Origin of the sequence: Pseudoalteromonas prydzensis, assembly GCF_011050055.1 — a bacterium.
Lineage (GTDB): Bacteria > Pseudomonadota > Gammaproteobacteria > Enterobacterales > Alteromonadaceae > Pseudoalteromonas > Pseudoalteromonas prydzensis_A.
Window position 1 is genome coordinate 1 of sequence record NZ_DRGM01000079.1, and the last position, 101422, is coordinate 101422.

Consider the following 101422-nt stretch of genomic DNA (forward strand, 5'->3'; position numbering starts at 1 on the left):
AAAGAGCGGATTAATACCAAATTTGCTTGGTGACAATAGCGTTTTGGACCCACCTGACCCCATGCCGAACTCAGTAGTGAAACGAAACAGCGCCGATGATAGTGTGGCATTTGCCATGTGAAAGTAGGACATTGCCAGGATCCTAATTAAACAAACCCGCTTCAGAAATGAAGCGGGTTTTTTGTTTGTCCTAAAAAAAGTTCTAGGGGCTAGGTCGCTAGGAACTAGCGATAGGCCATGTAGTGGTATCTAGCAATTGACTACATGCTTGCTAACTGTAACTATTAAAAGCTGTTAACTCAGTTTGTAAAATGGAATAGTTGCGTATGTCTAGCAGTCGGGTTGTGATCATTGAAGATGAAAAAGCGATCGCTGATACACTGATCCACACTCTAGAAATAGATGGTTTTGCTGTGCAGTGGTTTGCTACAGCGGGTGAGGGGCTTGAGTATATTAAAAACAATATGCCTGCCCTGCTGATTTTGGATGTTGGTTTACCAGATGCCAATGGTTTTGAGTTGTGCAAACAGATAAGAGAGTTCTCAGCGGTTCCAATTATTTTTCTTACTGCCCGAAATGATGAAATTGATCGGGTGGTGGGATTAGAAATAGGCGCCGATGATTATGTCACTAAGCCATTTAGCCCACGAGAAGTGCTTGCACGGGTTAAACTTAGAATTAGACATAGCGAAGCTGCGATTAAAGCACCTATTTCCTCTGAACAAGCCTCAGGGCTTTATGCTGAAAATTTCGATTATCATTTTCAAAGCCAAGCACTGGCTCTTACAGCATTAGAATTTAAACTGCTGGATAAGTTAATTAGCCATCCTCGCCAAGTATTCTCCCGTGAGCAATTATTACTGGCGGCGCAAAATCACCAAGATGCTATTTATGCCCGTAACGTTGATAGTCACATAAAGGCTATTCGTAATAAACTACGCGCGGTATCGGCTCCTGAGTGTATTCATACTAAACGTGGTTTTGGTTATTACTATGAATCCAGCTAAGGAAGTAACTACGGTATTTGCTCGTCTTAAAAGATGGCCTAAGATCCCGCTTGGATTGAGGCTGTTTTTACTCTACTTTGTGTTAGTGATTTTAACCGCTTACTTAGTTAGCTCGACGGTTATGAGAGAGATCAAACCAACGGTACGCCAAGCAAGTGAAGAAACACTGGTCGACATGGCTAACATGCTGGCTGTGATGGCGAGTAACCCGATGGTTAAAGGAGATATTGCACAGAGCGCTTTTGCTAAGCAAATCAACTTTTATGGTTTACGTGACCCTGATGCTGCTATTTGGGGAGTTGAAAAAAAATCAGTTAATCATCGAGTTTATATAACCGATCAACAAGGAATTGTGGTGCTAGATTCATGGCAGCAGGATGTTGGCAATGATTTTTCTAAATGGAATGACGTTTACCTCACCTTACGTGGTGAGTACGGGGCACGCTCAACCGCATTAGACCCAAATGATCCGCTATCAACCGTCATGCATGTTGCTGCACCAATCATGTATAACGATGAGATCATTGGCAGTGTTACCGTTGCTAAAGCGAACCGTTCGGTACAGCCCTTTATTGATATTTCTAGGTATCGGGTATTAACTTGGTTAGCGTTAATGAGTGTACTCGCGCTTATAATTGGAGCGTTAATCGCGTGGCGTATAAATACGGCGTTATATAAGCTGGCAGACTACGCTGATAAAATGGGCCGCGGTGAAAAAACCAGTAAACCCACCTTTAGAGTTTTTTATGAATATAGCTTACTGAGTGATGCGCTTGAAAATATGCGGCGTCAGCTTGATGGTAAGCGTTACGTAGAAAACTATGTGCAAACTCTAACGCACGAATTAAAAAGCCCATTATCAGCGATCAAAGGGGCTAGTGAAATACTACAAACCCCTACCACGGTAGATAAACAACAATTATTTGCTCAGAATATTGAAACCGAAGCTACGCGAATGCAGCAATTGATCGATAAGTTGTTAGCTCTAACAAAGCTTGAGCAACTCCCAGAGCTTGAACAACGGCAATTAATTGATTTACCCGCTTTACTTGAGCAGATAAAAGCCTCTTGTATCAGCAGGCTAATGACCAAACAGGTAGAGTTAAGCGTTGCCTGTGATAACAAAGTTGCTTTTGTGGGGGATCAATTTTTAATACAGCAAGCTTTGTACAATTTGTTTGAAAACGCGCTGGATTTTGTAGATGAACAGGGCAAAATCAATATTACCGTCACGCAAACCGCAGGCGAGCTTTGTATTAACGTCGAAAACACTGGTCCGAATATACCTGATTATGCCTTAGAGAGAGTAACCGAACGCTTTTATTCGCTTGCCAGAAGTAACGGACAAAAAAGTACCGGCCTTGGGCTTAACTTTGTAGAACAAGTGGTTAAGTTGCATAAAGGCAAGCTAATAATAAATAATACCCCGCAGGGCGTATCCGTTAAGCTGTTTTTACCAACTCCATAAAGACTCCACATAAGCACCATTTAAAATCCACTTTTGTCGATTACTCTAGTTCCTATATTAAATAGGGAGTAAATAACAATGAAGCAAAAACTGGAAACAAAATTGGTGATTATCATAGGCCTAATTGTACTGCTATTAGTGCCTATTTTTATGATCCAAAATCTAATTGATGAACGTGCAGAGCTACAGCAACAAGTGCAAGCTGATATTGCTAAAAGTAGCAGCGGCGAGCAACAAGTCATTGGGCCGTTTATTCAAGTGCAGTTTATAGAAACACATACTTTGGAAGGCAACACCACTGAACAGTTAAGAACGCTGTTGTTGCTACCTGAAACCTTAACAATAAACAGTGAATTATCTTCTTTTGAAAAATACCGAGGTATTTATAAGGCTTTGCTATATCGCTCAGTGAATCACTTTGCAGGGCAATTTAATACCGAGGCTTTAAATGAATTAGCCGATAAAAAGATAAAGCAGGTGCATATGATCATGGCGATTAAAGATATTCGCGGTATTGGTCAAGGCAGTGCTATGCGTATAAATAACCAAGAATATGCGCTGCAGCCTGGCACTAAGCTGGCGCAATTGCCTGAAGGCGTTAATATTGAGCTTGATTTTAGTGCTTTGCTTGAGCAACAAACATTGGATTATCAAATTGATTTAAATCTACAAGGAATGCGAAAACTAGCTATTGCTCCTATCGGTAAAGAAACCAGTCTTAACATGCAAGCAGATTGGCCACATCTAAGTTTCGTTGGCGATTATTTACCTATCGACTCAAGTATTTCAGAACAAGGCTTTACTGCCAACTGGCAAACAAATTACTTTGCTACCAACTTAAAAGAGCTGTTTCAGCATTGTGTTTTTCAAAATCAGTGCGAACAATTTAAGCAACGTAGCATGGGAGTTAATCTTGTTGATGGTGTTGATCATTACTTAAAAAGCTATCGCGCCAGTAACTACGCAATTTTAGTGCTGATATTGGTATTTGCCAGCTTCTTTTTACTCGAAGTGCTACGCAGCGAACCCGTTCATCCGGTGCAATATGGCTTTGTCGGTTTAGCATTGGCAGTTTTTTACTTATTGTTGATATCGCTAGGTGAACACCTTGGTTTTAATCTTGCCTATTTACTATCAGCATTAGCGTCTTCGTTATTACTAAGTATTTATGTGGCTGGAATGTTGAAAAATACTAAGCATGGGGGGTTATTTCTGCTTGGCATACTGTTTTTATACAGCTTACTGTACGGGCTACTAAGTGCAGAAGATTACGCATTGTTGATGGGCAGTTTACTGGTGTTTGTAGTGCTGAGTTTGATTATGATGCTGACCAGACAAGTTAACTGGTATCGTGGTAAAGCTGAGGAAGAATAAAATTCCAAATAAGGGTGAGACGGTAACGTCCCACCCTTTTTATATTAATCGTTTAGTGCGCAATGTTCTACCTCGCTAACTGTACCGCGGCCATCACTGATATAGCATTGTTCAAGCAGTGAACAATAGCAGATTGATGTTGAAATCTTAAAGCGTTGCTTATCTACTGTTTGCCATTGTGTGTCATTAAAGCTGGTTTTTTTAAAGCTGAGTAAGCTAATGCTGGCGCCAGCGGCTAATAGCCTATTTTGACTTTCACTGGTAAATAGCCAGCCAAATTGTTCGAAAAAGTTTATCTCGGGGGATTCACTTTGTAGTTTAAGGAGCTGTTTTTCATAGGCATATACATCGAAGCAGCAATCTTTTATAAGCGCGTAAATGTCTACGTACGATTGGTCATTATAAAAATATTTTACATATTTAATGATGGCAGGGCCGGAGCCTGAATTTGTTATTTTAAGGGCGATTTCAGGTGCTTTTTCTTGCTCGTTGAAATTACCAGATATCACTTCTAACCAGGGCCAAGTTGCGGCTTTTACTTGTCGCTCGGCGGCACTTGCTTGTAAGTAGGTGGCATAAAATGATGCGGCTGAAATGACAATAGCACACAGTGCAAGAAGTAAATTGAGACGTTCGTTAGTGAACCAAGCTTGCGGTTTAGTATTTTTTACAGGTACCGGCAGTGACGGCTTTGAGTGTTGATCATCCATATCGTTTAGTTTTTATTTTTATGAGTGTAATTAATTACTATAAGGTATGTGTTTGATAAAGTGTAGATAAAATTGCGAGTAGCAAGCATTCTCTTATAGTTAACTATTTGATAAAAATACGGTTAGCTTCTCGCCTACTTTTAAGCGGTCGCCTGAAAGGCTGTTCCATTGCTTTAGCTTAGTGATGCTGACTTTGTAATGGTTGGCTATTTTCCATAAGCTTTCGCCAGATTTTACCTTGTGCTCTATTTGTGTATCGGCTAACTGCGGCAGCAGCAACTTTTGGCCAATACGTATGGTACTACTTTTTAAATTATTGAATGCTTTAAGCTGACTCACACTTACTTTGTAGCGCTTTGCTATAACACTCAAACTATCGCCACGTTTAACAGTGTAATGCTGCCATTGGCTATAATCGTTGCTTTTTTGATTGGCGATCATATTTTCAAATTGCTTTTGCTCGCTGGCAGGTACGACGATATGAGGCGCATCAATAATCGCAGGAAAACGAATCACCCCGTAGTTTAAAGGCTCTAATTGTTGCCACTGGGCTTTATTATCTAAAATGACCGAACCAGAAATTGCCACGGTGGCAATTGCATCTTTATTTGCTATTGCAGGGAATGCCATCTTTTGGCTTTTTAATAATTGCGCCGCAGCAAGTAGTTTAGGTACATATTGACTGGTTTGTTTAGGTAATTTTAAACTAAAAAATTCAGTCGGTTTGCCTTGCTTTTTATTGTTGCTGATTGCTCTAAGTACACGGCCTTCACCTAAGTTATAGGCTGCTATAGCGTGATACCAATCGCCATCAAAGCGTTGGTATAAGTACTCCATAAAATCCAGAGCAGCACGGGTACTGTCTATCACATCTTGGCGACCATCGTACCAAGGACTAATTTTTACCTTAAAATACTTAGCTATTGAAGGGGTTAATTGCCAAAGTCCAGATGCATGTTTGTGCGAATAGGCACTGGCATCAAAGTCGCTTTCAATCAGCGGCATTAGCGCTAATTCTATCGGTAGATCCCGCTTTTCAACCTCAGTGACTATATAGTAAAGGTAAGGCTCAGCACGGCGACTTATTTCATCCATGTAATTTGGGTGCGATAAATACCAAGCAATGCGTTGCTGCACATCTGGGTGGCTAGAGTTGGCAAATGTTAGCTGCGCACGAATACGTTGCCACACATCATCAAGTTCTTTTGCATTTAACGGTGCTATTTGCTCAATGGGTTCGCTTGGTTTACTAACAATAGTGGCAGGTTCAGCCTTAACCGCTGGTTGTGAAGATGGCTGTTCGGGTGTGGTTTCACAACCGGATAAAATAACAATCAATGGCAAAATGCGAATAAATCGATTTAAAGACACGTACTAAACTACTCCGAAAAAATGAATGCGGCTAACCTAAAGTAAGTTAGCTTAACATAAGGTGAGTTAAAAATTAGCGGTGGCTGAATTTATGTTGCCTTTAAACTGCTCTTTATAGCGACGTGATAAATTAAGCACTTTGCCCGTTGTAAGTTTCACTTCACTATCACCGCTTGGTAATGGCGTGATTGATTCAACCGCATCTAAACGAATGGCATAGGAGCGGTGAATACGGCAAAATCCTTGCGGCTCTAACTGAGTTATAAGTTGGCTCATGGTTGCACGTAAAGGATAAATTCGTGCGCCAATATGTAGATTTACGTAATTGCCGTTGGATTCAAGCCAGTCTATTTGTGCTACGCGGACAATAAATTCTTTCCCCAGCTTTTTTACCAGTAGTCTGTCGAAATTTAAATTTTCAGGCGTATCTTCGCCTTGTTTGATCGGCGCCGCTTCACCGGTTAATTGGTTCACTACATATTGGTAGGCTTTAATAACAGCAATTAAAAATAAGAACCCCCACAAGTCTTTGCGGTATTCATAAAGTAATTCAAACCACACTAATCCAAAGTCATATTGCATACCTTGTACGGTGTAAATGAGCTTGCGAATAGCGACCATGATCCCTACATGCAATAACGAAAAAATAACGCTCGCGAATAAATAAATGAGTAATGACCGAGTGATCTTTTGCCAATTAAATGGCTTAGCTTTTAATAGCCAAACTAAAGCGGGAAACAACAACAAGGTGCCAATAGCGCTGGAATACTCCCATACAAATGGCTCCCAGATCATAAACGGGAGTACGCCACCTCGCTGGGCTTCCATAATGTTTGAGCTGGCATTAATGGTATTATTGATAAAAACATAACTACATAAAAATAGTGTCGCATACCAAGTTTGGTAACGCTGAAAATGCGTTAAGGTGATCATTATTATTGTTACTCTTAAGCTGCCTCACTATTAGACTATCAACATAGCGATAAATCACCAAACTTATCATCCCTGTATCCCACCGCTTATCCCTACTGACTGTTTTATCAGCCTTTTTTAATTGTTTAACGCGGTAAGTGGGGCATAGTTGTAATTTAGTAGTCATTAATTAAATCAACCATGAAACTTATAATAGCAATTAAAAACACGCTACAAACCCTATTACAGCCATGGCTAAATGCGTTTAATCAAGCCGTTGAGTTACCACTGCGCCGCTATGATTTAGATTGGCTGCGGGTGCTTGCGTTTGGTTTATTAATTTTCTACCACACCGGCATGCTATACAGTGAAAACTGGGGCTTTCATTTTAAAAGCCAGTATTTATCCAGCAACATAGAGAATGCCATGCTGTTGCTGTCACCTTGGCGAATGGGATTAATCTGGTTTATTTCTGGTGTGGCACTGCGCTTTATTGTTGCGCGTTTTAGTTTAGGCATGTTTTTAATAACGCGCAGTGTAAAAATATTACTGCCTTTATTGGTTGGCATTTGGTTTATAGTACCGATTCAGCTTTATGCGCAAATGAGCCAAGAGGCAGGCTTAGCTATGAGCTTTTGGCAGTTTTACCTGCAGTTTTTTGATTTAACTAACCCTTTATTTAACCAATACCAAGCAGGTATTTGGCCGCATGTTGATGTAAACCACCTTTGGTATTTACGTTCGTTATGGCAATTTTCATTATTGCTGGTGTTATTTATACCACTGCTACATCATCCTTATATGCAGGCATTACTAACTCGCTTGTGTGAGCGGTCGATAATCATTATCTTCATCGTATTGTTACTACCGCTTTGCATACTTAAGCTGAGCTGGCCGAGCGACACATTTCGTTATCCCATGGGCGCGCTATTTTTACTTTACGGTTACTTACTTGCATGGCAACCGGTATTTTATAGCCAACTACTTCGCCATTGGAAGAGGGTACTAGGAGCATTTATTATAGGTTATCTTTTGGTTGTGGCGGGTTATCATATTATTTGGCAAAACTCCGCATCTAGCCAATGGCAAATTACCAGCATGGATATGCTGTATACCGCGCAACGATTAGTGGGTGTGTTACTGATGCTTGCACTAGCACAACGTTTTTTGAATCACGATCACCCTAAATTGGCTTTACTAAACTGTGCAGTATTCCCTTTTTATTTATTACATCAAAGTGTGATTATTGGCTTAGCCTTTTACTTGTCTGAACTGCAATTAGGTGGTTTTGTGGAGTTATTACTTATACTCAGCCTCACTTTTATTATTTGTTGGTTAGTGTTTATGGGCGCGCGCCGTGTCGACCTATTAAGCCCATTGTTAGGGATTAAGGTCGCAGGTAAATACAGTACATGGCAAATTAAAGCAGGCTTTTGTTGCGGACTTATATTGGTAAGCCCACTGATCTTTAGGTTAGTTTAACTACCTATATTGCAAGTTAATTGTCGCCGTAAACGACGACCTACAAAATATGCTGTGAAATTATGTAGGTCGTGCTTTAGCGCGAAAGTGCCAACTCTTAATCAATTGTTATCTTAAATGGCGACCTACGCTCAACCAAACACACATCTAAAGCATGCGCCTTGTGGTTTTTGTAGATAAACTAAATCACCGCCGTGGTTGAGCATAATTTGTCTTGATAGACTCAAGCCAATACCAGATCCTTGTTGTTTGGTAGTAAAAAATGGCACAAAGATCATATCCACCACATGCTCGCTAATGCCTGGGCCATTATCGCTGACTTCTACATAGAGTTGTTGGCTGGCGTTTTGTGCCAAGCTGAGCTTGATGTTTGGCTGAGCGGGGCGTTGCGGGTTATATTTTTTGTTGCTGCTTAACACTTCGAGGGCGTTTTTTATCAGGTTTACTAATACTTGCTCTATTTGAGTGCTATCTAACATTACCAATAGTTGGCTTGCAATCGCCAGTTCTATATTGATTTGTAGCTCGCGTGCCTGTTGTTGATGCAAAGTGATAATACGCGCTAACAAATCTGCTAAATTATTGGGCGCTAAATTGGGTTTAGGTAAGCTACTAACTTGGCGAAAACGGGCAATAAAGTCGCCTAAATGTGCCGTTCTTGATGCTAAGGTGTTTAGTGCAAGCTGTAAGTCTTGTTTATCTTCACTATCAGTAAAACACAGTTCTTGTGGCAGTAAATTGCTGCATGTATCAGCTAACGATGAAAGTGGGGTAATTGAGTTGGCAATTTCGTGAGTCAACACTTTAGTTAAGCGCTTATAAGCTTGTTGTTCTTTGAGTTGTAATTGGTCATGAATTGATTGAATGCTTACTACACGGCGCACTTTACCTTGTATTTCGGCGATACTGAGTTGAATAGAGAGGGTGTCGTGCTGCTCGCCGGTTTGCCAATAGGTGGTGCTGCGAATATTATGACTGGCGTTTAAAATGAGCTCGCCAACAGCGCCTAATTCAGTTAAATGCTGGAAGCTTTTACCCAGTAGTTTGCTGACTGCTGGGTTTGATTCGATCACTTTGCCGTTGTCGTCACATACCATGACGGCTAAATCAACATGAATAAGCAGTGCTTGTAAAAATTGCGCTTGTTGCTCGGCATTAAAGCGTGCCGTTTGCATTTGCGTTTTTACTTGCTCAAATTGTTGGCGCATCGGGTGTTGTTGGCCAAGCCCTAAGGTACTGTCGCCATTGGCTAAAGCGCGGATCACCATTTCGGCTTGTTTTTGTTGGCGTTTAAATAGGGTGAAAATATGTGCTATCAAGGCCGCAGAGACTAATATAACTAACAGTGAGGTTGCTGAAAAGCTGCTGTTTTGTAATAAGTAACTCAGTAATACGCTAGCACTAACAAGCGCTATTATATTAATCGTTAATAATAAATTAGCCCGCATGGTTACAGTCCATATTTTTCAAGGCGGCGGTACATAGCGCCACGGGTTAAACCAAGCGCTTTGGCTGCATGGCTAACATTCCCCTGATGATGCTTAAGGGCTGCACGTACAGTACGTTGTTCGAGTATTTCTAAATCAAAGGTATCGTACTGCGCTACATTGTTTAAAACCCCTGTACTTTGTGTATTCTCGTCAGTACTAACTGATGCTGAATTACCAACCACTGAGCTTATATCGAGTTTATCCCCTTCAGTTAAAATAACCGCACGCTCTATAGCGTGAGCCAATTCACGTACATTACCCGGCCACGAATACTGGCAAAGTGCGTTCATATCATGATCGCTAATGGTTAAGTCGCGTTTATATTTTTGTGCAAAGTGCTTGAGGTAGTAATTAGCTAATAATGGAATGTCATCACTGCGTTCACGCAATGCGGGTAGGCGAATTTCAACGGTGTTGATCCGGTATAGTAAATCTTGACGAAAGCGCCCCTCGGCGACAGCTTGATCAAGGTTGTCGTTGGTGGCACAAATAAGGCGAATATCTATATCAACTGCTTTGCTGCCGCCAACAGGCGTAATTTGCCTATTTTGTAATGCGGCAAGCAATTTAGCCTGGTGTTCAAGTGGTAAATTACCGAGTTCATCTAAAAATAAGCTGCCGCCTTGGGCAAGTTCAAACTTACCAATGCGATCGCTTTTAGCATCGGTAAACGCGCCTTTTTTATGGCCGAATAACTCACTTTCAAATAAATTCTGTGCCACGGCGCCCATGTCCAAGCTCATAAAGGTTTGGCTATGGCGCATACTTGCCTGATGAATGGCATGGGCGGTGAGCTCTTTACCTGTGCCGCTTTCGCCGGTTATCAATATATTGGCATCCGTTTGCGCGGCTTTTTCAATGGTGGTGAATACCTGCTGCATTGCCACACTTTGTCCTAAAAATTCAAAGTTGGGTGTGTTTAAGGCTTGATTTAACCCTTGCTTTTGGCGAGTTAATTTACCGACTTGTTGTTTATCTTTAGCATGTGAAAACGCCGCTGCAACGGCGCCAAGTAGTTGCTCGTTTCGCCAAGGTTTAGCAATAAAATCAGAGGCGCCTGCTTTAATCGCATCCACTGCAAGTTGAATATCGCCGTAGGCAGTCATTAACAAAACCACGATATTAGCGTCTTGCTCGATGATTTTTTTTAACCAATAAAAGCCTTCTTTGCCGCTGATGGAGTCTTGGGTAAAGTTCATGTCGAGTAAGATCACATCAATTGGCTGATCAGCTTTGCGTTGCTCGTTAATAATGCCTGCAATATCAAATGGGTTGTCAGTGGTTTTAACGCTTTGATAATGCTGTTTTAGCAATAACCGTGCGGCGATGAGAATATCGGGGTTGTCATCAACAATTAACAGCGAGCCTGAGTGTTTCATGATTGTTATTTTTATAGAGTTTTATTTAGCCTAAAACAAAAAGGGGACAGTGTCCATAAATGGACGCTGATAAAATAACAAAGTGTTCTATAAGCGGACACTATCAATATTTAAATAGTTAAAAACAAACTTAACCTATTGAATTTGTTTGTTAAATAAAGTTGGCGCAAGGTTTGTAATAACTATCGGTAATTAGTTTATTAAACCTGTATCAAGGTAGCCAAACATGGACAAAAAAATACAACGCTCATTTACTCAAAAGTACTTAAAAAAATTCACTTTTGCAGCACTCGCTCTTGGTGTTGCGGCGGCTGCCTATGGCTTTACGCAAACCAGCGATACAGGTCGTAGCCAGAATATTGATCGTAGCAGCCTTACGGTTAGCACAGTTAAACAAGGTGCATTTAAAGATGCCTTAAGCTTACGCGGTCAAGTAGTGCCAAAAACCAGCATTTATCTTGATACCATTGCCGGTGGTCAAGTTGAAGAGCGCTTAGTAGAGCAAGGCGAATATGTTGAGAAAGGCCAACCTTTGGTACGCTTAAGCAACACTAACTTGCAACTTGATGTAATGAGCCGCGAAGCACAAGTAACTGAGCAGCTTAACTTTTTACGTAATACGCAAATGACAATGGAAACTAGCCGGTTGAATTTACGCCGTGATTTATTAGAAATCGAATTAAAAATTACCCACTTAACCCGCCGTTTAAAGCAAACTAAACCGTTAGTTAAAAGTGGCGTATTAGCGCAGGAGCAACTTGCAGAGCTGGAAGAGGATTTAAATTATTACCAAGCCCGTAAAGAGCTCACCCTTGAACGCCAAAAGCAAGAAAACTCAATTCGTGAGGTGCAAGTGGCTCAGCTTTCTGACAGCGCAAAAATGCTTGAGAAAAACCTGCAGTTTGCGCGTCGAAATCTCGATAACTTATTAATCAAAGCGCCGGTATCTGGTTATTTAAGCGAGCTTGATGTGGAAATTGGTGAATCTAAAAACAGTGGCGCGCGATTAGGCCAAATAGATATTCCAAATGAATATAAATTAGTGGTACGCCTTGATGAGTTTTATTTAAACCAAGTACAGCGTGACATGACCGTGATGATTGAACTTGAAAGCGGTACAGTGAACGCCAAGGTGAGCAAAATTGATAGCCGCGTACAGCAGTCGCAATTTCAAATTGAAGTGGATTTACCGAGTAACACCAAAAGCATTAAGCGCGGCCAAAGTATTGATATTGAGTTAATGCTGGGTGGTGACAAAAACAATGCCTTACTGCTTAAACGTGGCGCCTTTTTTACCAACTCGGGCGGTAACTGGGTTTATGTTATTGAACAAGGCGGTAATAAAGCGCTGCGCCGTGATATTCGCTTAGGCAAAAAGAATCAACACTATTTTGAAGTGCTCGAAGGGCTCAATGCAGGGGATCAAGTGATTACCTCTAGCTACAGCAACTTTGATAAAGCACAGCAACTACAATTTTAAGGAAAATAACAATGATCAAACTAACTAATTTAAGTCGTGTATTTCGTACTCAAGATGTTGAAACTACAGCGCTAAGCAATATTAACTTAACCGTAAACGAAGGTGACTTTTTAGCGATTATGGGGCCCTCTGGCTGTGGTAAGTCAACCTTGCTGTCTATTTTAGGTATGTTGGATTCGCCAAGTGCAGGAAGCTTTGATTTTGCGGGTACTGATATCGCAGGGTACAGCGAAAAGCAATTGTCAGAGCTTCGTAAAGCATCAATCGGTTTTGTATTTCAAAGCTTTAATTTGATTGATGAACTAACCGTATATGAAAACGTAGAGCTGCCATTACAGTATCAAAAAATATCAAAAAGTGAGCGAAAGCAACGTGTTGAAGCCATTTTAAAGCGCGTAGGCATTGACCACCGCGCCGAGCACTTACCACAGCAACTGTCGGGTGGTCAGCAGCAACGGGTAGCCGTGGCGCGTGCATTAGTCATCAATCCAAAGCTCATATTAGCCGATGAACCAACCGGTAACCTCGACTCTAAAAATGGTGATGAAGTCATGGCGATGCTGCGCGAGTTAAACCGCGAAGGTACCACGGTTATTATGGTGACTCACTCAGAAAAAGAAGGTGCCTATGCTGACCGTTTAGTACGCTTACTCGATGGCCAAGTAATGCTTGATAAAGCGAATGTTGTGCAGCAAAGCGCTGCTGAGGTTGCTTAACATGTTTATTAATTATTTAGTGACAGCCCTAAGGGCATTTAAACAGCAAAAACAGCATTTTCTGCTTAACATTATTGGTTTAAGTGTTGGTTTAGCTGCGGCTATTTTAGTGGCCATGTTTGCCTTTAATGAAGCGTCTTATGATGAGCAACAACCGAATGCTGATCGCGTGTATCGTGTATATCAATATTTTCCATCACTTGGAATGGGGGCACCCGTAGTCAATAAAGATGTGATCGCGTCTTTTAAAGACATGGCTGAAATTGAAGACATACTCTCACTTGATTTGGTCCCACCTGGCTCTGAGTTTGTTCGTGATGGGGTTGGCTACAAATTAGAAAATGTACTCGCGGCGCGTAGTAACGTGACTGATTTTATCAATATCGATATTGCAGCAGGGGATCTGGCAAAAGTACTCACTACGCCAAATATGATTGCTCTCAGTGAGCAGTACGCAATACGGATTTTTGGCAGCACGGCTATTATTGGTGAGACCTTAATACAGGGTAATAAACGTTGGCAAGTCGGTGCGGTATTTGCCGATCTGCCAGATAACACTCATTTTTTCTTTCAAGCATTAATTAAAGAGCCACCAGCAAATAGTAACTTTCAAAATAACAATGGCTATACCTATATTCGGGTTACTCCTGGCGCTGATGCTGGCAAGCTTGCAAAAGCTATTGAGCAACGTTATAGAGAGGTTGTTTATAAAGACTCTGATTATGACTCAGCGCAGCTTACGTTGAACCCTTTAACAGCCCTACATTTAACTGCCAGCTCTAATTTTGAAATGAAAATGAATGGCTCGCTTTCAACGCTGCGTATTTGTATTGGTTTAAGTATTTTGTTGGTGTTGCTAGCGGCTTTTAATTTTATCAATATGAGTATTGCGCAATCTGCAAAGCGCGCAAAAGAAGTCGGTGTTCGTAAGGCGCTTGGCGCGAGCAAATCACAAATTGTTTGCCAATTTTTAGTTGAATCATTACTTATTACCATTATTGCAGCACTGATAGCGTGCATGTTGGTTGAATTGGTAACGCCTGCTTTTAATCAATTAGTTGATCGTCAGCTAGCGCTTAATTACAGTTCAGCTTTAGGCGCAGCAATTGCAGTTGTTACCTTGTTGGTAGGTTTGCTTGCGGGGATTTATCCTGCGATGTTTATGTCGGCGTTTAGTGCCAAACGAGTACTTAGTGGTGACATACAACGCGGCCGCACAGCCATTGCCGTTAGAAAAAGCTTATTGGTTTTACAGTCTGCGTTGTCGGTCGCGCTGATCATTGCCGCCTTATTGCTACAACAGCAGCTGGCACATTTGCAATCACTCCCTGTTGGTTACGCAAAAGAAGGCAAGCTGATGATCAGTGATATTGACGCAGGAGATATATTCTATAACCAAAACAATGTGCTGTTAGATCGCATTAACGCTATTGATGGTGTGAAACAAGCCAGCGTAATAGATATTTCACTAACCGGTGCTTATAACTCGTCACGGACATTTACGGCTGATAACGGCCAGTTTACCAAACAAACATTACCCTTTATTGGCGTAGGTAATGATGCTGTGAGTGCTTTGGATTTATCACTGGTAGCTGGGCGTGACTTTAGTGCAAAAATGGGGGCTGATTGGTTTAATAAAGTCAGTGATACTCAAGCTACCGCGTCAGCAATATTGACCGAATCTTTAGCTAAACAAGCGGGCTATGCAACAGCAGAAGATGCAATTGGTAGCATTTGGCGTACTGACACAGGTTACGGCCAAAAGCTTACCATAACGGTTGTTGGCGTTGTTAAAGATATAAAAGTAGGTAGCGTTAAAGATACACAGCCCTCAACTATCTTCATTTGCGGTTACACCAGTAGCTGGGTTGGTAGAATTATCGTTAATCTGGATTTAACACAGCTCCCGCATGTTAAGTCACAGCTTGCTAATATTTTGGCCGAAACGCTTGATATTTATGACCCAAAAATAGAAATGATGGCTGACAATTACCGTGCGCTTTATCGTAATGACGAACGCGCCACTGAGTTTGTCACTTTGTTCTCTGGCTTAGCTGTATTCTTAGCGTGTGTGGGGACCTTTGGGTTAGCGTCATTCTCGGTATTACGCCGCCAAAAAGAAGTCGCGGTACGCAAAGTACTTGGCGCATCACGCATCAGCATTATGAACCTACTGGCGAAAGAGTTTTTGCTTTTAGTTGTGGTGAGTGTAGCCATAGCATACCCGCTTACTTATTGGCTGGTGGGCGATTGGCTCGCAAACTTTAATGAGCGTGTTGATCAAGCTATCTGGGTTTATTTGATAGCAGCTCTTAGTGTTGCTGCTATTACTTGGCTTACAGTCGCCAGCCTTGCCTTTAAAGCCGCCAGTACACGACCTTCGTTGACACTGCGTTATGAGTAACAATTAACAAACTCTCAAAACTCCAAGCCTAGCAATATTGCTAGGCTTTTTGCTGTTATATTTTGTCGCCATAAATGACGACCTACAACATAAAGCTTAAATATCTTTAATTTTCACAGCAGGATTACCGACAACAACAGTGTTCGCGGTCACATTTTTGGTAACGACTGACCCTGCGCCCACGACAGCATTATCGCCAATGGTAATGCCTGCTAATACTATAACTCCCGCGCCTATCCACACGTTATTGCCTATGATAATGGGGGCTGTAAAGTTCTCTTTATTGAGCCGTTCTGTAGGATTAACTGCGTGCGAAACTGCTAATAGCTGTACATTGGGGCCAATTAAGCAGTCACTGCCAATATTTATTGTGCCTTCACTTATTGGCGTATCTAACACGGTGCAGTTAATGTTTATAAATGTACGATCACCTATATGTATTTGCGAGCCATAATCACAATGAAAGCCCGCCTCAATAATAACGCTCTCGCCAGAGTGAAAAAATAGCCCTTTAATACGCTTTAAATTACCTTTACTTGGGCTTTTTGCAAACAAGCGGCAGATTTCATGGGCGATTTTGCGTTGCTCTAAATATGATTTATCGAGGCTGTTGAATTTATTCATGAATTAACGCCGTTATTTATAATTGCACTTAGCTTAACTTGATTGCTAATAAGGTCAACGCTTGATGGGGCTTATTATATTTTTATGAAAAAAGCGGTATTTTTATACATTCACTTGCCATTTATGTTGTTTCGTTTAAAATCCCCTAACTTTCGAAACGAAACTTAAATGGTTTGCTTAATGACTAAACGAAACACCCAGCAACGTCGTCACCTTATTCTTACTCAAGTTAATGAGTTAGGCGAGGTAGCCGTAGATATTTTAGCTGAGCAGTTTCAAACCTCTGAAGTAACCATTCGTAAAGACCTAACAGCCCTTGAAAAAAGCGGGTTGTTACTGCGCCGTTATGGCGGTGCAATTGCGCTACCGCAAGAAATTGTCAGTGATGACATTGATTCAAAACGTAAAGTGGCGATTGCAAAAGCCGCAGCAGCACTTATCAAAGATCATAACCGCATTATTATCGATAGTGGTCGCACTACAGCCGCAATGATCCCCGAGCTGGGTAATAAGCGCGGTTTAGTGGTGATGACCAATGCAATTAAAGTGGCTAATCGCTTATTGGCGCTGGAAAACGAGCCAACACTTTTGATGACCGGTGGTACCTGGGACCCGCATTCTGAGTCGTTTCAGGGGCAGGTTGCAGAGAGTGTTTTACGTTCTTACGATTTTGATCAGCTATTTATTGGTGCCGATGGCATTGATGTTGAGCGCGGTACTACTACCTTCAATGAGCTTGTGGGCTTAAGCCAAGTAATGGCAGGTGCTGCCCGAGAAGTGATTGTGCTGGTGGAGTCAGAAAAAATCGGCCGAAAAATCCCTAATTTAGAATTACCTTGGCAGCAAGTGACTACGCTTATCACCGACAGCAACTTGGCGCTTGATGCTCGCCAAGCTATCGAGGCATGCGGTGTGCAGTTGATTTGCGCTGAGCTATAAACTTACAAATTCATGTTTATTACAGGCCGACAACACTTGTGATGTACATTTAAATATTAAACAACACATACAAACCCAAAGTTGACGCTTTGGCATGTGCAAAAGGAGATAATATGTGTGGAATCGTTGGGGCAGTTGCAGAACGCCCAGTAAATAAAATTTTAGTCGAAGGCTTAAAGCGCCTTGAATACCGTGGTTACGACTCAGCAGGCGTGGCATTGCTTGAAGGCAACAGCCTAAATACCGTAAAAGCGGTAGGTAAAGTAGCAAACCTCGAAAGCGCGCTGAATGAAGCCGGCGTTAGCGGCCACACCGGTATTGCGCACACTCGCTGGGCAACTCACGGCGGCGTGACTAAAGCAAATGCGCACCCGCATATTTCAAACAGCGAAATTGCCTTAGTACACAATGGTATTATTGAAAACCATGCCAGCTTACGTGAAGCGCTAAAAGGCGATGGTTACGAGTTTTTATCAGACACAGATACCGAAGTTATGGTGCATTTAATTCATCAACTTCGTCAGCAACACACTTCTTTACTTGCGTCAGTACAAGCGGCAGTTAAGCAGTTTGATGGCGCATTTGGTACGGTAGTATTTGATAAAGCTAACGATAATGAAATTATTGTCGCCCGTTCAGGCAGCCCGCTAGTAATCGGCTTAGGCCTTGGCGAAAACTTTATTGCTTCAGACCAATTAGCCTTATTACCGGTTACGCGCAGCTTTATTTACCTTGAAGAAGGCGATGTAGCGCGTATCACCCGTGATAGCGTAGAAATCTTTGATGTAGACGGTAACGCTGTTGAGCGTGAAGTGATCGAATCAAACATCACTCAAGATGCATCAGGTAAAGGTGAATACCGTCACTATATGCTTAAAGAAATTTACGAGCAGCCACTTGCTGTACGTAATACCCTTGAAGGGCGTTTAAATGACGACCGCGTAGCGATTGATGCCTTTGGCGACAGCGCGCAGCAGATTTTTAAAGATGTAAAACACGTACAAATTATTGCCTGTGGTACCTCTTACCACTCAGGTATGGTTGCACGTTACTGGCTTGAGCAATTTGCAGGCGTTAGCTGTAACGTGGAAATTGCCTCTGAGTTTAGATACCGCCAATCTTACGTACATGAAAACAGCCTGCTAGTAACGATTTCACAGTCGGGTGAAACAGCCGATACTTTAGCTGCATTGCGCTTAGCTAAACAGCAAGGCTACATGGCATCAATGACCATTTGTAACGTACCAGGCTCATCACTGGTGCGCGAATCAGACCTTGCCTTTATGACCAAAGCCGGCGCTGAAATTGGTGTTGCTTCTACTAAAGCATTTACCACGCAATTGGTTGGTTTGTTAATGCTTACTGCGTCTATCGCGCAAGAAAAAGGCCTAGATCAAAGCACTATTGTTAACGCCATTAAATTGCTTCCAGCTAAATTAGAAGAAACTTTATTACTTGCTGATGGCATTGCCGACCTTGCAGAAGAGTTTGCCGACAAGCACCACTCACTGTTTTTAGGTCGTGGTTCACAATACCCAATTGCAATGGAAGGCGCGCTTAAGCTTAAAGAAATTTCATACATTCACGCAGAAGCCTACGCAGCAGGTGAGCTTAAACATGGCCCACTCGCGCTGATTGATGCCGACATGCCCATCATCGTTGTAGCACCAAATAACGAATTGCTTGAAAAGCTTAAATCAAACGTAGAAGAAGTCCGTGCTCGTGGCGGTATTATTTACGTATTCGCTGATAAAGACTCACACTTTGAGTCAGACGACACCATGCGTGTGATCAACGTAAACCACGTAGATGACGTAATAGCTCCAGTTGTATATACAATTCCATTACAGTTACTTTCATACTACGTAGCGGTAATTAAAGGCACCGACGTTGACCAACCACGCAACTTAGCCAAATCGGTTACTGTTGAGTAAAATGAATAGGTTATGGTTAATGTGCTGTGGGTGGACAATAAAGTTCCACCCCATACAATAAAGTATCATACCGAACAATAAAGGTTCATACTTGTTAGGCTTTCACTTACAGAGGTACGTACGAAGACACTCTGATATTGCACATTTGTTCTTTCTATCTGTAAAATTGAACTGATTAAAAAATGAAGGGATTCATCAAATGAAAGAAAAAAAGCAACGTGACCTTATTAAAATGGTTATTTTTATCTTCGTTTTTGTCGCGATTATCATTATTGTACTTTTTAATTTGCGTTTTGGGTTTAGCTTTAGTACAGGGTTAGAAACGTGGGAGAAAACCGCTAGCTATTTCAATAATATTCTGTCTCCCTTTCTAGTAACAGCCACAATTATGTTGCTGTTTGTGACTTGGAAAGATAACAAAAATGAATTAAAGCAGATAAGGAAGCAGAATGAAAGACATCAAAAGCAAACGGAAAGCCATCAAAAGAGCCAAGACATATGAATCAATTCTTTACTTAAAGAACAGTTTATTTTATTTTTGCTAAAACTTTTAGCTACAGTCTAGGTAATTGATTTTAGTGAAACTTTATTATTTTATATAAAACAAATTTCATCTATTTGGCTGTTGAAAAAGCAGTTTACTCAATTATTGTTGGTGTTTCCTAACACTGTAAAGTAATTGTTATCAAAGCCGCGGCAACTAGCTGTTTTTTTAGCCTGAATCTTCAATACATAAAAAATTTTAATAGCTAAAAAATACAATGACAGAGCTCCTGCTATCCATAAAAAGGTGGTAATGAAAAAGGAATATTTAGAGATGAGTTTAGTGCTTTTTCATGAGATTTATAGGGAAGTCCAACATTTTTGGCTGTTTCAGATAGGATTTGATAAAGTATATGAACCTTACAGATATATAAAAGTCAGTAGTAACTGCCAATACTAACATTGAGTGTCTGAGCTCACTGATAGAGACTAGATCACGCAGAATCTATGATAGATGGTAATCACCCTTCTATGGCATAAGCTTGTCTGGAACTCCCTCCTTGTGGGAAGTACTTTGTCCCTCAAAAATAGCATAAGTTCGCATTAACCATCTGCTATCACCAGCAGAGTCAGAGCCAGGAGCTTTTCGTCCATGGATTGCTGTGCGGTTATTCACAAGAATTATATCGCCTGGGTTTCCTACTACCTCGGAAGATGAGGTAATAATTGCTTCATTTAACTCTGATATTGCATTTTTCACTTTATCGGCATTTGTTCCCTTTGGGTCATAGCTGACCTTGCCATGGCTATACCTTATTGAGAATGGATTCAAAAATAAAATGGGAACGTTATATAGGATCCGATCTATATTAAAAGTTGCTTGTGGACGAATAATGAATTGAGGTAAGGCTAACTCGTCCATTGCGGAAACGCTGAGCCTTTCTAATATATCGCTAAGTGATGCTACGATAGTGGGAACCTTATTAGGGTTTCTTAGAACAATAAGCATTACATAGTCTGGACTAGGACTTTCATTTAGAATATTTACTTCTTGTGGCATACGATGAGCAACAGCGTCAGTATGTCCGCGCATCGCATTTTGTGATTTTTTATTATTTGGATTAGCGACTAAATTAACAAATAACTCACCATTATTTTCACTATAATAACTGCAAAGCTTTAGGCCAAATTTGCTAGCTATACCATTAGCTGTATTAGCTGCTGACCACCAATATTTGTCATCAGAAACTTGAAACTCAGTTGGAGTTAACGGGTATGTGTGTGTTTCGAATGCTCCCCTTAATATAATAACAGGTTCTTGAGATTGGATAGATGATTCAATCCCTAATGCCAGTTCCTCTGAAAGAAAATGGCTATCAGCGAACAATAGTCCATTGGTATGTGGATCTTTCCTTGGGTCAGTTTCGTTTTGTTCATCTCCATTTAAACGAAAGTTACTTAAATCAAATTCGGTCACTGTCTACTCCTTACCCAAGTAATTTTTCATTTCACTTTTCTTTCTATCATTTATAGGCTAATCTGTGATAGAAAACAAGGTAAAAAGTACTGTAATCTTGACTAAAAAGTATATATGCATGAAAAGAGTAGTGATTTTAAAAATGAACGGTGAAAGGATTCTCTTTTCGCCGTTTTCTCGTTTGTCTAATATCTCTACTTTGTGGGCCTGAAGGCAAAACTATGCATAGTTAACCACCGATAGCAGTTTTCAGAAAGATTGTGGAGAGGAGTTTATTATGAATCAACCAGTGGAAATAGAGAAATCAAGTAGCGCAAGGAAAGCCAGAGTGGCTAAAGGGGATCGTCATAAATTGTCAATAGACGCTAAAAACTTTAAACAGACTAGAGAAACAGCTAGCCTTTTTTCGAGAGATGCACCTGTTGAACGGAAAGATAAAAGAAAAAAAGCGGTAAAACAGGGAAAAAAGCGAGTGCCTGCAAAACTAAAAACTCTGACTAGCGAAAACTTTGGGAGAAGGTCATCTCCCTTGAGAGTTAGGCTTTACTACCCTAAGTATAAATTACAAAACGCAAATAAAACTGAAAAACTTGATAGGTATCAAAGGTTTATTTTTAATGCTAGGAAGTGTATAAAGCGAGATTATCACAAAGAAAGTAATAGCTATATTGTTTGGGTGTCGGAGGTGGGAAAATTCGGTTTGGTTTGCACGAGCCCTTTTAGTCACCAGGCTGAAGAATCTTTGGTAAAAAAAATAGAAACTCTAGTTGTGGAATCATCAGAAGAAGACTTGGTTATTTGGGGTGATAGGCTCCGAAAAATAGAATATGAGAAAGAAGTCCAACAAAAAGTTGAAGAAATCAGAGCCACCTCTTGCTCTGGCAACATAGGGATGTATACAGATAAGCTATCTAAAGATTTGTTACAACAAAAAGCAGATTCGACAGATGTTTCATTTAATGAGTATTGCGGCAATAGAGTAAGAGATTACATATTGGAATATTCGGGTTTCTATGATGTAAATCTGGATGAAGTAAAGAAAGAAATCTTAGATGTTAATCGTAAAGAGAATATTGGGGATAAATGTAAGTGGGTGCTCAGAGTTCCTCAAAAAATACACGCGCACCTTCTTTATATGTCCAACGAAATTGGTTTGACAGTTCAAAATATTGTATATGTAGCACTCAAAAAATAATTATAATCAAAGAATGCCTCGGCTAAGAGCTTTAGGCGAGACATTCTTTTAATAGGTGCTTATATGCAGAGTGTACATGGCTTATCAAAGAGCTCAGCCTTAATGTGATGATATTGAGCTAAAACTTTAGGTTGTGTTTTAATAGGGATATATGTCGTTAGGGTGAAACTTTATTATTTGAAATCTAGGCCAATCTGACAGAGTCTCCAGTTCAGTATGAAACTCTATTTTCCCATCTTCAAATTTCCAAACAAAAACACAGGCCCTAGAGCACCGCTTAGTATGAAACTATATTGCGGGGCTACATGTGCACGTTAAATAATGTTCGAAAGGTAATCCCCCCATTTTTAATGGAGGCGAGCTGTAGAATTTCCGTTGTTTAACTTTTCCAGCTTTTGTATTGGTGTTATACCACCTAAGCCCATGTTAGGCCGTTCATTATTATAAGTCCATAGCCAATCAGTCGCTCTGTCTTGTAACTCACTAATATCGCTATAAATATAATGACTCAGCCAGTCGTAACGAACCGTTCGATTGAAGCGCTCTATATATGCATTTTGCTGCGGGTTACCCGGTTGAATAAACCGTAATTCGATATCATTATTCAACGCCCATTGCGCTAGCTGCTTACTAATATATTCTGGGCCATTATCACACCTGATAGCTTTTGGTTTTCCGCGCCATTCTATAATTTGATTTAACGAGCGGATCACACGTTCAGCAGGCAATGATAAATCAGCCTCAATAGTCAGTCCTTCACGATTAAAGTCATCAATGACATTAAACAGACGACACGCTCTGCCATCTGCTAATTGGTCATGCATAAAATCCATTGACCAACATTCATTAATGGTTTCTGGTACTGCCAATGGCTCAGGCTTATCTCTATTTAAGCGTTTCCTAGGCTTGATACGCAAATTTAACTCAAGCTCACGGTAAACTCGTTTGTGATTCCATTTATATCGTTTTACATTGCGAAAATATAAAAAGCATAGCCCAAAGCCCCAATTGCGCTTTGATTCAGTCAAATCGAGTAACAGCTCTGCTATTTTTAAGTTTTCATTTTTTAATGTCGACGTATAGCGATAACACGTTTCACTGATCATGAAAGTGCGACAGGCTAAGGCAATACTCATTTTATTTGTACTAACGACTTCATGTGCCAATATCTTGCGCTCAGAAGCCTTTACCACTTTTTTGCCATAGCCTCTTGAATCACCTCGGATTTAAGTCGCTCTTCAGCATACATTTTCTTCAAACGACGGTTTTCATCTTCAAGTTCTTTCATTCTCGTCATTAAAGAGGCATCCATACCGCCGTATTTTGCGCGCCATTTATAGAAAGTTGAGTTGCCCATACCATGTTCACGGCATAGCTCAGGGATCGGGACACCGCTTTCGGCTTGCTTCAAAATAGCGAGGATCTGACTGTCTGTAAAATGTGCTTTTTTCATAATTTTCTCCCGTGTTTACAATAAGAGAAAATTCTACATTTGACACCCATTATTTTTCGGGGGGATTACCGAAACAGGGTTTAATGTGCGCAACAAATTTGAAAGTACGCAACTTATAAGTTCGCTACTGGTAAAGAGTACGAAACAAAATGGTCACGATATGTGGCCGTTTTTTATTCATAATGTATACTTACTACAAACTTGACAAAACTTGACTTCACTATATACTCCTCGCCATGCAAAAGAGACTTAATATCAAAAGCGCACAAGATGCAATGGAACAAGCTGGGTTGAATCAAACCGCAGTCGCTGAGTCTTTGGACGTAACAAAAGAAGCAGTTTCACAATGGCTAAATGCCAAATCTTTCCCAAGACCTAATAAACTTTTGAAGCTTGCAAAACTCTTACAACTAAGTTTTGAAGAGCTTGTAATTAATGATGAGCCAAACGCTCCTTTGATAGCTTTTCGCAAAAAAGCAGGTACAAAGACGAAAAATCATCATATAGAAAAAGCACAAGAAATAGGTCGCTTTTTACGTCATCTAGTACCTTACCTACCTTTTGAAACGCTGGAAATGCCACCAGTGCTAAAATCACCGAATCGTGATTACGAATATTTACGTCAGGTAACTGCTAAAGTTCGTGCTGACATTAATTTAGGTGAAATAGAAACTGTCGATTTCGACCATTTAATTCGTAGATTTACTGAGCTCCAAGCTGTCGTGGTTCCTGCTTTGTGGGGAACAAAGCAACGCCATGAGAATGCTATACATATCCACTTACCTGATTCTCAAACAACTTGGGTTTATCTAAATTTAGACACAAACATCCATGATTTTAAGTTTTGGATGGCACATGAACTTGGCCATTGTTTATCTCCGTCTCTATCAGGTGATGATGCAGAAGATTTTGCTGATGATTTTGCTGGCGCTTTGTTATTTCCGTTTGCTCTTGCTGCAAAAGCATATACAGAGATAAACAATCAAAGAACTAGCGCTGCAAAAATACAAAAAGTCATTGATTTGGCTGACGAGCAAACCATATCGCCTTATACCGTTTTAGGACAAACCAATAAATATGCAGCATATAAAGGTTTACCAGACATAGAGTTAAGTAGGTCGTTTAATGGTGCGGTCACTAATTTTAACAAACGCTTTCATAACTTAAGTGATGCGTTATTGGGTGATATTCAAAAGCTTGATGCACGAGAATTTATAAATAGAACTGAAAATGCATTTGAGACACCTTTCTTCGAGTTACTTAGAAAATACCTAAAAGAACAAAACAAGGGGCCTGGATATGTTCAAGTGGTTATGGACATGCCATTGCTCGATGCTCGGAGCATACACTCTGAGTTAACTTAATGCCTCAATCAAAGATACTTGTAGATACCAACTCTTACCTCAGATTAGCACAAACAATACGACCACTTTTGTTTGTGCCTTTCGGCGACAATGAATATTGCTTATATATCCTGCCTGAATTAAATGATGAGCTAGCTAATAGGCGATTAAACTCTAAATTTCCTTGGGTTGACGAAGCCGAATATTCAGAAAATCGAAAAAGCTTTCCAACTGTCGGTCGTAAGCAAAAAAGAGCTATTCTCACTAACTTTGATTTTATTTGGGACTTTGTTCAAACCGAGCTACCAGGCCCATCGAGAGTAGATGCTTTATATATCGCTTACGCTTTAGAGCTAGGCGTTCCTGTTGTCACCGACGACCAAGATATGACAGAGCTTGCAAAAGAATTTGAAGTTCCAGTTATGCCGACATTAGAGTTACTAAAAATTATGCATGACAGTAATCATGCTGATTTAAAAAAGATTAAAGGTATTATTGAATACTGGCGAGCTATTGGTGACTGTCCCGCTAATTTGCACCGTGACTTAAAAAAGTTCTTCCCCGATCTCTAATTGCCCACTCAACTCCTCACTTATTGATCTACATACGTAAAAGAGTAAACTGAAGCTAAATTGTAATTTTTAAATATAAGTGGGATTTACTCAAATGAGTTATCCTATTCTGACTAATAAAGTTAATGATCTTACTCTTTTTCGATTAGCCATAAGCGACGTATTGTCGACCGATAAGGTGAATAACTATTGACGGCTTAAGCGGAGTGAGTTGGAAAAACACTATCGAGCCGATATACAAAATTAAGTCTTGTGAGCGGTAAGTTAACTAAACAAATCAAGGAAAGATTATGAACAGAGTACAAGCACAACAATTATTGCAAACAGCTTTAGCAAATCCAACGGCTGAATTTCGTGATGGACAATGGGAAGCCATTGATGCACTCGTTAATCATCGTCAGAAACTCTTAGTAGTCCAGCGAACCGGTTGGGGTAAAAGCTCGGTTTATTTTATTAGCACTAAAATATTTCGTGATCGTGGTATGGGGCCAACGATTATTGTCTCGCCCTTACTGGCTTTGATGCGCAACCAGATAGAGTCCGCGCAGCGATTGGGTATTGTCGCTGAAACCATGAACTCTTCCAATCAAAACGACTGGCAGGCGGTAACCCAACGTATTCTGAATAATCAGATTGATTGTTTATTAATATCACCAGAGCGATTAGCGAACGACAACTTTATTGAAACGGTGTTGCAACCGATTGCTGACCGTATCGCCTTGATGGTGATTGACGAAGCCCACTGTATATCGGATTGGGGTCACGATTTCCGCCCAGATTATAGGCGCATTGTTAATATTTTACGCCAGCTACCGGCCAACACCCCTGTTTTAGGTACTACTGCTACAGCAAATGATAGAGTCGTTGAAGATATACAAACGCAGCTTGGTGATATTCAAATTCACCGGGGTCCGTTAATACGAGAAAGTTTAGCATTGCAAGCAATGACACTCCCTGATCAAGCATCTCGTTTAGCATGGCTTGCACAAGTGATTCCAACCTTACCTGGCACTGGTATTGTTTATATCCTAACGGTGCGAGACGCAGAGCAAGTTGCTAATTGGCTATGTGAGAATGGTATAGATGCAAAAGCCTACCATGGCAGTGTGGAAGCGGAAGGATTTGAAAATAGTAACTTGTACCGGCAACACCTTGAGGAGTTACTCTTACATAACGATTTGAAAGTACTTATTGCAACGACTGCTTTGGGTATGGGTTATGATAAGCCAGATCTAAGCTTTGTTATTCATTATCAAGCACCTGGCTCTATTGTTGCTTATTATCAACAAGTTGGGCGTGCAGGTCGTGGTATAGAACACGCGATAGGCGTGCTTATGTCGGGAGTTGAAGACCAAGATATTCATGCATTCTTTAGAGATTCAGCCTTCCCTACAGGCCAACAAGTCGACGAAATATTAAACGTACTTGAACAGAGTGATGGACTTTCGCTTCGTAATATTGAAGAGCAAACTAATTTGCGTCATGGCCAGATTGAAAAAGTGCTCAAGTTGCTTAGTGTCGAAAACCCCGCGCCAGTAATTAAAGAAGGTAGCCGCTGGTTAAGAACACCTATTCGCTACCAAATGGATCATGCCAGAATTGCTCATTTAACAGGACAAAGAGTTCAAGAGTGGCAAGAAGTGCAATCGTATATTCAAGATGCTGGTTGTAAGATGACATTTTTACGCCGTGCATTAGATGATCATGATCCTACTCCTTGCGGTAAGTGTGCTACTTGTCTTGAACAAGCTGTTATCGATGTTGCGGTTGAACCAGCTCTAGTGCATCGAGCAGGTACATTTTTAAAACATGCTGAAATGGTTATTAAGCCAAACGTTCAGGTCGCGGCAAATGCGTTTGAAGAATATGAGTTCAGAGGAAATCTTCCACAGCAAATTAGAGCACAAGAAGGGCGTGTTCTATCACGATGGGGAGATGCTGGATGGGGCCGAACGGTTGCAGATAACAAGCATGAAGGTCGATTCTGCGATGATTTAGTTGCAGCAATGGCTGAAATGATTCAACAACGCTGGCAACCTAACCCTGCACCTCAATGGGTATGCTGCGTACCTTCTCGGAACCATCCTGAATTAGTACCAGACTTTGCTCGTCGATTAGCCGCAAGATTAGGCCTACCTTTTGTAGATGCGATTAGTAAAGTCAAAGATAATCAACAACAAAAAGGGCAGCAAAACCGGTTCCACCAGTGCCATAACTTAGATGGTGCGTTCCAAGTGGCACAACGTTATCACAGTCAACCTGTGTTATTAGTGGATGACATAGTTGACTCAGGTTGGACGTTAACAGTGATAGCTGCATTATTACAACAAGCTGGCAGTGGTTTGGTTTATCCGATTGCTTTAGCTTCATCATCGGTAAAAGATTCATGAGTATTTCCACAACGTTGTCATCAACAGCACAAGCAACGCTGTTATTGACCAGTTACTTCTCGAAAGCGAGCAGTGAAAAAACTAAACCGCTGACAAATGCAGAGTGGGGTCGATTTGCCTTATGGTTGAAAGAAAAGTCCATTACCCCCGCGGATTTATTGGAGCAAGATCCTGTACCATTACTGCAAGGTTGGTTTGACTCACGAATTAGTGCAGAGCGCATAATTGAGCTGTTAAATCGAGGCCACAGCTTGGCTCTTGCAATGGAAAAATGGCAGCGAGCAGGTTTATGGGTGGTTACCCGCTCTGATCCTGAGTATCCAAGACGACTTAAACAACGCTTGAAGACTGATTCTCCCCCAGTCCTATTTGGGTGCGGTAATAAAGATTTATTAAATGCGGGTGGCTTGGCCGTTATCGGTTCGCGTAATGCGAGTGACAGTGACTTAGCATTCACCGGTGAAATAGGTGCAAAAGCAGCCTATGAAAATATTGCTATTGTATCAGGTGGAGCTCGTGGTGTTGACGAAACCGCTATGTTAGGCGCAATTCGAACTGACGGCGCTGTAATAGGTATTATGGCTGATAGTCTTTTAAAAGCAGCGACAAGCAGTAAATGGCGAAAAGGTTTAATGGACGGTCACGCAGTGTTGATATCGCCTTTTTACCCTGAAGCAGGGTTTAGTGCCGGCAATGCCATGGCAAGAAACAAATATATCTATTGCTTGGCCGATAGCTCCTTGGTTATACACTCAGGCAAAAAAGGCGGCACACTAAATGGAGCTGAAGAAAATTTAAAAAAAGCATGGGTGCCACTTTGGGTAAAACAAACTGACGACAAAGATGCTGCAAATGCTGATTTGGTTGGTAAAGGTGGACGTTGGTTAGAAGAATATGGCAGTAACTTTGCCGTCTCAGATTTATTTAATATTGCAAGTAGGCATGCAGATCAATCCTCAGTAGAACAGGCGGATCTCTTTTCTATGCCTGAGCAGTCAGAATTGCTAGATGAACCTGAAATCAAAGCTGAAAAAGAGCAAGCTCAACTCGGAGCTGGCGATACATCAGAAGAAGTGCTCGAAGCAGATGAGCAAAGCAATTCTTCAAACGAACCGATTCCTGATAGTTCTGCTACCAAAACTGGACCTATTGATTTTTATCAATTATTTACTGAAGAGCTTAATAGGTTGGCTCAGGAATCAATTAAGCTAGAATATTTGATCGAGCAAACCCAGCTTCATAAGTCACAACTTACAGCTTGGTTGAAGCGAGCTGAAGATGAAGGGGTTGTGAAAAAACTGAATCGCCCTGTACGTTACAAAATCGAGAATAACAAATAGAAAGACATATTCGAAGAAGTGTTAATTGGCGAACTTTACTGGATGGAGCCTAATCGCATATATTTAAGGTGTAATATATGCTTCGTTCGTATCTGTAATTCTGTTAGCTTAAAAAATTACCAACATCTCTTAAGGATAAGTCATGCGTTTATTTGCTGCCATTTGTTTTATTAGCTTTAGTATTTTTAGTTCTCAAAGTGCCTTGGCACAACCGAACACCAAACAACAAACCGTAGATTATTCTCAGTTCACGCACACTATTAAATCGGCTGTATTAAATGAAGAACGTACTGTTGTCGTTCAATTGCCTAAAAGCTACCAAGCTGAACCCGATAAAGTTTATCCGGTAATATATCGCTTAGATGGAGCGGGTAATATACCGCTTGCTAGTGCTGTTATTGAGCGCTTACAAAATGATAATCGTGCGCCTGAGGTTATTATTGTCGCTATTGAAAACACCAATCGACTCAGAGATTTTTATCCTACAGTGAACAAGGAACCACAGGGCCCAGTTGGTGAAGGGGGCGGTGCAGCAACGTTTTTAGCATTCTTTGAGCAAGAGCTTATTCCTCTCATTAATAAGAATTATCGCACGCATGACTATAAGGTTATTTCTGGCGCATCTGCTGGTGGTGTATTTGCGCTATATGCATTGCGGGCAAACCCTGAACTATTTCAAGCGCACATTGCGTATAGCCCCGCAGTTTGGTGGAACTATGGTGCATCGGTAAAAAGTACAAAATCGTTTATAGCGAAAAACAAAGAGCTTAACAGCTACGTTTACATCAATATTGGCGAAGAAGCTGGCATAATGCGCGAAAGGTACGATGAACTACAGCAATCTATGCAATCGCATAAAGTGCGAGGGTTACGCTTTTTTAGTGATGCGTTTGCTGGCATCTCGCATAACCTAACTTCTGTCGCAGGGGCATTTAATGCCTATCACAACTTATTTTTACCTAAACAAATGCCAATGAGTGCTTTAACTGACGATGTTGCGTCTATTGATGCATATTATAAAACATTATCTCAGCAATGGGGCCAGCAGATATCTCCACCAGACCGTGCTGTTAGATTACTTGGTTACAACCTAACGGATAGCAAGCTGTTTGCCCGTGCTATTGAGGTGTTTAAGTACAATTTAAAAAACCACCCCAAATCCGTCGATGCGCTTTCAGCTCTATCTTATGGTTATGAAATGCAAGGTGATACTCGTCAAGCGCTTGAATATATGGAATCTGCTTTGGCCATTGCAGATGACTCATATCCTTATATAAATTACTTAAAAGAAACAAAAGCTAGGTTGCAAATACAGTTAAATAATAAGCGTTGATATAAGATTAATGCCACTCATTCTTTAGTGAATGGCATTATCATGGGCTGGTAGCTTTCGTTTTGAGTTTAGTGGCACTGATCTTCCAAACTTAGTTAAGCTTTCGATATTTTAAACAGCTGCTTTGTTATGGCAGGGCTTCCTCTGTGCCTAAGTTCCGATCTGGTTGTTGCTCTTCTTGTTGAGCTGATGTGAGTGCACGTTTGAGCCATAGCAGCCCAAATAAAGATGCAATAACACTACCAACAACAATAGCTATCCAAACAGTCCAAATTGCTAACGCGAATACGTTAATGGTAATAAAGCTAATGACGAGAGAAAGGCCAATTCTTGCAAATGTAATCCAAAAACCTGGCCATGATCTTCCTATGCCTTGAAAAATACTGGCTTCAATGAAAGCAACGGCAAAAAAGAGGTAGCCTAATGGCACGATGCGAAAATATTGCAGGGCATACTCTGTGACAAGCGGATCAGCTGTAAAAATGGCCACAATATAAGGAGCAAAAATTAACACCAGTAAACTAAACAGCAAGGCGGAGCCTGAGCCATACCGTACAGACACATTTAAAACTGCACGAACTCTATCGTGATTACCTGCTCCGATATTTTGCCCAATCATCGACATTGCAGCAAAACCAAAGCCAATAGCGGGAATAAAAGCAAAAAACTCTATTCTAAAACCGATAGCAAAAGCGGCGGCCCCTGCTTCTAAAAAAGTAGCTGAAACAAGAAACATTAATGCAGAAAAACCCAGTGGATTAAGTACTTGGTTGAGCGATGCGGGCAATCCAATATCGATGACTTTTTTTACCGACGACCAACTTAGTTGTAAATATTTTAGGTGTAGCGGCACCATCATGGTGGGTTTCATCAATAACCTTAAGGCTAGTACAATAAAAACAGCTTGAGAGATCAAGGTTGCATACGCGGCACCAGCAATACCCAACGCAGGGAAACCTGCATAGCCAAAAATAAAAATGGGATCAAGCACCATATTAATCATAGTGGAAAGGGCGAAGAGTTTAGTCATGGTAAAGTTATCACCCTGGGCATTATAAGAAATCGAGATCATCATCATTAAAAATGTCAGTATCGATCCCGCAGTGATTACAGTGAAATAGGGGGTTGCTAGCGGTAATATGTCGCCAACTGCGCCAGAAATAATCAGAAATTCATTACGGAAACTAAAAATGAACAGGGTAAAAAGCAGTGCCGCAATAATGGTTAATAGAAAGCCTTGACCGAGTACTCGCTCAGCGACGGCTATTTTCTTTGCCCCAATATTTTGCCCAACTAAGACAGAAGTGCCAACAGAGATACCCATTGCCAAACTGATCATAATAAATAAAATTATTTGTGAAATTGATACTGCGGCAATGGCAGAAGCTGAAATTTTCGCAACCCAAAATGCATCCACTAAGTTGTAGAGGGAATGAAAAAACATTGAGAGCATCATAGGCCATGCCAAAGACCATAACTGCTTTGGAATAGGGCCACTTGTTAGGTTTTGTCCTTGCATTGTTTAACCTTCCTTAATTTCAATGACAATAGATCTTCTACTTAGTCGTATGAGCAAGCGCACAATCGACAAATCACAAAACTTACGGCGATACTTTTTATTGTGCGTTTAGTTAAAGCATTGTATCCAATATTATCCTCATTGTCTTATGCGGGTACGGCCACCATAGTAGCGTTATTGGGAATAAACGGCCATTTGGGCGTTGCTAATGGCCGTTAGTGTAATAAAAAACAAGGAGCAGTTTGAAAAACCGCAATAGGTTGTGGTTTAATTTGTTGATAAAATATCATGGAAGTGCGGAGTAAACTCGCGCCTACAAACAACATAAACCTGCTCGTAATTTGTAGCTCGAAATTGGCTACTGATATTTAAATCACTAACCTAACCCCTACTTACATACGCTAAAATTACAGGTTATTTTTTAGTAATGAGCCCGCACTTTTTATGACCTCAGCCGCAAACCTTAGCAATTTCAACGAATTTGGCCATATTTTAGAGCTACTCGCATATTCTCTAGTAGTAAAACGCGAGGTAGCAACGTCGATTGAAAATATAAAACCCTCGCCCCTGCAGGCGTATTTAAATAAGCAAAATTGAGTTGTAATTTTTAAGCATATTAGGCTTGTAGAGTGTTTTAGTTGAGGGGGATTAGATGATCTGTGTAGCCAAATTGTCATATAGCATTGTTATACTGCCTTGAACTTTATTCAATAAATCACACATGACAGATAGAATCGCCATTTTCGAGCAAGCGGCTAATTGGGCTGAGTTATCTCAAAGCTTGTCAGATGAACAACAGCAACAACTTAGAACCTGGCTAGATGAGGCGCCGGAACATCGTGATGCGTATCAAAAATGCCTTAAAATGTGGCATTCTGATGAACTTGAAAGCATGCTTGAAGAACAAGCAGAGCAACTCACGGTAAGCAGTAAAAAACCGATAACTAAGTGGTTGTGGGCAAGTGCATTTTGTTCAGTTTTTTTGCTGATCGCTGTTAACTTTTTAGCTTTACAGTCACCCGCTAAACCTGAAAGTATTATTGCAAAAACAAGCACCTCACAATCACGCTATGTAGATTTACCTGATGGCTCAGCCATGAAGGTTGGCCCGCAAAGCACCCTTAGTTACTTATTTACTGAGCAGTTACGTAAAGTTGAGCTAAGCCAAGGTGAGTCGCTTTTCTCTGTGCAACATCTAAGTGATAACCAACCATTTATTGTTGATGCTGGAGATACACAGGTTACAGTAACGGGCACTGAGTTTTCGGTAGATAAAAGCGACTTTGGTACTCAAGTTATTGTAGTTCATGGCAGCGTTCATGTTGCAAATCAGCTAGATAACACCACCGTTGAGTTAACCGCTGGGCAAAGTGTTGAAATCATTGATGGAAAAATGGGAGAGGTAAAACATTTGCCTAAGTCATTTAACCATTACTTAGATCTAGATAACCCACAATCACAATGGCTGGATGCGTATCAAATGAGTTTGGGTTCTGTACTTGCAAAGCTTGACCGACAAATGAGCGAGCAAATTAGCTTAGAAGATAATGCCCTCAAATCAATGCTTGTTACTGGTCGGTTTAATCTAAACACGCCAAAACAAACGCTGCAGATGCTTGCCTTAGCCAATAAACTAAGAGTATCGCAATACTCGGGGCAAATTATTATACGTAATAACTAGTATGCAAAGAGTAAGCGGTTTATTGCTGTTACTCTGCCTCTGCAATAGTCAGCTTAGCTTTAGTCAACAGGCTATAACTGCCTCTAACTCTAATGAAAATTTAGTGATAGTTCAGGCTAATGATTTATTTAGCAGTTTAAAAATGCTTTCAGAGCAAACCGGTGCAGCCGTTTTTTTTGCCGTTGATCTGGCCAATATATCTGCCGATTTTTATTACTCAGGTGACAATGATTTAACGCGCATCATTGAACTGATAGCAACTCACTACCAAGTTAATATTGAGCAATTAGAAGGTTCTTTAATCGTGTCTGAGTTAATAACAGCTACAGATAAGAATGATGAACTAATTAATACGCCAATTCTCCCCGCAAAAAAAGATATCCCACTTGAAGAAGTGCTCATTAGTGCTTCGTCAGTGCAGACTAAGAGGGCTCGCAGATATTCAGTTAATAATGATGTGAACCCCGATGACGCTGTGCGAGTTGAATCAATATCATTAATGAATGCCGCGAGCTTTGCGACTAATAATTTAGCTGATTCATTGCTTAATGTTGCAGGAGTGTCGGCTAGTTATGACAGTGCTGAGGCAAGGCAGGTTGCAATGCGAGGATTAAGTGGTGATTTTATTCATGTTGCATTAAACGGTATGCAGACCCTTGCGATACATGGCTCTTCTCTTGATAGCAGAGAACAAAATGAACGTGCGCTCGCATTTGATTTTAATGTGTTGCCAAGTGAGTTATTTGAAAAAGTAGATATTGTTAAAGAGTATAGTGTTGATCAGGATAGCGCAGGCATAGCGGGCAATATTAATCTATATACGAGCAATGCTGATCAGCTTATGGATGAAGAGCCGCAATTAAATGCCATGTTTGAATACAGCCAAACAGACTTTGTTGATAAACCAACACATCGTGGTGCGTTTTCCTGGCAATACAAACGCCGACATTGGTTTTATATGCTCGGCGGCAGTGTAAATAATAAAGTAACGCAAGAGCAGGGGTACAATACCTATCGCTGGCGACAGTTAGATATTGCAAGTACTGACATTAGCCAACTTAGTACTGACATACAGAAAAAGCTACAAGCGCAACAGGTTTACTTTCCGCGAGGAAATAGATATTCAGTTTGGAATAATACTATTAAACAGCAAGGTGTTACCGCTGCTGTACATTATTATGGTGATAACTTTAGCCATAAACTTGATTGGTTATATGCAGCGCTTAATAACCAAAAGCAGGAGTATCATCTTGCAACTCGAGGGATCAGCTCCTCGGCACTCGCAGCTGGTAGCGAGCAGCCGAGTAAAATTACGCAGCTTGAAATTGATCAATATGACTATTTGCGTTTTGCAGAGTTTGAAAATGCGCAAATAGCTACTGAGAGTCGGCAACTAAACAAAAAGACACAATTTTCGCAGCTCACTTGGCGAGGCGATTATTGGCTTTCTCCTAAGCTGAAGTTGAATTGGTTGTTAGGGAGCTCGAAAAACGAGTTAGACGTGCCAAAAGATGAAAAAGTATTTTTAAAAGCATTTAGTAATTTAACAACCGACTACTCCCCTCAACTGACTTATCCTCATAATAGTTACGGTATGGATTTACAGTCGAGTAAACAATGGCAACTGGACGAAATTGATATACAGGCTAATCAATCATTAATTGAGCAACAACAGGGTAACATAGGCTTTAGTTACCAGCATGACGCAACCCTTTGGCAATTTGGTGTCCAGTATAAGCGCTTTGTCGATGAGCGAGTTCAAAAACAACAAGATGACCTTTATAAAAGAGAATTTAATATAGGTCTTTTAGATAGTGCACTTGATAGTGAATTAAGTAAGATCGTTGATTATCATAAAGACGTTTCTTGGCTAGGGGTAAATAATAGCAATGTGGCCAAGCGTTACTTAACCGATATTCGCCTCGATAGTGGCAATATTTTAGATTCGCAAAGTTATAGCCTAGAGCGAATTAACAGCGCCGCTTGGTTGCAGTATGGGTATCAGCAGGATGATTACAGTGTAGATTTAGGTGTGCGTATCGAGCATTTTGATGAACAAGTCCGCCAAGCCAAAAATCTTGAAGGCACAAGTAATCGTTATTCACGGCCGCTCTTTTCAGCTAATTTTAGATATGCACTTTCAGCTAACTGGCAAACCCGCTTAAATATAAGTAAAAATCTTACCCCTGTTGCCACCAAATATTTTAACCCAACAAAGCAACCATTATCGGGTATTGCCGGTTATGAAGTGAGTAACACAGCGCTATCAGCTTATGAAAGTCAGCAATTTACAATGCAGTTGATTGGTAATGTCGATTCACACACTCAACTTGTCAGTAGTGTGTATGCTAAAAAATTATCAGGATTAATCAATTATCAGCAGCTTGCTTATGATAAGGATTTATATCAGCGGGTGAACCAAGCAACGGCTTGGGTGAAGGGTATCGATATTGATTTAACCCACCACTTATATCCAGATATAACACTTAATGCAGCTTACAGTTATGCTGATAGTGAACGAGACTATCGTTTTGCCGATATGTTTAAGTTTACTGGACCATTAGAAGGGCAATCTAAGCATGTGGCTAATTTGTCACTAGATTACCAGCAACAAACATGGGGCAGTAGACTACAGCTGAATTATCGTAGTGGTTATATTAGTGAAGTAAATTACCAGCAAGTATGGGTTGATCAGTTCGAAACGGGGTTTTTACCGTTTAGGCGTATTAATTGGTCTGCTTATTTTGCTTTAAACGATGTACTTGAATTAAATGTTGGCGTGAATAATTTTAGTAATGAATATTACCTAGAGTATGCAGGCCAACATCATGCTATATACAACACCACTCAAGCAGGAAGGCAGTATTATCTGCGCTTTATATTGATGCTGTAACGACGCCATTTTTAGCTTTAACGCAATTAGAAACCTGGGTAACCAGTAGGCAGCGATGAGTTAAGTTTGTTGATAAAGTTACCATCGTTAAAAGGGGTGTTAGCTTTATCAAAGCTGGTGGTATTAAATAAATATTGTAAATCAGCATTGGTTGTTGCTACATCACCTTGCATTAACTGCCACGAAGCTAGTGTTGGTGTATGCCATGCCCCAGTTGCGTTTTCTGCCAGCTCTTGCGCACCACCTGGTCTAAATACGTGAGTTGATGCGCCATCTTTATGATACACAATGCGAACATGTTGTTGCTGAGCATCATCGTAAGCGTAATCGCTTTTGGCAGCTGTAACAGCACCGCGATGCTTCGAGTAACTAATATGAGTTAAATTGTTATTGGTAAGCCATACAATTACGTATTCCCAGTCATGTCTATGGCTGAAAACATCATCAAACCATGCGTTATCTATCGCCTGATCTTTCTCAAAGTACAACGCATACATATGAGCACAATATTGAATACTACCATTATTAACGCAGGTACTACGATGGTTGGTGTTTGAGTTAGCTAAATCAGAGTTATCCCGGCAACCCCCTCCAATGCTGCCTGTGGGCTTTAATCCGCCATTAGCTTGACCATTACGACCAATCCCAACAGATGGGTAGCAGCCATCAGTATCATAATCAAAACGAGGGGCCCACTTTTTAGCCTCACTGGTTGTAAATTCTGCAATTTTTGGTGGCGGAGCAGCGTGTACTGCCTGACAAAAAAAGGATGTACTTACAAAAGCTAAAGTATAGATAAAGCATGATTTTTTCATTTTACGTTTCCTTGAGTTTAGTTTGAATGTCCTATTAAAGAGCAAACTAAACATACCAAGGAGACAATTTTTATTATGAAGCTTTCATTACCAAGCAGGTTATTCAGCATGCATAGCAAGTTGCGCGAGTGCGCGGTTTATATGTTTTTTTACAGCATCTTCGCTTAAATCCAACTCTTTGGCTATGTGCTCTCTGCTTTGGTTGTATAAACGACGGCGGATAAAAACTTGTTGGCGCATAGGCGGCATATTTTTTAGTACCGCCTGGATTGTTGATATTTGTTGGTGCTGTGAATAGCGCTGCTCAATACATTCAGACTCTCGGGTATCAAGCGTTTCATCGTAAGGTTCGCTTTTTTTAGCTGATAGCTTCCATGCAAAATGACGTGCGACAGTTACTGCATAAGCCAGAGGATTATCGATTTTTTTATGTTTATCTTGCTCGATCACCGTGGCAAATGTTTCTTGGAACACATCAGCCTCATCTTCAGGCACTTTGACCCATTTACGGATTGCGGCTTTCAATTTTTGTTCATCTTTTAACAACTCAGTTGTAATTGAAAATTCGCGTTTACTCACGGCTATATTCTTATTTTTAATTTAAAAATCTACCCTATGCTGACAGACAAATATGACAACCAAATTAACTTTTATCGCATTATGAACAATTAAAAAAATTAATTTTTTTTTGGCGCCTTTTTAACTTTTAACTTCTCTTTACAGGCATTAACAACTCGCTTTTAAGTAAAAATACAGGGTCGATATGTTTAGTAAAGGGTTGCAAGTTATTAGCGTTATGGTTTTTTTATCTGCCGTCAGCTTGCCAGTAAAAGCAGCTGTAAAACTTAATCAGTTACAGGTAATTGGTAGTCATAATAGTTATAAAACAGGGCTTGATGAGCAGATGGTCAATAAGCTTGATGAATTACAAGCCGGGTTTGCAGATCAAATTAGTTATGCGCACCCTACGTTAAGTAAACAGCTGGACTTAGGGCTAAGACAGCTTGAAATTGACGTACTCGCAGACAGTCAAGGTGGCCGATATTCAAACCCACTAGGTCAAGCATGGACTAAAAATCAACTATACAGCGACGTGCAAAAGCAGCAGCTTGCAAAGCCTAGTTTTAAAGTACTGCATATTCCTGATATTGATGTGAGCAGTCATTGTGTTTTATTTACTGAGTGTTTAACGCAATTAAAAAGCTGGTCAAATCAACACCCTCGTCATCTACCTATTTATATTTTATTTAATGCGAAAGAAACTCGTTGGGAAGAAATTGCAGGCGTTCAGCCTGAGCTTTTTTCAGTGGATCACTATCAAGCCTTGAGTAACGTTATTAGTAAAGTGCTAGGGCAAGATAAATTACTCACCCCAGCAGACATCAAACAGCCCAATCAAAGCTTAGCAGAATCGATAAAAAGTCAGGGCTGGCCAGAATTGGAGAGCGTAAGAGGTAAGTTTGTATTTATTTTTGATGCAAATGAACGCCAGCTACAGCGGTTTGCTCAAGTACCAAAGCCCAACATGTTTGCAGCGTGGCCGATTACTCATCCAGATGCCGCTTTTCTATTGTTTAACAACCCCCAACAGCAACACGAATTAATAACGCAGGCTGTTACACAAGGCTTTATCGTCAGAACCCGTGCCGATGAGTTTAATGCAACAAAGTCACCAAGCAACCGCGCTATTAGCGCCATCAGCTCTGGTGCACAGATCATTTCAAGCGATTTTTATTTAGGTGCAAAGCAAGCGCCCCTAAATGCCCCCTTTGTCAGTTTTAAATTAGTGGACAAGCAAGATGATAAACAGCCTATAAATCCGTTTGTACGCTGTTTTAGCTCTGTCACTGATTGCCCACTTTAACTTTTAATTTTAATCGGAGAAAACCATGAAACCGCAATTAACAAAACGCTATTTAACCTTGGCTATTTTAGCGGGTATCGCCAGTACTAGTTCGTCAATTTTTGCAGCAGAGCAAGACGATCAAGCGCAAGAGATGGAAAATATAGTTGTTAAAGGCTTTCGCCAAAGCTTATTAAAAAACCGTGACGTAAAGCGTGACTCTTTAATGGTACAAGACAGTATAGTTGCTGAAGATATTGCTGACTTTCCGGATCTAAACTTAGCCGAATCATTGCAGCGTGTACCCGGCGTTACTATCACCCGAGAAGGGGGAGAAGGACGACAAATATCGTTACGTGGCTTAGGTCCAGATTTCACTCGAGTAGAGTTAAACGGTTTAGATGTATTGGCAACCAGTGGCAGTAGCATGGATAGCCGAGGGCAGGCTAACCGTTCTCGTGGATTTGATTTTAACGTTTTTGCCTCTGAACTATTTAGCCAAATAGATGTGAAAAAGTCATTCTCGGCAAGCATGGAAGAAGGTGGCATTGGCGGTACAGTTGCGCTGCGCCCAAGTAAACCTTTTGATTACGACGGACTAAAAGGGGCGATCTCTGCTCAAGTAGGCTCTAACTCGATGGCGCATGGCACCAGCCCGCGTTTAGCGGGGTTGATCTCTAATACCTGGGATAACTTTGGCGCATTATTCTCATTAGCTTACTCTAAGCGCGATACAATGGAGCAAGGCACAAATACGTATCGTTGGCGCCCACTTGATGGCGCAGGCTCTGACTTGAGTGCTTTAGATCAAGCAACGCAAGATAAAGTGGCCAATAAAGAACTGCGCTTTGCACGCGGTAATCGTTATTCAGCATGGGAAAACGAACAAGAGCGTTTAGGCGTTACCTCTGCCTTGCAATATAAAGCTAGCAATAACTTATCTTTTGATTTAGATATTTTATATGCAGAACTGAACAACGATAAAAATGAGCACCATATAGCAACGCGTGGCGCAGGGTTAAGTGGTTTGGGTGGTTCAACTACGGCTGGTGGACAAACTGTTGGCGGCGCAGTGGTGAATGAGCTGCGTTATAACGAGAACGGTGAAGCTGTTTACACTGATATTAGTAACGCAACGTTAGCAACAGAAAGCCGTGTACAACAAATGGATACAACTTTTAGCCAAGTGTCATTTTTAACTAATTGGCAATTAAGTGAATCTACAGCGCTTAAGTTGCTACTCGGTCATTCTGAGAATGAATTTACCATTCCTGTCAGTGATAAAGTGTTTTATGAAGGTTTTGGCAGAGTGACCTCTGATTATGTGCAAGATCGGTTTTACGCTAAGCATACTTATGACTTTGATACAGCCGCAATCGATAATTGGAAAATGCACGAGTTTGATCTGGATGAAAGCGAACAGAACTCTAATTATGACACGATTAAACTCTCGTTCAATACGTTTGTAGGCGACACTGGTGAATTAAAGTATGGCGTATTAAATAAAAAGTTTAGCTCTGACGGTAAAGAGTACCAAGTTAAAGACGCACTAAAAGGAGAGTTGGAGTCCGGAGCAATTGATAATAGCCTAGATGCGAGCTTTTTTAGTGTTTATAGCGGTCATGACAAAGCAAACTGGGCTGCTGCAAATGTTGGCAAAGCACAAGACTATTTTGCTGTAAACCCCGCTCTAACGGAGCAAGATTTACAGATCAATAGTATCTATGATTTAACCGAAGAAACCCGTGCAGCATGGCTGGAGTATCAATGGCAAAATGAGCTGTTCGGCGGTAACGTTGGCGTGCGATATGTAAAAACAGATATCACTTCAACTGGTTATATATCAACTGGCAGCGACAACGTAGAAACTCAGGTTGAACAAGATTATGCTGAGTTGTTACCTTCATTGAACGTAGTTTGGTATGTCGCCGAGGGTGTTCAGGTAAGAGGAAGTATTAGTAAAAATCTCACACGTCCATCTTTAGCTTCACTTGCTATTTCAGGGTCTGTTAACACCGATAAGCTAGAGCTAAGTTCCGGTAATCCAGGGCTTTCACCTTATGAGTCAATAAACTACGACACTGCGATTGAATGGTATATCGATGATACTGGTTTTATCACCGCAGGCTTATTCTACAAAGATATTGATAATTTTGTAATTGGCAGCAGCACTAAAATGCCCTACGGGCAAACAGGTTTTTCAGAAGCATTGTTAGCACCAGGACAAACCGCAGCCACTGAGTTTACTTATTACACCAGCGTAAATGGTGAAAAAACCAGTATTCAAGGTTTAGAGTTAGGCGGCCAATTAGACTTTACCTTTTTACCTGCGCCATTTAACAACATGGGGGTAATTGCCAACTACACTTATGCTGACGGCGACATGGATTACTATGATGGCGATGAGTACTTTGCCACTAAAGCGTTCCCTGGTTTATCTGAGCATTCAGCGAATGCCACGTTATATTACGAAACCGAGCAATGGGGTATGCGGGTATCATCATCGTATCGTAGTGAGTATTTAACAGAGATAGCTTCGCCATCGGATTCGGACCAAGATGAAGCTGGCTTTCATGGTACGACTTATGTGGATTTTTCAGCTTTTTATAATATAAGTGAGAAGTTAAAAGTCACTTTTGAAGCAGTTAACTTAACCAACCAACGTGAAGAGCAATATAGTGACTCGGACGATCGTTTGTATAACACCACTGAATTTGGCTCAACTTATTATGTAGGGGTTAACTACCAGCTGTAGTTAATAGTAAGCGCCACTTTTTAGTGGCGCTTTTTGATAAACACATAGATTAATATAAGCTGGTAGCGACATTGTTTTTATCAATATTTATTAGGGAAAAAATGCTGTCATCCTTAACATTATCAATTAATTTGTTCTAAATTCTTAGCGTTAAGTTATGCGCCAAACTATCGCGACGATATTTACTCGGGGTCTGATTAAATAATTTTTTAAATGCGTAAATGTAAGCTGAATCAGAGGTATAGCCTAACTCTAATGCAATATCTTGAATCGACCTCTTTGAATCCAAAAGTTGTAAAGATAAAACGAGTCTTATATTTTGCCGCCACAATGAGAAAGATTGACTAAATTCTTTTGCGCAAACTCTCGATAAAGTGCGTTCTGATGCCCCTACTTTTTTAGCCCATTCTTTTAAAGTGAATGACAAATCAGGTTGTTGCTTAAGTTGTTTGAAAATTGCTAGCAGTCGTTTATCGGTTGGCAGTAATAATGGGATGTCATAACTATTAGCCATGACAATTTGATCTCTGAGCACGAGTAATAAATGAGTAATATTGGATTCTGATTGTTGGCTCATTTCATTTTCAAACAAGAGCAATATGAGCTGTTTAATGAATGGCGTTACAAGGCAGGATTTAGCTTCACTTGCATACTCCACCCATACATCAGGATTAAGATAAACGGCGAAAAATTCAGTATTTGTAACCGCTACAGACTTATGAGACGTGTTTGCGGGTATGTATAGCATTGCATTGTGAGGCACGATTATGCTTTTACCACCAATGCTTGATTGTAGTAAACCTTTAAATGGGAACACTATTTGATGCCATGGATGTGAGTGAAAATCATCAACGTAACCAGCAGGCATATGAATTGTTTTTGTTATTAGCTGTTTATGAGTATAGCTTTGGATTAGCTCGTTAGCTTGCATGGTGGCGGTTTATCGATGTTTTGTGTCAGTTAGTATAAAACGCATAGCGCTGATTTGGTATATCATCGTGAGCTTCTGTTATATAAAAAGGCAAAAAAATGCATATTCACTTTATTCTCCATGAGCATTTTGAAGCGCCAGGTGCATACGAAACTTGGGCTAGAATGCATGGTTATAATATTAGCTATTCTAAGGTGTATGAAGGTAGCCCTCTGTTAGATACGATTAAAGATATTGATATTTTAATAGTAATGGGTGGCCCCCAAAGTCCTAATACAACAATTGATCAATGCCCTTATTTTGATGCAAAAGGTGAACAAGCCTTGATCTTAAAAGCGATTGTTGCTGGGAAAATTGTACTTGGCGTTTGTTTAGGAGCGCAGTTGATTGGCGAAGCATTAGGTGCTCATTATGAACATAGTCCTGAGCGTGAGATTGGTAAATTTCCAATTACTTTAACACCAGCAGGTTTAGTGCATCCCTTGTTTGAGCACTTCGATAAAGTGTTAGAGGTAGGTCATTGGCACAATGATATGCCAGGGCTGACATCTGATGCAAAGATCATCGCATATAGCGAGGGCTGCCCAAGACAAATCGTTGCTTATAATGAGCGAGTATTTGGTTTTCAATGCCATATGGAGCTAACTAAAGAGGTTGTAGCCTTGCTAATTGAGCATGATGATCTTAGTGAAGCTGCAAAATATCGCTTTGTGGATGAGGCAGAAGTATTACTTGCTCATGACTATGATGTAATGAACCAAAAGCTCTATTTATTTTTAGATAAATTAGTAAATACCTATTAGCTCAAAAGTATGTGCCGCGTATTGCCTGTTTCTATCAGTTTTCTCTAAGCTGAAGTAAGATAGAGTTACTTTAACCGTCGTGCTATGGTTTTTATTTAGCTAAATCAATGAACAACATCGCTTTGTTCTAACTAGTGGGCCGAATATTTTCACCTAAAGCCATATTTAAAATCACTAATCTCTACTTAACGGGCAATAAATACGCTAAAAATATAGGCTTTTCGTCATGGCTACAATGTATATATGGCGGTGCAAGTCCAGCAAAATGCTTTATTTGAAGTACCTAAAATAAGTCCTAAACTAATAAGGAAGTCAGCCGATACAGAAATACTTGAATGCAGAACAACTAAAAAAGGAACTTTTATGACAATCAATTTTAATATCCATCAAGCGGTAAGTCTTACTACTACAAATCAACCCAAAGCGCCGATAGCTCCTCAGCAGCAAGTGATAGATGCTAAAAAAGAGGTAGAGGCAGAACCAGAAGCGATTGCTGCATTTACTGGCGAAGCACAAAAAAGCTCACCCTATAGTGCGCTGCTTAATCCTGAAGGCTTTGATTTTAGTAATATGTCGATCAATGAATTCAAAGGGATAGTCGATGCAGTAAGAAAGCTTGAGTCGGATACACAAAGAGCAAGTGGTAACACAGAAAGCCTCAGAGGAACATTTTGGGATGATGTTATGGGTGTAAAGGGTCCATTAGATAATATTGATTTTGCAGAAAAGACTTTTTCTGCTGACGATAAAATTAATATTAATGCGTATTTTGAGTCTCGAGTCGATGAAGCACAACAAATGCGAAAAGAGCACCCTCGCTCTTTTAGTAAAGTTGTTGGATATGCGCAGTCTGCTTTATCAACGGTAGAAAAATTAACCTCAGAATCTTTTATTAAAGAATATCAAGCAAAGGCCGTTGAGTTCTTAAAAAGTCAAGATACCCCATTGATAAAAACGCAGGCCTAGTTAAACCTGCGCATCAATAGATTAATTTTCGCGGTATTCGTAGCGCACACCACCACGCGTGCCATTACCTAAAACACATTAAAATCACTAATCTCTACTTAACGGGCAATAAATACGCTAAAATTGCAGGCTATTTTTAGTAATGAGCCCGCACTTTTTATGACCTCAGCCGCAAATCCTAGTACTTTCAACGAACTTGGCCTTATTCCAGAGCTATTAGCTCGTTTAACTGATTTGGAATACACCCAGCCTACGCCGATTCAGGCAAAAGCAATTCCGAGTGTATTAGCGGGTAATGATTTAATTGCAGGGGCGAATACCGGCTCAGGTAAAACAGCAACGTTTGCATTGCCTATATTACAAAAACTCTTTTTAGAGCAAGGGGCTAAAAGTACTACAAGCAAAGGTAACTATGTTACTGGGCTTATTTTAGTGCCAACGCGAGAGCTGGCAACGCAGGTGGCTGATAGTGTTAAGTCGTATTCTGCAAATTTTAATGGCGCAATAAAAACCGTTGCGGTGTTTGGTGGGGTGTCGGTTAATACGCAAATGCAGGCATTACGTGGCGGCGCCGATATTATCGTGGCAACCCCTGGGCGGTTACTTGATTTGATTTCAAGTAATGCGATTAAGCTCGATAGAGTCAGCACCTTAGTGCTTGATGAAGCCGATCGCTTATTAAGCTTAGGCTTTACCGAAGAGTTGGCTAACTTATTAGCGCTTATGCCCGCTAAAAAGCAAACCATGTTGTTTTCTGCGACTTTCCCAGAGCAAGTTAAGCAATTAACCCAAGAGCTGTTAACTAATCCGGTTGAAATACAAGTTCAAAACAAAGACGAAAGCACTTTAGTACAGCGTGTGTTTACCGTAAATAAAGGTGAAAAAACCACGGTTTTAGCGCATTTAATTAAACAGCTGCAATGGCGCCAAGCGCTGATTTTTGTCAATGCTAAAAAAGACTGTGAGCACTTAGCCAGTAAGCTTGAAAAACGCGGCGTGAATGCGCAAGTATTCCATGGCGATAAAGGCCAAAGTGAACGTACTCGGGTCATCGAAAAGTTTAAAGCCGGTGAAATAGAAGTACTGATTGCCACCGATATTGCTGCCCGTGGTTTAGATATTGCCAAACTACCGGTAGTGATTAACTTTAACTTACCACGCAGCTCTGCTGATTACATGCACCGTATTGGCCGAAGTGGCCGTGCCGGTGAAGTGGGCTTGGCGTTATCACTGATAGATTATGAAGACTTTCATCACTTTAGAATTATTGAGAAGAAAAACAAGCTACGCTTAGAGCGCGAAGAGGTGTCAGGTTTTGCCGTAAACCAAGCAAATCTAGATGCTACACAGGCACTTAAAAACGATAAACCCATGGCCAAACCTGAAGGCACAGGCAAGAAAAAGCAAAAAAATAAAGCTGATGTTGAAGATGTATGGAGCGGCTGGCGTAAAAGTAAGTAAAAGTTGAGATGATAAAGCCGACATTTGTCGGCTTTATTGTTTATTAATCCTGAAATGCAGCCATTAAAATTAAAGCGCTTCAATATCGCTTTTCCACTTTACTAGTGCTTTTATAAATTCGGGGCCAATACCGCAGCAGCCACCAATAATCGTTGCGCCAAGGCCGTGCCATTGTTTAGCAAATTCTACATATTCAGCAGGTGATAGGTCGCGGTACCCTTGCGAGCCTTCATTGGCTTTATAGTCACTGGTAATAGGGGCAAAGCCATTCGCAAGTGCCCCTAAATCAACGAGTTTGTTACAGTATTAGTGTCGCGTAGCGCTTGTTCAATAAGCTCAGGGATAGAGCTGTTGAAGAATACGCTCACTATATTATGTTCGAGCAATGCTAAGATAGCATCGGATACTAATTCACCAGAGCGCAGTGTCGCTTGCTCGGTTACTTCATCGCTAAGCGTAAATGCATAGTAGCAAGGCTTAGATGAATTTTTAGAATGCTTGCCATAACGTGTGCTTCTTCAATACTTGAAATGGTTTCACCAATCCAAACATCTACATATTCATCTTGTGCTTTGTATAGGGTGTCTAAAATAGTAAATGCGCGTTCACTTTCAAAAAAATCAGGACGGTACTATCCAAATACGGGTGGTATGAACCCGCAACTAGCACGTTTTGTTTAGTGTTTTGAGCAGCCTCTTTTGCAATAACAGCAGTTTGCTGTGTAAGTGCAGCGCCTTGTGCTTGGTATAATGCTTCACCTAAATGAAAGGGGGGGCACAGGCGTAGCTATTTACCGTAATAATTTCTGCTCCCACATTTATAAAGGCTTAATGTGCTTGAGTTACGTATTGCGGTGCTTCTATTAGGGCTTGTGCACTTGTGGAAACGGAGCGCCCTTGCGTTTAAGTTTACGGCCCATGCCGCCATCTAAAATTGTTAATTTGCTCATTTTGGGCTTCTATACGTCTAAATGGTTAAAGCTATTCAAACATACTTTTTGATAATTCATAATGAAACTTCATCAGGTTTAACATGAAAAAAGTTCAATACATTTTTAATGCGAGTACAAAAAATTAATTGTTCATGCTATGCACATATTAGTTATATCTTGGCACTTTAAATAAAGCCATACTTTAAATCTACTTTTGTTTATTTATATATTTTACAAACATGGAGTAGCCAATTAATCCTAATCACTTGTAGCACTGCCGTAAGAGTAAAAAAATAATTTATATTCATCAATATCTTACCTATCTCAAAAAGAAAATATCCTTGCTCTATTATCAGTAGTTGATAATATGCGTAAGACATGTATAAGCATACAGTTTTTTGATTGACTAAGCGCTGCTTTATACGCTCGTAGGAAACCTAGTGAGTAAACAATTTGAGTAAATAATGAAAAACGTTAAACAATCGCGCTGTGTGATAGGTATTAAAGGTCAAACGCCCGATCCTGATTACCCAGTTGATATTTGGTTCGACTCACTTAAATCGGTGGCTAGTGTGCTGTCGAAAGAAAACAAGCAATTGTTAAAAGTCATTGCTGAGCAGCAGCCTCAATCTGTTACTGAGCTGGCAGCGCTTACTGGGCGAGCAGTCAGTAATGTGTCGAGAACACTAAAAACATTGGGCAAGTACAACTTAGTTGAAATGCAAAGCACAAAATCCATGCTTCGCCCTAAAGTCATCCATCAAGAATTTATAGTAGTAGTCAATAATGATAAATAACACATCACCAATAAAACCTAGAACAATCTCTTTATTTTCTGGCTGTGGGGGCTTAGATCTTGGCTTTCATCAAGCGGGCTTTGATATTGTTTTTTCAAATGACATTGAGAAAACAGTTGAAGCAACCTATCGGCATAATTTAGGTGAGATATTAATAAAAGACATTACGGAAGTTGATATAGATTCTGAAATTCCCAATGATATTGATGTGATACTTGCAGGTATACCTTGTCAGCCGTTTTCTAGTGCTGGAAATCGAAAAAGCATGGATGATCATCGTGGTGGTCTTTTTGAAAGTGTTATGAATATTGTCGATAAAAAAAAGCCGAAGGTTGTGCTTTTTGAAAACGTTCGAGGTTTTATTTCATCAAAAGATGATAAAGGTATGCCAATGCCCCAACGTATTGAAAATGAGTTATTTGAGCATGGTTATCGTACTTATTGGAAATTGCTCAAAGCGTCTGATTTTGAAGTTCCTCAAAATCGCCACAGGGTCATAATAATAGGAGTTAGAGATGACGTTAAAGGTGATTTTGTTTTCCCTTCTCCCATAAGTTCATCAGATTTAACGGTCAGTACAGTTATCAACAATAGCATATTGGATGATGAAAAATTTGAGGTTTGGGCCTTGTCACCACAGGCACAGCTTCTCTCATCGTATATCCCAGCTGGAGGTTCATGGAAAAATATTCCTGATGATGTTTTACCAGAACGATTGAAGCGTATTCGGAAAGAAATAAAAAGGTATCGTTCTCCTAATTTCTATCGAAAGTTCAATCTTGATGAAATAATGGGGACAATTACAGCGGCTGCTACACCTGAAAACTCTGGAATATTACACCCGCTTGAAAACAGAAGGTATTCTGTTAGAGAGATTGCTAGATTTCAATCATTTCCTGATGATTATAAATTTATAGGTGATAGCATTCCAAGTAAATACAAGATGATAGGAAATGCTGTTCCACCGAGGTTGGCTTATCACATAGCTAAGTGTGTTTTTGAGCAAGTATTTTAATTACAGAAGGATCTTTTTATGGATTTATATTTATCACGAGATTTGCTTCTCTTGGCTGCAAATGATTTTAAGCTGTTGGCAAATGGTGAGGAAATTAAACAAGGAGTTACCCAAGATGTTAGCGCTATTAGACATTGCTTAGCATTATCTCGCCTGCTTAATAAAGAAGCGACAACTTCAGTAAAACTTAAACATAAAACAGATCCTTACTTGGATGACTTTATTACCTATGTTGGTGATATTGTTAAGTTAGATCAGGATGGAAGCTACACAACCAACTTTATTAATGACATAAAGCAGAAATCTGACTTTGGCGTTGGCAGTAATTTATTAAGTGCTGGTGTGGCAACTCACTCCACCCAAAGTGTTCAAAATTACCCCAAAAAAGCCAATAAGGGTTTAATCGTAATTGACGATTATGAATTCTCATTGGCCGATGATTATTTGAATAAATTAAAAGAAAGATATGATTTTCCTCGGGTCGGGTTTTCATTTTTAATTTGGTTGAATAGGTTTAATAAGTTTGATGAGAAAGATCGTGAACCAAGAGCTCTCTTTGATAAGCTTGTTGAGTATGTGAAGTGGGAATACCCAGCAGGTTTGGCTGATTTAATAGCTTACTCAGATAGCAATGATTTTGTAGAATATTTAAAAAATTTGAGCTCTTTGTTATCTGAAAACGAAGTTGAGTTGGCATCGCTTTTTGAAGTAAAACCACAAGCTAATGAAACTATACTGAGAAGCTCTAATTCAGGCTCTATTGCTATGCAATACAAACCATTCCTCCTTCTTGCTGGTATCTCTGGCACAGGTAAAACTCGTTTTGTGCGCAAGCAATCAGAAGCTTCCAAAAAGTTTGCTGAGACTTTCGGCTTAACTGTGAACAGGGACGATATATATTGTTTAACCTCGGTACGCCCAGATTGGCATGAACCTAGTGACTTATTGGGGTATATTTCGCGGCTCACAAAAGATGGCAACGCTGAATATATCACTACCGATGTATTGGATTTTATAGCTAAAGCATGGCGTGCAATTACTGATAGCGGTTTAAACCTTGAAGTTCAAGATAGTGAAGAGCTAGGCGAGCGCTTGGTTGTAACAGGTGAGCGTGATGCTCTGGAACAGGTACTACCTTACTGGCTGTGCTTAGATGAAATGAACTTGGCACCCGTTGAGCAGTATTTTGCAGATTATTTGTCGGTACTTGAAACTCGTGAATGGGCTTGGACGGATGACTGCTTTACCTACAGTAGTGATGCGTTATTAAAACCCGCCACCATTAAAGCTGTGGCTAATAAAGAAAAACTACGCAAGGCGTTAGGTTTTGGGAGTGCAAAATACGACGAGCTTTGGGTGCTTATTTGCCAATATGGTTTAGGTATTCCGTTTAACCTGCTAGTAGCGGGCACGGTGAATATGGATGAAACCACTCACGGCTTTTCGCGTAAGGTGATTGACCGTGCGCTGAGCTTTGATTTTGGAGAATTTTACCCTAATAACTTTAATGAGTTTGCCGATTTTGGAACCCAGAAAAGTTGCAATAAGCGCCTTAGCTATCCCATTTGGTCAAACGCCAGCAAAACGGACTTAGTCAATACTTGTGATGCTGATGGCACTAAAACCATTTCGTTTTTATCGGCCGTTAACGCGGTGCTAAAGAACACGCCGTTTGAATTGGCGTTTCGTGCGCTAAATGAATTACTGCTTGCTGTTGTCAGCAGTCAACCACAAGATGACCTTACCCTAAAAGCAGTGTGGGATGATTTTATGATGTGTAAGGTGCTGCCGCGTATTGAAGGCGATGAAGATAAATTAGTTGGGCATAACAAGAATAATATTTTAGAAGAGTTACTAAAAGTTTTAAAAGAGCAGTTGACTGGGGCTTGGGAAAATGGGCGACCAGATTTGTATCGTGAAAAACTAGATCCAGAAGCTGGCACCATTACTGTGGATTGTCGTTCTAAGAAAAAACTAGATTGGATGAATAAGCAACTTATTCGTGGCTTTACATCTTTTTGGCCTTAAATAAACGGAACTTTTAAACTTTGGCGGAAATGGAACATGGCTAAAAATACTGAATTGCTGAGCTATGAACATAAAGACTTTGATATTTATGTATCTACAGATAGCTTAGATTCTCCTAGGGACAAACTAGAATGGACTTATTTATCGCGCTCTGTTGAGCTGCCAAAATATGAAGAAATGCTTGTATTGGTTGGTTCTCAGTCAATGTTACCTAGTATTGATATTGTGGGGCCACCACATATTCAACCGTTCTTTTTCGAAAACCGTCAGTATTGGTTTGAAATTGAGTTTAATGATCATGTTGATAAGGACTCTTTTTCTGTTAATCACAAGTATGCTTTGCTTGATCGCGTTTTTTCTGCTCACCCCAAACGAAAATCATTGAATGCTGTGATTAATTTTGGCAATGATGTTGGGTTATGTAGTTTTGAAATCCAGTACAGTATTAATGGGGCTTGGCAATCTGTGCCAGTCGCTTTTACAGTTTTTGCAACGAAAATGATACAAGCTCAAGATTTGAGCATTATGAACCAAGAAATTGATCGTGTTTATCCGCTGTGGCGATATGCTATTAGTGGTAAAACAACGCATACTCAAGGCAATTCATCTAGACAACCCGAGAAATTTGAACTCTTCTGGTTAGCGCAATTTGAGCGTTTAGTTGACGAGTTTAATCAAGGCGTAAAAAGAGTATTAAACGCTGCGCATAACCGGTTGCAGTCTTATACTTTTCAGCAGAAATTAGAGCGAGTAAATAAAAAGTTAGGGGCTAAGCAGGAGCAAAAAGTAAAAGAGTTAATAGCATCAAAACGCTCCTCTCGGATTACTATTAAAAAACAGTGCTTGAATATTAATACCCCAGAAAACCGCTTTATTAAAATGGTGCTTGCGAAAACCAAAGCGAACTTATCTGAAATGCTATTTGGAATTAAAGCAGATAAAGATTCAAAAGTATCTAGCTCATTTATTAAAGTTTTAGAAGCATGGCGTGACCAAGTTGGGCAGTATACAAAACACGCGTTATGGCATGAGGTTGGTGATTATAAAGGGCAATATAGCGAATCTAAAGTGCTGCAAGAAGCGGCTGGGTATTCAAAGGTTTATAAAGTCTGGCAGCAATTGAAATATTACTTAAATGGAAGCTTTGGAGAAAGTCGTTTATCGATGAAGTCTGTTGCTGAAATTTATGAGATTTGGTGTTTCTTGGAGGTGAAGTCGATTATAGAGTCTTTGGGTTTTAAACCACAAAGAAAAGCGCTAAGTCATCTTAAACAGGTGCAGTTTGAGAAACAATTTCCAAAGGACGAGATGGCTGCTGCTTTTGTATATCAACACGAAAGTGATGGTATGCAGATAGAACTTGCTCATGAAGCTTCATTTACGCCTAAAGGTTCAGCTAATCGAACTTGGCTTGCAAACCACCGTCCGGATATTGCGCTTCGTGTCGCATTAGAAAATGGTGAATCTTTCTTTATTTTATTTGATGCTAAGTATCGTATAGATACTACGCAGATGGGTGATAAAGATGCTGTACCTGAAGATGCTATAAACCAAATGCATAGATACCGTGATGCGATTATACACCAACAACACCTTGAATACGAGTCACCGTTAAAAAGTCGCCCTGTTCTTGGCGCATTTGCTTTATATCCAGGCTTTTTTCCAGAACAAAAATCTGAACAAAATCCTTATGCCGAAGCTATTAATGAAATTGGTATTGGCGCATTTCCACTATTGCCAAGTGAGAATAATCAAGATTCTAATAACTATTGGATAAAAGAATATTTAGCTCAGAAGCTTGGTAAAACGCGGAAGGCTTTGGAATACAAAAAATCTTCGTCATATGATTATCATTTTGTTGAAGATTCTGCCCGTATTGCTCCTTATGGCGTAAATGTGTCTAGACACTTCGGTTTGACATTTGTGGCACCAGTAAATGAATTGGATCGTGATCAAACGTATTTGGAAAAAGCCAAAACAGGTAGTTTAAAGGGTTACCACACAAGGCTTATCGCGACTAATCGTCAAAATGTACACAGAAACATTATGCGTGAAATACGTTATCTTGTACTCACAGTGCGCGACAGCAATCAAGATAGAGAGCAATTAGGCAAATACTTGTATACAGTTGCGAGTGTGAAGCTTTTACCGAGGCGCGACATTGATAAGGAAATAACAGGAAAAGATAGTGATGCTATCGAAAAGTACTGGGTGTTTGAGTTTTCTGAAACGCCAGTTCTCTTACTTAACATAATTAAAAAACCTTATGAGGAGCACTTCAACTTTAAACTAACTCAAGTAGAGCGTTTACCAGAGGTTTCGCATTGGGGTGAGATTCAAGGTAGCTTAGAACTGTACGAAAATTTGAGTGCGATTTGGTAAAAGATACCTACAAGCTATAGCGTTTACTGTTTTTATTTGTTCGTGTACAAATTAAAGGTGAATTTGAAAAAGAGTTCGAAAAGGTAATGGCATGAGTAACCGAGTTATATCAATTATGCAGAAGGTGAAGTGAATGACAGAGCATATCCCTCAAGCTCCACAAGGAGAGTTTGTTCTTTTTACTAGCGCAGACGGTCAGACGCGTGTTGAGTGCGGCTTTGAGTCCGATACCTTGTGGCTATCTCAAGCTGTGATGGCAGAACTTTACGATAAAGATGTTCGTACAATTAATGAGCACCTAATCAATATCTACAAGGAAGGTGAGCTTGTACAAAGCGCAACCATCCGGAAATTCCGGATAGTTCGATTAGAAGGTACTCGCCAGGTATCTCGCGAAATCGACCACTACAATCTTGATGCTATTTTAGCGGTGGGCTACAGGGTTCGTTCACAGCGCGGTACACAGTTTAGGCAATGGGCGACTGGGATATTAAAAGAATATCTTATCAAAGGTTTTGCTATGGATGATGATCGTTTGAAAAATCCGCCAGTGGGCCAGTCTGTCGTTCCAGACTACTTTGATGAAATGCTTGAACGCATTCGCGATATTCGAGCTAGTGAAAGACGTGTATATTTGAGGGTTAAAGAAATTTTCACAATGGCTGCCGACTATAATAAGCCATCCAATCAAGAGACTAATCGCTTCTTTCAAACTATACAGAACAAGTTGCACTATTCCTGTACCCAGATGACGGCTGCAGAGCTTATTTCCAACCGTGTAGATGCTAGTAAGCCAGATATGGGCTTAACCAGTTATAAAGGTGACGAAGTGCGTAAAACAGACGTGACCGTTGCTAAAAATTATCTGCGGGAAGACGAAATTAAAGAGCTGAATCGGATCGTTAATATGTGGCTTGATTTTGCCGAAGACCAAGCCCTACGACGCAAGCAAGTATTCTTACAAGACTGGACAGATAAGCTCGATCAGTTTTTGAGCTTTAATGATCGGGAAGTTTTAAGCGGTGCAGGGAAAATCTCTAAAAAAGCTGCAGATGATAAGGCAAAATTGGAGTTTGATAACTTTGCAGAGAGACGCCGCCGCTTAAAAGAGGCTGAGGGGGAAAGTGCAAATATTTCTGCGCTTAAAGCTATAGTCAAAAAGGATAAAAAAGACTAATAGCAAACGGAAATAATACTTTATTAAGCAAGTGGGTATTAAATTTGATGTTAGTGGGTAAATAAATGCCCGTATTTACAAAGTGATTTACTAAGAAATATAGGGCATCTAAATAATTATTTCACAGTTAACTTTATACGTACTGTGTTTAGCTTACTTATAAAACGCTTCTACTGTGCCTTTTACTTTCATAAGCAATGGCTGGCCGCGACGGTCTAGCGCTTTAGGTGCGGCTACTTTAATCCAGCCTTCGCTAATATTGTACTCTTCAACATCAAAACGCTCTTTGCCGTTAAGTGTAATACCTATTTCATGCTCGAATACTTCTTCTACATAAAATTTGCTGCGTGGGTTGATCGAAAGTTGATCGGGTAATTCTGGTTTATTGGTATCAGTCATAATTGTGATCTGCATTGAATATATTGTGCGTCATTGTAGGCAATCACAGCTGTTTGCTCAATAAAAATTACTCGCACGCTTGTTGAGATTGCATTATATGTGGGGCCATTATTGTACTGCGAGTGGTGGCTTTTTTAGGTAAAAGTCAGCACGCACTGTTATTTTAAAGTGGTTAACGGCACAGTCGGAGGCTTTATTATTTAATAGGTCAATAGGATATTCGTGATTAGGAATTTGTTGCAATCTTTGCCAATTACCAGACCCATCAAGTAAATAGGAGGTTTTCTGTGGCCCTCCTCGAAGCAGACAGTAACGTTATCGCTTAAGTTAAGTAATTATCAAGCAGGCTGGTTGCTGTTATTAAAATTATACAAAATTCAATTGTAATACTATAACGTCAGATAAATTTATGTTATGTTGTAACAAATCAATAAGCAACTTTAATACGTGGATCATGAAGTACTCAGCATTAACTCTTGCCTTTGCGGCGCTCTCTTTTGGTTCTTATGCCACAGAGTCAGATATAGAAACCATTAGCATTGAACATAAACAAGCCTTCCGAGGCGATATTCCAGTTAAAGAGTTGCCACAGTCAATTACCACATTAAGTAAAGAAATGATGGTCGATAATGGCATTACCAAGTTTAGAGATGCGCTTGATTTTTCTGCTAGTATTTCTCGTAAAAATAATGGTGGCGCACTGTGGGATAGCTATTCTATTCGCGGTTTGTCGGGCAATGAAAATATGCCGTCGGGTTATTTAATTAATGGATTTAGTGGTGGGCGCGGGTTTGCAGGTCCTCGGGATGTATCAAATATTGAGTATATTGAGGTGCTAAAAGGTCCCGGCTCGGCTTTATATGGCCGCTCTGAGCCAGGTGGTACGATAAATATCATTACTAAAAAGCCACAGTTTTACCAGCAAGGCCAATTAAAAGCCGAATTTGGTAGCGAAGATCATAAACGTGTGCAAGGTGATTACACTAACGGATTAACTGATGATCTCGCTTTTCGAATTAACGGTGCATGGCAAGATAGTGATAGCTTTCGCGATTATGTACACCACGATAAATTTGTTATTACGCCATCGCTTTATTATCAGCTTAACGACAAGTCATCATTAACCTATGAGTTTGAGTATGTTGATCAGCAGCAGATGTATGATCGCGGCATTGTTGTACTTAACGATAATTTTGACACCGTACCTAGAAGCCGCTTTTTAGGTAACCCTAATGATGCGCCAACTAAAGTGCACTCTCGCGGACACCAACTTAATTATAATTACGATTTTAATCGCGATTGGTCACTCTTATTGGGGGGGAACTATCGAACCGCGACGTTAACAGGTTTTTCGTCTGATGCTGAACTATCTCCTCCAAGACAGACTTTGTCTTTAGATAACCCAATGCTTACGCGTCAACACCGTTATAGAGATTATTACTCTAATGATTTGTCAGTACGCGCAGAATTAAGTGGTCATTTTGATATAGCAGATATAACCAATCATGTTTTGCTTGGTGTTGATGGGTATGACTATGAGCTACGCACTGGGCTTTATCGTTATCGCGGCGGTAAAGACACGTATACATTAAATATTTATCAGCCAAACTACAGTGCAGGGCAAGGCCCCGATGTTGCACAACTGTATGAAAACAACGAACAGCAAAGCGCATATGGTATTTATGTGCAAGATCAGTTAGACCTTACCGAGCGTTTTAAATTAATGCTGGGATTGCGGTTTGATGAAATTGAGCAGAATATTTTCGAGACTAAGTCAGGCGTTGCCTCAGATAGCACGATGAATCGACTTAGCCCACGCTTTGGGATGGTATATGAGCTAAATGATGCGATTAACCTTTATACCAGCTATTCCGAAGGGTTTATACCTTTAAGTGGTACTGATGCTAAGGGTAAATCGTTTGGTTTTGAAGAAAGTGACTCGTTTGAAGTGGGTGTGAAGTTTGGCTTTGACAACGTTAGCGGTACCATCGCTTTATTTGATGCTAGCAAAGGCAACATGTTGGTGGCTGATGATAAGGGTTATTCAAAACCTATTGGTAAAGTAACCAGTAAAGGTATTGAGGTTGATCTGACTGGTAGTTTAGGTGAAAACACTCAGTACACACTTTCGTATGCTTACGTAAAGGCTGAAACAGCCAAAGACATGATTAATGTTGAGTGGTTAGAGCCTATTCCTAAAGGTAGCCCGTTAGTTAACGTACCAAAAAACAATTTTTCGCTTGCTTTAAATCACAATACCCGTGTACTTGAGCAAGACATTAAATTTGGTGGTCATTATCAATATATTTCAGAGCGACTGGGCGACCCAATAAGCTTATCTTTTAACTTACCAAGTTATCAGCTGGTGGGCTTATTTGCGCAATGGCAGGCGACTGAACGGACAAATGTTTCACTTAATGTTGATAATGTTTTTGACGAAAGCTACATCGCCAGTAGCTACAACGCATTGTGGGCATACCCGGGCGCACCAACACAATTTAAGTTAGGTATAAGTTATGACTTCTGAGCAACTTAAAACCCGTATTCACAGTATCGACATCATGCGCGGTGTGGTTATTTTGCTAATGTTACTTGATCATGTGAGAGAGCGTTTTTTCTTGCACATGGCGGTATCTGATCCAATGGATGTTGACGTTACCTCTCCAGGGTTGTTTTGGAGTCGTTTTGCGGCGCACTTTTGTGCGCCCACATTTATATTTTTAACCGGACTTTCGGCGTGGCTTTATAGTCACCCAAGCTCAGGTAAAGTACGCTCTGCACGCAGCTTTTTAGTGAAGCGGGGATTATTTTTAATTGCCCTTGAAGTAACCATAATTTGCTTTTTGTGGATTTGGTTTATCCCTACTATTTTTCTGCAAGTAATGTGGGCTATTGGCCTGTGTATGCTGGCTCTGGCATTACTAATTAACTTACCGCAACGACTATTATTAGCGCTTGGTTTGCTGATTGTGTTTGGCCATAACTTACTTACACCCATTAGCTTTAATCCTGGTGAGTGGGGCTATACCTTATGGACCATACTGCACGATCGCGGCTTTATCTCTGAAGGTGGTTTAGTTAATGTAAAAATCAGTTACCCAGTATTACCATGGATTGGGGTTATTTTATTAGGTTATTGCGCAGGCCCTTTATATGCTTCGAGTCGCGACAGTGATGATAGAAAACAATGGTTAATTGGCTTAGGATTGGGCTGCATCGCTTTGTTTGCAATTTTACGCGGCTTAAATGTCTATGGCGAAACACTGCCATGGCAGCAATTTGCAAGCACGGCGCAAACGGCTATGTCGATATTTAACGTCACTAAATATCCGCCTTCACTGAGCTTTTTATTGATCACTTTTGCGCTGATGTTTTTTGGCTTATGGCTGTTTGAACGGCCATTAAATCGCTTGACCAATGCCTTCAGAGTGTATGGCTCAGTGCCGATGTTCTTTTATCTTTTTCATCTCTATATATTATTGATTTTATACACAATTTGCAGGGCTATTTTTGGTGCTAATCATGGTGCGTATTTTGGCGTAAATGATATTACATGGATTTGGTTAATTACGGTTGTGTTAGCGGTTGTTTTATATTGGCCAACTAAGGCATTTAGTGATTATAAACGTGTCGCCAAAAAACCGTGGTTAAAGTATTTATAGTAACAAACAGCGGTATGGCGCAGCCTATTTATGCGCTAAAAAGCAATAGAATAAGCGGTGTATGCACACCGCTTAGTTTAAATCTTACTGACAAAACCTTCGTTAAGTACTCTAACTTCGCGTTGCGGGAATGGTATTGCAATATCATGGGCTTTGAGGGTTTCTAGGATAATTAATAGCAAATCGCCACCAACCCGATTTTTACCATCATCAATTCCTTGCATCCAAAATTCCACAAACATATTGATGCCATTATCACCAAAGCTATCTATTTCACAGTCAGGGCGCTCTTCAAATGGTATTTCAGGGCCGCTAATAACTTGCGGGTGCTGGGCAACAGCTTCTTTAATTATTGCGACCATGGCTCTGACATCGGTGGCGTATGCCACACTAAAATCAACACGATAGCGCTGTTTTGGATCTTTATGCGTCCAGTTGGTCAACAGTGAAGAAATAAAGGTTTCGTTGGGAACCAGTATGTCTTTGCCGTCATAAGTTTCTAAAATTGCGTGGCGCATTTTGAACTCTCTAACAAAGCCACTTTTACCGTTTTCTAACTCAACAAAGTCGCCAATGGTGAGTGACTTATCGAGTAAAATAATGATGCCAGAAATAAAGTTAGAGGCAATTGATTGCAACCCTAAACCTAGGCCAACGCCTAGCGCACCACCAAATACAGCTAGGGCGGTGAGGTTAACACCCATAATATTAAGCAGTAATAACGCGATGACACAAAACAAACCTACTTCAAAGAGTTTAGTAAACACTTCGCGGGTGCTGATATCTAGCGTTTGCTGGTTACGAATTATAACCTTACCAACATTGCTGGAGGCTCGCCCTAACCAAAATAAAATAGCACCAAAAAACAATACCCGCGTGAGTCCATATAAGCTGACTTGGATATTGCCTAAATTAATGGAGACCGCTTCAAGGGTTTTAATAAATGCTGGTAAAAAGCCCAGTAAGTGCAACAGCAAAACGGGCAGGCCAACTAACTTAAACAGTGCCGACATAAATGGGCTGCTAACAAATTCTTTAATAATTGAGTAAGCAAACAGTAAGATGGCAATGTTGAGTGCAGTATTCATTAACCACACTTGCAAATCAGCAGTGATGCCAATGGCGGTAAATATCTGTAATAAAATGATCGCCACTAGCGGGTAAACGATATTGCTGAGTCGAAACAGCATAATATTTATTGGGTGATCGGACGCCACCTTAGTGTGCTTATCAACGCGTTTTTTAACTGTTTTTGAATAAATCCAGTAGGCGGCAGCGTAGCTGGTGATGATCACTAATAATTGCAGATAGGTTGCTTGTTGACTAAGCATCGATTGGATCAATAACCAAACAGACTCAAATTGCTTGGCAAAAAATTCGCTATCCATAAGTCATACTTTTTTAGATAAAATTAGATGCTTTACTATGGCTGATAAGTTTGCAAATTTACAGAATAATTAGCCAGACTTTGCTCAACCTTCAACAGGTGTTAGTCAATAGAATTGTTAATTGAGCATGCCGCTAAACAAGAGATCAGGCAATGACCACGGTGTTATAACGCCAGTATTGCATCGCGATTACTTGGCGACCAAGCTTTATCTGCCGCTTGTTGTTGCGTGAGCCAAATAAAGTTAGTGTGCTCATTGGGATCTAATTTGATGGCGATATCATCGGGTACGCAAATACTAAAAACATATTCGGTATTAATTAACGCGTTGGCTTGATAGCGATGTCGCCATGACTCTCTAATTGTATATTGATTGGTTTTTTGGTGATCGCGTATTGTTAAACCCAAAGCGCGGGCATCGATGTCTGTTTCTTCTAAAAGCTCTCGATACGCTGTTGTTAAAGGTGTTTCGCCTTCATCAATACCACCGGTCACTGATTGCCAAAAATTGGCGTCATCGGTACGTTGAATTAATAAACAGTCTTTATTTGCTTTATAAATAACAACCAGTACAGAGAAGGGTTTACGAAGTGGTTGGTTATTTAACAAAATAGAACCTTAAATAGCGTATGTTGAATCAGTTTACCTAACTACGAAATGTTTAACTAGCCAGATCACATCACTAACAACCAAATACCCAGCAACAAGAGTAGTACATTCATTATTTTCAGAAACTGCGCAGTATTGAGTTTGCCCTGCAACCAGATCCCTAAACGATTACCACAAAAAGCAATCGGCAAGCTGGCAAGCGCAATTAACGCCCACTTTATTTCGATTAAACCCAGACTAATAAAGCCAATAAGCTTGATGGCATTCATCATCGCAAAAATAATCGCAACAGTAGCTACAAACTGTTTAGCTGGTAATTTTATGCTGCTGAAATACATGATTAGTGGTGGCCCACCTGCATGTATTAAGGTGCTAGTGGTGCCCGCTAAAAAGCCCATAACTGCAGCGCCAATACGGTTATTTACAGCATTTGCAGTAAATTGACTGAACGCTAAGCTGCGGATCGCAAACACAATACATAACATAGCTATGGCTGTTTTTATTACAGCTGCATCGAGCCAGCCAATTAAAGCGTGGGCGATTAACACACCAGTTAGCAAGCCCGGCAATAAGCGTTTTAGTTGTTGGGTATGCCATTGTCGCCAGTAGCTTTTTAAACTAAAAATGTCGGCAACGATCAGTATCGGGAGCATTAAGCCGATTGCAGCAACAGGGGGCATTACTAACAGCAACAATGGTACGGCAAACACCCCAAGCGCTCCGGCAAAACCCGATTTAGATACGCCAGTGAGTAATACAACAAAAGCAATGATCACTAAGGTTGTTACTGTCATTTGTTTCCTTACTTATGCTGGTAAATCAAACCATAACGCTTCTAGCTGGTCTTTAGCTGTGAGTGTTACTTGCTCATCGCTGCTCAAGGCGAATGCATCACCTGAGCTAAAGGTATCTGTATTTGCGTCAACAGAGCCTGAGATTACATGAAAGTACCCTTTACGGTTACTGGTTTGCAAGTTATATGGTTGCCCTGCATCAAGGTTTAAACGATAGATACTGGCATCTTGGTTGATGCTCACGCTGCCGTGTTCGCCATTTGGCGTAACGAGTGGCGTAAGCTGAGTTGTTTGCGGAATACTTTTTTGCTCATAGCTAGGGGTTATACCACGCAATTTGGGTTGGATCCAAATTTGTAAAAAATGCGCCGTTGCTGAATTTGAAGCATTATATTCGCTGTGCATAATGCCACTGCCGGCACTCATCCGTTGTACGTCACCAGCAGGAACAATGTATTCATTGCCGGTGCTGTCTTGGTGTTTTAATGCGCCAGAAATAACATAAGAGATAATCTCCATATCACGGTGTCCATGAGTGCCAAAACCTTGGCCTGCGCGTACTTTATCTTCGTTGATCACTCTAAGTACAGACACCCCCATGTGTTTTAGATCATGGTAATGACCAAATGAAAAACTATGCTGGCTTTGTAACCAACCAAGATCAACTTGGCCGCGCTCGTTGGCTTTGCGTATATAGTGCATAACTTTACTCCTGATTAAACACGAATTTTAATAGCAGCAGTATAAGTGTTATGAGAACGATTAAAATCGCTTTTAAAAGGACTTTTCGTTCTCGTTAATCGAATGAAAGCCCTTAATTAATTAGTAATCTAGTTCAGCCTGCATTACTTGATAGCGTAGCTCGCCAATGAATGTGCGAGCTGCGGGGCCAAGGCGATCACCGTCTTTAAATAATAAGTGCATTTGCGTGTTGCGCTGACTGCCATGGCTGAGAATTAAAGGTTTTAACGTCCCTTGAGCTAGTTGCATTGTAATTGCGCTACTGGGCAGCCACGCAAAGCCAAGACCACGACTTATCATATCGATAGAAGTACGCATATGGCTTACTGTCCAACGTTGATCGGCACCGAGCCAGCCGCCATCTTGTTTGTTATGTGCTGCGGAGTCGCGTACTACGATTTGTCTATGTGACTTTAAATCTTCTAATGTAATCGGGCGGCTAAGTGAATGAAGCGCATGGTTTGGGTGTGCAACGGCAATAAACTCAATATTACAAAGCTCTTCACTAAAGCCACTTTTGCCAGCAAACGGAGAAATTGCAATATCGACATGGGTGTTGTCGAGTAGCTCGTTAGCCCCAGCTAAAATAGACTCTAGCAGTTCGATACGTAGCAGCGGATACTGTGATGATGTGCTATTTAATACGCTGTATAGCAGTGATTGCGGAAAAGCTTCATCTACAGCTATGCGTAATTGACTTTCGATGCCTTCCCCCAAAGTTTGTCCTACCGCTTCTATTTTTGCCGCTTCATCTAAGAGGTAATTGGCTCGGCGCAGCATCATTTCGCCAGCTTCGGTGATCACCGTTTTACGCCCTGCAATGGTAAATAGTTTAATCCCTAACGCGGCTTCAATTTTTCCCACCGAATTATGAATACTTGATTGGCTTTTATGAATTTTTTGCGCAGCTTGATTAAAGCCACCATGCTCTACAACAGCCCTAAACATACGCCATTGTTCTAAAGTAATTCTAAGCATCTTTATTGTGGTCCTCGCAATCGCCTTGATCGCATGTATTTAATGATTCGCGTGCCTGTTTATCTTGGGTGAGTACTTGTTTTAAATCTTCTGTACGTTGACGCACAGCCACGCCATAACTGTGATCGTCGCCCCACAGTTTCGCCAGTTGTAGCACTGAGGCTCGGTCATGCTCTCTAAATAAGTGCCCTGCACGTTGTGCATCTTGGGTTGAATTACCGAGTAATTCCAGGGTTTCAACGGCTAGATTGATGGCCGAATCGACAGTTTCACGGTTAAAGGCATTGACTTCTAATTGCAATAACTGATAGGCATGACGGCGGTCGATTGCGCGCGCCACAATTTTTAACTGCGGAAAGTGTTTGTGAGCCAGTTTCACTATTTCGAGAGTTTTGTCGGCATTATCAATAGCAATGACCAGTAATTGTGCAGTATCAGCTCCCGCCGCTTCGAGTAACTCTTTGCGCGCGGCATCACCATAATGCACTGTGTTACCAAAGCGGCGCAGTAAATCAATTTGACTCGGACTGTGATCGAGCACGCTGATATCATAACCTTGGGTACTCAATAAGCGTCCTATAATTTGCCCAAAGCGACCGTAGCCGGCGATGATCACATGTTTTGCTGGGCTGATCTGCTCAGGCTGATCAAAATCTGGTTTGGTTGTTGTGTTGCTACGTTTTTGTAGGATGTCGTAAAGCATTAATAGTAATGGCGCGATCAACATGGAAATAGCCACCACCAAAGTGGTTAAACTGCTTTGTTCAGGGGTTAGTATCTGTAAGCTGTTGGTCATGGTGAGTAAGACAAAAGCAAACTCACCACCTTGTGCTAGGGCTAAAGTGAACAACAGTTGCTGGGTATGATGAATTTTAAAAATCCGTGCTAAGGCATAGAGCACGGCTGCTTTTACTAATATCAGTGTAACAACGAGCAATGCCACTATAGCAAATTGGTTAAATAACAAGGCAAAATCAATCGAGGCGCCCACTGCCACAAAAAATAAGCCAAGTAACAAGCCTTTAAATGGCTCTATATCGGCTTCCAGTTCGTGGCGAAATTCACTTTCAGCCAAGACTACACCGGCTAAAAAAGTCCCCAGCGCCGGAGATAAGCCGACACTTTGCATGATCAGTGCAATCGCAACCACTAAAAATAACGCAAACACAGTGAATATCTCACGCATGCGCGTTTCAGCAATGTATCTAAATAACGGCGCAGAAATATATTTACCAGCGAGTATGATGGCTGCGATCACCGTAACGGATGCGGTAACTTGGCCCCACACTGGCCAATCGGCTGTGAGTGAGTGACTCATGCTGGTGGCGTTTAATGGTGGCTCAAACGCAAGCAGTGGCAGTAACGCTAAAATGGGAATAACCGCAATATCTTGGAATAACAACACCGAAAATGCGTTTTGTCCGGCTTCATTCTTTAGCCAGCCTTTCTCTTCAAGGCTTTGCAATACAATGGCGGTTGATGAAAGTGCCAGCATTAAACCAATTGCTAGGGCGCTTTGCCAGTGCATGGCGAGCAGCCAATAACAAATAGCAAAGATCACCGTGGCGGTGAGGGTCACTTGCAGACCACCGAGTCCCAAAATTGAATGGCGTAACTTCCAAAGCCTAGCGGGTTGTAGTTCTAACCCCACTAAAAACAGCATCATCACTACACCAAACTCAGCAAAGTGCATTACTGAGGTTTGATCGCCTACTAAACCCAGTATAAATGGGCCGATTAGTATTCCTGCTAACAAATAGCCAAGTACAGAGCCTAAGCCAAGGCGTTTGGCAATAGGCACGGCAACAATGGCTGCGGCTAAATAAATTAATGCGATCTCTAACATGCTGGTCCTTTGCTAATACTGGCTAACTTATTATGCCTTAAAATACTGTTTACTATAGCGGAATAAATTCTTTATCGTCACCAGGGATTTTTGGGAAACGTTGTGTTTGCCAGTCTTGTTTTGCCTGCTCTAAACGTTCTTTGCTGTAAGCAACAAAGTTCCAATGCAAGTAAGGGACTTTAGTGAATTTGTCGCCACCGAGCAAAATAAAACGTGCGTCTGTAGCAAAGTGAATATCAGTATCTTGGCTGTCAAATAAAATAAAGTCACCGGCTTGGTAATCTTGTTGGCCCACAGTAACGCTGCCGTAAATTATATATAATGCGGTTTCTTGTTGTGGGTTGGGTGACTTTATTTGGCTATTGGCACTGCCTACCACATCAATATAAAACATTGGTGAATAGGTTTTTACTGGCGAACTTAGGCCGTACGCTTCGCCAACAACTAACCGCATCATAATACCTTCATGAATAATATGCGGTAGTTGCTGTTTTTTCAGATGACTAAATGAAGGCTCAATTTCGGTCATATTCTCTGGTAGCGCGACCCAACATTGTAAGCCATCGATATGATGTGGATTCGCTCTCACTTCAAAGCTTTCTCGTTCTGAGTGGACAATGCCTTTACCTGCGGTCATCCAGTTCACATCACCTGGATGGATTTCTAAATTATTACCTAACGAGTCGCGATGTAAAATACTGCCACGAAACAAATAGGTGAGTGTTGATAAGCCTATGTGCGGATGGGGTCTAACATTGATCCCTTGGCCAATCGGGAAGTCATTTGGCCCCATATGATCAAAAAATATAAATGGGCCAACCATTTTCTTATCAAAATGTGGCAGTACGCGCTTTACATCTAAGCCACCAATATCATGGGTGGTAGGGTTGAGAACCTTAGCCATTATTTTATCCCTTATGTTGAGCAAAAATCAGAGCACAGCGTATTATTGCACTGTGCTGTTAAACTGTGGCAGTTGATTACTTACGATTTAACAATAGATGATCAATGCTGAACTTTCCTGCGCCGTGACTTGCTAGCGCTAAAAAGCCGCCGGCCATAGCGATATTTTTATAAAACATTAAAAACTGCATTTGATCATCAAGTTGCAAGTGGAATAACAAGGCACTAACAACACTAAAAGCAGCAAATGCAATGGCTGTTAATTGCGTTAATAAACCCAGTACAATTAATAAACCACCAATTAGCTCAAACGCGATAACCAGTGGTAGCAAAAATTCAGGTAAGCCTGCGGATGCCATATACTGCGCCGTGGCATCAAAATATTGTATTTTGCTAAAACTCGTTAAGATAAATAAAGTTGCCAAACCCACACGGGCTAATAAGCTGCTAACATTAGTGAGTGCTGGATTTTTTGAAATAAGCGTTAAAATATTCATACTATAAATTCCTGTTGTTGATTAACTATGCAGTGTTGCTGCGATGAATTAAGTTTATGTTCATTTCTATTGAGTTAAAAGTCGTTAATTTAGCGTTTATCATTCCTTTTAAGCGAATTTAAATGTAGGAGAATAAAATGAAGAAGTGGCTTGGTATTGGTTTATTATTTTTTTTAAGCGCCTGTACTGATGTACAGCAGTTAGTCACTCATGATAATGCCAAACAACAATCATGGTTGTTGGTTGATAGTTTTGCGGGCAAAGGGTTTATTGATTATGAAATTTCGTTAGCTGCCACAGAGCGACTATCTGTTGAATTAAGCTCTGCGGATTTAGGTGATTATTTTAACGTTATTGCTAAAGCTGGCTCTAAGCCTGTGTACACCAGCTCTACCCATGGCAATAAAATGAGCCAAGTAATAGCAGCCTCAGGTGATTACATTATACGTGTTTACTCAAGTACACAGCCATCAGAGCAAAGTGAGAGCGCCGATTTCACCCTACAGGTACAAATTGGTGAACAGCCTAAAGTGGTGAAAAAGCGCATGCACCCAAGCTGGGATGCAGATGGCGATGGTATTAATGACTGTGAAAAGGACGGCAGTTGTGACCACACGATTGATTACACCCAACCAAAACCAAAAACGGCCAATTAATTGACCGTTTTTACATTAAACTGCAGCAGTTACTCTGGTTAGTCTAGCTTTACTGGGCCATTGATATTATCGATGCTCAAATCACCTGAGCCAGCGTCAATAATGGTTAAGCCCTTAGCATGATTAACGCGGATACTGCCTGAGCCATCCTCAATGGTAACCAAGCCATTGATGTGCTCTGCGAAAATATCACCAGAGCCATCTTCAATCGTTAAGTAACTACCTAGCTGTTTAGCAGAGATACTGCCTGAGTTATCGTCTATATCGACACTGCCGGTGATATTGGTAAGGGTTATGTCACCCGAATCATCTTCAATAATTATATTGCCAGCAACGTTATCTACCGTAATGCTGCCAGAATCATCGCTGATTTTGAGATTGCCGGTGATGTTTTGTATATCAATGTCACCTGAATCATCATCAATAGTGACATGATGACCTTGATCTATACGAATGCTCCCTGAGTCGTCATCGATATTGATATTACCTAGTACACCAGCGATATTTATATCGCCAGAGTCATCGTCAATCTCAAGGCTAAATGAGCTTGGCACGGTGACAATTAAATCGATACTCGGTGAGCTGCCTTGGTATACCACCATTCCTGACGGGCTGTAACTTTTAGCTATGAGCACGGCTTTGCCGCCTTTTTGTTCAAGAGTTAGCGTATAAGGGTCATCACTTTTAGCCGTGTAAATAGTGGCATCTACAGTGATTTCAGTCGCAGTGTGTGAGCCAATGACTTGAACCGAGCCGGCTTCACTTTCAATATCGAGTTGCTGTAACTGTGCGGCAGATAAAGAGCGTTGCTGCTGTTGTTGTATGTTGGCACTTGCAGTTGAAATATGCACTATGCAGCCACTTAACAATAGTAAACCGGTGGCGATAGGCAGTGCTTTAGTTAATAAAGAAAGAGGTTTGTTAGTCATTATTTGAGTACTCGTTTTTAGTTAGACATTCCATATAAGCTAGTAATAGCAAAAACGAAGCCAAAAATTAAGTGTTTGTTTTATAGTTGTTTTTATTATGAAGGTAAAATTGGCTGACTATAAAATAGTGTATAGTGCTAATTAGTAGTGAAACTGAAAAGTGGTTAGCAGGCGCTAACCACTCGGTTATAAGTTAATTACTCAGGTGCCACATCTAAGGTGGTAAATAACGAATAACGTACGCTATCGATACCTTTTTCAGTTGCATCTTCGCTCACACTTGCTTCAATCAGGTATAAACCTGGATGTTGCCATGTGTTAGTGAAAAAACCGTCTTTATCTGTGGTTACTTTAACTTCGCCACGCTCGTTACGATAACGTGTATCACCTTTTAAAATGGCAAGCTCGATGTTTGCAGCAGGTTTGCCATCTTTTAATAATTGAAAACGCGCTTCTTCACCAACAAATAAATCATTAGGGTGAGTTGGACCGCTGATCTCTAAGCCTTGACCAAGTAGCGCTGGTTTTGAAGTACCGTTACGACTTACAAAGGTGTCTACAGTGGCAATCGATTTTGTGGTTTTAATATCGGTTGCGCCAGCTGGGATATCTTTACTGTCTTTAGGGCCAAATACACGGCCACGTTCGCCTTTGGCATCTTTATAAAAAGTCATTAGGCGTGGCTCTTGGCTCATCGTAATATGATAAGTACCTTCTCCAGCTAGTTTGACTGCCGCTGAATTTTTACGTTGTAGGTAATAAGCACGAATTTTGTCGCTGACTGGCTTGCCATCAGGGCCAATAGCCATAATCAGATTATCATCATATTCCGCGCCTTTTTGCTCTGGGCGGTATGCTTTGTCTGGCGCAAAAATTTCATTAGAAATACTGGCATCGATCATCACATAATGGGCTTTGTCACCAGAAAGAGAGGTGTGCGAAGGCACTAACCAGCGCGCGTGCGCATTGGCATAGCTAGACGCAAGAGCGGTAAAAGTAACTGCGCCAATCAGCGCGCTTTTAAGTAAATTGATTTTCATAATCTTTCCTTATTTGAATAATAGTTAAGCGTTTGTTTTATTTAACTTGCTGCGTCTGCTTGTTATTTGCTTACGATAGTGACAAAGCTTTGTGAAAACTCGTTTGTGCCATCAATGGTGATTTTGCCATCTTTGCTTAAATCGAGTTCTACACGGGTGTAATCTCGACCACCTTCTTCACGTACCACTTCTAAATTAAGTAAATATTTGCCCGCAGTAACGGCTTTGCCTGCTAAGTCAGTGCCATTCCAGTTAATGGTGTAAGTACCTGGGCGCTTTGTTGCACCGGTAACACCGTCAAAGTTAGCGTCACTTTTGCCGGCTTTACGCCACCACTGGCGTAAGTCTTTAAACCACTCTGCTTTTTCAACCCATAATGCCACTGTGGTGACGTGTTTGCGCTCTGGGGTTTCTAGCCACACTGCTACATAAGGGCGGTGATAAGGTTGCACGTCTAGATCTGGTAGGGTAAGTTCAATTTCAAGCTCTGCGGCATCTGCGTTAGGTTGAAATAAAGCCGCTGTAAATAAAACAACAGCGCCAATTAAGGTATTAAGTTTTAGCATTAAGACACTCCTTTTAGTTGCGGAACCCAGCATAAATAGATGACTGCCGGTGTCGCGACCCCAAGCACTGTTAGCCATATTCCTACTAGGCGTTTTTTTCTATTTTGAAATAAAATAATCATTCCGGTGATAGCAAACAAAATCATTAACATGGCTGATATATCAATCACCCAACTCCATGCTTCGCCGCTATGACGACCCTTATGTAAATCGCCAATTAAGCTTAAAAAACCGCCAGTTTGATATTCGAGGTTTAATTCACCGCTGATGAAATCAAGTTCAGCAAACGCAAAGCCTGCTGGCAGTGGGTAGTCGAGCATCACCAATGCGTCCTGTTTTTCCCATTCAATACTTTTGACTTTGTTTAAGCCGTGTTCAGTTGCTAGGTAAGCTTCTATTTGCGGATATAAAGAGGGTAGCGTGGCTAGGTTTTTTTTAGCTTGTGCTATTAGTTCTGCTGGCAGTTGTGCGGTTAGTTGGCCATCACTTTTATCGCCTTCAAGCCAATCAACATGGTTAAGAACAATGCCGCTAACACAAAATAGGATCAGTAAAAACAGCAATGCTGTTGATAGGTAAATATGTAACGCACGGCTGGTGCTATATAAAGTTCGTTTATTTATTAACGGCATAAATAATATAGTTGTTTGCAATAATTGTTACATGGTAATCATTTGCATTAACTATAACAACTTTATTTACGAACTTTACATTTATATGGGTTTTGAGGGGCGAGAGAGTAAATAAATCATCACCGCTATTTCTATGCTGGCAACTAGCACTAAAACCCACCAAGCTGGTGAAGAGAGCAGCAATACAATAAAGCCAAGTGACATACCAACACCCGCAAACCATTTAGCTCTTACAGGTACTACTTTGTATTTTTGCCAATGGCGTAAGGTTGCGCCATAACGAGGGTGATTAAGTAACCAAGCCGCGAGTTTTGGCGATGAGCGAGTAAAGCACGCTAATGCCAAAATGAAAAAAATAGTGGTGGGCATTACCGGTAACACAATACCAATAATTCCCAGCCCAACGAGAGTTAAGCCGAGTAGTTGATAGCCAATATTTTTATAGGTAGCAAAAATTACCTTTAAATTCATGGGTATACTTGTGCCTGATAAAGTTGAAAACGGCTAAATGCTTGGCGAGCACCATAGATCAATGCTTACTCTTGAGCTGGTGTAAGTTCAATACTGTCAATCAATTGTACTAAATGACGCCATGCACTGCCACGCCCAGCACCTGCTAAATAGCGCGCAGCAAACCCACCGCTAAAGTATAGTCTAGCTTGCACTTGCTTTCCTAACATTGCGGCGCCAACTTTTGAGCTGATGAAGGGGGAGGAGTTTAATCACCGTTGAAAATCATGACTCTACTGGTGTTGGCTGTTTTTGAGGTTGCTAATAATTGGCCGTATAGGTTCAGGGTCTAATGACTCGTGTGGTATTTTTGAAAAAAGTGATGTAGCAAAAGTAAATCACCCAACCATAGTGGCTGGGTGATGAGGGTGATTAAAAATAATAACCAACGTTGATGTTAAAGCGGCGCTCTGTTTCATCACTATCACCAGCGACTGAGCCGCCAACAAAGGGCTGATTTTTAGCAAATACATAATCGAAATAGGTAAATAAGCCACCCGCTGCGACGGACACTCCTGTGACATTCATCCAAGTATCAGCGCTGTTATCGGATTTATCGTAAATAATCCCGTAGTCATTGTAAAACTGTAGGTTTGTTACTGGACCCCATTCAACGGGCACACTGTAAGCGATATTGGCATTAGTCATCGTCGCTTCGGCAGCAATACTGTCGTAAAATCCATATGCGCCGACTGCCATACGGTTGACGTTATCAATATCATATTGATACTCACCATGTTGCAGTTGTAAATTCCAAGCACCTATTGTGCTATTAAGGTGCACTGCCCACGCATGGTAATCACCTGCACGGTCAACGCCATCGTGTAACCCACCAGCTAATGCAGAGACACCTAGTTCAGTGGTGCCACTGTCGTGCTCAAAGTGGTAACCATAACGGCCTGAGAAGGTGTTGTATTCGCCAATTGGATTGCCAAGTGAAGTTCCATCTTCACCTTTAGATGCTGGGTCAGCATAGATACCTTCATCGGCATTTCTAAAGCCAACAACGTCGTATGAATAGCGATCACTGCGATCATCGACATAACCGTCAACACCCCCTAATTCATCATTTTTGAAAAAACCAAGATCGAGTTGCCAATTGTCGGCAATTTTGCGTTTAAATAGCACGCCTAAATCATGATCGTCTTCAAGGCCGATATAGTAGGTTGTACCAAAAAAGTAGTTGTGTGAATTATACGGCCAGTTACCAAAAGGAACTTTTGTGATACCCGCTTGTACTTGCCAGTCATCAGCAAAATCATAGGCGGCATAAGCGTATTTTACCGCAGTCATATAATCAAAAAAGCGAATTTCGGCATTCAGCGTAACATCGCCAACATCACCTGAAAAGTTCACCCGGAAAATGTCAAAGTCAAAATCGCCACCTCGGTTTTTGTTGCCATCATCATATGAAGTGTGACTAAAGTTGGTACGTACTGCACCACCAACACGAATACCTTGCGGTTTTTTTGTAACCTGACTATCCGCTGCAGTATCTTTTTGTTCTACTTGCTGTTGTTTGGCTATTTGTGTGTCAAGCTGCTGTTGTTTTTGCGCTTGTTGCTGGGATTTTTGTTGTGCTTCTTGAAGTTGTAATTGTAGTTGCTGCATTTGTTGCTGCAGTTGATTAAGTTGAGCTTGCATAGCTTCAATGTCTGAAGCGTATGAGACGCTTGATGTTGCGCCTAGCATAGTCGCGAAAGCTAACTTTGATAGTTTAAGCATGATAAATCGCTATTCTAAGTATGAGTATCTATAGGATAGACTAATTGTACCTTTAACCCAAGTTAACTAGTTATGTGCTATAGGGTAATGATTTGTTTAATATAATATTTATGGACCGGTTATTCTGCAATTTTCCCTTCGGCAGCACGAGTAAGTACGCCAACTTCTAACAAAGGGGCTGCGTCAATACTTTGTGCGTCCATCATCGTTGCAATGCGCTGCATTGATGAAAGTAGTTGGCTTTGTTCCCACTCTTCTAAGGCTGAGAACTGCTCGATAAAGTGCTCTTGCAAAGGTTGTGGCGCTGCTAACAATATAGATTGACCACTTTGCGTTAAATATAGGCTTACTCGGCGCTTATCCAATTGGCTGCGCACACGAACCACTAAATTGCGATTTTCTAAGCGGTCTAAAATATTGGTAACCGTAGCAGGGCTTAAGTTTACATTTTGCGCAATGCGGCTAGCGGTAATACCGTCTGTTTGGGCTACTTCGGTCATAATTAATAGCTGTGGGCCGGTGAGGCCTGAAGTTTTATTTAATTGCTTGGAATGCAGATCGATCGCGCGGATCACTTTACGTAGAGAAACCAATAACTCGTCATATTTTTTCATTTTTTATCTCATTAGCTGCAGGTGTACAGTCAAGGCGTGATCGCAAGTAATAAATATTACACATCTAATAAATAGAGTTCAAATAGATGGATGTGATTAATGCTGTATTATTGGCTTTACGGTGTTATTTGATTGTTTTTTATTTTGTTTGAGTTGAAATGAATTTTTCTTAAATTATCATTATTTAATTAAAAGTTGTTGCCAGTTATTTTGTTTATAAGTAGCGACAGAGTGAAAAATTATAAATTTGCCATAAAAACTCACTAAATAATATTTACTAACAGGCTGAGTATTGGGTAAGGTGGGCTAGGCTTTTCATTTTTATGGGACGTATTATGAAGTTATCTCCATCTGTAAGCATTGAACAAACAGACACAGGCTTAGAGTATATTAATGTTGCAAGCGAGTTTTGTCGCGCTAAAATTTTTCTGCAGGGCGCACAACTCACCGAATTTACGCCAGCCGGCAAAAAACCTTTAATTTGGGTATCAAGCGAGGAAGATTACCAAGAAGGTAAAAGCGTGCGTGGCGGCATGCCAATTTGTTGGCCGTGGTTTGGGGTTAATTCAAATCCGGATTGGCCAATTCATGGTGTAGCGCGCACTAGCTTGTGGCGTGCTGATGAAGTGACAGAGCAAGATGAGCAGATAAAAGTCAGCTTAACCTTGCCGATGGCCCAAGTGGATGAAAGCTATTGGCCGCATAAATCAAAGCTTAAAGTGGAGTTTGTACTTACAACTAAACTTGAAGTGCGTTTAACAACAACAAATTTAAGTAATCAAACCATTACGTTTACGCAAGCACTGCATACCTATTTTCCAACTCCTGCGATTGCAGAAACTCAAGTTGATGGCCTGCAAGGATCAAAATACATTGAGTTTGGTGAAGGTCCGTTTGATCAAAATGAACTGGTTGGTTTTGCTCGCGAAACGGATATGGTTTATACCCAAGCCGCAGACACGCAACGTATAATTACCCCTGATGGCATTATTGAGGTTGGTCGTGAAAACTCAAGTTCGTGCGTACTTTGGAACCCATGGATTGATAAGTCAAAGCGGTTATCTAATTTTGCCGATGATGAATACCATACAATGTTGTGCTTGGAAGCGGCGAATGTAATGGATGACAGTGCAGTTGTAGCACCAGGCGAAAGTCATACCTTAGCGACTACCATTCGTTGGGTTTAATACACCGGGTATTGTAGCATTATAAATCTAAGCCAACGTAGTAATAGGTTGGCTGTTAAGGAAACACAGTGTTCGAAAACCAGCAACTAGACGCCTTACCTCAACATCAACAGATCATTTTTAAACCACTTGCCGCAAAGGCGTTACTGCACGCTCAGCTAAACTGGTTATTATTTTACATCCCATTAATGGTCGTGTTGGCGGTGATTTGCTTTTTTAATCAAGCTTTTGCAGCCTTTGCACAAACACCGCTATTGATTGCTTTACCAATCATTTTGGTTATATCGCTAGCTTATAACGTTGTCAGTATTCGACTTAAAGGGATTGCTATACGAGAGCATGACATTGCTTATCGTAAAGGAGTTATTTGGCAACAAGTCACTATTTTACCGTTTTCGCGAGTACAACATACCGAAATACATCGTGGTCCGTTAGAGCGAAAAATGGGCTTAGCTAGTTTGCGTTTGTACAGTGCCGGTGGCATGAGTGCCGATCTCAATATTAGTGGCCTAAGCCATGATGATTGTAAAAATATTCGTCAGTTTGTGCAAAAATACATTGAACGAGGACAAGCCGTTAATAATGCAAGTACTCAAACCGATGATCATCCATTAGCGCCAGATGAGTCGTTAAATGGATAAGCTAAACTGGCAACGCGTCTCGCCGTGGGCGTTGGTTTATTTTATTGTGCATTTTGCTTTTCGTTTTGTGAAAGACGGTGTATTTAACCTGTTACCTATTATGATTGTGTTTGTAACTCAGGTTGAAGATAAGTGGTTTTGGGGGCAAATAGCCATAGCAGTTGCGGTTGTCGCGTTATTAATTTATTCGTTCGCTTATTACCTGAACTTTCGCTTTTGTATCACCGATGAGCATGACATTTTACTCAATAAAGGGGTGTTTAAAAAAGAGCGTTTAACGCTTAACTTTTTAAGAGTGCAAAACGTTAATATTGCTGAACCATTTTATTTTAAACCGTTAGGCTTAGTTAATTGTATTTTTGACGCTGCTGGCAGTACCAGCCAAGAAGCTGTATTACCTGGCGTAACAACCCAGTATGCAGAGCAGTTGCGCGAGCAGGTATTAGCCTATAAAGCAACTCAGCAACAACAAGCGCATACAAAACAGCAGGCAGATGATTTAGAAAGTACTGAGCCGCAACAGTGTTTAACGTTGAGTAATAAAGAGGTGGCAAAGTTTGGCTTGATGTCGAACATGGCTATTTTAGCATTGGCAGCGCTTGCGCCTTTTATGAACGTGGTGTTTGAATTTCTAGAAACAGCAGTGATCAATCGTTTAGAGTCCTTCTATCAGCAACAAGTAGGTATATTGGTTGATGCGGCTGCACTCGCTGTTTTTTCAATACTTGTGCTAATTGTATTGATTGCGGTTTTGCTATCGGTATTGATGTCGTTAATTCGTTTTTATAATTATCAGCTTTACTTTCAAGCTGGAAAATTTAAACGTATTGCAGGGCTGTTAGAGCGGCATCAGTTATCAGTGAGTCTGGATAAAGTGCAATCGATAACGATTAAGCAAAATTTAATTGCACGTTTATTAAAACGCTACACCGTGCAGTGTTTTCAGGCCTCAAGTGGCGGCTTTGCAGCTGCGAAAAGCAAGCAAAGTTTAGTCATGCCAGTACTGGATAGCGAGCAGGTTAATCAGGTGTGCCAATGGGTGTATCCTTGGCTTGAGCTTAAGGCCCTTAATTTTCATGGGGTTGAAAGAGCATTATTCATTAAAAATTGGGTTTTTTATGCCTTGCTACCAAGCTTGGCTTTTGCCGTACTAAGCCAAGCTGGTGATATGTTAACACCAGTGTATGCGCTGCTGAGTTTACTGCTTTTAAGTGGTTTAGTGTATTTATCGTATAGTCGTTATGGTTATCACTTTTATCAGCACGAAGGCCGTTTTTATGGTGTTTTCCGCAGCGGCATGGTGAGTGTGCAATATCGTGTATTTGAATTATATAAAGCCCAAAGTACTCGCAGTATTAGCACTTACTTTATGCGTAAAGGCGGTTTAAAGAGCTTGTCTATACAACTTGCTTCGGGCACGGTTTACCTACCCTATCTGAAAACAGCGCAAGCCGATGAGGTTATCGACTTTACTTTGTATCAGGCTGAATTTGAGCAACGCAGTTGGATGTAATTCATTACTTTGCTTGTGTAATCTAGGGCTGGCATTCTATTTAGTGATGCCAGCTTGAGTACTCACGTTTTCTTACATTTTTACACTCTCTTTTTCAGCTAAATTATGGCAATAATGGATTTAAAATAAGAGATCAGGGAATATGATGAAAAAAACATTACTCGCTACTGCGTTATTCTTAGCCACACAGACACAAGCTGCCGTGCAATGGCAAACTATTCATACAGAACACTTTAATGTGCATTACAGTCAAGAAAATGCCGGTTGGGCACGCTCTGCGGCGAGTGAATTAGAAATTGTGCGCACTAAAGTACTCGAGCAACAAAATCGCGCACTGGATGAAACAGTTGATGTGGTGGTGTTTGATCCACTCAATGCTGCCAATGGGTTTGCCTTGCCGGTTTCTAATAAGCCACTAATGGCGCTTTTTACTACACCACCACAATCGGATACCGTGATTTCTAATAACAGTGGTTGGCAGCAACTACTGGTACTGCATGAATATATTCATTTAGTGCATTTAGCCCAGCCAACCCGCAGTAAGTGGCGTCAAGAACTTCGAGGTATGTGGGATTTATACGATATAGCACACAGTGAGATGCCGCGTTGGGCGGCTGAAGGCTACGCGACGTTACTCGAATCGAAAATGACGGGCCGCGGTCGGTTATTTGATAATTACAGTGAAGCAATTTTAACTGAGTTTGCTCAGCAAGGTGCATTACCGAGTTATGAGAAGTTAAACAGCACCGATGGTGGCTATTTGGCCGGCTCGATGGCGTATTTAATGGGCGCTCGATTTTTAGCGTGGTTAGAGAAAAACTATTCAGAGCACACCCTTGATGCGGTATGGACACGTATGCAAGGGGTTAAGCAACGCGACTTTGATGACGCTTTTACAGGTGTGTTTGGGGATTCTGCAAGCAAGCTCTACAGGCGCTTTATTGCTGAGTATACCTATCAAGCTATGAGTAAAGAGCAGAGTGAACAGTCACTCACTAGTGAGCTTTGGTTAGCGTTAAATCTATATGCGAGCAATCCGACTTTATCAGCAAATAACGAACAACTTGCGGTGGTGGAACGCGATAAAGACGGTAAAACCCAGTTGTCGTTGTATAGCACTGAAGATAACCTCAAGGCCGCTGAAGAGTTTCAAAAAGCACAGCAAGAGGTGCTTACAGATGATCCTAAAGATATTGCGGATAAGCCACCACAAGTATTTAAGCGCAAGCAAAAGCAAGTATTGCATCAAATCAACCGTGCGGGTATTCAAAACCCACAATGGCTAAATGATGAAGTGCTGTATTTTTCAGCCTATAGCAATGTAGATAATATTGAGAATAAGCGCATATCAGATATATTTAGCTGGCATACGCAAACCGGTGAAGTTAGCAAACTAACAGATTTAGCTGGCCTGCGGCGCTTTAGTATTGCAGAACACGGGCAAACCCTTTATGCCGAACAAGTGAAAGGGGGTTACTCTGAGTTAGTACGGGTTGATTTACAAACCGGTCAAACTCAACCTTTATTCGAGAAAAGTTTAGCGACGGTTTATGACTATCCAGTAATTAGCCCTGATCAGCAGCAACTTGCGTTTCTTAAAACCGAATTTAATCACAATTGGCAGTTGTATATACAAGACTTGCAAGAGCAAAAATCCATTGCAGTGCCTATGCCAAAAGGCTATCAATATTTATCACAGCCAAGTTGGAGTGCGGATGGTAAGCAGCTTTATTTTGTTGCCGGCCTTGCGGGGGCAACCGACATCTATTGTTATGATTTAACCGCGCAGCGTTTGTATAAGCTAACCCAAGGCCAGCAAGCGGTAGCGAATCCTTTGCCATTCAAAGCAGGCGAATTACTGTATTTTTCAATCAGCAGTGATGGCCCTGATATTATGAAGTTGCAAATGAATAATAAGGAAGAAGTGACAGAGTTTGCCACTACGAGCATTGCGCCACTATTGCTAGTCAATCAGCACACTTTACCGCAAGCGAAAGTATATCAACAACCTATAGGGGAGCAAACGCGTTATGATATATGGCAACAAAAGGCCACGTTTGCGTTAGGTGAGCAGTATCACTCTGCTTCAGCTGCTTTACTGAGTGCGAGCATCAAAGGCAGTGATTTACTCAAACAGTTTGATTGGCAAGTAGGCTACAGCATTGATTTACACGACACCGCTTTAAAAGGTATGTATGCCCAAGCGCGCTACAGTGCATTGGCTGTTAAGTTTGATAGCCAGTTATTTTCTTATGATTTAGATGCGAGTAAGCAATATCAGCAGGCCCTATTAAATGAACAGTCAGTACAGGGGGGTTACCTTGCTGCGAGTTTACCACTGCGCTTTGGGGAATTTAGAATTCAGCCAGAACTGGCCTATAACTACTCAGACATTGATAATGCAAATAGTAATCAAGAGCATAGCTCACAGTGGCTTAGAGTCGGCTTAAAGCAATCGTGGCAATATGACCAGCAAGACTATGCCATAGGTCAAGCTGTCAATGCACGCTGGTATAGTGGCGATAGCGATACACAAAGCTGGCAAGGGTACGATGTGGCTGCGCAGTTATTTGCTAAAGCGTTGGCGATACCTATGTATGCTAATTATAGTCAGCAATATCGGGATGATATTGATCTGGTACTAGGTGGCTTTAGCTCTTCGTTATTATCAAAGAATGTTCGCAATGATTATATATTTGCTCCTGAGTTACCGTTTTACAGCGCCATCGGCAAGCGTTATCAAGGTTATGGCGGCGGTATTAGCTGGGAAGAAGGAATGCCATGGCTTTATTACCAACAGCACCAAATTGACCAACAGGTTTACGGGCAGAGTTATGGCATTAAGTGGCAAGGGCCATTTAGCTTTGGTTTAGGCCCCGCGGGTTTAAATGATGTAAAACTTGATTTTGGTTTGGTCAGAGTTGAAGGTGATAGCTTTGATGATGAACTCAGAGGGTGGCTCGGGTTTTATTATTCACTATAAGCTCTAACGCCTTGAGTTTTTTCACTCAAGGCGGTTATTCTTTACTTTCAATTGAGGCCAGTTTTGCAGCATAAACACTGCGTTGTTGCTGATCTCTTGCGAGCTGTATCGCTTGTTTTAGTAGTTTCTGAGCATCATTTAAATTACCTTGCTGATAACGAATTTTAGCAAGTGCTACATAGGGGTCCGCTAAATAAGGGGCTTTGTCTATGGCTGCATCGATATGTTTTTTAGCGCTCATCAAGCGCCCACTGAGTGCTTCGCTTTCACCAAGAGCAATTAATTCATAAGGATCTTTTTCCTGAGCACCTAACAATGAATTAATTTGTTCAACTAGCATTTCGTTGCCAGTATCTTCAGCGAGTACTTTGTAATTGCTTAATAAGTTTAAACTTTGTAACTGCTGATCAAGCGCTGTTTGATAAATCCGTTGGCTGGTTGCTTGATCGTTGACGCGGCGATGCAATATTGCTGCTAGATTAAAAAGCTCAGCATCATTTGGGGTGTACTGATTGGCCTTCATTAACAAGCTATAGACTTGGTTATAATCACTTTCGAGCAAAGCGTCAGCTGCTAAGTTACTATAATATTTGGCAATGAGATCATCATAACTAGCACTGCCAACATAAAAACTGCCTCGGGAAGGAAAATAGTCAATGAGTACGCCTGGTCGAATAAAAGTAATTTGCCCTTCTTCTTCAATAAAAGGGCGATATAACTTAGTGCGAAAATGATTAGCAATAAATACCAGATTACCTTCTTTGGCGTAAACAGGTTGGCTAGTCATTTCTTGAAAGCCTGTTTCCAGATCAATTAAGTTCGCATAAGCTTGCGTTAATATTGCCAGACTTATGCAATTACCATGTGCTAATTCAAGTGTTTGCTGCGCAGTGAGGGTATCGCCGTGATAGCTAAAATTACTAAAGCCGCGTTCAATGTAGTTATATAGAATAATATCGTCGGTTAAACCTGCTAAGCGTTGATTATCGACATAAGCTAGAAAGGTCTTGGCTTCATGGTTAGAAAGTTGAAAAATAACTTGTTCTGTAGGGACTTGTTGTAACTCAAAGAGCGTGTGATTGAGTAAGCTCGTTAGCATGGGCGTAACCGTAGTAGGCTGCTCAGTGCTTTTACAAGCCGTTAATAAACATATTAATAATAAAGAAAAGTACAGTTTCATAGTCACCTCAGTGTTTCAATTAAGGTACGCTGAGGTAAAAATTTAATCAAGTATTTAATGCTATGACTGTTTGTCTTTGCTTACGTTTTTTACGATTGCGACGACTAAGTCATCAGTAAAAATCAATACCAGCAAGTTATTTTAAACGAAGCCCAATGACGTATTACAAGCGGCAACTGTAAGCTTAACTTGCCGCCGTTGCCATGAGTTTATTTTGTACTAATGGTTGCTTGTTTTTATAGGACCTTTACAATGCCGCGCCTTACATAAAACATATAAAAACAGTGATTTACACTATTTTTTTGTTTGATTAATAAGTTGCTAACTTATTAATCAATTACTAACGAGCGAGGTCTACTTTGGCGCATTATCTGCCGATTATTTCATCATTTATTTTAGCATTTAGCTTTTTTCCATTGCTAAAAAAGATCCGTAAAAACCGCAGTGTGTCGGGGGTCTCTTTGTTGATGATGACGTTTGGTGTTGCACAAAGTACATACTTTATTGCTTATAACTTGTACTTTGAACGTCTTTACATGGTATTGCCTTTTGTGGTGACGGGTATGCTGAGCGGCTTAATTTTATATTACTTCGCACGTTATAACGCCAAACAGCAAGAGCGTTTACTGTTAGCCGGCATGCTTGGTTTTTCGTTGTTGCCATTTTTATTATTACTCACGCCCCACTTAGACACGCCAACAGTATTGAATGGCTTAACTTTTGTAGGATTAGTGATGAGCTCAATACGAGTTATGCCGCAAACTTACAAAACCTTAAAAAGCGGCGACATTAGCAATTTGAGTGCACGCTATTTTAGTTTGCAATTTGTAGCCGGCGTATGCGGTTTGCTGGCTGAACTTGCGATGACAACACCAAGTACTTCTCATGTTTTGACCTTTGTGATGATCTTATTGACCAATGCTGCTCAGTTAGGTTGTATTCAGTATTATAAAATGCGACCTGTAACTGTTTAATCTTTTACTTAGTAAGTATGAAATAAATTTGCTATGCGCAGCGTCGTATTTATGGCAATTTATTGCATACTATTTCATCAATAAGCAAAGATAGCTTCAATGCAATTAACAATCCATCAAATAGATGCTTTTACAACTGAACTGTTTAAAGGTAATTACGCGGCAGTTATTGATTTAGACACTTGGCTTGATGATCAGCTGATGCTAAAAATTGGCGCAGAAAATAACATCTCAGAAACCGCGTTTACCTGTCGTCAAGCTGATGGTAGCTATGCTATTCGTTGGTTTTCACCGTTAATGGAAATAGACTTTTGTGGGCATGCGACTTTAGCTGCGGCTTTTGTATTGTGTGAACAGCACAATTTATTGCAGGTTCGCTTTCATGCTGCTGCGGTCGGTGAGTTAATCATCAATAAAAATAGCGACGGTAGCTTTGCCATGACTTTTCCAAAGCAAGTTCCTGAGGCTTGCCAAGAAGTACCCTCTGAGCTACTTGATGGCTTATCTATACAACCAGTTAAGGTGTTGAAAAATCAGCAAGCATACTTTGCTATTTATAATAATGAGCAAGATGTTTTAAATCTTAAAACAAACTCCGCATTACTTAAAGCATTGTTGCCACTAGATGTAGTTGCAACAGCGCCAAGCGCACAATACGATTTTATCTCACGTTATTTTTGGCCCGCGAACGGTGGTGATGAAGACTATGTAACGGGTTCAATTCACACCGGCCTTGCGCCATATTGGGCGCAAGAGTTAGGAAAAACTTCGCTGAGTGCTTATCAAGCTTCTAGCCGTGGCGGACATCTGCATTGTGAAGTTGCTGAGCACACAGTTACTGTAACGGGCCATGCTGTACGTTATATGCAAGGGACATTGTTTTTATCGTAAGCGTGATGTCGACTTTTATGAAGAACTTAGTTTATTGGATTCTTGCAGCTCTTGTAAAAGCGTTTTCATTACCCGATTGTTATAAGCGTGGACAATTTGCTGGCTTTTGAATAGCTGCGGTAGTTCTATTAAAAACACCAATAAAATAAGCAGTAAACCCACGCTTTCAATCCATAATAAGCCAATTAACATTAGCGTTAGGTTAACCACGCCCCGTGGGTAGTTTGCTAAGTAAAAGTGATGCAAGCCAGCAACAAAAAACCAATTTAGCACGGCGTATGTATCGGGATCTTTTATGCGTTGTATCAGCAAGTTCAGCTTGAAAAGTGATTGCTGTTCGATATTGAACACCTAGACGTGCGGTTTTGTGAACAAAAAAGTCACACTTTAACGCGTTAAAGTGTGACAGTCGTTTGTATGTTCTGACTATACCTTCGAGCGCTTTTTTTATTGCATTGATTTTTATAAAAATATAGTAAAGGCATTAAATAAGTGACAATCAATGGTTTGTTAAAACTTTTTTAGCGATATCGATGTTCTTGTAACAGTTGCTTACAAATGTCACGTTAATGTTTCATCCAGCTCTGTTATTATGGCCCTAGTAGAAAATTAGGGGGATTGATTATGCGAACAAGTATTTTGAAGTGGGCACTTCCTTTTGTTGCGCTTAGCGTAGGAATTGCAGGTTTTGCTGGGATAAATGCAATTGCGCAAGAACCAGAAAAAAAAGAAGTTGTTGATACGCGACCCGTTGTAAAAGTGGAGCCTGTAGCTGCTAATGATCATCAAGTTGTGATTAATAGTTATGGTGAGGTTCGGCCATTAGAGAGCACCTATTTATCAGCGCAAGTGTCGGGTGAAGTGGTGAGTTGGCATCCGAACTTTGTGGCTGGTGGTGTTGTTGCCCGCGGCGAAACATTATTCAGTATTGAAAAAGATAACTACGAGGCTGCTTTATTACAAGCCGAAGCTGAGCTTGCACAAGCGCAAGCCCAACTTATCGAAGAGCAAGCACAAGCGCAAGTTGCAGCAGATGAAGTAAAACGTTTTCCAGGTAAGGAGCGCACGGCGTTATTTTTACGTGAGCCACAAGTGCTCAGTGCACAAGCATCGGTTAAATCAGCACAAGCACGGTTAAAGCGAGCGCAACGTGATTTAGATAATTGCGAAGTCACCGCTCCTTATGATGCACTAGTTGTGAGCCGTGAAATTGGTGTTGGCCAATATATTAATATGGGTACTCAAGTTGCGGAACTTAATAATATAGAAACCGCAGAAGTGATCATCCCTATTGCAGGCTTTGACAGTGTATTTTTACCCGAGCGCGTGAAGGGTATTACTGCCACGGTGATAAAAACCGGCTTGCATGGTTTCACTCGTGAAGCGGTGATCGACCGTGATTTAGGAGTGGTTGATAACGCCACGCGTATGAGTAGCTTAGTAGTGCGTATTGAAGATCCGTATGGTTTAGTGAATAAACAACATGCGATTAAATACGGCAGCTATGTACAAGTAAGCTTTGCCGGCACCACGTTGCAAAATATTTATCGTTTACCGCAAGAATTAGTAAATAATCAAACTGTGTGGATTGTAAATGACGAGCAGCAGCTGGAACCTCGTAAAGTAAAAGTAATTCGCGAAGAAGGCGAATACTTTTATATTAGCGATGGTTTAGAAGCTGATGATCAGCTAGTGCTTACTTTACCTGAGTATCCTCAAAAGGGTATGGCAGTAAAAATAGCCGGTGTTCAGGATATAAAAAAAGTTGAGGCACTTGATAGTGCCGCTACTGAAAAACTATAAAAGGTAGACTGCGTTATGACTAACACTGAACTGCCAAACAGTGAAAAACAAACCGGCTTAATTGCTTATTTTGCCAATAACTCTGTCGCGGCTAATTTAATGATGGTTTTCATTATAGTAATGGGGATCATTAGCTTTGCAACGATGCAACGGCAGATGTTCCCAAACATTGAAATTAACTATATTACGATCAATGCCAACTACCCTGGAGCATCACCGCAAGAGATGGAAGAAAGTATCTTAATTAAGATTGAAGAATCTTTAAAAGATATAACTGAAATCAAAAAAGGGGTGTACCGCGCATTTCGTAACGGCGGCAGCGCCCAGTTAGAGATTAATACCGATGCTGAGCTCACCGATGTGTTGGATAAAATCAAACTACGGGTGGATGGTATTGCGACTTTCCCTGCGGGGATGGAGCCGGTCACCATAAGTCAAATTGAGTTTCGCCAAGATGTAATTGGCATGACCTTAGTTGCTGATTTACCTCTCAATGAACTCAAACCAATTGCCAATCGTATTGAAAATGAGTTGTTACAGCTTTCAAATGTATCATTGGTGGTCAACGATGTACCGCTGGATGAAATTGCCATTGAGATTGAACCAGACACATTACGCCGCTACAACCTAACCTTGAGTGACGTTGCGGATGCTGTGCGTCGATACTCAGCTAACTTTTCAGCCGGGCAATTAACAACCGATGCCGGGGTTATTTCGGTTCGGGTTGAAAATCAACTGTATTCTGGTGAGGAATTTCGGCAAATACCGGTAAAAATTGGTGATAATGGCGCTAAAGTGTTGTTGCAAGACATTGCGACGATTAAAGACCAGTTCACTGAGGGCGAGCGCTACTTTAAATTTAATGGTGAAAATGCCGTTTACTTATCGGTAAAAGCGACGGAAGAGCAAAGTATTATTCCTGTTGCGGATTCAGTAAAAGCATTTATTGATCAAAAAAATAAAGAGCTACCACCGGGTGTACGTTTAGAGCCATTAATGGACATGACTTACTATCTTAATGCGCGTTTAGAGATGATGGTAAATAACTTAATCCAAGGGGCTATTTTAGTCGCCATTATGCTGTCGTTATTCCTTCGCTTTAAGTTAGCTTTATGGGTAATGGTTGGTTTACCGTTGTGTTTTTTAGGTGCCATGATGATGATGCCATTATTTGGTGTCACCATTAATATTTTGTCATTATTTGCCTTTATCATGGTGCTAGGGATTGTGGTGGATGACGCCATTGTCATCGGAGAAAGCGCTTACACCGAGATAGAGAAAAAAGGCGGTGGTGTGGTTAACGTCGTTAACGGCGCTAAAAAAGTCGCCACTCCAGCCACCTTTGGTGTATTAACCACTGTTGCGGTATTCGCGCCATTTACCTTATCTTCGGGTCCTGAGAGTGCGTTCTTTTACGGTATTGCAGTAGTCGTTATGCTGTGTTTAATATTCAGCTTAATCGAATCAAAACTTATTCTTCCTGCACATATCGCACATACTAATTTCCCGCCAATTAAACCTGATAGTTGGCGTGCTCGTTTTAATAAACGCTTTTTTGGTTTTGTTAACGGCCCATACAGACGCTTTATCGTGCGTTGTGTTGAGTGGCGTTGGGCGGTATTTTTCTCGTTTGTTGCGTTACTAATTATCACGTTTGCCTTAATTGCATCAAATCAAGTGCGTACCGGCTTTATGCCTAAAATACCACATGATTACCCGCAAATTAATTTAGAGATGAACGACAATGTATCAGATATGCAAACCATTGAAGCAATTCGCGAAATCGAAGCCATGGTGGTTGCAGTAGATAAAGATACTGAGCGGGAATATGGCCAAAAGCTGATTAGAGATGTGCTGGTGTTTAACCAAGGCCGCACAGAAGCACAATTGCTTGCGCCTTTAGTTGAAGAAGATTTACGCCCTTATAACGCCTTTGAGCTTTCGCGGCGCTGGCGTGAGCAGATGCCGGTTATTGCCGGTGTTAAGTCGTTAACGATTTATGATGACGTAAATGCTCAAGGTGGTGGCGATGGTGAGTTTGGTTACTTGCTATATGGCTCAGACATCGACACTTTAAATGATGCCGGACGCCGTTTTATTCAATTATTGCAGCAGCAAGAAGGCTTATTTGATATTAGCTCAACTATCGACCCTGCCAGTAAAGAAGTGCAAATGAGCTTAAAGCCAGTCGCTTATGACTTAGGTTTGGATTTAGCCTCAATTGCCAATCAAGTTGGCGCCAGCTTTTACGGTGGTGAAGCGCAGCGCGTAATTCGTCGCGGTGAAGAAGTGCGAGTGATGGTGCGTTACCCGAAATTAACGCGTGAAGCATTTTCATCGCTCAAGCATGCGGTTGTTACCACCCCACAGGGGAAAGAAGTATTACTAGGTGATGTGGTCGAACTAACTGAAAAACCGGGTATCAGCTATATTCGTCGTGAAGGTGGTTATCGTACTGTTTACGTGTATGGCAATATTGACGAAGAACTCATTGAGCCAAACGAAGTCATTAAGCAAGTTAAAGATAAACTGCTGCCACAACTTAAAGACGAATTCCCGAGTGTTAAGTCAGAGCTTGGTGGCGCTATTGAAGAGCAACAAGCACAAGCCAACCAGCAAAAAATGTTCTTTGTCGGTGGCATGATCCTAGTGTATATCTTATTAGCTGTACCACTGAAAAGTTATGCACAACCTTTGATTGTGATGTCGGTTATTCCATTTAGTTTAACGGGCGCAATTTGGGGGCATTATTGGTTTGGCTTAGATCTGACCTTAATGTCTGGCTTCGGTATTATTGCCGCAGCGGGGGTGGTTATTAATGACTCCTTGGTTATGACCGATTTTGTTAATCAAGCTCGTCGAGAAGGTATCGCGATTAAAGATGCGGTAATAGAAGCGGGTTGCGCACGCTTTAGGCCAATACTGCTGACCTCGATCACCACCTTTGCGGGTGTACTGCCGATAATGTTTGAAACCAGCTTACAAGCAAAGTTCGTTATTCCAATGGCTGTTGCACTTGGTTTTGCGGTGATGTTTGCTACGCTGATCACATTGCTACTTGTGCCGTGTTTGTACATTATTATGAGCGATGTGGGTAAGGTATTTAAAGCTTTCTTTACTAAAGCCACTCGGCTATTAAACCCCGGCGTGTACAGCAGCTAGGTAGTTAGTTTTAAGGTTATGCAGTTTTAAAAGCCAATACTTTATGTATTGGCTTTTTTTGTTTTTTATAGACCTAAGTATTGGTTTTTATTGGCGGTTACATTCTTTAGTTTGATCTTTGTACTGTGTCACATTATACTCACGCTGTTTTGGCAAACTAATCGAAAGGTTAGGACGCAAAGTTTCCGGTCTAAGGTTTTAGCATTAAAACTAGGATAGCGGGGCCGTCGCACAGGGTCATTTTTTAACCTCGCTGTGTGTCATCAGCCCTACAATGTAGTTAAAAAGTATTTCTTTTATCCAATAAATACTGGATAGTAGCTATTAGATGTTCTTAAGGTGTTGCTTTGTTTATGCATACGTCATTGGCCTGTGGAAATTGGATGCCAATAGGTTGTCTAAATCATCATACCCAATTATTTGTGGGTGATATGGTGACAGTGACTTTTTATGACACGCAAGGAGAGCTAGTCGATTTATCATTTAAATATGAAATTATCACCGAAGAACAAGGTGAGCCACATAATTGGCCGCGCTATGTGGCGGAGTATATTAATACCCATATACCGTTAGTTGAAGCCGGTAGAATGACAGAACAAGGTTTAATAGTCGCTTATCGTTCAAATCAGATTTATGCGCTTGAAGGCTGTGGGATTAACCGAGCTGAATTAACGTTTCAATGCATTGCTAAATGTGATGATTTGCAAGTTGTTAAGCCTGCATATGATTATATCTACCCAGAAAAGTGTAGTGTTTATAATGCAGGAGTAAAAGTATTACAGCCAAAAACCGGCTTAATCTATAAATGCAAACCGTGGCCTTTTAGCCAGTTTTGCAATGTGAAAGAAGAAAACAATCCACTTTATGAGCCCGGTGTGGGGCAAAGTTGGGATTTAGCCTGGCAGCAAGTTTCCCCTTAATGCTATTTAGCATTTTTCGGCCCACTCTTTGAGTGGGCTTTTTTATACACTTTTGAAAATTATGTTAAACTCCAGCCATCGAAATTTTTTATTGGTTTTTCTGTGGCTCTATCAAACTTATCGTTGTCTGCACTTTTAAATGCCCCTGTTGCGCGTAAACAGCCGCACACTTTAACAACACACCAAAAAACACGTATTGATGATTACTATTGGATGCGTGATGACGAACGTACAGAGCACGCTATGTTGGCACATTTAGCCGCTGAAAATGATTATTGCGAACAGCAGTTAGCGCCAATTAAACCACTGCAAACAGCATTATTTGACGAGCTAAAAGGCCGGATAGTCAAAGATGACAATACTTTTCCCGTTAAAGATGGCCAATATTGGTATCACTCTGAAGTACGTGGTGATGATGAGTATTCTCGCCATTACCGCAGTCGTCAGATGGATGCGACAGATAAACAACTATTGTTAGATGTAAATATACTGGCAGCAGGCTTTGAATTTTATGAACTGGGCGAGGTGGCAATTAGCCCAAATGAGCAATTATTGGCTTACTCAGAAGACACCGATGGTCGTCGCATCTATACCGTAAAGTTTAAAGTTATTGATAACGAGGGTTTACTTGACGATGTGTTAGAAAACACCGAAGGGCAAATCGTTTGGGCAAATGACAATAAAACGGTTTTTTACGTAAAGAAAGACCCGAAAACGTTATTGGGTTATCAAGTTTATCGTCATGTATTAGGTACTAGCCAAACGCACGATGTCCTAGTTTATGAAGAGCAAGATCGTAGCTTTTTTATGGGGTTAGGTAAAAGCCGTGATGAAAGCCTAATTATTATTGATTTGGCTACCACTGAAACTAATGACACTTGGGTATTAGATGCAAATCAGCCATCCGGCGAATTCACACAATTAATGCCACGCGAGGAAGGCCACGAGTTTGATGTTGATAAACTCGGCGCTACGTTTTATATCGTAACTAATTGGCAAGCTAAAAATTTCCGTTTAATGACCGCAACGGAGGCTACTATTGCAGACAAAACACAGTGGCTTGAGCATACCCCTCACCGTGATAGCGTTTTATTAGAAGGCGTAGAGCTGTTTGATGATTTCTTGGTGCTTACCGAGCGCGAACAAGGCCAAACCCGCTTTGTGGTGATTAATAAGCAACAGCAGCGTATGACCTTAGAGTTTGACGATCCTTGTTATTATGCTGCCATTGCAATGAATCCTGAGCATGACACGCACCTAGCACGTATTTATTACTCAAGCCTCACCACGCCAGGTTCATTGTTTGAAGTGGACTTAAATAATGGTGATAAAACCTTATTAAAACAACAGCAAGTGTTAGGCAGTTTTGAGCCACAAAACTATGCCTCAGAACGATTAATGATAACAGCGCGTGATGGTATTAAAGTCCCTGTGTCACTGGTTTATCGTAAAGAGTTATTTAAAAAAGATGGCACTAATCCGTTATTTCAATATGGTTATGGTGCATACGGTATAACCATTGATCCGAGCTTTTCGAGTACTTCACTAAGCTTACTCGATCGTGGTTTTGTCTATGCTATCGCCCATGTCCGTGGCAGTGAAATGTTGGGCCGTGAGTGGTACGAGCAAGGCAAAAAGCAGCATAAGCAAAATAGCTTTAACGATTTCATTGATGTGACCAAAGCATTGGTTGCACAAGGTTATGGTGCACAAGATAAAGTGTTTGCTTCAGGCGGTAGTGCCGGTGGCTTACTTATGGGAGCGGTTGTTAACCAAGCACCTGCGCTTTATTTAGGGGTGGGCTGCCATGTGCCATTTTTAGATGTGTTAACAACTATGCTTGATGAATCAATTCCGCTTACTACCAATGAATACGATGAATGGGGTAATCCCAATGACCCTGCCTATTATGATGTGATTGCTAAGTATTCACCGTATGACAATATTGCCGCTCAGGCGTACCCACATATTTTAGTCACTACCGGACTCCATGATTCACAAGTGCAATATTGGGAGCCGATGAAGTGGGTAGCGAAAATGCGTGAGTATAAAACGGATGATAATATTTTAGTGTTTAAAACCGATATGGATGCCGGTCACGGCGGCGCATCAGGGCGTTTTAAAAGCTTGGAAGAAAAAGCCCTTGAGATGGCATTTTTTATTAGCCTAATAGACTTTTAATCCCGCTGGGTTTACTTTTATAGTGCGCTGTGTGAAGTATTAAATAACAAAGGAACCGTGTTATGTGTTTAGCTGATGAGATAAAACGAAGGAATAACGTAAAAATAATTGGGAAAGGGCAGAAAACGCTGCTTTTGGCTCATGGTTTTGGTTGTGACCAAAACATGTGGCGCTTTTTAATTGCGTCATTAGCCGATAACTTTAGCATTGTTTTATTTGATTACGTTGGCTCGGGCGCGTCCGACATTTCACAATACAGCAAACAACGTTACAGTAATTTAGACGGGTATGCGCAAGATGTTATAGATATATGCGACGCCTTACAGCTATCAAAGGTGGTATTTGTTGGCCACTCGGTTAGTAGCATGATTGGTGCTATAGCTGCTAATAAAAAGCCTGAATATTTTTCAAACTTGGTTATGATATGCCCGTCGCCATGCTTTTTAAATGATCCACCAGATTATTCTGGGGGATTCGAAACACAAGATCTACTCGAACTCCTTAGTATTATGGATAAAAATTATATTGGCTGGGCTAATTACCTTGCACCATTAGTGCTTGGAAATAGCAACACCCATGAATTTATGCGGGAGTTGTCAGGCAGTTTTTGTTCAACGGATCCTGTGATTGCCAAAACATTTGCAGAAGCAACGTTTTTATCTGATCACCGACACTTATTAACAGATATTAATCAGCCGACATTAATTTTTCAAAGTCAAAATGATGCATTAGCCGCCGTGACTGTGGGTGAATATATGCATGAGCGAATACCACACAGCAAGCTTAGTGTAATTGCAGCTGATGGACATTGTTTGCACATGACACACCCGAATGAAATTGCGCAAATAATTATTGAATATTTGCAGTAACCTCAGTGAACAATACAATTACGCAATACAAAATTAATTACACTCCAGATGACTTTGCCTGTGGTGCCTGTGTGACTGACGCTAACAGAATCATTATTTACGTTAATAGTTACTTTACCAACGAACTCCAATGGCAGCCAGAGGTGTTGCTGGGTAAACATGTAGATACGGTGTTTACTAAGTCATCAAAAATATTTTTTCAAAGTTATTTAATTCCCACCCTATTACATGAAAAAAAATGTGAAGAAATGCAACTGCTTATAATGGACGGCAAAGGCGAGCGTTTACCTGTTACAGTGAATGCGCATATTGGGTCTGATCATTGTATTTATTGGAGTTTTTTTAATGCCTCGAAGAGAGATTTACTTTATGAGGAGTTACTAAAAACACGTTCAGTATTGGAAGCACAAGCCGAACAGTTAAAACAGCTGGCTGCTACCGATGAGTTAACGCAATTACTCAACCGAAGAGAAATGAAAGTCAGAAGCACGCTAATGCTTGAGCAAGCTGCAAGATCGCATCAGATTGTGAGCTTGTTAATGCTCGATATAGACTTTTTTAAAATCATAAATGATACCTATGGTCATATGAAAGGTGATGACATACTAAAAGAGTTGGGTGCTAAGCTTAACAGCGAGTGCAGAAAAACAGATCTTGTTGCGCGTATTGGTGGTGAGGAATTTTTAATTATGTTACCAGATACAAATCAAGAGAATACGTTACTATTTTGCCAAAAGCTGCATGCGTTAGTTGCAACAATTAAAGTTGAAAACACGCCAATAACAATAAGTATTGGTGTGAGTATTGCTGATGAAAAAATGTCTTTTGCCGCGCTTTACGCCCAAGCAGATAAGGCGGTTTATCAAGCAAAAGAGCAAGGCCGAAACAGAACTGAATTTTTTCAAGCGGTAAAATAACTTAAAACATCACAGAGTATGTTTATCAAGTAGGCCAGCTCTTTAAAAGCTGGCCTACTTGTGGTTATCTAAAAATTAATTTAAATAGGCTTTAAGCATCCACACTAGCTTCTCTTGCTCAGTTATATAATCACTCATCAATGAAGCAGTCCCTTCATCTTGTGCATCACTTGCTTGCTCTAAAATATCACGCTGCATTTTAATTAAGATGCTGTAACCTGCGAGTAAGTTTTCGACTGCTGCGACACCATCACTGATATTTTTTGCTTCTTTAATTTTGCTGATCTCTAAGTAATCAGAGAATGCATGCAGTGGAGCGCCATCAAGGGTTAAAATACGCTCGGCGACTTCATCTACTTTTAAAAGTAATAGGTTATAAATTTCTTCAAACTTGATGTGCAGTTCAAAAAAGTTGCGACCTTTAATGTTCCAATGAAAACCGCGGGCATTCATATATTGAATTTGATAACTACTTAGCAGGGTATTGAGTGACTTGATGATATCTTCACTTTTCGCGCTGTTAAGACCAATTGCGTTTACCTGTGACATAACTTCTCCTTAATAAACTGATAAGATGTTTTCTAAACACTGATAGCAAGTATCAGCCATTTTTAGTGATCTGTAAAATGGTTAAAATCGATAACCTCGATAGATTCTACCTATTAGTTAAACTGCTGAGTAATTAATTTGTTCGTACAATAGATATGGGTTCTAATCTTTAAAAAACCACTCTCAAAATCAAAATATCCGCAAATCGTGCAATAAAAATACCATAAGATGATCTAAAACAAGCTTTTATAGCAAGCTATTGCATGGCGAGTGGTTATTTGATTTAGGTCAACATTAACGTTTTTAGTCGGCGCATAATCAACATAGATAAATTAGATGGAGAACACTCATGCAGGCTAAAACACAAAAAGAAAGTAAAATGGAATTAGTTGTAATTGGTATAGCGTTGATTGCATTTGTAGTTGGCTTAGTTGGTCATTTAGCAGGAGCAAGCTTTGCTAACTTTGATACCTTTGGTTATATCGCAGCACCAACACCACTGATCTTAGCAATCATCGCATTTGTTGCTTATAAAGTGGCTGCTAGTGCAGAAGATTAAACCAACAACTCAACAATATAATTCATCACTTGGCGTGAGTAGATCATACTAGTGTGACTTAAATGAAACACTTTATGCTCTGCCATGCCATTGAGTTTGGTTTCATCAATTAATACCGTGCCATCTGATTGACTACCTTTGGCAATTAACGGCATCAGTCCGATCGGTAAATCGCCAGCAATACTATAAAGTTTGGCATTAAATGGCCAATCGCCATTTTCGGTCAGGAGAAATTCCACACTGTTTTTTAAAAACACATCAAAGCCCTTTTGTTGCATTCTGCGGGCTATGTGGCTGCCTTTATGCGGCGTGCCTAAAGTAATAACTTTTGTTACGTTTTGGCTTTGCTCTGAATTTGCCGCAAGGTATGCGCGCGCCACCAGTCCGCCCATTGAATGACACACAAGAGCAGTGTTTTTATCATCAATAAAATCATCAATCTGTTTAAAAATAGCGGCGCGATCGGGCGACAATGTATTATAAGAAAGGTTGAGAATATCCAACCCAGACTTTTCAAGCTGCGAGCATAAAGGGCGCATTACAAAGCCAGACATATACAATCCATGTAACACTACAACGCGTTTAACAGTCATACACCCTCTTAATTTATTGAACCTACAATTACATTAATTGTACTGGTTTTATTTCAATGTTAACTGAATCAGAGCTCACCCATACATCACCATCTTGAATGGTAATAGTCAGCGATATATTGCGATCAACCAGTGCTGCCAGCGCTTGAGTTGCAGCAAAATCTAAACTAAAAATGCTTAGGTTTTTAAACTCATGCAACTTAGGTTGATGTTTTTGCCACCAAATTGCTTGGTTGTTTTCACCATAAGTGTATAGCACCACTTGTTTAGATTTATTACAGGCTTTTTTAACACGTTTTTCATCTGGTAAACCAAGCTCAACCCACAGCTCGATCTCATCGCTGTAGTTTTTATGCCACAGCTCTGGCTCATCATCAGCGGACAAACCTTTGGTGAACTCTAAACCATCACAGGCATTAAGTGCATAAGCAAGCAAGCGGATCATCAAGCGTTGCTCGGTTTCTGATGGGTGTTGTGCCAAGGTTAAATTAAAGTCTTGGTATACGTGGCGGTCCATATCGCTTAGCGATAACTGCGCTTTAATAATCGTTGATTTAAGAGCCATAACAGTTTATTTGAAAAAATTTGCGCCAGTATAACGTAATTCGTTGTGGAGCTCGTGAATTTAGTCGTTATGATGATTAAAAAGTCCCTCCGTTCAGGCTTAATAGTAGCCGCCTTATTAAATTTTATGAGCACTTAAAGTAATAATCTACAACACGCGTTCGACAGCTTGCCGTATCACAACGCTGTATTGCTGTAGCGACTAGCAAAAGCCTACGATTAATATGCGCTGTTGTGATTGTCTTTATAGTCGATCACCACCGCATTGTGTGCATGCAAGCTTTCTTGATGTTCTATTTTGAACCAGTAATCCGATAACTCGCTCATTGCTGTTAATGCTTGTTTTATACGTCGTGCGGCATCTTCACAAAACATTAGGTTGCTGGCGTTGAGTTTCGCAAAGGCTTGCTCGTCTTGTCGTTTTACGGCGGTTTGTACTGGGGTGCCAATAACGTTTTCAAAGTGTTTAATTAATACTGTTATATCAGGCAATTGTTGGTTCAAAAAGGTGAGTTTAAGATCAACAAAGGAACGCTGGCTATGGGCTGTGGCGATACTGCCTTGTGCTGATTTGAGCCAAGCAGTGAGTTGGGTTTTATTAATTTGCGGCTCACTAAATTGCAACTCCACTGCGTCACTCAGTGCTTGTCGCGATAATGCCGCAGAGCAAGGGCAAGTACTTGAATACGGAATTGTTAAGCTAAGTTGTGTGCTAAGTTGTTGTGCAATATATTGGCAATTAAGTTGTATAGGGTACGATTGATAGCCAAATTCGTTACTGAGTAGCGCCGGCTTTTTTAGCATCAACTCAAAAGCTAAATTGATTTTTGCACTTTGACTTAAGCCTTGTTGCGATGCAACCAACTCTTTTAATAGCGAGGTTAACATGGCGGTGCTCAATGGCTGTGAACTCAGTGCATGATTAACTTTAAGGTACAGCCTCGACATATGAATGCCTTTCGCGCTGCCTTGATCTAAGCTGACAAACACATCTGTTTTGGCACTAAGTTGCTGGGGTGGCTCGGTTAAAATATGCAATGGAGTTGCAATGGCCTGCATTCCTACCCAGCGTAAAGGGATCGCAGAGGCTACATGGTCTGTTGCAGTAATATCGGCTAAGGTGGTGTTGCAATAGTTCATAAGTTGTCCAACTATCGATTAAATAATAAAGGCATGGCTGCCCGAGTGGCTTCTAAAATATGGTAACCGTTAAACACTTGCTGACCATTTACCCAAGTACTGACAATGCGCGCCGAAAATTGCTGATCCGCAACCGGAGTCCAGCCACAAAGGTAGCGTGAATGCTGGTTTGCTACTGAGGTTGTTGCGTTTGGGTTGAGCAGCACTAAATCGGCATAATAGCCTTCACGGATAAAACCTCGTTCGACAATGTGATAACGCAGTGCGGGATTATGGCCGGTTTTTTCAACGACTTTTTCAATACTGAATGTGCCATTGTGAACCTGTTGCATTAGCATAAGTAAGGCATGCTCAACTAATGGTAAACCTGCAGGGGCTTGATTGTAGGGTTGTTGTTTTTCGTGCCAAGTATGGGGCGCATGATCGGTTGCGATAATATCAAGATGATCGCTGTTTAGTGCGTTTAACAAGGCGTGGCGATCGTGATTGCTTTTGATTGCAGGGTTACATTTAATCAAGTTTCCTAAACGAGCGTAATCGTTATCGCTAAACCATAAGTGATGAACGCAGGCTTCGGCTGTAATGTGTTTATTGGTAATTGGCCCAGCAGTAAATAAACTCAACTCGCGTGCTGTTGTAATATGCAATACATGCAGTTGCGTGTGGTACTTTTTTGCTAACGCTACAGCATAAGACGATGAAGAATAACAAGCTTTTTCATCACGGATCTGTGGATGGTGCTGTATTGTGGGTGTGATACCTTGATGATGTAACTTGCGTAAGTTTTGTTGAATAACCTGGCCATGCTCACAATGTGTGGCAATAAGCACTGGGCTTTCTCTGAAAATAGCGTCTAATGCGGCTGGATTCTCAACCAATAAATCACCGGTTGAGGCGCCCATAAACACTTTAACCCCGCATATTTTTTTTCGGTCAAGGGCCTTTATGGTGTCTAAATTGTCTTCTGTTGCACCAAGATAAAAAGCGTAGTTAGCAGCCGAGTGAGCTTTAGCGCGTGCGTATTTATCTTCAAGTGCTTGTTGTGAGGTTGTTGCGGGATTGACGTTGGGCATTTCCATATAGCTAGTAATACCACCCGCAACAGCGGCGCGTGACTCACTGGCAATAGTGCCTTTATGGCTGAGTCCAGGCTCTCTAAAATGAACTTGGTCGTCGATCATACCTGGCATTAAATAACAACCTGTAGCATCGATCACCTGATCAAGCGCAGTTGCAGATAAGCTGCTAGCAATGCTGTCGATGCGATCGCCTTTAATTCGCACATCGGCGGCCACTGTGCGGCCTTCGTTAACCAATAATGCGTTTTTGATTAATTGGCTACGCATCGTGACTCCTTAGCAATTAAAGTCGAAAGTTAGTGTGAGTCGCTTATTGCTCGTCCATGTTGTTAGTGCTGGTGTTGGTTGAGCTAACGACATTGTGAGCATAGTTTCCTGAGTGAGCGATAAAGTCATGGTTGTTGTGTGGGTGTACAGTGGGGCTTCTTACAACGCAGTTGATAATTACGAAGGTGGCCATAAGCGATAATGCATGAGCCCAGCAGTGTAAGTATAACTTCGCCGTATTTACCTAGTTGCGATGCAGTAAGAAATTGCACACTGATCAGCACCACTAGGCCAACAGAACCAGTAATAAAAACATTTTTTTGGCGATGGTGTAAGTAACCCATTAGCAATGCAATCACACTGATTGGCAGCACGGCATAAATCAGCCAGCGATGAAATAACTCATCGTCGAATGCTAATAATCCCGCAATTGATGGTAATAAAATGAGTATCATAGGTAATAACAGGCAATGAGCAATACACAGGAACGACAGGCTTATAGCCATTTTGTCGGTAAATAATTGTAACTTAGTCATGAGTACCTCATGTTGAGTGTGAATTGCCGCCTAATGAGCGACACTGTTGGCGTTTTTAGTTAAGCTATGACGCCATATTATTTAAAACGACCATGTTATTGTTGGTTGTGCCGCTGTTAATTTTTGCATACCTTGACCTTGCTGATTGAGCCACTGAGCTTTGATATGGGTCAACGAAGTGGCCCATTTAAATAACAACACAGAGACCTGATCAACAGTGTTTGGGCAGGTAAAGTAATATTCTAATTCGATATCATGGTGAGCATTAGCTTGCTCAGTGTGCTGACTGGGTGTCTGCAAAGAGTGTTTAATACTATCAAGCTGGCATGCTTCATTGAATGCAATGATCTGGGTATGGTCTGCAAATCGCGCAGCTAATTGTTGTATGGCTTGGTGTTCAGAGTCACTTTTAGGAGTATGTTCAAAACCAAGTAGATCGGCACTGGGCAAAACAAATTGCAGTAACCATGTTTGCTTATGTTGGGAAACAAAAAGCTCACCTTGACCATGTACATGGCCGTATGCTGCTGTTGTAAAGCTTAACGTTAGTGTTAATAGCATGACAAAAAGCAAGGTATTTTTCATTTAGTCATCGTTCTATAGAATATTTATTGTTACAATATAACATATCTCTTCTGGTGTAAAATAAATATCTGTGAGTTTTATTGACTACTTGGGGGATTAATTGCAGGTAAAAAAGTGTGAGGTTATTAAATTACGCGTGATAAGAGTGGGGTAATCGTAGCGCGCGTTAGTGCATATAACACTAACACGCGCAGCTGCGCTATAAAGTTAATTATTCAGCGCGTGACATGGTCATAATACGTTCGCGCAATTGTGGATCTTGTTGGGCTTGTTGAGCAATTTCACTATACTCAGCAACCGTTAATCCTGCTTTTTCTACAGCCTTAACCATTTCAGCCTGTGCTCTTTGCTGAATCGTTTGTGCTTGTTCCGTATCTTCAGCACTTTGAAACTCTGATTCATACCGCGTACTTATTTTATCGATTGAATCCATAGCAATACTAAACTGTAATAACTTTGCATCTTTGATACTTGATGTCTGTTGTTGTGGTGGTACTGCTACCCCCGTATTGGCATTAACCATACCCGCAGTGGCAGATAGAGACAGTGCGGCGATACATAGTGCGATAGTATTTTTTTTCATAAATGTTACTCCAATTATTTTGAGTTCGATTTACTTATAGCGAAGAGCATGCCAACATTTAAAATAAATATAACATGTTGATTTATATTGAATTTAATTTATATCTCGGCTGTTTAGCTTTATTGCACAAGCAGTGGTGTGTATACTAATGACACACCGGAGGAGGGCTTGTGACAAAATTATCCAGTTTTCGCTATTGGCACCTAGCGAGCTTACAGCGCAGTTTATTGTTTTATGTAGTCTTGCCAATGTTATTACTAACAGGGCTGGCAATACGTTTTGGTTTGGTTTATACCAACGAGTTAGTCACCACCAGTATGCGTACAGATCTAGAGTTGATCGGCCGTGCCATACGTATACCCATTAGCGACGCGTTATTAAAACAAGATACTAACGCCATAAATGCGCATTTAGAGTCGGTATTCACGATTGGGCGGGTTTATGGTGCCTCAATTTATGACGTTGATGGTGCTTTAGTTGCGGCAACCGGCGTGATTGAGCCCGATCTCACTAATAGCCAGCTAGCATCTGAGGTGGTTAGCACCGGCCAACAACAAGACGGCTATCGCTCGGTGTCGGGGCAATCATTGTTTTCGCATTTTCTGCCTATTGTTAATCGCAGTGGTCAAATTCATGGCTTATTGCAAATTAGCCGTAAGGCCAGTGACTTTGAACAGTCATTAGCTAAGTTATCAAATAAAGCCTGGTTAAGCTGGTTTGCACTGGCAATATTGAGTTTATTGATTATGTGGCGCGGTCATAAACGAGTGATAGGCCAACCGATCAACGAATTAGTCAGTAGTATGCGCCGGGTTGCCAGTGGCGATCGGCGTTATCGCGCGCGTTTGCAGGGCCCGCTTGAGCTGCGAGAAGTCGCTAAGGGATTGAATCATATGTTAGATGAAATCAATGCCGCCGAGCAGCAACTACTGGCGCAACAGACACAACAGCGAAAAATAGAACAGCAGCTTAAAGAGCAAGAAACCATGGCCGCTATTGGTCAAGTCGTTAGCGGCGTTGCCCATGAATTGGGCGCGCCATTAAGCGTTATCGATGGCCGTGCGCAGCGGTTATTACGCCAATATCCCGATGCCGACAGCCAGCGCCAACTACAGGCAATTCGTGGTCAAGTATTACGCCTTAATCGCATGGTAAAACAGCTGCAAGCGTTTGCTCATACGCCGGTGACTAGCTGGCAGCGGATTGCTTTATTACCGCTATTGCAGCAAGCCGTGCAGAGCATTAGTTATGAGTTACAAGACGATGAAAAACAACCCGAAATCAAACTTCCTTGCCCCGATATACTGTTATATGTCGATATTGCACGGCTAGAGTTGGCGCTTGTTAATGTATTAAGAAACGCCACGCAAGCAGCTGCCAGTCAGGTGGTGATTGAGTCGCAACAACAACACGATCAGCTGCTTATTAAGGTTCAAGATGATGGTAAAGGGTTAACCAGTAATCTCACCACAGAGCAAATGATGACCCCTTTTGTGTCAACCAAGCCACAAGGTCAAGGAACGGGGTTAGGTCTTGCCATAGTGCAGCAAATTATGCAGGAACATCGTGGCACTGTGAGCTTAAAAAACAACCCCGAAGGTGGCTGCGAAGTGACCTTAACCTTACCGCTAACCAAGCAGGATATATACCCATGAGCAGTTTGTCGCCTTACCGATTAGCCATAGTTGAAGACGACCCAGATTTACTGGAGCTATTACAAGAAGAGTTAGCCAGCCAAGGCTATCAAGTCACCGCCTGTGGCTGTGCAGAAGATTTACTCGGTTGTATTAGCGAGCAGCGCTTTGATTTAGTGATCAGCGATATCAGGCTGCCAGGCATTGATGGCATGCAATTATTACAACGCTTAAAACAGCAACCTGAGCCGCCAGCCCTATTACTCATTACCGCTTTTGGTACTGTGCGCCAAGCGGTAAATGCGCTAAAGCAAGGCGCCGATGACTTTTTGACCAAGCCGCTTGACTTAGAGCATTTGGCTTTGTCGGTACAGCGTTTATTAGCCCATAAAGCGCTGCGTAATGAAGTGCAGCAACTGAGGCAACAACAGCAAGATGGCCCCGCAGGTTTAGTTGGTAAAAGCCGTGCTATGCGCCGTTTGTACCAACAAATAACTCAAGTTGCGTCGGCACAAGGGGCAGTACTTATTTTAGGAGAAAGTGGCACCGGCAAAGAGTTGGTTGCACGGGCAATACATCAACAAAGCTCGCGCAGTGAACAACCATTTATTGCCATTAACTGTGCGGGGATCCCCGCTGAACTAATGGAAAGTGAGTTTTTTGGCCATGCCGCCGGTGCATTTACCGGCGCGCGCCAACAGCGATCGGGTTTATTTAAAGAAGCCGATGGCGGCACCTTATTGCTTGATGA

The 101422-nt window shown here is 40.9% G+C and carries 85 protein-coding genes, 1 rRNA gene, 1 pseudogene and 1 riboswitch; of the genes and pseudogenes, 47 read left to right on the forward strand and 40 right to left on the reverse strand.

From position 1 onward, the window contains the following. Positions 1-25: 25 nt before the first annotated feature. The 4 genes from rrf to creD all read left to right on the forward strand — a co-directional run bounded on the left by rrf (position 26) and on the right by creD (position 3849). Positions 26-140: ribosomal RNA gene (rrf, locus tag ENH88_RS07210) — 5S ribosomal RNA — on the forward strand. A 186-nt stretch (positions 141-326) separates the two neighbouring features. Beyond that, complete coding sequence (locus ENH88_RS07215; RefSeq protein ID WP_304181188.1) at positions 327-1007, forward strand: response regulator; 681 nt, start codon at positions 327-329, stop codon at positions 1005-1007. Beyond that, the gene (gene creC, locus ENH88_RS07220; RefSeq protein WP_304181189.1) at positions 994-2475 is read left to right on the forward strand and encodes a two-component system sensor histidine kinase CreC; all 1482 of its coding nucleotides are present in this window, start codon (positions 994-996) and stop codon (positions 2473-2475) included. Before ENH88_RS07215 ends, creC begins: the two co-directional genes overlap by 14 nt. 78 nt (positions 2476-2553) lie before the next feature. Next, complete coding sequence (gene creD, locus ENH88_RS07225; RefSeq protein ID WP_304181191.1) at positions 2554-3849, forward strand: cell envelope integrity protein CreD; 1296 nt, start codon at positions 2554-2556, stop codon at positions 3847-3849. Between the two features lie 44 nt (positions 3850-3893). Here the strand turns inward: creD and ENH88_RS07230 are convergent, their stop codons facing one another. The 3 genes from ENH88_RS07230 to ENH88_RS07240 form a co-directional block, all read right to left on the reverse strand. Continuing rightward, positions 3894-4559 (reverse strand): hypothetical protein, encoded by a 666-nt coding sequence (locus ENH88_RS07230; protein ID WP_304181193.1) that lies wholly within the window; start codon positions 4557-4559, stop codon positions 3894-3896. A gap of 99 nt (positions 4560-4658) precedes the next feature. Beyond that, complete coding sequence (locus ENH88_RS07235; protein ID WP_304181195.1) at positions 4659-5930, reverse strand: LysM peptidoglycan-binding domain-containing protein; 1272 nt, start codon at positions 5928-5930, stop codon at positions 4659-4661. 66 nt (positions 5931-5996) lie between these two features. Then, entirely contained in the window at positions 5997-6860 is an 864-nt protein-coding gene (locus ENH88_RS07240) for a LytR/AlgR family response regulator transcription factor (RefSeq protein WP_304181333.1), read from the reverse strand. A gap of 183 nt (positions 6861-7043) precedes the next feature. Here ENH88_RS07240 and ENH88_RS07245 point away from each other — a divergent pair, with 183 nt between their 5' ends. Then, positions 7044-8324 (forward strand): acyltransferase family protein, encoded by a 1281-nt coding sequence (locus tag ENH88_RS07245; protein WP_304181196.1) that lies wholly within the window; start codon positions 7044-7046, stop codon positions 8322-8324. A 131-nt stretch (positions 8325-8455) separates the two neighbouring features. Here ENH88_RS07245 and ENH88_RS07250 read toward each other — a convergent pair whose 3' ends face one another. Next, entirely contained in the window at positions 8456-9772 is a 1317-nt protein-coding gene (locus ENH88_RS07250; protein WP_304181198.1) for a sensor histidine kinase, read from the reverse strand. Positions 9773-9774: 2 nt separating this feature from the next. Continuing rightward, positions 9775-11193, reverse strand: coding sequence for a sigma-54-dependent transcriptional regulator (locus ENH88_RS07255; protein ID WP_304181200.1), 1419 nt, complete (start codon positions 11191-11193; stop codon positions 9775-9777). A gap of 226 nt (positions 11194-11419) precedes the next feature. Between ENH88_RS07255 and ENH88_RS07260 the strand changes: the two genes are divergently transcribed. From ENH88_RS07260 to ENH88_RS07270, 3 genes are read left to right on the forward strand one after another with little or no spacing between them, the layout of a single operon-like run. Then, positions 11420-12673, forward strand: a complete 1254-nt coding sequence (locus ENH88_RS07260; RefSeq protein ID WP_304181202.1) for an efflux RND transporter periplasmic adaptor subunit — start codon at positions 11420-11422, stop codon at positions 12671-12673. An 11-nt stretch (positions 12674-12684) separates the two neighbouring features. Then, positions 12685-13389 carry an ABC transporter ATP-binding protein gene (locus ENH88_RS07265; RefSeq protein ID WP_304181204.1) on the forward strand — a complete coding sequence of 235 codons (705 nt, stop codon included), beginning with the start codon at positions 12685-12687 and terminating at the stop codon, positions 13387-13389. A 1-nt stretch (position 13390) separates the two neighbouring features. Then, positions 13391-15793: an ABC transporter permease gene (locus ENH88_RS07270; RefSeq protein WP_304181206.1), complete on the forward strand. Its 2403-nt coding sequence runs from the start codon at positions 13391-13393 to the stop codon at positions 15791-15793. A 96-nt stretch (positions 15794-15889) separates the two neighbouring features. On the opposite strand, the gene ENH88_RS07275 is transcribed toward ENH88_RS07270, so the two are convergent. Further along, a complete protein-coding gene (locus ENH88_RS07275) occupies positions 15890-16417 on the reverse strand; it encodes a sugar O-acetyltransferase (protein ID WP_304181208.1) in 528 nt (175 codons plus the stop codon). 180 nt (positions 16418-16597) lie between these two features. Between ENH88_RS07275 and ENH88_RS07280 the strand changes: the two genes are divergently transcribed. The 3 genes from ENH88_RS07280 to ENH88_RS07290 all read left to right on the forward strand — a co-directional run bounded on the left by ENH88_RS07280 (position 16598) and on the right by ENH88_RS07290 (position 19792). Continuing rightward, entirely contained in the window at positions 16598-17356 is a 759-nt protein-coding gene (locus tag ENH88_RS07280; protein WP_304181211.1) for a DeoR/GlpR family DNA-binding transcription regulator, read from the forward strand. 113 nt (positions 17357-17469) lie between these two features. Beyond that, complete coding sequence (gene glmS / locus ENH88_RS07285) at positions 17470-19290, forward strand: glutamine--fructose-6-phosphate transaminase (isomerizing) (protein ID WP_304181212.1); 1821 nt, start codon at positions 17470-17472, stop codon at positions 19288-19290. A gap of 199 nt (positions 19291-19489) precedes the next feature. Continuing rightward, complete coding sequence (locus ENH88_RS07290) at positions 19490-19792, forward strand: hypothetical protein (RefSeq protein WP_304181214.1); 303 nt, start codon at positions 19490-19492, stop codon at positions 19790-19792. Between the two features lie 510 nt (positions 19793-20302). On the opposite strand, the gene ENH88_RS07295 is transcribed toward ENH88_RS07290, so the two are convergent. After that, positions 20303-21250: a TauD/TfdA family dioxygenase gene (locus tag ENH88_RS07295; protein WP_304181216.1), complete on the reverse strand. Its 948-nt coding sequence runs from the start codon at positions 21248-21250 to the stop codon at positions 20303-20305. Positions 21251-21527: 277 nt separating this feature from the next. On the opposite strand from ENH88_RS07295, the gene ENH88_RS07300 reads away from it, so the two are divergent. Then, complete coding sequence (locus ENH88_RS07300; RefSeq protein ID WP_304181218.1) at positions 21528-22445, forward strand: hypothetical protein; 918 nt, start codon at positions 21528-21530, stop codon at positions 22443-22445. A gap of 347 nt (positions 22446-22792) precedes the next feature. Here the strand turns inward: ENH88_RS07300 and ENH88_RS07305 are convergent. Further along, a protein-coding gene (locus ENH88_RS07305) for an IS3 family transposase (RefSeq protein WP_304181220.1) occupies positions 22793-23898 on the reverse strand; the annotation gives its coding sequence in 2 pieces (ribosomal slippage) (positions 22793-23646 and positions 23646-23898; 1107 coding nt in all). Between the two features lie 236 nt (positions 23899-24134). Here ENH88_RS07305 and ENH88_RS07310 point away from each other — a divergent pair. The 5 genes from ENH88_RS07310 (at position 24135) to ENH88_RS07330 (ending at position 30876) form a co-directional block, all read left to right on the forward strand. Next, positions 24135-25262 carry a helix-turn-helix domain-containing protein gene (locus ENH88_RS07310; protein WP_304181222.1) on the forward strand — a complete coding sequence of 376 codons (1128 nt, stop codon included), beginning with the start codon at positions 24135-24137 and terminating at the stop codon, positions 25260-25262. Then, entirely contained in the window at positions 25262-25813 is a 552-nt protein-coding gene (locus tag ENH88_RS07315; RefSeq protein WP_304181224.1) for a DNA-binding protein, read from the forward strand. The genes ENH88_RS07310 and ENH88_RS07315 overlap by 1 nt, the downstream gene beginning before the upstream one ends. A 290-nt stretch (positions 25814-26103) precedes the next feature. Next, the gene (locus ENH88_RS07320; protein ID WP_304181226.1) at positions 26104-28203 is read left to right on the forward strand and encodes a RecQ family ATP-dependent DNA helicase; all 2100 of its coding nucleotides are present in this window, start codon (positions 26104-26106) and stop codon (positions 28201-28203) included. After that, entirely contained in the window at positions 28200-29543 is a 1344-nt protein-coding gene (locus ENH88_RS07325) for a DNA-processing protein DprA (protein WP_304181228.1), read from the forward strand. Before ENH88_RS07320 ends, ENH88_RS07325 begins: the two co-directional genes overlap by 4 nt. Before the next feature lie 142 nt (positions 29544-29685). Then, positions 29686-30876, forward strand: a complete 1191-nt coding sequence (locus ENH88_RS07330; protein WP_304181231.1) for an alpha/beta hydrolase-fold protein — start codon at positions 29686-29688, stop codon at positions 30874-30876. 127 nt (positions 30877-31003) lie between these two features. Here the strand turns inward: ENH88_RS07330 and ENH88_RS07335 are convergent, their stop codons facing one another. After that, a complete protein-coding gene (locus ENH88_RS07335) occupies positions 31004-32395 on the reverse strand; it encodes an MATE family efflux transporter (protein ID WP_349768648.1) in 1392 nt (463 codons plus the stop codon). Positions 32396-33116: 721 nt separating this feature from the next. On the opposite strand from ENH88_RS07335, the gene ENH88_RS07340 reads away from it, so the two are divergent. Then, positions 33117-34076 carry a FecR family protein gene (locus ENH88_RS07340; protein WP_304181233.1) on the forward strand — a complete coding sequence of 320 codons (960 nt, stop codon included), beginning with the start codon at positions 33117-33119 and terminating at the stop codon, positions 34074-34076. Between the two features lie 142 nt (positions 34077-34218). Further along, entirely contained in the window at positions 34219-36969 is a 2751-nt protein-coding gene (locus ENH88_RS07345) for a TonB-dependent receptor plug domain-containing protein (protein ID WP_304181235.1), read from the forward strand. 26 nt (positions 36970-36995) lie between these two features. Here ENH88_RS07345 and ENH88_RS07350 read toward each other — a convergent pair whose 3' ends face one another. Continuing rightward, complete coding sequence (locus ENH88_RS07350) at positions 36996-37784, reverse strand: NPP1 family protein (RefSeq protein ID WP_304181237.1); 789 nt, start codon at positions 37782-37784, stop codon at positions 36996-36998. A 99-nt stretch (positions 37785-37883) separates the two neighbouring features. After that, positions 37884-38363 (reverse strand): RNA polymerase sigma factor, encoded by a 480-nt coding sequence (locus ENH88_RS07355; protein ID WP_304181239.1) that lies wholly within the window; start codon positions 38361-38363, stop codon positions 37884-37886. Positions 38364-38547: 184 nt separating this feature from the next. Here ENH88_RS07355 and ENH88_RS07360 point away from each other — a divergent pair, with 184 nt between their 5' ends. Then, complete coding sequence (locus ENH88_RS07360) at positions 38548-39648, forward strand: Ca2+-dependent phosphoinositide-specific phospholipase C (RefSeq protein WP_304181241.1); 1101 nt, start codon at positions 38548-38550, stop codon at positions 39646-39648. A 25-nt stretch (positions 39649-39673) separates the two neighbouring features. Then, positions 39674-42382, forward strand: coding sequence for a TonB-dependent receptor (locus ENH88_RS07365; protein WP_304181242.1), 2709 nt, complete (start codon positions 39674-39676; stop codon positions 42380-42382). 136 nt (positions 42383-42518) lie between these two features. Here the strand turns inward: ENH88_RS07365 and ENH88_RS07370 are convergent, their stop codons facing one another. Continuing rightward, the gene (locus tag ENH88_RS07370) at positions 42519-43313 is read right to left on the reverse strand and encodes a helix-turn-helix transcriptional regulator (protein ID WP_304181243.1); all 795 of its coding nucleotides are present in this window, start codon (positions 43311-43313) and stop codon (positions 42519-42521) included. Positions 43314-43411: 98 nt separating this feature from the next. On the opposite strand from ENH88_RS07370, the gene ENH88_RS07375 reads away from it, so the two are divergent. The 3 genes from ENH88_RS07375 (at position 43412) to ENH88_RS07385 (ending at position 46543) form a co-directional block, all read left to right on the forward strand. Next, positions 43412-44116 carry a type 1 glutamine amidotransferase gene (locus ENH88_RS07375; RefSeq protein ID WP_304181245.1) on the forward strand — a complete coding sequence of 235 codons (705 nt, stop codon included), beginning with the start codon at positions 43412-43414 and terminating at the stop codon, positions 44114-44116. 243 nt (positions 44117-44359) lie between these two features. Then, positions 44360-45082, forward strand: coding sequence for a hypothetical protein (locus tag ENH88_RS07380; protein WP_304181247.1), 723 nt, complete (start codon positions 44360-44362; stop codon positions 45080-45082). Between the two features lie 159 nt (positions 45083-45241). Continuing rightward, positions 45242-46543, forward strand: a complete 1302-nt coding sequence (locus tag ENH88_RS07385; RefSeq protein ID WP_304181248.1) for a DEAD/DEAH box helicase — start codon at positions 45242-45244, stop codon at positions 46541-46543. A gap of 69 nt (positions 46544-46612) precedes the next feature. On the opposite strand, the pseudogene ENH88_RS07390 reads toward ENH88_RS07385, so the two are convergent. Further along, positions 46613-47492, reverse strand: a pseudogene (locus tag ENH88_RS07390) (homocysteine S-methyltransferase family protein). A 446-nt stretch (positions 47493-47938) separates the two neighbouring features. Here ENH88_RS07390 and ENH88_RS07395 point away from each other — a divergent pair. The 5 genes from ENH88_RS07395 to ENH88_RS07415 all read left to right on the forward strand — a co-directional run bounded on the left by ENH88_RS07395 (position 47939) and on the right by ENH88_RS07415 (position 54873). Then, positions 47939-48271, forward strand: a complete 333-nt coding sequence (locus ENH88_RS07395; RefSeq protein ID WP_304181250.1) for a helix-turn-helix domain-containing protein — start codon at positions 47939-47941, stop codon at positions 48269-48271. Then, positions 48261-49286 (forward strand): DNA cytosine methyltransferase, encoded by a 1026-nt coding sequence (locus ENH88_RS07400; RefSeq protein WP_304181251.1) that lies wholly within the window; start codon positions 48261-48263, stop codon positions 49284-49286. Before ENH88_RS07395 ends, ENH88_RS07400 begins: the two co-directional genes overlap by 11 nt. Positions 49287-49304: 18 nt before the next feature. Then, positions 49305-51314, forward strand: coding sequence for an McrB family protein (locus ENH88_RS07405; protein ID WP_304181253.1), 2010 nt, complete (start codon positions 49305-49307; stop codon positions 51312-51314). A 36-nt stretch (positions 51315-51350) separates the two neighbouring features. After that, on the forward strand, positions 51351-53696 hold the full coding sequence (locus ENH88_RS07410; protein ID WP_304181254.1) for a DUF2357 domain-containing protein: 2346 nt from the start codon (positions 51351-51353) through the stop codon (positions 53694-53696). Positions 53697-53829: 133 nt separating this feature from the next. Continuing rightward, positions 53830-54873 (forward strand): virulence RhuM family protein, encoded by a 1044-nt coding sequence (locus tag ENH88_RS07415; RefSeq protein ID WP_304181255.1) that lies wholly within the window; start codon positions 53830-53832, stop codon positions 54871-54873. A gap of 153 nt (positions 54874-55026) precedes the next feature. On the opposite strand, the gene ENH88_RS07420 is transcribed toward ENH88_RS07415, so the two are convergent. After that, the gene (locus ENH88_RS07420; RefSeq protein ID WP_304181257.1) at positions 55027-55272 is read right to left on the reverse strand and encodes a DUF3297 family protein; all 246 of its coding nucleotides are present in this window, start codon (positions 55270-55272) and stop codon (positions 55027-55029) included. Between the two features lie 454 nt (positions 55273-55726). On the opposite strand from ENH88_RS07420, the gene ENH88_RS07425 reads away from it, so the two are divergent. Both ENH88_RS07425 and ENH88_RS07430 read left to right on the forward strand, forming a co-directional pair. Then, a complete protein-coding gene (locus ENH88_RS07425) occupies positions 55727-57799 on the forward strand; it encodes a TonB-dependent siderophore receptor (RefSeq protein WP_304181259.1) in 2073 nt (690 codons plus the stop codon). Then, positions 57789-58934, forward strand: a complete 1146-nt coding sequence (locus tag ENH88_RS07430; protein ID WP_304181261.1) for a DUF1624 domain-containing protein — start codon at positions 57789-57791, stop codon at positions 58932-58934. The genes ENH88_RS07425 and ENH88_RS07430 overlap by 11 nt, the downstream gene beginning before the upstream one ends. Before the next feature lie 77 nt (positions 58935-59011). On the opposite strand, the gene ENH88_RS07435 is transcribed toward ENH88_RS07430, so the two are convergent. From ENH88_RS07435 to ENH88_RS07470, 8 genes are all read right to left on the reverse strand, one after another. Next, positions 59012-60322 (reverse strand): mechanosensitive ion channel family protein, encoded by a 1311-nt coding sequence (locus tag ENH88_RS07435; RefSeq protein ID WP_304181263.1) that lies wholly within the window; start codon positions 60320-60322, stop codon positions 59012-59014. Positions 60323-60486: 164 nt separating this feature from the next. Further along, positions 60487-60930, reverse strand: coding sequence for a dihydroneopterin triphosphate diphosphatase (gene nudB / locus ENH88_RS07440; RefSeq protein ID WP_304181265.1), 444 nt, complete (start codon positions 60928-60930; stop codon positions 60487-60489). A 65-nt stretch (positions 60931-60995) separates the two neighbouring features. Then, the gene (locus ENH88_RS07445) at positions 60996-61724 is read right to left on the reverse strand and encodes a sulfite exporter TauE/SafE family protein (protein WP_304181267.1); all 729 of its coding nucleotides are present in this window, start codon (positions 61722-61724) and stop codon (positions 60996-60998) included. A 12-nt stretch (positions 61725-61736) separates the two neighbouring features. After that, positions 61737-62426 carry a pirin family protein gene (locus ENH88_RS07450; RefSeq protein ID WP_304181269.1) on the reverse strand — a complete coding sequence of 230 codons (690 nt, stop codon included), beginning with the start codon at positions 62424-62426 and terminating at the stop codon, positions 61737-61739. A gap of 120 nt (positions 62427-62546) precedes the next feature. Continuing rightward, complete coding sequence (locus tag ENH88_RS07455; protein ID WP_304181271.1) at positions 62547-63443, reverse strand: LysR family transcriptional regulator; 897 nt, start codon at positions 63441-63443, stop codon at positions 62547-62549. Then, the gene (locus tag ENH88_RS07460) at positions 63436-65289 is read right to left on the reverse strand and encodes a monovalent cation:proton antiporter-2 (CPA2) family protein (protein WP_304181273.1); all 1854 of its coding nucleotides are present in this window, start codon (positions 65287-65289) and stop codon (positions 63436-63438) included. Before ENH88_RS07460 ends, ENH88_RS07455 begins: the two co-directional genes overlap by 8 nt. A 52-nt stretch (positions 65290-65341) precedes the next feature. After that, complete coding sequence (locus ENH88_RS07465; protein WP_304181275.1) at positions 65342-66193, reverse strand: pirin family protein; 852 nt, start codon at positions 66191-66193, stop codon at positions 65342-65344. 76 nt (positions 66194-66269) lie between these two features. After that, positions 66270-66689 carry a DoxX family protein gene (locus ENH88_RS07470; protein ID WP_304181276.1) on the reverse strand — a complete coding sequence of 140 codons (420 nt, stop codon included), beginning with the start codon at positions 66687-66689 and terminating at the stop codon, positions 66270-66272. A gap of 137 nt (positions 66690-66826) precedes the next feature. Here ENH88_RS07470 and ENH88_RS07475 point away from each other — a divergent pair, with 137 nt between their 5' ends. Next, positions 66827-67345 (forward strand): hypothetical protein, encoded by a 519-nt coding sequence (locus ENH88_RS07475; RefSeq protein WP_304181278.1) that lies wholly within the window; start codon positions 66827-66829, stop codon positions 67343-67345. Positions 67346-67383: 38 nt separating this feature from the next. On the opposite strand, the gene ENH88_RS07480 is transcribed toward ENH88_RS07475, so the two are convergent. From ENH88_RS07480 to ENH88_RS07515, 8 genes are all read right to left on the reverse strand, one after another. Continuing rightward, a complete protein-coding gene (locus ENH88_RS07480; RefSeq protein ID WP_304181279.1) occupies positions 67384-68274 on the reverse strand; it encodes a hypothetical protein in 891 nt (296 codons plus the stop codon). Between the two features lie 197 nt (positions 68275-68471). Next, positions 68472-69314: a DUF4198 domain-containing protein gene (locus ENH88_RS07485; RefSeq protein WP_304181280.1), complete on the reverse strand. Its 843-nt coding sequence runs from the start codon at positions 69312-69314 to the stop codon at positions 68472-68474. Positions 69315-69376: 62 nt separating this feature from the next. Then, the gene (locus ENH88_RS07490; protein ID WP_304181283.1) at positions 69377-69880 is read right to left on the reverse strand and encodes a DUF2271 domain-containing protein; all 504 of its coding nucleotides are present in this window, start codon (positions 69878-69880) and stop codon (positions 69377-69379) included. Then, on the reverse strand, positions 69880-70512 hold the full coding sequence (locus tag ENH88_RS07495) for a PepSY-associated TM helix domain-containing protein (protein ID WP_304181336.1): 633 nt from the start codon (positions 70510-70512) through the stop codon (positions 69880-69882). The genes ENH88_RS07490 and ENH88_RS07495 overlap by 1 nt, the downstream gene beginning before the upstream one ends. Before the next feature lie 81 nt (positions 70513-70593). Then, positions 70594-70983, reverse strand: a complete 390-nt coding sequence (locus ENH88_RS07500; RefSeq protein WP_304181284.1) for a YbaN family protein — start codon at positions 70981-70983, stop codon at positions 70594-70596. 65 nt (positions 70984-71048) lie between these two features. Continuing rightward, a complete protein-coding gene (locus ENH88_RS07505) occupies positions 71049-71177 on the reverse strand; it encodes a hypothetical protein (protein WP_304181285.1) in 129 nt (42 codons plus the stop codon). Between the two features lie 217 nt (positions 71178-71394). Then, positions 71395-72747, reverse strand: a complete 1353-nt coding sequence (locus ENH88_RS07510; protein ID WP_304181288.1) for a porin — start codon at positions 72745-72747, stop codon at positions 71395-71397. 119 nt (positions 72748-72866) lie between these two features. Then, positions 72867-73361, reverse strand: coding sequence for a MarR family winged helix-turn-helix transcriptional regulator (locus tag ENH88_RS07515; protein ID WP_304181290.1), 495 nt, complete (start codon positions 73359-73361; stop codon positions 72867-72869). 335 nt (positions 73362-73696) lie between these two features. On the opposite strand from ENH88_RS07515, the gene ENH88_RS07520 reads away from it, so the two are divergent. The 4 genes from ENH88_RS07520 (at position 73697) to ENH88_RS07535 (ending at position 79685) form a co-directional block, all read left to right on the forward strand. Then, a complete protein-coding gene (locus ENH88_RS07520) occupies positions 73697-74548 on the forward strand; it encodes a D-hexose-6-phosphate mutarotase (protein WP_304181291.1) in 852 nt (283 codons plus the stop codon). A gap of 68 nt (positions 74549-74616) precedes the next feature. Beyond that, on the forward strand, positions 74617-75189 hold the full coding sequence (locus ENH88_RS07525) for a PH domain-containing protein (RefSeq protein WP_304181293.1): 573 nt from the start codon (positions 74617-74619) through the stop codon (positions 75187-75189). Next, complete coding sequence (locus tag ENH88_RS07530; RefSeq protein ID WP_304181294.1) at positions 75182-76702, forward strand: PH domain-containing protein; 1521 nt, start codon at positions 75182-75184, stop codon at positions 76700-76702. Before ENH88_RS07525 ends, ENH88_RS07530 begins: the two co-directional genes overlap by 8 nt. Before the next feature lie 145 nt (positions 76703-76847). Next, entirely contained in the window at positions 76848-79685 is a 2838-nt protein-coding gene (locus ENH88_RS07535) for a TolB family protein (RefSeq protein WP_304181338.1), read from the forward strand. A gap of 34 nt (positions 79686-79719) precedes the next feature. On the opposite strand, the gene ENH88_RS07540 is transcribed toward ENH88_RS07535, so the two are convergent. After that, on the reverse strand, positions 79720-80865 hold the full coding sequence (locus ENH88_RS07540; protein WP_304181295.1) for a tetratricopeptide repeat protein: 1146 nt from the start codon (positions 80863-80865) through the stop codon (positions 79720-79722). 359 nt (positions 80866-81224) lie between these two features. On the opposite strand from ENH88_RS07540, the gene ENH88_RS07545 reads away from it, so the two are divergent. Both ENH88_RS07545 and ENH88_RS07550 read left to right on the forward strand, forming a co-directional pair. Continuing rightward, complete coding sequence (locus ENH88_RS07545) at positions 81225-81839, forward strand: PQ-loop repeat-containing protein (protein ID WP_304181297.1); 615 nt, start codon at positions 81225-81227, stop codon at positions 81837-81839. Between the two features lie 99 nt (positions 81840-81938). Next, entirely contained in the window at positions 81939-82730 is a 792-nt protein-coding gene (locus tag ENH88_RS07550) for a PhzF family phenazine biosynthesis protein (protein WP_304181299.1), read from the forward strand. Between the two features lie 15 nt (positions 82731-82745). Here ENH88_RS07550 and ENH88_RS07555 read toward each other — a convergent pair whose 3' ends face one another. Next, a complete protein-coding gene (locus ENH88_RS07555) occupies positions 82746-83042 on the reverse strand; it encodes a TM2 domain-containing protein (RefSeq protein ID WP_304181301.1) in 297 nt (98 codons plus the stop codon). Between the two features lie 312 nt (positions 83043-83354). Between ENH88_RS07555 and ENH88_RS07560 the strand changes: the two genes are divergently transcribed. From ENH88_RS07560 to ENH88_RS07585, 6 genes are all read left to right on the forward strand, one after another. Further along, on the forward strand, positions 83355-84533 hold the full coding sequence (locus ENH88_RS07560) for an efflux RND transporter periplasmic adaptor subunit (protein WP_304181303.1): 1179 nt from the start codon (positions 83355-83357) through the stop codon (positions 84531-84533). 15 nt (positions 84534-84548) lie between these two features. Further along, positions 84549-87695 carry an efflux RND transporter permease subunit gene (locus ENH88_RS07565; protein ID WP_304181305.1) on the forward strand — a complete coding sequence of 1049 codons (3147 nt, stop codon included), beginning with the start codon at positions 84549-84551 and terminating at the stop codon, positions 87693-87695. A gap of 141 nt (positions 87696-87836) precedes the next feature. After that, positions 87837-87927, forward strand: a riboswitch (cyclic di-GMP riboswitch). Between the two features lie 121 nt (positions 87928-88048). Next, positions 88049-88615, forward strand: a complete 567-nt coding sequence (locus ENH88_RS07570) for a chitin-binding protein (protein ID WP_304181307.1) — start codon at positions 88049-88051, stop codon at positions 88613-88615. A gap of 102 nt (positions 88616-88717) precedes the next feature. Then, complete coding sequence (locus tag ENH88_RS07575) at positions 88718-90796, forward strand: S9 family peptidase (protein ID WP_304181309.1); 2079 nt, start codon at positions 88718-88720, stop codon at positions 90794-90796. Between the two features lie 62 nt (positions 90797-90858). After that, positions 90859-91665 (forward strand): alpha/beta fold hydrolase, encoded by an 807-nt coding sequence (locus tag ENH88_RS07580; protein WP_304181311.1) that lies wholly within the window; start codon positions 90859-90861, stop codon positions 91663-91665. Between the two features lie 5 nt (positions 91666-91670). Continuing rightward, the gene (locus ENH88_RS07585; protein ID WP_304181312.1) at positions 91671-92582 is read left to right on the forward strand and encodes a GGDEF domain-containing protein; all 912 of its coding nucleotides are present in this window, start codon (positions 91671-91673) and stop codon (positions 92580-92582) included. Between the two features lie 75 nt (positions 92583-92657). Here ENH88_RS07585 and ENH88_RS07590 read toward each other — a convergent pair whose 3' ends face one another. Beyond that, positions 92658-93131 (reverse strand): Dps family protein, encoded by a 474-nt coding sequence (locus ENH88_RS07590; RefSeq protein WP_304181315.1) that lies wholly within the window; start codon positions 93129-93131, stop codon positions 92658-92660. 349 nt (positions 93132-93480) lie between these two features. Between ENH88_RS07590 and ENH88_RS07595 the strand changes: the two genes are divergently transcribed. Then, positions 93481-93690 carry a hypothetical protein gene (locus tag ENH88_RS07595; RefSeq protein ID WP_149982248.1) on the forward strand — a complete coding sequence of 70 codons (210 nt, stop codon included), beginning with the start codon at positions 93481-93483 and terminating at the stop codon, positions 93688-93690. Here the strand turns inward: ENH88_RS07595 and ENH88_RS07600 are convergent. The 7 genes from ENH88_RS07600 to ENH88_RS07630 all read right to left on the reverse strand — a co-directional run bounded on the left by ENH88_RS07600 (position 93687) and on the right by ENH88_RS07630 (position 99037). Next, positions 93687-94283, reverse strand: coding sequence for an alpha/beta fold hydrolase (locus tag ENH88_RS07600; protein WP_192541778.1), 597 nt, complete (start codon positions 94281-94283; stop codon positions 93687-93689). The two genes, ENH88_RS07595 and ENH88_RS07600, sit on opposite strands and share 4 nt — an antisense overlap. A gap of 28 nt (positions 94284-94311) precedes the next feature. Next, positions 94312-94848 carry a YaeQ family protein gene (locus ENH88_RS07605; RefSeq protein WP_192541779.1) on the reverse strand — a complete coding sequence of 179 codons (537 nt, stop codon included), beginning with the start codon at positions 94846-94848 and terminating at the stop codon, positions 94312-94314. 218 nt (positions 94849-95066) lie between these two features. Beyond that, positions 95067-95987 (reverse strand): GTP cyclohydrolase FolE2, encoded by a 921-nt coding sequence (gene folE2, locus ENH88_RS07610; protein WP_304181323.1) that lies wholly within the window; start codon positions 95985-95987, stop codon positions 95067-95069. 11 nt (positions 95988-95998) lie between these two features. Continuing rightward, complete coding sequence (locus ENH88_RS07615; RefSeq protein ID WP_304181325.1) at positions 95999-97333, reverse strand: dihydroorotase; 1335 nt, start codon at positions 97331-97333, stop codon at positions 95999-96001. A 125-nt stretch (positions 97334-97458) separates the two neighbouring features. Next, on the reverse strand, positions 97459-97869 hold the full coding sequence (locus ENH88_RS07620; protein WP_283709704.1) for a MerC domain-containing protein: 411 nt from the start codon (positions 97867-97869) through the stop codon (positions 97459-97461). Positions 97870-97950: 81 nt separating this feature from the next. After that, on the reverse strand, positions 97951-98454 hold the full coding sequence (locus tag ENH88_RS07625) for a ZrgA family zinc uptake protein (protein WP_304181328.1): 504 nt from the start codon (positions 98452-98454) through the stop codon (positions 97951-97953). Between the two features lie 211 nt (positions 98455-98665). Beyond that, positions 98666-99037: a DUF4168 domain-containing protein gene (locus ENH88_RS07630; protein WP_283709702.1), complete on the reverse strand. Its 372-nt coding sequence runs from the start codon at positions 99035-99037 to the stop codon at positions 98666-98668. Positions 99038-99207: 170 nt separating this feature from the next. On the opposite strand from ENH88_RS07630, the gene ENH88_RS07635 reads away from it, so the two are divergent. Next, the gene (locus tag ENH88_RS07635; protein ID WP_304181330.1) at positions 99208-100692 is read left to right on the forward strand and encodes a sensor histidine kinase; all 1485 of its coding nucleotides are present in this window, start codon (positions 99208-99210) and stop codon (positions 100690-100692) included. Next, on the forward strand, positions 100689-101422 hold a 734-nt coding region (locus ENH88_RS07640), incomplete at its 3' end, for a sigma-54-dependent transcriptional regulator (protein WP_304181331.1). The genes ENH88_RS07635 and ENH88_RS07640, both read left to right, overlap by 4 nt.

What these genes read in the sequence shown, in the direction of transcription:
- ENH88_RS07215 (WP_304181188.1), top strand. Translation starts at nt 327, where the DNA reads ATGTCTAGCAGTCGGGTTGTGATCATTGAAGATGAAAAAGCGATCGCT.
- creC (WP_304181189.1), top strand. Translation starts at nt 994, where the DNA reads ATGAATCCAGCTAAGGAAGTAACTACGGTATTTGCTCGTCTTAAAAGA.
- creD (WP_304181191.1), top strand. Translation starts at nt 2,554, where the DNA reads ATGAAGCAAAAACTGGAAACAAAATTGGTGATTATCATAGGCCTAATT.
- ENH88_RS07230 (WP_304181193.1), bottom strand. Translation starts at nt 4,559, where the DNA reads ATGGATGATCAACACTCAAAGCCGTCACTGCCGGTACCTGTAAAAAAT.
- ENH88_RS07245 (WP_304181196.1), top strand. Translation starts at nt 7,044, where the DNA reads ATGAAACTTATAATAGCAATTAAAAACACGCTACAAACCCTATTACAG.
- ENH88_RS07250 (WP_304181198.1), bottom strand. Translation starts at nt 9,772, where the DNA reads ATGCGGGCTAATTTATTATTAACGATTAATATAATAGCGCTTGTTAGT.
- ENH88_RS07255 (WP_304181200.1), bottom strand. Translation starts at nt 11,193, where the DNA reads ATGAAACACTCAGGCTCGCTGTTAATTGTTGATGACAACCCCGATATT.
- ENH88_RS07260 (WP_304181202.1), top strand. Translation starts at nt 11,420, where the DNA reads ATGGACAAAAAAATACAACGCTCATTTACTCAAAAGTACTTAAAAAAA.
- ENH88_RS07265 (WP_304181204.1), top strand. Translation starts at nt 12,685, where the DNA reads ATGATCAAACTAACTAATTTAAGTCGTGTATTTCGTACTCAAGATGTT.
- ENH88_RS07270 (WP_304181206.1), top strand. Translation starts at nt 13,391, where the DNA reads ATGTTTATTAATTATTTAGTGACAGCCCTAAGGGCATTTAAACAGCAA.
- ENH88_RS07275 (WP_304181208.1), bottom strand. Translation starts at nt 16,417, where the DNA reads ATGAATAAATTCAACAGCCTCGATAAATCATATTTAGAGCAACGCAAA.
- ENH88_RS07280 (WP_304181211.1), top strand. Translation starts at nt 16,598, where the DNA reads ATGACTAAACGAAACACCCAGCAACGTCGTCACCTTATTCTTACTCAA.
- glmS (WP_304181212.1), top strand. Translation starts at nt 17,470, where the DNA reads ATGTGTGGAATCGTTGGGGCAGTTGCAGAACGCCCAGTAAATAAAATT.
- ENH88_RS07290 (WP_304181214.1), top strand. Translation starts at nt 19,490, where the DNA reads ATGAAAGAAAAAAAGCAACGTGACCTTATTAAAATGGTTATTTTTATC.
- ENH88_RS07300 (WP_304181218.1), top strand. Translation starts at nt 21,528, where the DNA reads ATGAATCAACCAGTGGAAATAGAGAAATCAAGTAGCGCAAGGAAAGCC.
- ENH88_RS07310 (WP_304181222.1), top strand. Translation starts at nt 24,135, where the DNA reads ATGCAAAAGAGACTTAATATCAAAAGCGCACAAGATGCAATGGAACAA.
- ENH88_RS07315 (WP_304181224.1), top strand. Translation starts at nt 25,262, where the DNA reads ATGCCTCAATCAAAGATACTTGTAGATACCAACTCTTACCTCAGATTA.
- ENH88_RS07320 (WP_304181226.1), top strand. Translation starts at nt 26,104, where the DNA reads ATGAACAGAGTACAAGCACAACAATTATTGCAAACAGCTTTAGCAAAT.
- ENH88_RS07325 (WP_304181228.1), top strand. Translation starts at nt 28,200, where the DNA reads ATGAGTATTTCCACAACGTTGTCATCAACAGCACAAGCAACGCTGTTA.
- ENH88_RS07330 (WP_304181231.1), top strand. Translation starts at nt 29,686, where the DNA reads ATGCGTTTATTTGCTGCCATTTGTTTTATTAGCTTTAGTATTTTTAGT.
- ENH88_RS07335 (WP_349768648.1), bottom strand. Translation starts at nt 32,395, where the DNA reads ATGCAAGGACAAAACCTAACAAGTGGCCCTATTCCAAAGCAGTTATGG.
- ENH88_RS07340 (WP_304181233.1), top strand. Translation starts at nt 33,117, where the DNA reads ATGACAGATAGAATCGCCATTTTCGAGCAAGCGGCTAATTGGGCTGAG.
- ENH88_RS07345 (WP_304181235.1), top strand. Translation starts at nt 34,219, where the DNA reads ATGCTTTCAGAGCAAACCGGTGCAGCCGTTTTTTTTGCCGTTGATCTG.
- ENH88_RS07350 (WP_304181237.1), bottom strand. Translation starts at nt 37,784, where the DNA reads ATGAAAAAATCATGCTTTATCTATACTTTAGCTTTTGTAAGTACATCC.
- ENH88_RS07360 (WP_304181241.1), top strand. Translation starts at nt 38,548, where the DNA reads ATGTTTAGTAAAGGGTTGCAAGTTATTAGCGTTATGGTTTTTTTATCT.
- ENH88_RS07365 (WP_304181242.1), top strand. Translation starts at nt 39,674, where the DNA reads ATGAAACCGCAATTAACAAAACGCTATTTAACCTTGGCTATTTTAGCG.
- ENH88_RS07370 (WP_304181243.1), bottom strand. Translation starts at nt 43,313, where the DNA reads ATGCAAGCTAACGAGCTAATCCAAAGCTATACTCATAAACAGCTAATA.
- ENH88_RS07375 (WP_304181245.1), top strand. Translation starts at nt 43,412, where the DNA reads ATGCATATTCACTTTATTCTCCATGAGCATTTTGAAGCGCCAGGTGCA.
- ENH88_RS07380 (WP_304181247.1), top strand. Translation starts at nt 44,360, where the DNA reads ATGGCGGTGCAAGTCCAGCAAAATGCTTTATTTGAAGTACCTAAAATA.
- ENH88_RS07385 (WP_304181248.1), top strand. Translation starts at nt 45,242, where the DNA reads ATGACCTCAGCCGCAAATCCTAGTACTTTCAACGAACTTGGCCTTATT.
- ENH88_RS07395 (WP_304181250.1), top strand. Translation starts at nt 47,939, where the DNA reads ATGAAAAACGTTAAACAATCGCGCTGTGTGATAGGTATTAAAGGTCAA.
- ENH88_RS07400 (WP_304181251.1), top strand. Translation starts at nt 48,261, where the DNA reads ATGATAAATAACACATCACCAATAAAACCTAGAACAATCTCTTTATTT.
- ENH88_RS07405 (WP_304181253.1), top strand. Translation starts at nt 49,305, where the DNA reads ATGGATTTATATTTATCACGAGATTTGCTTCTCTTGGCTGCAAATGAT.
- ENH88_RS07410 (WP_304181254.1), top strand. Translation starts at nt 51,351, where the DNA reads ATGGCTAAAAATACTGAATTGCTGAGCTATGAACATAAAGACTTTGAT.
- ENH88_RS07415 (WP_304181255.1), top strand. Translation starts at nt 53,830, where the DNA reads ATGACAGAGCATATCCCTCAAGCTCCACAAGGAGAGTTTGTTCTTTTT.
- ENH88_RS07420 (WP_304181257.1), bottom strand. Translation starts at nt 55,272, where the DNA reads ATGACTGATACCAATAAACCAGAATTACCCGATCAACTTTCGATCAAC.
- ENH88_RS07425 (WP_304181259.1), top strand. Translation starts at nt 55,727, where the DNA reads ATGAAGTACTCAGCATTAACTCTTGCCTTTGCGGCGCTCTCTTTTGGT.
- ENH88_RS07430 (WP_304181261.1), top strand. Translation starts at nt 57,789, where the DNA reads ATGACTTCTGAGCAACTTAAAACCCGTATTCACAGTATCGACATCATG.
- ENH88_RS07435 (WP_304181263.1), bottom strand. Translation starts at nt 60,322, where the DNA reads ATGGATAGCGAATTTTTTGCCAAGCAATTTGAGTCTGTTTGGTTATTG.
- ENH88_RS07445 (WP_304181267.1), bottom strand. Translation starts at nt 61,724, where the DNA reads ATGACAGTAACAACCTTAGTGATCATTGCTTTTGTTGTATTACTCACT.
- ENH88_RS07450 (WP_304181269.1), bottom strand. Translation starts at nt 62,426, where the DNA reads ATGCACTATATACGCAAAGCCAACGAGCGCGGCCAAGTTGATCTTGGT.
- ENH88_RS07455 (WP_304181271.1), bottom strand. Translation starts at nt 63,443, where the DNA reads ATGCTTAGAATTACTTTAGAACAATGGCGTATGTTTAGGGCTGTTGTA.
- ENH88_RS07460 (WP_304181273.1), bottom strand. Translation starts at nt 65,289, where the DNA reads ATGTTAGAGATCGCATTAATTTATTTAGCCGCAGCCATTGTTGCCGTG.
- ENH88_RS07465 (WP_304181275.1), bottom strand. Translation starts at nt 66,193, where the DNA reads ATGGCTAAGGTTCTCAACCCTACCACCCATGATATTGGTGGCTTAGAT.
- ENH88_RS07470 (WP_304181276.1), bottom strand. Translation starts at nt 66,689, where the DNA reads ATGAATATTTTAACGCTTATTTCAAAAAATCCAGCACTCACTAATGTT.
- ENH88_RS07475 (WP_304181278.1), top strand. Translation starts at nt 66,827, where the DNA reads ATGAAGAAGTGGCTTGGTATTGGTTTATTATTTTTTTTAAGCGCCTGT.
- ENH88_RS07480 (WP_304181279.1), bottom strand. Translation starts at nt 68,274, where the DNA reads ATGACTAACAAACCTCTTTCTTTATTAACTAAAGCACTGCCTATCGCC.
- ENH88_RS07485 (WP_304181280.1), bottom strand. Translation starts at nt 69,314, where the DNA reads ATGAAAATCAATTTACTTAAAAGCGCGCTGATTGGCGCAGTTACTTTT.
- ENH88_RS07490 (WP_304181283.1), bottom strand. Translation starts at nt 69,880, where the DNA reads ATGCTAAAACTTAATACCTTAATTGGCGCTGTTGTTTTATTTACAGCG.
- ENH88_RS07495 (WP_304181336.1), bottom strand. Translation starts at nt 70,512, where the DNA reads ATGCCGTTAATAAATAAACGAACTTTATATAGCACCAGCCGTGCGTTA.
- ENH88_RS07500 (WP_304181284.1), bottom strand. Translation starts at nt 70,983, where the DNA reads ATGAATTTAAAGGTAATTTTTGCTACCTATAAAAATATTGGCTATCAA.
- ENH88_RS07510 (WP_304181288.1), bottom strand. Translation starts at nt 72,747, where the DNA reads ATGCTTAAACTATCAAAGTTAGCTTTCGCGACTATGCTAGGCGCAACA.
- ENH88_RS07515 (WP_304181290.1), bottom strand. Translation starts at nt 73,361, where the DNA reads ATGAAAAAATATGACGAGTTATTGGTTTCTCTACGTAAAGTGATCCGC.
- ENH88_RS07520 (WP_304181291.1), top strand. Translation starts at nt 73,697, where the DNA reads ATGAAGTTATCTCCATCTGTAAGCATTGAACAAACAGACACAGGCTTA.
- ENH88_RS07530 (WP_304181294.1), top strand. Translation starts at nt 75,182, where the DNA reads ATGGATAAGCTAAACTGGCAACGCGTCTCGCCGTGGGCGTTGGTTTAT.
- ENH88_RS07535 (WP_304181338.1), top strand. Translation starts at nt 76,848, where the DNA reads ATGAAAAAAACATTACTCGCTACTGCGTTATTCTTAGCCACACAGACA.
- ENH88_RS07540 (WP_304181295.1), bottom strand. Translation starts at nt 80,865, where the DNA reads ATGAAACTGTACTTTTCTTTATTATTAATATGTTTATTAACGGCTTGT.
- ENH88_RS07550 (WP_304181299.1), top strand. Translation starts at nt 81,939, where the DNA reads ATGCAATTAACAATCCATCAAATAGATGCTTTTACAACTGAACTGTTT.
- ENH88_RS07560 (WP_304181303.1), top strand. Translation starts at nt 83,355, where the DNA reads ATGCGAACAAGTATTTTGAAGTGGGCACTTCCTTTTGTTGCGCTTAGC.
- ENH88_RS07565 (WP_304181305.1), top strand. Translation starts at nt 84,549, where the DNA reads ATGACTAACACTGAACTGCCAAACAGTGAAAAACAAACCGGCTTAATT.
- ENH88_RS07570 (WP_304181307.1), top strand. Translation starts at nt 88,049, where the DNA reads ATGCATACGTCATTGGCCTGTGGAAATTGGATGCCAATAGGTTGTCTA.
- ENH88_RS07580 (WP_304181311.1), top strand. Translation starts at nt 90,859, where the DNA reads ATGTGTTTAGCTGATGAGATAAAACGAAGGAATAACGTAAAAATAATT.
- ENH88_RS07590 (WP_304181315.1), bottom strand. Translation starts at nt 93,131, where the DNA reads ATGTCACAGGTAAACGCAATTGGTCTTAACAGCGCGAAAAGTGAAGAT.
- ENH88_RS07595 (WP_149982248.1), top strand. Translation starts at nt 93,481, where the DNA reads ATGCAGGCTAAAACACAAAAAGAAAGTAAAATGGAATTAGTTGTAATT.
- ENH88_RS07600 (WP_192541778.1), bottom strand. Translation starts at nt 94,283, where the DNA reads ATGACTGTTAAACGCGTTGTAGTGTTACATGGATTGTATATGTCTGGC.
- ENH88_RS07605 (WP_192541779.1), bottom strand. Translation starts at nt 94,848, where the DNA reads ATGGCTCTTAAATCAACGATTATTAAAGCGCAGTTATCGCTAAGCGAT.
- folE2 (WP_304181323.1), bottom strand. Translation starts at nt 95,987, where the DNA reads ATGAACTATTGCAACACCACCTTAGCCGATATTACTGCAACAGACCAT.
- ENH88_RS07615 (WP_304181325.1), bottom strand. Translation starts at nt 97,333, where the DNA reads ATGCGTAGCCAATTAATCAAAAACGCATTATTGGTTAACGAAGGCCGC.
- ENH88_RS07620 (WP_283709704.1), bottom strand. Translation starts at nt 97,869, where the DNA reads ATGACTAAGTTACAATTATTTACCGACAAAATGGCTATAAGCCTGTCG.
- ENH88_RS07625 (WP_304181328.1), bottom strand. Translation starts at nt 98,454, where the DNA reads ATGAAAAATACCTTGCTTTTTGTCATGCTATTAACACTAACGTTAAGC.
- ENH88_RS07630 (WP_283709702.1), bottom strand. Translation starts at nt 99,037, where the DNA reads ATGAAAAAAAATACTATCGCACTATGTATCGCCGCACTGTCTCTATCT.